Source organism: Limnovirga soli, assembly GCF_013106755.1.
GTDB lineage: Bacteria > Bacteroidota > Bacteroidia > Chitinophagales > Chitinophagaceae > Limnovirga > Limnovirga soli.
The window spans coordinates 173,015-283,268 of the sequence record NZ_WHPF01000008.1; the positions used below are offsets into that span (position 1 = coordinate 173,015).

At 38.7% G+C, this 110,254-nt stretch carries 82 protein-coding genes and 1 tRNA gene (1 of these 83 only partly in view); 41 read left to right on the plus strand and 42 right to left on the minus strand.

The window, feature by feature from the left end; all coding sequences use genetic code 11:
* On the plus strand, window positions 1-1,883 hold the 3' portion of the coding sequence (uvrA, locus tag GD597_RS12815) for an excinuclease ABC subunit UvrA (protein ID WP_235954291.1). 1,069 nt of this gene lie to the left of the window's left edge; 1,883 of the gene's 2,952 nt are visible here — the last part of the coding sequence; the start codon falls outside the window, past its left edge; the stop codon is at window positions 1,881-1,883.
* Window positions 1,884-2,058: 175 nt separating this feature from the next.
* Here the strand turns inward: uvrA and GD597_RS12820 are convergent, their stop codons facing one another.
* Window positions 2,059-3,198, minus strand: a complete 1,140-nt coding sequence (locus tag GD597_RS12820) for an acyl-CoA dehydrogenase family protein (RefSeq protein WP_171608264.1) — start codon at window positions 3,196-3,198, stop codon at window positions 2,059-2,061.
* Between the two features lie 385 nt (window positions 3,199-3,583).
* On the opposite strand from GD597_RS12820, the gene GD597_RS12825 reads away from it, so the two are divergent.
* Window positions 3,584-6,163, plus strand: coding sequence for a phosphoenolpyruvate carboxylase (locus tag GD597_RS12825; RefSeq protein ID WP_171608265.1), 2,580 nt, complete (start codon window positions 3,584-3,586; stop codon window positions 6,161-6,163).
* A gap of 127 nt (window positions 6,164-6,290) precedes the next feature.
* Here the strand turns inward: GD597_RS12825 and GD597_RS12830 are convergent, their stop codons facing one another.
* The gene (locus tag GD597_RS12830) at window positions 6,291-7,451 is read right to left on the minus strand and encodes a hypothetical protein (RefSeq protein ID WP_171608266.1); all 1,161 of its coding nucleotides are present in this window, start codon (window positions 7,449-7,451) and stop codon (window positions 6,291-6,293) included.
* A 274-nt stretch (window positions 7,452-7,725) separates the two neighbouring features.
* Here GD597_RS12830 and GD597_RS12835 point away from each other — a divergent pair, with 274 nt between their 5' ends.
* Together GD597_RS12835 and GD597_RS12840 are read left to right on the plus strand one after the other, a co-directional pair.
* Window positions 7,726-8,310 (plus strand): riboflavin synthase, encoded by a 585-nt coding sequence (locus GD597_RS12835; protein WP_171608267.1) that lies wholly within the window; start codon window positions 7,726-7,728, stop codon window positions 8,308-8,310.
* Window positions 8,311-8,330: 20 nt separating this feature from the next.
* Window positions 8,331-9,839, plus strand: coding sequence for a hypothetical protein (locus GD597_RS12840; RefSeq protein ID WP_171608268.1), 1,509 nt, complete (start codon window positions 8,331-8,333; stop codon window positions 9,837-9,839).
* Between the two features lie 13 nt (window positions 9,840-9,852).
* On the opposite strand, the gene GD597_RS12845 is transcribed toward GD597_RS12840, so the two are convergent.
* The 5 genes from GD597_RS12845 to GD597_RS12865 form a co-directional block, all read right to left on the minus strand.
* Window positions 9,853-11,271: a hypothetical protein gene (locus tag GD597_RS12845; protein WP_171608269.1), complete on the minus strand. Its 1,419-nt coding sequence runs from the start codon at window positions 11,269-11,271 to the stop codon at window positions 9,853-9,855.
* Between the two features lie 262 nt (window positions 11,272-11,533).
* On the minus strand, window positions 11,534-12,685 hold the full coding sequence (locus tag GD597_RS12850) for an acyltransferase family protein (protein WP_171608270.1): 1,152 nt from the start codon (window positions 12,683-12,685) through the stop codon (window positions 11,534-11,536).
* Between the two features lie 16 nt (window positions 12,686-12,701).
* The gene (hscA, locus tag GD597_RS12855) at window positions 12,702-14,558 is read right to left on the minus strand and encodes a Fe-S protein assembly chaperone HscA (protein ID WP_171608271.1); all 1,857 of its coding nucleotides are present in this window, start codon (window positions 14,556-14,558) and stop codon (window positions 12,702-12,704) included.
* 238 nt (window positions 14,559-14,796) lie between these two features.
* Entirely contained in the window at window positions 14,797-15,096 is a 300-nt protein-coding gene (locus tag GD597_RS12860) for a YHS domain-containing protein (RefSeq protein ID WP_171608272.1), read from the minus strand.
* Window positions 15,097-15,138: 42 nt separating this feature from the next.
* Entirely contained in the window at window positions 15,139-15,315 is a 177-nt protein-coding gene (locus GD597_RS12865) for a hypothetical protein (protein ID WP_171608273.1), read from the minus strand.
* A 195-nt stretch (window positions 15,316-15,510) separates the two neighbouring features.
* Between GD597_RS12865 and GD597_RS12870 the strand changes: the two genes are divergently transcribed.
* Window positions 15,511-15,969, plus strand: a complete 459-nt coding sequence (locus GD597_RS12870; protein WP_171608274.1) for a hypothetical protein — start codon at window positions 15,511-15,513, stop codon at window positions 15,967-15,969.
* A 92-nt stretch (window positions 15,970-16,061) separates the two neighbouring features.
* Here GD597_RS12870 and GD597_RS12875 read toward each other — a convergent pair whose 3' ends face one another.
* The gene (locus GD597_RS12875; RefSeq protein ID WP_171608275.1) at window positions 16,062-17,432 is read right to left on the minus strand and encodes a sulfatase-like hydrolase/transferase; all 1,371 of its coding nucleotides are present in this window, start codon (window positions 17,430-17,432) and stop codon (window positions 16,062-16,064) included.
* A 611-nt stretch (window positions 17,433-18,043) separates the two neighbouring features.
* Here GD597_RS12875 and GD597_RS12880 point away from each other — a divergent pair.
* Together GD597_RS12880 and GD597_RS12885 are read left to right on the plus strand one after the other, a co-directional pair.
* The gene (locus tag GD597_RS12880) at window positions 18,044-20,392 is read left to right on the plus strand and encodes a TonB-dependent receptor (RefSeq protein ID WP_171608276.1); all 2,349 of its coding nucleotides are present in this window, start codon (window positions 18,044-18,046) and stop codon (window positions 20,390-20,392) included.
* Window positions 20,393-20,429: 37 nt separating this feature from the next.
* On the plus strand, window positions 20,430-21,200 hold the full coding sequence (locus GD597_RS12885) for a DUF4249 domain-containing protein (RefSeq protein WP_171608277.1): 771 nt from the start codon (window positions 20,430-20,432) through the stop codon (window positions 21,198-21,200).
* Between the two features lie 193 nt (window positions 21,201-21,393).
* Here the strand turns inward: GD597_RS12885 and GD597_RS12890 are convergent, their stop codons facing one another.
* From GD597_RS12890 to fusA, 3 genes are all read right to left on the minus strand, one after another.
* Complete coding sequence (locus GD597_RS12890; RefSeq protein WP_171608278.1) at window positions 21,394-21,966, minus strand: helix-turn-helix domain-containing protein; 573 nt, start codon at window positions 21,964-21,966, stop codon at window positions 21,394-21,396.
* 86 nt (window positions 21,967-22,052) lie between these two features.
* Window positions 22,053-25,178 carry a glycoside hydrolase family 2 TIM barrel-domain containing protein gene (locus tag GD597_RS12895; RefSeq protein ID WP_171608279.1) on the minus strand — a complete coding sequence of 1,042 codons (3,126 nt, stop codon included), beginning with the start codon at window positions 25,176-25,178 and terminating at the stop codon, window positions 22,053-22,055.
* 324 nt (window positions 25,179-25,502) lie between these two features.
* Window positions 25,503-27,653, minus strand: a complete 2,151-nt coding sequence (gene fusA, locus GD597_RS12900; RefSeq protein ID WP_171608280.1) for an elongation factor G — start codon at window positions 27,651-27,653, stop codon at window positions 25,503-25,505.
* A 499-nt stretch (window positions 27,654-28,152) separates the two neighbouring features.
* On the opposite strand from fusA, the gene GD597_RS12905 reads away from it, so the two are divergent.
* Window positions 28,153-31,197, plus strand: a complete 3,045-nt coding sequence (locus GD597_RS12905) for a PAS domain-containing hybrid sensor histidine kinase/response regulator (protein WP_171608281.1) — start codon at window positions 28,153-28,155, stop codon at window positions 31,195-31,197.
* A gap of 195 nt (window positions 31,198-31,392) precedes the next feature.
* On the opposite strand, the gene GD597_RS12910 is transcribed toward GD597_RS12905, so the two are convergent.
* The 8 genes from GD597_RS12910 to tnpA form a co-directional block, all read right to left on the minus strand.
* Entirely contained in the window at window positions 31,393-31,830 is a 438-nt protein-coding gene (locus GD597_RS12910; RefSeq protein ID WP_171608282.1) for a VOC family protein, read from the minus strand.
* A 68-nt stretch (window positions 31,831-31,898) separates the two neighbouring features.
* Window positions 31,899-32,396, minus strand: a complete 498-nt coding sequence (locus GD597_RS12915) for an SRPBCC family protein (protein ID WP_171608283.1) — start codon at window positions 32,394-32,396, stop codon at window positions 31,899-31,901.
* Window positions 32,393-32,713 (minus strand): ArsR/SmtB family transcription factor, encoded by a 321-nt coding sequence (locus GD597_RS12920; RefSeq protein ID WP_171608284.1) that lies wholly within the window; start codon window positions 32,711-32,713, stop codon window positions 32,393-32,395. The genes GD597_RS12915 and GD597_RS12920 overlap by 4 nt, the downstream gene beginning before the upstream one ends.
* A 419-nt stretch (window positions 32,714-33,132) precedes the next feature.
* Complete coding sequence (locus GD597_RS12925; protein WP_171608285.1) at window positions 33,133-33,897, minus strand: hypothetical protein; 765 nt, start codon at window positions 33,895-33,897, stop codon at window positions 33,133-33,135.
* Between the two features lie 17 nt (window positions 33,898-33,914).
* The gene (locus GD597_RS12930) at window positions 33,915-34,526 is read right to left on the minus strand and encodes a hypothetical protein (protein WP_171608286.1); all 612 of its coding nucleotides are present in this window, start codon (window positions 34,524-34,526) and stop codon (window positions 33,915-33,917) included.
* A 37-nt stretch (window positions 34,527-34,563) separates the two neighbouring features.
* Window positions 34,564-35,103, minus strand: coding sequence for a hypothetical protein (locus tag GD597_RS12935; protein ID WP_171608287.1), 540 nt, complete (start codon window positions 35,101-35,103; stop codon window positions 34,564-34,566).
* A 238-nt stretch (window positions 35,104-35,341) separates the two neighbouring features.
* On the minus strand, window positions 35,342-37,057 hold the full coding sequence (locus tag GD597_RS12940) for an amidohydrolase (RefSeq protein WP_171608288.1): 1,716 nt from the start codon (window positions 37,055-37,057) through the stop codon (window positions 35,342-35,344).
* A gap of 889 nt (window positions 37,058-37,946) precedes the next feature.
* Entirely contained in the window at window positions 37,947-38,408 is a 462-nt protein-coding gene (gene tnpA, locus GD597_RS12945; RefSeq protein ID WP_171608289.1) for an IS200/IS605 family transposase, read from the minus strand.
* Window positions 38,409-38,936: 528 nt separating this feature from the next.
* Between tnpA and porU2 (GD597_RS12950) the strand changes: the two genes are divergently transcribed.
* Together porU2 (GD597_RS12950) and GD597_RS12955 are read left to right on the plus strand one after the other, a co-directional pair.
* Entirely contained in the window at window positions 38,937-43,832 is a 4,896-nt protein-coding gene (gene porU2, locus GD597_RS12950; protein WP_171608290.1) for a putative type IX secretion system sortase PorU2, read from the plus strand.
* 225 nt (window positions 43,833-44,057) lie between these two features.
* On the plus strand, window positions 44,058-46,376 hold the full coding sequence (locus GD597_RS12955) for an alpha-galactosidase (RefSeq protein ID WP_171608291.1): 2,319 nt from the start codon (window positions 44,058-44,060) through the stop codon (window positions 46,374-46,376).
* 141 nt (window positions 46,377-46,517) lie between these two features.
* On the opposite strand, the gene GD597_RS12960 is transcribed toward GD597_RS12955, so the two are convergent.
* The 3 genes from GD597_RS12960 to rimO all read right to left on the minus strand — a co-directional run bounded on the left by GD597_RS12960 (window position 46,518) and on the right by rimO (window position 49,091).
* On the minus strand, window positions 46,518-46,778 hold the full coding sequence (locus GD597_RS12960) for an acyl-CoA-binding protein (RefSeq protein ID WP_171608292.1): 261 nt from the start codon (window positions 46,776-46,778) through the stop codon (window positions 46,518-46,520).
* A 40-nt stretch (window positions 46,779-46,818) separates the two neighbouring features.
* Window positions 46,819-47,586: a tetratricopeptide repeat protein gene (locus GD597_RS12965; protein ID WP_171608293.1), complete on the minus strand. Its 768-nt coding sequence runs from the start codon at window positions 47,584-47,586 to the stop codon at window positions 46,819-46,821.
* A gap of 194 nt (window positions 47,587-47,780) precedes the next feature.
* Window positions 47,781-49,091 carry a 30S ribosomal protein S12 methylthiotransferase RimO gene (rimO, locus tag GD597_RS12970; RefSeq protein WP_171608294.1) on the minus strand — a complete coding sequence of 437 codons (1,311 nt, stop codon included), beginning with the start codon at window positions 49,089-49,091 and terminating at the stop codon, window positions 47,781-47,783.
* 272 nt (window positions 49,092-49,363) lie between these two features.
* Between rimO and GD597_RS12975 the strand changes: the two genes are divergently transcribed.
* Entirely contained in the window at window positions 49,364-49,765 is a 402-nt protein-coding gene (locus GD597_RS12975) for an RNA-binding S4 domain-containing protein (RefSeq protein ID WP_171608295.1), read from the plus strand.
* A gap of 67 nt (window positions 49,766-49,832) precedes the next feature.
* Window positions 49,833-50,510: a tRNA (guanosine(37)-N1)-methyltransferase TrmD gene (gene trmD / locus GD597_RS12980; RefSeq protein ID WP_171608296.1), complete on the plus strand. Its 678-nt coding sequence runs from the start codon at window positions 49,833-49,835 to the stop codon at window positions 50,508-50,510.
* Window positions 50,511-50,869: 359 nt separating this feature from the next.
* Here the strand turns inward: trmD and GD597_RS12985 are convergent, their stop codons facing one another.
* Complete coding sequence (locus GD597_RS12985; RefSeq protein ID WP_171608297.1) at window positions 50,870-53,263, minus strand: TIM-barrel domain-containing protein; 2,394 nt, start codon at window positions 53,261-53,263, stop codon at window positions 50,870-50,872.
* A 174-nt stretch (window positions 53,264-53,437) separates the two neighbouring features.
* Between GD597_RS12985 and GD597_RS12990 the strand changes: the two genes are divergently transcribed.
* Window positions 53,438-53,878: a hypothetical protein gene (locus tag GD597_RS12990; RefSeq protein ID WP_171608298.1), complete on the plus strand. Its 441-nt coding sequence runs from the start codon at window positions 53,438-53,440 to the stop codon at window positions 53,876-53,878.
* Window positions 53,879-54,046: 168 nt separating this feature from the next.
* Here the strand turns inward: GD597_RS12990 and GD597_RS12995 are convergent, their stop codons facing one another.
* Entirely contained in the window at window positions 54,047-55,081 is a 1,035-nt protein-coding gene (locus GD597_RS12995) for an LLM class flavin-dependent oxidoreductase (protein WP_171608299.1), read from the minus strand.
* Between the two features lie 222 nt (window positions 55,082-55,303).
* On the minus strand, window positions 55,304-57,922 hold the full coding sequence (locus GD597_RS13000; RefSeq protein WP_171608300.1) for a PKD domain-containing protein: 2,619 nt from the start codon (window positions 57,920-57,922) through the stop codon (window positions 55,304-55,306).
* A gap of 362 nt (window positions 57,923-58,284) precedes the next feature.
* Between GD597_RS13000 and GD597_RS13005 the strand changes: the two genes are divergently transcribed.
* The 3 genes from GD597_RS13005 to GD597_RS13015 all read left to right on the plus strand — a co-directional run bounded on the left by GD597_RS13005 (window position 58,285) and on the right by GD597_RS13015 (window position 59,799).
* A complete protein-coding gene (locus GD597_RS13005) occupies window positions 58,285-58,677 on the plus strand; it encodes a DoxX family protein (protein WP_171608301.1) in 393 nt (130 codons plus the stop codon).
* A 62-nt stretch (window positions 58,678-58,739) separates the two neighbouring features.
* Entirely contained in the window at window positions 58,740-59,405 is a 666-nt protein-coding gene (locus GD597_RS13010; protein ID WP_171608302.1) for a Pr6Pr family membrane protein, read from the plus strand.
* Between the two features lie 121 nt (window positions 59,406-59,526).
* Window positions 59,527-59,799, plus strand: a complete 273-nt coding sequence (locus tag GD597_RS13015) for a short-chain dehydrogenase (RefSeq protein ID WP_171608303.1) — start codon at window positions 59,527-59,529, stop codon at window positions 59,797-59,799.
* A 212-nt stretch (window positions 59,800-60,011) separates the two neighbouring features.
* On the opposite strand, the gene GD597_RS13020 is transcribed toward GD597_RS13015, so the two are convergent.
* Both GD597_RS13020 and GD597_RS13025 read right to left on the minus strand, forming a co-directional pair.
* Window positions 60,012-61,061: a 3-oxoacyl-ACP synthase III family protein gene (locus tag GD597_RS13020; RefSeq protein WP_171608304.1), complete on the minus strand. Its 1,050-nt coding sequence runs from the start codon at window positions 61,059-61,061 to the stop codon at window positions 60,012-60,014.
* Window positions 61,062-61,165: 104 nt separating this feature from the next.
* Window positions 61,166-61,236: transfer RNA gene (locus GD597_RS13025), tRNA-Gln, on the minus strand.
* 102 nt (window positions 61,237-61,338) lie between these two features.
* Here GD597_RS13025 and GD597_RS13030 point away from each other — a divergent pair.
* The 6 genes from GD597_RS13030 to GD597_RS13055 all read left to right on the plus strand — a co-directional run bounded on the left by GD597_RS13030 (window position 61,339) and on the right by GD597_RS13055 (window position 71,990).
* Window positions 61,339-62,178 (plus strand): O-methyltransferase, encoded by an 840-nt coding sequence (locus GD597_RS13030; RefSeq protein WP_235954292.1) that lies wholly within the window; start codon window positions 61,339-61,341, stop codon window positions 62,176-62,178.
* Window positions 62,179-62,421: 243 nt separating this feature from the next.
* A complete protein-coding gene (locus GD597_RS13035; protein WP_171608305.1) occupies window positions 62,422-64,530 on the plus strand; it encodes an endonuclease MutS2 in 2,109 nt (702 codons plus the stop codon).
* 38 nt (window positions 64,531-64,568) lie between these two features.
* Complete coding sequence (locus GD597_RS13040) at window positions 64,569-64,961, plus strand: response regulator (RefSeq protein ID WP_171608306.1); 393 nt, start codon at window positions 64,569-64,571, stop codon at window positions 64,959-64,961.
* A 364-nt stretch (window positions 64,962-65,325) separates the two neighbouring features.
* Window positions 65,326-66,516 carry a putative type IX sorting system protein PorV2 gene (locus GD597_RS13045; protein ID WP_171608307.1) on the plus strand — a complete coding sequence of 397 codons (1,191 nt, stop codon included), beginning with the start codon at window positions 65,326-65,328 and terminating at the stop codon, window positions 66,514-66,516.
* Window positions 66,513-71,606 (plus strand): putative type IX secretion system sortase PorU2, encoded by a 5,094-nt coding sequence (gene porU2 / locus GD597_RS13050; RefSeq protein WP_171608308.1) that lies wholly within the window; start codon window positions 66,513-66,515, stop codon window positions 71,604-71,606. Before GD597_RS13045 ends, porU2 (GD597_RS13050) begins: the two co-directional genes overlap by 4 nt.
* 3 nt (window positions 71,607-71,609) lie before the next feature.
* The gene (locus GD597_RS13055; protein WP_171608309.1) at window positions 71,610-71,990 is read left to right on the plus strand and encodes an RDD family protein; all 381 of its coding nucleotides are present in this window, start codon (window positions 71,610-71,612) and stop codon (window positions 71,988-71,990) included.
* A 264-nt stretch (window positions 71,991-72,254) separates the two neighbouring features.
* Here GD597_RS13055 and GD597_RS13060 read toward each other — a convergent pair whose 3' ends face one another.
* The 3 genes from GD597_RS13060 to rpsU all read right to left on the minus strand — a co-directional run bounded on the left by GD597_RS13060 (window position 72,255) and on the right by rpsU (window position 73,886).
* Window positions 72,255-72,554, minus strand: a complete 300-nt coding sequence (locus tag GD597_RS13060; protein ID WP_171608310.1) for an HPF/RaiA family ribosome-associated protein — start codon at window positions 72,552-72,554, stop codon at window positions 72,255-72,257.
* 177 nt (window positions 72,555-72,731) lie between these two features.
* On the minus strand, window positions 72,732-73,628 hold the full coding sequence (gene xerA, locus GD597_RS13065; RefSeq protein ID WP_171608311.1) for a site-specific tyrosine recombinase/integron integrase: 897 nt from the start codon (window positions 73,626-73,628) through the stop codon (window positions 72,732-72,734).
* Between the two features lie 60 nt (window positions 73,629-73,688).
* Window positions 73,689-73,886, minus strand: a complete 198-nt coding sequence (rpsU, locus tag GD597_RS13070; protein WP_171608312.1) for a 30S ribosomal protein S21 — start codon at window positions 73,884-73,886, stop codon at window positions 73,689-73,691.
* Window positions 73,887-74,182: 296 nt separating this feature from the next.
* On the opposite strand from rpsU, the gene GD597_RS13075 reads away from it, so the two are divergent.
* The 4 genes from GD597_RS13075 (at window position 74,183) to groL (ending at window position 78,164) form a co-directional block, all read left to right on the plus strand.
* Window positions 74,183-74,431 (plus strand): type B 50S ribosomal protein L31, encoded by a 249-nt coding sequence (locus GD597_RS13075; RefSeq protein WP_171608313.1) that lies wholly within the window; start codon window positions 74,183-74,185, stop codon window positions 74,429-74,431.
* Window positions 74,432-74,530: 99 nt separating this feature from the next.
* Window positions 74,531-75,763 carry a phosphoglycerate dehydrogenase gene (serA, locus tag GD597_RS13080; RefSeq protein WP_171608314.1) on the plus strand — a complete coding sequence of 411 codons (1,233 nt, stop codon included), beginning with the start codon at window positions 74,531-74,533 and terminating at the stop codon, window positions 75,761-75,763.
* A 298-nt stretch (window positions 75,764-76,061) separates the two neighbouring features.
* On the plus strand, window positions 76,062-76,343 hold the full coding sequence (locus GD597_RS13085) for a co-chaperone GroES (protein ID WP_171608315.1): 282 nt from the start codon (window positions 76,062-76,064) through the stop codon (window positions 76,341-76,343).
* A 183-nt stretch (window positions 76,344-76,526) separates the two neighbouring features.
* Complete coding sequence (gene groL / locus GD597_RS13090) at window positions 76,527-78,164, plus strand: chaperonin GroEL (protein ID WP_171608316.1); 1,638 nt, start codon at window positions 76,527-76,529, stop codon at window positions 78,162-78,164.
* 71 nt (window positions 78,165-78,235) lie between these two features.
* Here the strand turns inward: groL and GD597_RS13095 are convergent, their stop codons facing one another.
* Together GD597_RS13095 and GD597_RS13100 are read right to left on the minus strand one after the other, a co-directional pair.
* On the minus strand, window positions 78,236-78,928 hold the full coding sequence (locus GD597_RS13095) for a lysoplasmalogenase (protein WP_171608317.1): 693 nt from the start codon (window positions 78,926-78,928) through the stop codon (window positions 78,236-78,238).
* 9 nt (window positions 78,929-78,937) lie between these two features.
* Window positions 78,938-79,846 (minus strand): hypothetical protein, encoded by a 909-nt coding sequence (locus GD597_RS13100; protein WP_171608318.1) that lies wholly within the window; start codon window positions 79,844-79,846, stop codon window positions 78,938-78,940.
* A 92-nt stretch (window positions 79,847-79,938) separates the two neighbouring features.
* Between GD597_RS13100 and GD597_RS13105 the strand changes: the two genes are divergently transcribed.
* From GD597_RS13105 to GD597_RS13120, 4 genes are all read left to right on the plus strand, one after another.
* Window positions 79,939-80,262: a hypothetical protein gene (locus tag GD597_RS13105; protein WP_171608319.1), complete on the plus strand. Its 324-nt coding sequence runs from the start codon at window positions 79,939-79,941 to the stop codon at window positions 80,260-80,262.
* A 199-nt stretch (window positions 80,263-80,461) separates the two neighbouring features.
* Window positions 80,462-80,932, plus strand: coding sequence for an FKBP-type peptidyl-prolyl cis-trans isomerase (locus tag GD597_RS13110; protein ID WP_171608320.1), 471 nt, complete (start codon window positions 80,462-80,464; stop codon window positions 80,930-80,932).
* Between the two features lie 405 nt (window positions 80,933-81,337).
* On the plus strand, window positions 81,338-84,433 hold the full coding sequence (gene secDF / locus GD597_RS13115) for a protein translocase subunit SecDF (protein WP_171608321.1): 3,096 nt from the start codon (window positions 81,338-81,340) through the stop codon (window positions 84,431-84,433).
* A gap of 585 nt (window positions 84,434-85,018) precedes the next feature.
* On the plus strand, window positions 85,019-87,010 hold the full coding sequence (locus GD597_RS13120) for a sensor histidine kinase (protein ID WP_171608322.1): 1,992 nt from the start codon (window positions 85,019-85,021) through the stop codon (window positions 87,008-87,010).
* Window positions 87,011-87,159: 149 nt separating this feature from the next.
* Here GD597_RS13120 and GD597_RS13125 read toward each other — a convergent pair whose 3' ends face one another.
* Window positions 87,160-88,143: a phytanoyl-CoA dioxygenase family protein gene (locus tag GD597_RS13125; RefSeq protein WP_235954293.1), complete on the minus strand. Its 984-nt coding sequence runs from the start codon at window positions 88,141-88,143 to the stop codon at window positions 87,160-87,162.
* A gap of 330 nt (window positions 88,144-88,473) precedes the next feature.
* On the opposite strand from GD597_RS13125, the gene GD597_RS13130 reads away from it, so the two are divergent.
* Window positions 88,474-89,475 carry a hypothetical protein gene (locus GD597_RS13130; RefSeq protein ID WP_171608323.1) on the plus strand — a complete coding sequence of 334 codons (1,002 nt, stop codon included), beginning with the start codon at window positions 88,474-88,476 and terminating at the stop codon, window positions 89,473-89,475.
* 84 nt (window positions 89,476-89,559) lie between these two features.
* On the opposite strand, the gene GD597_RS13135 is transcribed toward GD597_RS13130, so the two are convergent.
* The 6 genes from GD597_RS13135 to GD597_RS13160 form a co-directional block, all read right to left on the minus strand.
* Window positions 89,560-89,940 (minus strand): Dabb family protein, encoded by a 381-nt coding sequence (locus GD597_RS13135; RefSeq protein WP_171608324.1) that lies wholly within the window; start codon window positions 89,938-89,940, stop codon window positions 89,560-89,562.
* Window positions 89,941-90,089: 149 nt separating this feature from the next.
* Complete coding sequence (locus tag GD597_RS13140; RefSeq protein WP_171608325.1) at window positions 90,090-90,707, minus strand: SprT-like domain-containing protein; 618 nt, start codon at window positions 90,705-90,707, stop codon at window positions 90,090-90,092.
* Window positions 90,694-91,098 (minus strand): hypothetical protein, encoded by a 405-nt coding sequence (locus GD597_RS13145; RefSeq protein WP_171608326.1) that lies wholly within the window; start codon window positions 91,096-91,098, stop codon window positions 90,694-90,696. The genes GD597_RS13140 and GD597_RS13145 overlap by 14 nt, the downstream gene beginning before the upstream one ends.
* A complete protein-coding gene (locus GD597_RS13150; RefSeq protein WP_171608327.1) occupies window positions 91,098-91,313 on the minus strand; it encodes an AtpZ/AtpI family protein in 216 nt (71 codons plus the stop codon). The genes GD597_RS13145 and GD597_RS13150 overlap by 1 nt, the downstream gene beginning before the upstream one ends.
* Window positions 91,314-91,324: 11 nt before the next feature.
* Window positions 91,325-91,720: a hypothetical protein gene (locus tag GD597_RS13155; protein ID WP_171608328.1), complete on the minus strand. Its 396-nt coding sequence runs from the start codon at window positions 91,718-91,720 to the stop codon at window positions 91,325-91,327.
* Window positions 91,721-91,923: 203 nt separating this feature from the next.
* Complete coding sequence (locus tag GD597_RS13160; protein WP_171608329.1) at window positions 91,924-92,469, minus strand: hypothetical protein; 546 nt, start codon at window positions 92,467-92,469, stop codon at window positions 91,924-91,926.
* Between the two features lie 228 nt (window positions 92,470-92,697).
* Between GD597_RS13160 and GD597_RS13165 the strand changes: the two genes are divergently transcribed.
* On the plus strand, window positions 92,698-93,402 hold the full coding sequence (locus tag GD597_RS13165; RefSeq protein WP_171608330.1) for an NUDIX hydrolase: 705 nt from the start codon (window positions 92,698-92,700) through the stop codon (window positions 93,400-93,402).
* A gap of 320 nt (window positions 93,403-93,722) precedes the next feature.
* Here the strand turns inward: GD597_RS13165 and GD597_RS13170 are convergent, their stop codons facing one another.
* Window positions 93,723-94,493 (minus strand): AMP nucleosidase, encoded by a 771-nt coding sequence (locus GD597_RS13170; protein ID WP_171608331.1) that lies wholly within the window; start codon window positions 94,491-94,493, stop codon window positions 93,723-93,725.
* Window positions 94,494-94,749: 256 nt separating this feature from the next.
* Here GD597_RS13170 and GD597_RS13175 point away from each other — a divergent pair, with 256 nt between their 5' ends.
* The 4 genes from GD597_RS13175 to GD597_RS13190 all read left to right on the plus strand — a co-directional run bounded on the left by GD597_RS13175 (window position 94,750) and on the right by GD597_RS13190 (window position 102,134).
* Complete coding sequence (locus tag GD597_RS13175; protein WP_171608332.1) at window positions 94,750-95,187, plus strand: type I restriction enzyme HsdR N-terminal domain-containing protein; 438 nt, start codon at window positions 94,750-94,752, stop codon at window positions 95,185-95,187.
* Window positions 95,188-95,506: 319 nt separating this feature from the next.
* Window positions 95,507-98,404: a M36 family metallopeptidase gene (locus GD597_RS13180; RefSeq protein ID WP_171608333.1), complete on the plus strand. Its 2,898-nt coding sequence runs from the start codon at window positions 95,507-95,509 to the stop codon at window positions 98,402-98,404.
* Window positions 98,405-98,786: 382 nt separating this feature from the next.
* Window positions 98,787-99,914 carry a lactonase family protein gene (locus GD597_RS13185; protein WP_171608334.1) on the plus strand — a complete coding sequence of 376 codons (1,128 nt, stop codon included), beginning with the start codon at window positions 98,787-98,789 and terminating at the stop codon, window positions 99,912-99,914.
* A 195-nt stretch (window positions 99,915-100,109) separates the two neighbouring features.
* Window positions 100,110-102,134 (plus strand): gliding motility-associated C-terminal domain-containing protein, encoded by a 2,025-nt coding sequence (locus tag GD597_RS13190; protein WP_235954294.1) that lies wholly within the window; start codon window positions 100,110-100,112, stop codon window positions 102,132-102,134.
* 164 nt (window positions 102,135-102,298) lie between these two features.
* Here the strand turns inward: GD597_RS13190 and GD597_RS13195 are convergent, their stop codons facing one another.
* Window positions 102,299-102,724, minus strand: a complete 426-nt coding sequence (locus tag GD597_RS13195) for a hypothetical protein (protein WP_171608335.1) — start codon at window positions 102,722-102,724, stop codon at window positions 102,299-102,301.
* A gap of 397 nt (window positions 102,725-103,121) precedes the next feature.
* Between GD597_RS13195 and GD597_RS13200 the strand changes: the two genes are divergently transcribed.
* From GD597_RS13200 to lpxB, 5 genes are all read left to right on the plus strand, one after another.
* Window positions 103,122-104,021 (plus strand): DUF1338 domain-containing protein, encoded by a 900-nt coding sequence (locus GD597_RS13200; RefSeq protein ID WP_171608336.1) that lies wholly within the window; start codon window positions 103,122-103,124, stop codon window positions 104,019-104,021.
* A gap of 31 nt (window positions 104,022-104,052) precedes the next feature.
* A complete protein-coding gene (gene amaB / locus GD597_RS13205) occupies window positions 104,053-105,576 on the plus strand; it encodes an L-piperidine-6-carboxylate dehydrogenase (RefSeq protein WP_171608337.1) in 1,524 nt (507 codons plus the stop codon).
* Between the two features lie 270 nt (window positions 105,577-105,846).
* Window positions 105,847-107,547 (plus strand): S8 family peptidase, encoded by a 1,701-nt coding sequence (locus tag GD597_RS13210; RefSeq protein WP_171608338.1) that lies wholly within the window; start codon window positions 105,847-105,849, stop codon window positions 107,545-107,547.
* Window positions 107,548-107,784: 237 nt separating this feature from the next.
* Window positions 107,785-108,294, plus strand: coding sequence for a DinB family protein (locus GD597_RS13215; RefSeq protein WP_171608339.1), 510 nt, complete (start codon window positions 107,785-107,787; stop codon window positions 108,292-108,294).
* Window positions 108,295-108,327: 33 nt separating this feature from the next.
* Entirely contained in the window at window positions 108,328-109,446 is a 1,119-nt protein-coding gene (gene lpxB / locus GD597_RS13220; protein WP_171608340.1) for a lipid-A-disaccharide synthase, read from the plus strand.
* 153 nt (window positions 109,447-109,599) lie between these two features.
* Here the strand turns inward: lpxB and GD597_RS13225 are convergent, their stop codons facing one another.
* Window positions 109,600-110,109, minus strand: coding sequence for a M15 family metallopeptidase (locus tag GD597_RS13225; RefSeq protein ID WP_171608341.1), 510 nt, complete (start codon window positions 110,107-110,109; stop codon window positions 109,600-109,602).
* Between the last annotated feature and the right edge of the window lie 145 nt (window positions 110,110-110,254).

The following is a 110,254-nucleotide window of genomic DNA, read 5'->3' on the forward strand; positions in this document are numbered from 1 at the left end:
TTTATAAACAGGTGGCACAACTAGCCAAAAAGCATAAAATTGCTTTGGATAAACCGGTGAAAGACCTGCCTGCCAAAGCCATGAATATTTTGTTGTATGGCAATGAAAATGGTACTACTGAAGAGGACCTGCTCGATTTTGATGAAGTACCCAACACCAACCCCTACGAAGGAGAATTTGAAGGTATCATTCCTATGCTGAAAAGATGGTTTACCGGAAGTGGCAGCACCGAAACCATGCGGGAATGGGTAGAGAAATTTATGGAACTAAAAACCTGCCCCACCTGCGCAGGCACCCGTTTAAAAAAGGAAAGTCTTTGGTTTAAAATAGACGAGAAAAATATTGCTGAATTAAGTGCCCTTAACCTGGATAAACTGGCTGTATGGTTTGCTGATATTGAAGCAAGGTTAAATAATAAACAAAACACTATTGCCAAAGATATTTTGAAAGAAATAAGGGAGCGCCTGCAGTTTTTACTGGATGTAGGGCTTACCTATTTATCCTTAAACAGACCAACTCGAACCCTAAGTGGTGGAGAGTCGCAGCGCATACGGCTTGCAACGCAGATAGGCTCTCAGTTGCAGGGCATTACTTATATTTTGGATGAGCCTTCTATCGGGCTGCATCAAAGGGATAATCACCGGCTAATAACCGCCTTACAAAACTTAAGGGATATTGGTAACAGTGTATTGGTTGTGGAACATGATAAGGATATTATGATGGCCGCCGATTACCTGGTAGACATTGGCCCCAAAGCCGGTAAATATGGCGGATCTATCGTAGCTCAGGGCACACCAGAGCAGGTAGTGTCATCTGATTCTGATACAGCCCAATACTTAAGTGGTAAAAAGAAAATAGCCGTGCCCAAAGAGCGCAGAAAAGGCAATGGTAAATTTTTAGAACTAAAGGGTGCTAAAGGCAATAACCTGCAAAACGTTTCAGTGAAACTGCCTTTGGGTACTTTAATTGTGGTAAGTGGGGTAAGCGGTAGCGGTAAATCTACCTTAATCAACGAAACGCTGTATCCCTTACTGGCAAAGCATTGTTATAATTCCAAGGGCAACCCAATGGAATACAAAACTGTTAGCGGGCTGGAGCATATTGACAAAGTAATTGAAATAGACCAAAGCCCTATTGGCCGCACGCCGCGGAGTAACCCCGCAACTTATTGTGGCTTTTTTACTGAAATAAGAACACTTTACGCTGCTGTACCCGAAGCCAAAATAAGAGGCTATAATGCGGGCCGTTTTTCTTTTAATGTAAAAACCGGTCGTTGCGATGTGTGTGAAGGCGGTGGTATGCGGGTAATAGAAATGAATTTTTTACCCGATGTGTATGTGCATTGCGAAAAATGCAATGGCAAACGCTATAATCGTGAAACACTCGAAATACGATATAAGGGAAAATCCATTAGCGATGTGCTGGATATGACGGTGGATGATGCCTGCGAATTCTTTCAACCGGTGCCTTTTATTTATCGTAAAATAAAAGTATTGCAGGATGTTGGTCTGGGCTATATTACCCTTGGCCAGTCTGCCGTAACCCTTAGCGGAGGCGAAGCACAACGTGTAAAACTGGCTACCGAACTGGCCAAAAAAGATACAGGCAAAACCTTTTATATTTTAGACGAACCTACTACCGGACTGCATTTTCAGGATATACAGCATTTGCTGGATGTGGTGCATAAACTGGTTGACCGCGGCAATACTGTATTGGTAATTGAACATAATCTGGACGTAATTAAAGTAGCAGATTATTTAATTGATATTGGCCCCGAAGGTGGCGATGGCGGTGGCCGTGTGCTGTTTGAAGGGCAACCTGAAAAAATGGTAGGCAATAAAGAAAGCCATACTGCGCCATTTCTGGCAATAGAGCTGGCTTAGTTAATTTTTTGGCCCGGCAGTAAAACCAAATGCAGCTTTACTTGCGTCGCACACTTGTACTTTCTGAACATGAATGGGCTTTTAGCTTTTAGCAAACAGCCAATAGCAATTCTGCAGCACAAGTGTGCGACGCAAGGATGTAGATTAACGATAAAAAGATGGGCTAATCATACTGCTACTGCAAACTTTCTCTGGCAATAACTATTTTCTGTATTTCGGATGTGCCCTCGCCAATGGTACATAGCTTGGCATCGCGGTAAAATTTTTCTACGGGGAAATCTTTAGTATAGCCATAGCCACCAAAAATTTGCACCGCATCATTGGCGGTTTTTACACTTATTTCACTGGCGTAATATTTGGCCATGGCAGCTACCTGCGTAACCGGCAGGTGTTTGTTTTTTAAATCGCAGGCTTTATCTATCAATAACTCTGCCGCCATAATTTCGGTAGCCATATCGGCCAGTTTAAAACTAATGCCCTGGAAATTGGCAATAGGCTGGTTAAATTGCTCTCTTTCTTTGGCATATTGTAATGCCGCTTCATAAGCGCCTTTGGCAATGCCCAATGCCAGCGAGGCAATAGAAATTCTGCCACCATCCAATACCTTCATGGCTTGTTTAAAACCATCCCCAACGGCGCCCAGCCTTTGTGTATCGGGAATGATGCAATTATCAAAAATCATTTCGGTGGTTTCGCTGGCACGCATACCCAGTTTATTTTCCTTTTTACCTGCCATAAAACCCAGTGTTTTACGGCTAACCACAAATGCAGTGGAATTATTTTTGGTGCGAGGTGCGCCGGTACGGGCAATTACTACGGCAATATCTCCTGATTTGCCATGGGTAATCCAGCATTTGGTACCATTGAGTATCCAGTTGTTGCCTTGTAGCGTTGCCGTGCATTGCATATTGCCTGCATCGCTGCCGGTATTGGGTTCAGTCAGGCCCCAGGCGCCAATCCATGTGCCATTCGCTAAATTTGGCAGATAGTTTTGCTTTTGTTCCTCGTTACCAAAAGCCAGGATATGGGCTGTGCACAATGAATTATGAGCCGCCAGGCTTAAACCAATGGCACCACATACTTTTGCTATTTCTACAATTATGGTTTTGTACTCAAAATAGCCTAAGCCTGCACCGCCATATTTTTCGGGTACCAATACACCCATCATACCCAGTTTGCCCATGGCTTTAAAAACGGGTAGGGGAAACACCTGCGTTTCGTCCCACTCCATTACAAAGGGTTTTATATGTTGCTGCGCAAAATCCCGGGTGGATTGCGCTATATGCTGTGTAAGTTCATCTGGCTGGAAGTTCATGGCTAACAATTGTTAGGTTCAAATATACTCTTATTACCATTGGAAAAGAATAGGGAGGAGTAAATTTTGATTTTGTATAAGATTATCTAAGTGGAAGCATGATTACCCGTTTATTTACTGGCGCCGTTTTACAGACAAGGAAAATTTAAACTGTGCAATTAAAGCCGCCATTATAGGCAGCCGTACAAGAGTGCGACGCAAGTAAAGCTTAATAGTTATTTGATTGCCGGGTACATCATTTTTAAATTTGAATTACACTGATGAATGTTTGTTATTGAAATAACTACTTTCATTTTTGATAATCTTTAATCAGAAATACATTTATTTGCTATCTTCATGGCTCTTCTAACGATTGTCTGCATAAAATTTAAAAATCAATAGCAAAATGGAAAGCTATTCTAATAACGCCTTGCAGCAATTCAGAAACCTGGTAGGTATCAGGTTTCAATTATACAATAGCCTGTTTACTTCTCTGCCTTTTCATAGGATTGAGAAAACGGGTGTATTGCTTTCGCTTTTTCTGATTCATTGTGAAGAGGGTTTTAGAAAAAACCAAAGTCCGGTAGAAATTGTGGATAGCTTTTTATCGCAATATACCAGCTACCGCAAAGAGCAGGAAGGGCTTGATTTACTATTTCGTTTTATTCAGTATACCGAGCGGCAGGTAGTGTTATTTGATGCGCTGGAAGATTCAGCTTTTAAACAGGTGAACGACCTGAATGGTACGGGTACGCTAAAGCATTTGCAAAGCGAAGTGCAGCAAACGCAAACCCAGGAACAACTGGCCGAAAAATTAAAGGATTTTTCTGTTAGGTTGGTGCTTACTGCTCACCCCACTCAGTTTTATCCCGGGGAAGTATTGGGAATCATCAATGACTTGTCTAAGGCATTAAATGAAGAGAATGCGGCCCTTATTAATATGTATTTACAGCAATTGGGTAAAACGCCTTTCTTAAAAAAGCAAAAACCAACGCCTTACGATGAAGCCATTAGTTTGCTGTGGTTTTTGGAAAATGTATTTTACCCAGCATCGGGTAAAATTTTAATGAGTATTAAGAATGAATACCCCGATTTGGTAAATGCAGCCAACCCAATTATACGTATGGGTTTTTGGCCTGGTGGCGATAGAGATGGTAACCCGTTTGTTACTACTGATACTACATTAAAAGTGGCCGAAGCTTTGCGCAACGGGATACTTAAATGTTATTATTTGGATGTACGCAGAATAAAACGCAGGCTTACATTTAAAGGCGTAGAAGAAAAAATTGCCGCACTCGAAGATACCCTGTATGCCAACCTTTTTGTGCCGGGTGAAGATGCCGGTATTAGCCAAAAAGATATACTAACTGTGCTTACCGATGCACGTAAAGTGTTGATTGAGCAACACAATGGATTGTTTTTACACTTATTGGATAGCCTGATTAGTAAGGTGGAAATATTTGGTTTATACTTTGCATCACTTGATATAAGGCAGGACAGCTCAGTGCATGAAGCCTTATATAGTGCTATTGCAGAAAAAAATGCCGGCTTACCAGAAAATTATGATGAGTTAAGCGAAAACGAAAAAATTGGGGCTTTAACCAAACTAACTGCTTTGCCGGAAGGATTTAGTTTTGATAAGTCTATTGCCAACGATACCCTTATTTGCACCCAAACCATTAAAACCATTCAGCGGTTAAATGGGGAAGCGGGTTGCCACCGATATATTATTAGCCATTGTACCTGTGCATTAAATGTAATGGAAGTATACAGCCTGTTTATTTTAACCGGCTGGAAGGAAACTGATATCAGCGTTGATATTGTGCCTTTATTTGAAACCATTGAAGATCTGGAAAATGCAGCTTCGGTAATGAAGGCTTTATACAGCAACCCTGTTTATAGCAAACATTTACAGAGAAGAGGTAAACTGCAAACCATTATGCTGGGCTTTAGCGATGGTACCAAAGATGGGGGCTATTTAATGGCCAACTGGGGTATTTATAAAGCCAAAGAAGAACTTACCCGTATTTCTAAAACCTATGGAGTAGATGTGGTGTTTTTTGATGGCCGCGGCGGTCCTCCTGCCCGTGGAGGTGGCAAAACCCATAAATTCTATGCTTCTATGGGTAAAGAAATTTCTAATAAAGAAATTCAGTTAACTGTACAGGGACAAACAGTTAGTTCAAATTTTGGCACCATAGATTCTGCTAAGTTTAATATTGAGCAATTAATGCATGCCGGTATTTCTAATGCCTTATTTGCCAGCAAAGAAGTTAATTTGGGCGATGATGACCGGGCATTGATACAAACCCTGGCAGATGATAGTTATGCATCTTATAAAGAATTAAAAGAGCATCCTTATTTTGTAGAATATCTGGCGCATGTTAGTCCGCTGCGTTTTTATGCCGAAACCAATATCGGCAGCCGCCCTGCAAAAAGAGGTGGTACCAGTAAGCTAACGTTAAACGATCTCCGCGCCATACCTTATGTAGGTGCATGGAGCCAGTTAAAACAAAATGTAACAGGTTATTATGGGGTGGGCACTGCGCTTAAAAAATTAGATGAAGCCGGGAAATGGAAAAAAGTGCAAGACCTGTATAAACACTCCCTTTTCTTTAGAACCTTAATGGATAACTGCGAAATGGCCATGAAAAAATGTTATTTCCCATTAACGGCTTATTTGGCAAACCACCCACGGTATGGGGAAATATGGAATATGGCTTATAACGAGTACGAATTAACCATAAAATACGTGCTAAAACTATCTGGACAGGCAGAGCTAATGGGTAGTTATCCGGTAGATCAAATGTCAATAAGTATGCGTGAACGCATCGTTTTACCATTGGCTACCATACAACAATATGCATTAACCAAGGTAAGAGAAATGGAAGAGCAATTGGTAGCAGCACCCATTAAAGATACCTACGGTAAGCTGGCCATGCGCTGCTCCTTTGGAATTATTAATGCCAGCAGAAACTCGGCTTAATTAAGTGGTTGTTGGTGGCAAACTAAGCATCAATATGAAGCTGCCGTTGCGTCGCATTACGTTCATCGTTCGGTTGGTATGGCATCAATAACAAAGCAAGAAAATATATACTGCAATGGCAAATTAGCTATTGCAGTTTTTTATGTAAACCTGGCCTTATTTTAAAAGTGGTATACAAACCAATCCCCGACAGCAATACAACAAAGGGAATAATAGGCATATTAAAACGGTTATTCCAGTCATCGCAGGTTAGCATAACACTTAGGGTAAACACAATCAATAAGCAACTAATATAGCCAGCAAAAACAGCAGCCGTTTTAAACAAGCTGCGTAAACCAATACCCGCAAAAAAATAGAGCGGGTAAAAAAAGCCTATCAGCCAGGCATTGTGCAGGGTGGAATAATAGGTTCTCGTCATGCCCCAAAAAGAAAGCGCTTTTAAACAGGCCAGCTGAAAAAAAGTACCCGGGTTTTGAACAATAAAATGCCAGATGCCCAACAGGTTATTCTCTGCAACTGGCATATTACTTACAGTTTCAGAACTGTTGTAGGGAATATAACACAGTACATTATGTTCCAGTAAGGGTTTCATAAAATCGAAACTGGAGCCAGATTGCATGGCAAAATTTACCAGCAGTATAAACACCACCAAACTGGCCACCGAAAAAAGTGCAGCCAACCACCATTTTCTGGCTTTTATCAAAACAAATAAACCGGTTAATCCTAATACAGGCAGCGTATACATACCTGTTGGCCTTGAAAACATAATAAGCAATAATAATAAAACTATTCCTGCATAACGCTTAAAAGAGGTGGAGGCTATGCCAAAAAGCAGGTAAGAAAAAATAAGTATTAAACTACAAAATATTGATTCTGTGTATAAATATACCGTCCAATATTGCCAGGAGTAGCAGATAATTAGTAAGGCAGTGCCAATAAAAGCGGAGATGTTACTTCCGGTTTTGCGCAATATGGTTTTATAAAAGCAAAACATGCCTATCAGATTAAGGCATAGCTGTATCGCATACACACCGGTAGTTTCAAAACCCAATTGGTAAAACAATACATGCAGCAAAATATATACGCTATAAAAAATGTATTTCAACTCGCTAAAGTGGCCCGTTTGTAGTAGCTGCTGCGCTTCGCCACTATATTTGGTGGCTTCGTTGGTAGTAACTATACCAAAGCTGAATAGTAAAATCAATTGCATTGTTAACCATAAAGCCAGTAATACCAGCAAGGGTTTTGTGGTAATAATCCAACTAATAAACTGTTTGTTTTTTTGCACTTTTTTATTGCTGCGATGATATAAAAATGAATAGCTGCAACAAATATAAGCGGGCTGCAAGAATGAATAAGGAATAAGTGCTTTTAAAAATAGATACAATTGTTTTTATGATAATGATATTGAACAAACCCTATTGCTGCCATAAAAGTGGAACCCCGAACCGAGCGTGGCAAGCGGTGATGCCATGAAATGAGCTGCTGGTTACCTAAAAATTATCATTGCACAGGATTTGCCATGTGTTGAAAGCGTCATCTAAATCATATAAATTGCAGGCATGTTTACAGGAATTATAGAAAATACCGGAGTAGTGGTGCGGGTTGTAACTGCAGGTACCAATAAAACATTTTGGATTAAGAGTGCAATAAGCGATGAATTAAAAGTTGATCAAAGCCTTAGTCATAATGGCGTTTGCCTTACCGTTGAAGCCATTGAAGATGGAATGCACCGGGTAACTGCCATTGAGGAAACTTTGGAAAAAACGAATTTGGGTAAATGGGAGCAGGGTGACACCGTAAATCTGGAACGTTGCATGATAATGAATGGCAGATTGGATGGCCATATTGTACAGGGACATGTAGATGCTACGGCTATTTGTGAGGAGCGGAATGATATGAATGGTAGTTGGGAATACCGGTTTCGATTTCCTGAACAATTTAATAAACTGGTGATTGAAAAAGGCTCTATTGCCATAAATGGAATTAGTCTTACCGTGTTTAATGCAGGAGTTGATACTTTTTCTGTGGCCATAATTCCATATACTTTTACGCATACCAATATGCAACAGGTATTTGCCGGCACAACAGTAAATATTGAATTTGATATCATTGGCAAGTACATTCAGCGGATGACCGGTTTATAAGCTGTATAAATACAATACACATGCGGGAAATGATGACCGATAAACATGTTATATACTCAAAATTATTATTGGTAATAAAAATAATTTTTGCCGCTGTGTTAATGGTGTTTTTTGTGCCATTATTTGTGTTGCCTTTTTTTAATGCTCCCAGCACGGATGATTATTTTTGTGGATTTCATTTGCAACAATTAGGACTTGTAAAATACCAGCAGTATGTGTATACTGAATGTGGCGGCAGGTTTTCGGCAACATTAGCTGGTGCATTGCCTGCATTGAATAATTTTATTTTTGAGCATTATTACCTGCACACGATTGTATTATTAGTACTGAATATTGGATCGCTTATTATATTGTTACATACCATCAATCGATATTTTTTAAAGCAAATCCTAAGTATTTTACAAATTGTAGTTATTGCATTGGTGTTATTGGTGGCGGGTTTAATTTCGGTTCCTGAACCTGCTACATTTTTATTTTGGTACAGCAGTGCCATAACGTATCAGTTGCCTTTAATTCTGCTGCAAATGCAGCTGGCGGGTATGATTTGGTTTTGCTATACTAAAAAAGCTGGCTCAACAACAATTGCTGCCCTGCTAATAAGTATACTGGTAATGGGGATTAATGGGTTTAACGAGCTTTTTTTAATGGCACAGTTTTTTATACTGGGGCTTTTTTATTATGTAAGTACTCCTGCAAAAACAGGATACTTTCAAAAAATAGTATTGCCTGCCTTATTTATTGTATCTGCCTTAGTTGTATTGCTGGCGAATGGCAACGAAGTACGTGCAGAAAGAATTGAACCAAAGGGTATATTCACAGGTATTACTGCTATTGTTTTTCTTGTGTCAGAAATAGGATGGTCCATTTGTAAAAGCCCTTTGAACTGGATGATATGCGTTGCCTTTTTTATATGTGGCCATAAACTAAAAGCGCAATTGCAGCAGCAATATTGGTATGGGCAATTTGCAAAAAAAATGTGGATGTTGCCGGTTTTGGTTTTTGGGTTTTTAATGGTAAGTGTTGCATTGCCTGTAATAGCATTAAAGGGTGGGATGGTGCCTGAAAGGTATTTAAATGGTGTTGTATATATAGTATTATTCGCCTTGTATTTTAGTGCCATTTTATTTGGTGCCAAAACAGAATTTCATTTAAATGCCATATGGTTAGATGCACCTGTTGGTAAAATTTTAGTGTATACCATACTGTGCATAGGAATTTTGGCAAACAGTTTTTTTGCGGAAAGTATAAAGAGTTTAATTGCAGCACCGGTTTACCATGCTATCCTGAATAACCGGACAGAGTTGCTTAAAAAAGCAGCTGAAGAAAATACAATTGCCATTTTACCCACTTACGAAAAAGCATTGGAGGCTCAAATCCAAACCAATTATGGGCAATCCTCTAAAACACTTGTACAGCTGGTATCTCAAAAACCTTCCTTGCTTTTTTTTGAGGATGATCTTGCTACGCCATACTCCATTGATATTCTGAAAAATTATTATGGAGTTAAGGGCATTGAGCTAATCAAATAAATAGAATGGTCTGCTAATGGCTAATTAGTAATGCCGTATCTGTGAAGTTTAGTAGTATAGTTGTGGCATCAATTATTGGTGCATTGCTGCAAGGCCAGCTCATTTGCCCCGTTTTATGAATAGAATATGGAAAACGCAATGGCAATGTCTCGTTTCTTTGAGAACATATTATTACTGTATCGCTGCCTTTATCATTGCATAACCAGTGAATCATTTCTGGTAAACCTTCCCGTAAAATAAGGGCGCCATATTGTGCCTGTGGCACACCGGCTGCAATTATGGTATGCGTTTTATTACCCGTTTCATTTAGGGCGCGTACTAATTGTTTGTTGATTGCACCTGCAAAACGATAATTGGGCGTTATACAAAGTAATGCAATCAGATGAACTACCAATAATAAACCTATGCCAGTCATTTTATAACCAATCTTTATAGTTGAAATGGTAAAAAGTATTCCTGCGGTAATACATATAATAACAATAGGCAAATACAAAAAACGTTCGCCTTCAGTGCCATGCGTATCAATACCTAAAGAGCAATAAGGTAACAGGCAAATTAGAAAACAAAGCAATAATAAATTGATTTTCTTGCGTTGTGTTGCAATTAACCCAATATATACTATAGCCAAAATTGCCCCGCAAACAATGCATGCAATGGGCAAGATAGGATATTGGTCAAAAGGTGTGATAAAACTTCTAGTAATTAATAAAATATAATTTTTACAAAGGGCAAATACATCAGCTTTATACAACAATGCTGCTTCGTAGTTGCCGGCAATTTCATGTATAACGGCATATCTTAACAAGAGATAAATTATAAATACCATCCATACCAAAATCAAATTTTTTATGCCTGATGCTTTGGTTGTTTTTCCGGTGTTAATATCTGCTAACACTATTATAAAAGCCAATAAGGGCAGTACCCAACACGATTCGTAACTTAACAAACCCATGCATAAAAAAATGGTGGCAAGGGCCAGGTGTTTATTGGATTTTTGTCTTTTTAAAAAGTATAACAAAAATAGTAAGGCAAACAAGGTACCCAGCATGGCAGACCGGCCAAGAATCCAAAAAACAGGTTCGCTGTGCATGGCATATACAAAAAATAAAACTGCTGATAAGTAGGCATAAAACCATTGCTCTCTGTTAAAATAAATAATAGTTACTGCCTGCATTAAAAAATATACCAATACGCTGCAAGCTATATGCAGCAATAGATTGGTGCAATGATAGCCTGCTGCATTGGTGCCAAAAAGTTTAAAGTCAAGCATGATGGATAAGTCGCACAAGGGGCGAAAACTATTGTGCTGAAAAATGGTGCCCTGTGCGCTTAAAGGAATATGTATAAAATCATCGTTTTGAAAATACAGTAGCCACGGGTTATAACAATACAATGCCAATGCTGCTATCAGCACTGTAAAAAATAGCATCATATAATGTTGCTTATGCATAGTTGTAATGGGTTATGGGTAAAGTTAAATACTCCAAAGCATTCTTTGCCAATCAGCAAATAAATACATGAGTAGGAGCCGGGCAAAAGTACTTTGCGCAGCTTTACTTGCGTCGCACTCTTGTGCGTCTAGCTCTTAATAGGGCTTATAATTGCAAGCTATTAGTTAACTGCAGGGATATATTCTGCAGTACAAGTGTGCGACGCAAGTAAAGCCTGTGTTTGTTTATACAGCCAGGTCAATATTAATTGGCTGTTGTATTTATGTGTTGGATAAGAGTAAGTTTTTTACGGTACAAAAATGGTTTTTCTATCACTGCATAAGAAATCATGGCCATGATGATAGTAACCATAATAGTGCTTGCCGAAAACAGTAGGGTAGTTATAATTGCATTGCCTGTATTTATATACAGCAGCTTTACGCACAATACAATTGCCAGTGGGTGTAACATATAAATGCCATAAGAGATTTTACCTGCATACACCACCATGGCATTATTTAATAAATGCAATTTTATATTGCTAACCGTAGCACCAAATAAAAAGCCGGCAAATAAAACCGTATATATCAGGTGGGTAAACATGCCAAAACTTGTACCCGATAATACCAATGCCAGCATGATGATAAACAGCAAGATGGCCATTTTGCCAATAAGCTTTTTTTGTGTTTGAACTACTTTAATTTCTGGTGCTTGCAGGTAGCCATAAGCTGCTATGGCACCTGCAGCAAATGCATAAATTTTATAACGGGAAATGTAGATACATAACATAGAAAGTCCGGTATCGTTGCCATTACACCAGTTTTTTGAAATACCTGTAATAGCAATCGATACAGCCGTTAATGCCACAAAAAATGGCAACAATTTTTTATAGGGCAACAGATACAATCCTACAGGAAAGCAGAGATAAAAAAACTCCTCAACCCCCAGTGACCATGTTTGGCCAAAATACAGCACATTCCCAAAATTATGATCGGCAAAGTTGGGCATAAAGCCAAGATAATACCCAAGGGCAGTGAGTTCGTTTTTTGGAAAACTGCCATCATAACCAGGGTATTGAAATAATGGGATAAATGGGAACACGAAAAAAATCAATAGTAGTAAACTATAATACAATGGCCATATGCGTAACATACGGTTTTTATAAAACCTGAAGATATTAATGCGTTTACCGGGCTGGCATTGTTGTTTTTCAATAAGCAGCAAATAAGTAATTAAAAAGCCACTTAACACAAAAAAGAAGGTAACGGCAATTGGCCCTGCATTGCTAAAAAAAGGGGTTTGGTAAAAAGAAGGCAACCCAAATTTCTCTTTAATTATTTCTGCATGGCCCAATACAACAAATATGGCAGCAAAAAAACGCAGACCATCTAAATTGTAAAATCGCTTTGCTGTCATACAGCAAACATAGTATTTAAATTGATTTGCCTTTCAACGCTTCACCAATGGCTACATCCATTACTCTTTCTGCAAAAGGGGTTGAAATGGCGTTTAAAGCTTCAATTTTCTGGTGTATCAGGTCTTTATCCTCCATGGTTAAAGCCAGTTGCAATGCCTGCATGGCAGCAGCTGTTTCTGTAATTTCTGTTTGGGTTAAAAGTGTACTGTTTTTTACCAGGAATTTTTCAGTTGTTTGCAATATCTGTTCACCTTCGGTGCGGGCTTCTACCAGGGCCCTTATTTTAATATCATCTTTGGCATGTGTAATACTATCCAGCAACATTTTTTCTACTTCCTCATCGCTAATGCCGTATTGTGATTTTACTTCAATACTTTGTTCAATTCCACTTCTTAGCTCTTTTGCTTTTACCAGCAAAATACCGTCCGCATTTATAAAGAAGTTTATCTCAATTTTCGGAAAACCAGCAGGCATGGCCGGTATACCACTTAAGTTAAATTCGGCTAGTTTACGGTTATCCTTTACCAAATCTCTTTCCCCCTGATACACGGAAATGCGTAAACCGCTTTGTCCATCTTTTTGGGTAGTATATTGTCGCCCTGCTTTTGTAGGTATTTTGGTATTTCGGGGTATTAGCACATCCATTAAGCCACCCATGGTTTCAATACCTAAACTAAGGGGTGTAATATCCAGTAGTAAAAAATCTTTGTTATTACCAGCCAGTATATCAGCCTGTACAGCTGCGCCTAATGCCACCACTTCGTCCGGGTTAACTGTGTCATTTACTGGCTGTTTAAAAAATGCACTTACGGCTTCTTTAACCGCAGGTACACGGGTACTGCCACCCACCATTACCACAGTTTCAATTTCTGCTGCGGTAAGGCCTGCATCGCTTAATGCATTGGTACAGCATTGTATGGTTCGGGTAATTAATGGTGCAATCAATGTTTCAAAAACGATTCTGTCAAGCGTTAAGGTATCGCCGTTACTTTCAACACTAAAATGGTCATGATTACTTAAATGCTTTTTTGCATCTTCGGCACGTAAACGCAGGGTTTGGGCCAATTCTTTATTCAGGTGCAGGTCTGCTTCGGTTATACCAAATTGCTGCATCCAGTATTGTACAATTACCCTGTCAAAATCATCTCCGCCCAAATAGGTATCACCATTGGTGCTAAGCACTTCAAAAATACCTGCTGTTATGCGCAGAATAGATATATCAAATGTGCCACCACCCAAATCGTATACGGCAATAGTTTTTTCTTCCTCCTTATGTAAGCCAAGTCCATAAGCCAAACTTGCTGCTGTAGGTTCGTTTACAATGCGCAGCACATCCAGGCCGGCCAGTTTACCTGCATCACGGGTAGCCTGCCGTTGTGCATCATTAAAATATGCCGGTACAGTAATTACAGCTTTTGTAACCGGTGTTTTTAAGATATGTTCAGCACGTTGTTTTAGTTCCTTTAATATAAACGACGATAAATCAATAGGCGAATAAAACTTATTACCCACCTGTACTTTTACCAGGCTTTCTGTGTTATCGTCAATTACTTTATAGGTAAAAAAGTTGGCGTTATTTTTAATGTCATTATAGCTTTTGCCCATTAACCTTTTGGCGCTAAAAATGGTGTTGGCAGGGTCGGTTTCCAGGTATTGTTTGGCCGCTTCACCAACAATAACTTCGCCATGTTGGGTAAAGTGTATTACACTTGGTACCAGGCTGCTGCTGTCATGTTCCTTCAATGCAACCGGTTTTTTGGTCTCGGGGTGTATAATAGCCACCAAACTATTGGTAGTGCCCAAATCAATACCCACAATCATTTCTTCCTGTTGTAAACTGCCGGTAGCTATATTAATTGCAATTTTTGCCATATTATTTTATCGTATTTGGAGCCCGGCGCAGGTACAGGCATTAAACGCCTCTTGCGTCGCACACTTGTGCGTTCGGGATTTTGCTCAGCATAAAAGCAAAGCAATTATGCTCCATTTTTTGAGGCGCAAAAATATAACATTCATTCTTGCCTATAGTTGCGAATGTAGAAACTAATATTGGGCAGGTGCAAATTAGCGCCTGCCCAATATTGATTTAGGACTTAAAACCGGCAATTAATTATTTCTGAGCGAGGTAGCCATCGGGGTTTTTCAAAAATTCGTCTTTACATTCTTTGCTGCAAAAGCCATAAATGGCACCTTTATACAGGGAGGTATCACCCAAGCCCGCAGAAATAGGCATGCCGCAAACCTTATCCTTATCTGCTGCCAGCGTAAGCGAGCTAAGATTGTTGCTAACAGTTGTATCAACTGTTGTCATAGCGGTTGTATCTTTTGTTGCTGCTGTTTTATCGGCACTTTGGTTGCAGGCAAATAAAACGATGGTGCATAGTGCTAATGTAATTACTGTTTTTTTCATACTGCTAAATGGTTATTTATTTGCCAAAAGTACAACAGGTTATTAAATTGCTGTTGTAAAAGCTGCATTGTTTTCTGTAGTACAAGTGTGCGACGCAACGGCTGCCTGATGGAAAGTTCCTGTGCCTGGTACAAAAATTACCTTATTATTATTAATTGCCGTTTCAATTTTTGCAACATATATGAATTCGGCTTTTTTACTACCAAATAGCATTTCCATATTTAGCGATTTGGTGTATGTATAAAATCATAATTACAGGTTAAATCATGCATATCCTGCCTTAATGTACAGTACCTTTACGGCTCAATCTCCCTAAAATATTGCAGATATAAATACGTTTCTTTTCTTGAAGAAATGCATGTGCAATGAAATATTATTTTTTATAATGATATCCTTTAAATAAACCAATGCGTCATGAAAAAGACAGTTGTATTAATTAGCCTGGTAGCAGCCATTATTGTATTCATCACCTCTTGTGAAAAAGAAGGTGGTAATAGCACAAAAATTAGCAGGTATAACGAAACAGAAAGCCATAATATTGGCCAGAATTGTATGAATTGTCATAAAAGCGGCGGCGAGGGTGAAGGCTGGTTTAATGTGGCAGGTACCGTATACGATGATACCCAAACCAACACGGTTAAAAATGCCACCATTAATCTTTATACCGGTATGGATGGAACGGGTACATTGAAATACACTATTCAGGTAGATGGGCTGGGTAATTTTTATACCACAGAACCTATTGATTTAACCACACCGCTCTACCCAAGCGTAACCGGAAGTACCAGCACCAATTATATGTCAACCAGCATTACAACAGGTGCTTGTAACAGTTGCCATAATGTGAGTACCGGAAAAATATGGGCGCAATAAAATACTTTAAATACAGTAAAATTGAATATCAAAGGGGCAGTGCATTGCCCCTTTGATATTATTAACAGGCCCAGTAAAAAATACGAGCCATACTAATTATGCATGGTATTTAAAACCGATTGTAATTGTTGTTTTATTTGTTTTTGTTCGGTAGTAAGATTTTTGGTTAAAATTGGGATTACTTCCAGTGTATCTACAGCAATATTTACAAATTTGCTTTTATTAATACTATCATATAATTTATAAGTATTTGTTTGTGCCCAGCGTATCAGTTTGCTGTTTGCGTATGGCTGCGAATGGCAAAAACTCCAGGTACGTAATGCATTGGTAGAATTATAAAAGGAACTATTAAAATCTACTCCATCATATATCTGTCCGTTAAATGGCATTTGTGTGCCGGCAATTGATGCCAGGGTTGGCATAAAATCGGGTAAGTTAATCAGGTTCTCATTTACTGTTCCCGGGTTAATATGATCGGGCCATTTAATAATAAAAGGCACATGTATGCCATATTCAATGGGGGTACCTTTACCACCATCTACTAATTTTCCCCTGAATAATGAAGTAATGCCTTTTGGTGTTCCATTATCACTAATAAAAATAATAACTGTATTTTCTGCAATCCCTTTCGCTTGTACAAAACTTACCAGTTCACCTACTTTTTTATCCATATATTTTACCATGGAAGGGAAGTAGGTATTATTGGTTTTTGTGCCATTTACCCATGTTGCATATTCCGGATCATCGGGTGTAGGCGAAAAGGGCAGGTGGCATAAGCTCATAGGGTAGTAAACAAAAAATGGCTTATTAACTGCGGATGTACTATCAATAAAAGATTTTATAAAATCGGTAAACATATCATCGGCATATTTGCCATTGGTTACCGAATCGGGCAGAAATGCATTGTTTTGGTATAAATGCGGGTTTTTATACCGGTAATTATTTTCTGCATTTTCTTCTGCAACTGTTGCCGGTGTAAATGGTAAAAACAAAAGATAGCTATCAAAGCCGGTTTTATGTGCGGCAGCACCGCCACCATCCAGCTGCCATTTGCCTGCAACACAGGTTGCATAGCCCGCATCCTGTAAAAGATTGGCAATGGTATGCTGACTGGTGTCTATTAGGCCCCAGCCAATATAATTTCTAAAGTTATATTTACCGGTAAGGAGCATAACCCTGGAAGGTGAACAAAGTGGTGCTGTAAGGCAATGGGTAAACTGCATGCCACTTTGTGCCAGTGCATCAATATTGGGTGTTGTATAAGACTGGCCGCCGGAATATGTGGGCACTTCGTATCCAATATCATCGGCCATTATTAAAATGATATTGGGTTTTTCATTTGTAAGAGACGCGGATTGTTGACTGCTTACAGGTTGCTTTTCAATTTGTTTGTTGCAGCTAGTACTTCCTATATAAAAAAGCAGGCAGCAAAACATTGTTTTGGTTGAAACAGAAGGGTACATTGTATTTTGTTTTGGTGTATAAAATCTTTGGTCGCAAAACTGTTAGGCAGGTTAACAGAAAGTATTGGATTTTTTATACTCCAAAAGAGTTGAAATTATATACAGATATAAAATTAATTTAAATATGTATTTGCTGGACTTAAATTTTGCTAAATACAGGCAGTTTAACCGGCATTTTTTATTGTTAACACTGAAGTATACTCGTAACAGCTTTTTACCAACAAATCATTTTGGGGCTACCATCTAATGTCATATGGTAACTAATGCCGGGCTTTCCGTTACAAGTCCTCACTCACTATGTTCGTTGCGGGCTTTTCACTGCAATCCCGCAGCCCTTCAGCTGTATTTATTAATTGGGCTGTTGATATTGTTGCATAGTAATACTGCTGTACAAGTGTGCGACGCAAGTAAAGTTGCCCATAGGATAATAGATGGGCTAATAGCTATTAACATTTTCTTGTAACCATTTACCTGTTGGTTTGTTAATAAGCCAGTAACAAATATTACCGCTTATATAAATGCATTTCCATCAACAGGGATTATAGGGTAAAAAATATATTGGGCGGTATCTTTGCGGCGTTGTAACAGCAATTGTATTTAAATAAAAAGGCATGCAAACAAAACAGTATAAGGCAAGTATTTTAGTATTTCCGGTTTTAATTTTTATGCTATTGTTTCAGGTAGCAGCATATGCACAACAAAAATTTACCATTAGTGGTAATATAAAAGATAAAAAAACAGGTGAGTCACTAATTGGCGCAGCTATTAAACTTCAGGAACTTAATGGGGGTACGGTTACCAATTCATATGGTTTTTTTTCGCTAACAGTACCTGCCGGAAATTATAGTTTATTGGCCAGTTATGTGGGTTATGAAACGGTGCAATTAAATATTACACTAAGTGCCAACCAGCGTTTAAATATTGAATTAGATAATCAGGCAAAATTGCAGGATGTGGTGGTAAGCAACAGAAGAAAGAATGACAATATTACCAAGCCTTTAATGGGTGTGGAGAAAATTAATATCAGCGAAATAAACCAGTTACCTGTTTTGTTAGGTGAGAGGGATTTGCTGAAAAGTATACAGTTATTACCGGGCATTAAAAGTGCCGGTGAAGGCAATAGCGGTTTTTATGTACGTGGTGGCGGTGCCGATCAAAACCTGATATTGCTTGATGAAGCACCCGTATATAATGCAGCGCACCTGCTTGGCTTTTTCTCCACCTTTAACTCGGATGCCATTAAGGATGTTACCTTGTATAAAGGAGGCATGCCGGCGCAATATGGCGGCAGGTTATCAAGCGTGGTAGATATTAAAATGAAAGATGGTAATAATAAGGATTATGATGTTAGTGGCGGTTTAGGCCTTATTTCCTCCCGCCTGAATATTGAAGGACCAATTGTAAAAGACAAAGGTTCTTTTATAATTAGTGGCAGAAGATCTTATGCTGATATGTTTTTGAAATTATCTTCTGATTCATCATTAAAAAACAACCGTATTTATTTTTACGATCTTAACCTGAAAGCCAATTATACCCTGGGTAAAAAAGACAGGTTGTATCTCTCCGGTTACTTTGGCAGGGATGTATTGGGCTTTGGTGAAACCTTTAGTACCGACTGGGGTAATAAAACTGCCACATTGCGCTGGAACCATATTGTAAGCAATAAAATATTCAGCAATACCTCTGTTATTTATAGTGACTATAGTTATAAAATAAAAATAAAATCTGGTACTGATAAGTTTATAATTACCTCGCAAATACAGGACGTTAATTTAAAGCAGGATTTTGATTACTTTATAAATAACAACAGTAAGATAAAATTTGGTGGTAATATCATTAGGCACAATGTGTCTCCGGGCCGTATTGAAGCAGAAGCCACATCCAATGTAAAAAGCAGCGTTATACAAAGCCGCTATTCCTGGGAAAGTGCATTGTACGGTTCGCATGAGCTTGCACTTGGAGAAAAAACCAATATAGTGTATGGCCTTAGACTAAGTAACCTTACCGCTACAGGTCCCGGTAATTATTACCAGTACGATGCCAATGGCAATACCATTGATACATTAACTTATGGCAGTGGTGAAAAAGTAGCCAGCTACTGGAATATTGAGCCCCGCTTTAGTGCCAGCTATCAGCTAACCACACAAAAATCCCTAAAGCTGTCTTACAACCGAAATGTACAAAACCTGCATTTATTAAGCAATGCCACCAGCTCTACCCCAACTGATTTATGGCTGCCCAGCACCAATAATGTACAACCAGAAATTGCTGATCAGTTTGCATTGGGTTACTACCAAAACTCAGCTAATAATGTGTATGAGTACAGCGTAGAAACCTATTATAAAAGTTTACAAAACCAAATAGATTACCGCAATGGCGCCAGCTTGCAGGCAAACGATAATGTGGAAAGTGAATTATTATATGGCAAAGGCCGTGCATATGGCATTGAGTTTTTTGTAAAGAAAAAAACTGGTCGCTTAAATGGATGGATTGGTTATACGCTTTCTAAAACCGAACGCCAGTTTGATGAAATAAATAACGGCCAATATTTTAATGCAAGACAGGATAGAACCCACGACCTAAGTGTGGTTGGCATTTATAAATTAACCCCAAGGTGGACCTTATCCAGCACATTTGTATATAGTACGGGTAATGCCGTAACATTCCCCAGTGGAAAATACTTTGTAAACGAACAAACCATTTTTTTATATACCGAGCGTAACGGATATAGAATGCCTGCTTACCACCGACTGGATATTGCCGCCACTGTAGAAAATAAAAAGAATACAAAACGTAAATACCAAAGCAGCTGGACATTTGGATTGTATAATGCCTATGGCCGTGAAAATGCCTATACCATTACATTTAAAGATGATCCTAATGATAAAACAAAAACCATTGCTGAGCAAACAGCACTTTTCAGGTTTGTGCCCAGCATTACCTGGAACTTTAAATTTTAATAAACATCAACCCGCTTAACTGGATAATATAACAGTCATGAAAAAAATATTTCTAATCGCTTTTATAACTGCAATAGCTGTTTCGTGTACCAAACAAATAAATGTTGATCTTAAAAATGCTGATCCGCAATTGGTAATTGAAGGCAATGTTAGCAATAGTGCCGGCGCAGTGGTAAATATTTCCAAAAGTGTACAATTTGGCAGCGGCAATAGTTTCCCGGCGGTTAGCGGGGCTGTTGTTTCTATTACAGATAATCTTGGTACCAGTTATACCTTAGCAGAGCAAAGCCCCGGCGAGTATACTAACGATGATTTAACGGGCGTACCTGGCCGCAGCTATACCCTCAATGTTGCTGTGAATGGAAATGCCTATACCGCAACTTCTGTTATGCCCAAACAAACCAATTTGGATACACTGCTATTTGAACAAATTATTTTTGGCAACGAAACCATCTGGATTGTAAAACCTCAATATACCGATCCCGCAGGCTTTGGTGATTATTATAAGTTTATTGAAAAAATAAATGGTGTTCGTTATCCCAATATTTGGGTGTGGGACGATAATTTTACCAACAACGGCATAAGTACCCGGCCGTTAATTCAAACGGATAGTACCATAGCCATTGGCGATACTATTGAAATAGAAATGCAATGTATTGATAAAAATATTTTCCGCTATTTTACTGCTTTAACCGAAGTACAATCAAACGCTACCACGCCGGCAAACCCCGATACTAATATTAGCGGTGGTGTGTTAGGCTATTTTAGTGCGCATACCAGCCAACGCAAAAAGGCAATAGTGCAATAAAAATGTTTTAGCCAGGCTGAGGTACCATATGCGGCTTTACTTGCGTCGCACACTTGTGCTTTCTGTACCAATTTGGGCTTTTACATATTTGCAAAAGCCCATAATTATTCTAGAGTAAAAGTGTGCGACGCAAGTAAAGCTATATTACTATTCTGTTGCCGGGTCAATACATATAATTAAACTGATACCGGTTTTACTTTTCGTCAAAGAAATAGATGACCAACATTTCGTAGGGCTCGGTGCTAAGGCATTGTGTAAGGTGCTGCTGGCGTGCATCGTAGTAAAATGAGTCGCCTGTTTCCAGTATATATTCTTTGCCTTCGATGGTATATTTGGCAATACCTTTTAGCATATAATTAAACTCGTGGGCTTCTGTAGAAACATAACCTTTTTCTGAGTCCTGAGATTGTTTGTACAAAACAATATCTACCAGCCTGTTATTAATTTTAAAAGAGGTAATGCGATAATACTGCGAGCCTTTGGTAAACTCTTTTTCAAACAACTGATGTTCTGAGGCTTTTATTACAAGTGGTTCGTTGGAGGCTTCTGTTGCCAGGTTGTCAAAGAAATCGTTAAGGTCTACATGTAAAGATTTTATGATGCTTAATAAAACTGCCAGCGATGGTACAGTACGGCTATTTTCTATCTGCGAAATTAAACCTTTGGTAACACCAACATCTTTGGCAAGTGCTTCCAGTGTTATTTTCTGGTCTTTTCTTTTTTCCTTGATTCGGTTACTTATTTGCAGTATAATATCGTTACTCATATGGTGGTTTTAAGCATACACTAAAAATGATTATTATACACATTTAGTAATGGCATAATAATCATTTCAGGAAGGTAAGATATTTACTATTTGCTTATAGGTAGTATTAAATAACTGTAAACATATTTGGTATAAGGCAAGCGGTATTTATCCAGTGGCCATTCGCCCCAGCTATTGATACCACCAACACCCATTTGCTGCAGGTCTATATCAAGATGTATGCTGGCATCGTACTCCAGTTCGCCGCTATGTGTTTGCAATTTTTCGGGCCCCGGATATAACTGATCTGGGGCATAAGGCAATACATTTAAGTTTAATAAGGTATCGGTAGCTGCAATCATAATGCCGGTGCCATCTTTACGGGTAAGTTTTGCCCAGCGGATATCTGTTTTATTACCGCTTTCCTGAGGGCGTATATAAGGGTAGTACTGGTCTTTAATCAAGCCGTTATAATCCCCTATAAACGCAGCAGCTTTTCTATCCCAATAATTCTCTACCGGTCCGCGGCCATACCATTCTACGTTTATCAAATCAACCGTTAATTGCAGATGGTTACCAAATTTAAACAGCATAGTGTGTTTGCCTTTAATGGCATTGAAAGTGTTCGTTACTTTTATAGCTCCGGTACCATCAAATGCAAATTCCTGTGTTAAAGATGCATCGCCATTTAATAGCGTTTTTTCTACAGTAACAATTAGCCAGCCTTCAGCATTTTGGGTGCTGGCTTTCATACTTGTTAATACGGCATTGTTGCCGGCATCTTTCCATTCAAACATTCTCTTTTGCAAACCAGCACCAAAATCATTGTCGTTTGGTGGGCGCCAAAAATTTATTTGCGGCCCTTTATTGAATATGGTTTTATTACCCAGTTTAAAGGATATAAAATTGCCATTTTTATCAAATGCAGCAGTAAAACTTTTATTGCTTAATTGTAAAGATCCATCGGGCATGGTAGCCTGATTTATTTTTTTGGCAGAAGGGCTGTAGGCAAAATTAGTTCTCTCTGTAAGTTTAAATTCATCCCATGCCAATGGTGTATTGGCTTTTATCAGGCCTTCATCAGCTTTGGTAATGGCCGTAACCCTCAAATAATATTCATCATTTGCAGTCGGAAGGGTATAAGGTATTTGTATAGATACTGTTTGCCCTGGTGCCAAACTTTGAACGGCCAGATTGCCACTGGCAATTTCTTTACCCTGTTTTAGTAATTGCCAGGTATAATAAAAATTGTCAAGCGATTTAAAGCTGTAAGTATTTTTTATGTCAACCGTTTTTTTATCGTTCTGTAAGTTCATTTTTATGTATTGGTACACTTTACGCACTTCGTATGCGTGTGGGTTCCAACTACGTATCGGGTTTACAAGGCCATTACATAAAAAGTTGTTATCGCTAGGCGTGCCCGGTGGTCCCCAATCGCCGCCATAACCCCAAACCTGTTTGCCATTTTTTTCCAGATACATTCCCTGATCTACCCAATCCCAAATAAAACCACCCTGTAAGGAAGGATAGCGTTCAATAATGTCCCAATACTCTTTAAAGTTGCCATCGGTATTACCCATGGCATGTGCATATTCGCACATGATCAAAGGCTTGGTAGGGTTGTTAGTGGCATACCTCACCAATTCGTTGGGCGATGGATACATGGGGCAATAAACATCTGAGTTCCATTCCAGTTCAGCTCTTTCGTAGTGTATAGGTCTTGAGGCATCCATACCTTTTATCAGATGGTAGCCCTGATAAAAATTATAACCATTGCCAGCTTCATTACCCATGCTCCACATAATAATACAAGGATTGTTTTTATCCCGTAAAACCATGCGTTTCATACGTATTAAATGTGCCTGTTCCCAAACAGGGTTATTGGCCAGCGTTTTATCAATATCATAGCCCATACCATGCGATTCTATATTGGCTTCATCCACCATGTATAAACCGTATTCATTACACAGGTCGTACCAATAGTCATCATCAGGATAGTGGCTGTTACGTACTGCATTGATATTCATTTTTTTCATTTCAGTAATATCCTGCAGCATTCTTTCGCGGCTAATTACCTGATTGCTATACGGGTCACTTTCATGCCTGTTTACCCCTTTTATATAAATGGCTTTACCATTCACCAATAGCTGGCCATTTTTAATTTCGACATTCCTAAACCCAATTTTTTTATTAATTACTTCCACAGGTATTTTTTTCTCATTTAGCAGGCAAATCTGCAGGGTATACAGGGTAGGTATTTCGGCTGTCCATGCTTTGGCACCTGCAAATTGGTTATGGAAATGGAGTTCTGTTTTACTACCATTGATGCGTTTTAAACCAAATGTTTTTTGCAAGGTATCTATTATCACAACTCCATTTTCATCAATCAGTTTTACCTGTACTGCATAATTGTTTTTTGCTTCGGTGCTTTCGTTCCACGCCTGTACTTCAATATCCAGGTTGCCATCTTTAAACTGATTGGTAAGGGAAGGTTTGGCAAAATAATCGTACAAATGTGTTTGTGGGCGGGCATATAAATAGCAATCTCTGCTGATACCGCTTAAACGCCACATATCCTGGCATTCCAAATAACTGCCATCTGTCCAGCGCCTTACTTCCATGGCAATTAGATTGTCGCCTTCTTTTACATAATCAGTAATGTCAAATTCACTTTCCAGTTTACTGTCTTTACCCAGACCAACTTCTTTGCCATTTACATATAGCCTGAATGCAGATTTTACAGCACCCAGGTGTAAATACACTTTCATACCCTTCCATTGAACCGGAAGCATAAATGATTTTCTGTACCCGGCAGTTGGTTGATCAATACTATCTGGTATATCTGGCGGGTTAGGTTTTTTAGGCGAAAATTCGTAAGGTATATTGGTGTAAATGGGCGTTCCAAAACCTTTAAATTCCCAGTTGGCGGGTACCGGAAACTCGCCCCAGCTGCTGGCATTGTATTGCAGAGAGTAGAAATCCTGTGGTAATAATGCCGGGTTTTTTACCCACATAAATTTCCACATGCCGTTTATGGATAAATAGCGGTTGGAGTGTGCCGTATCTCCTTTGGCGGCCAATGCTTCATTTTCGTAGGGAAAATAATTGGCCCGCATGGGCATTCTGTTAATTTCCTGGATGGCAGGATTTTCAAACAAGGCATCGTAATGTGGCTGTGCAAATACAATAATTGTACAATTGACAGCAATTAGTAGGGAGAGTATTTTTTTCATACAACGGTTATATTACCCAAAGTAAAACAATGCTTTTTGTAATGGCAAAAAATGATATTAATAAGTAGGTATTTAAACAAAGGCAGGGGGTGACCCGGCCAGGAATAAGGGGCGGCATTACTTGCGTCGCACTCTTGTACTGCAGTAATACTATGGTGCTTTTTACCTGCTGCCATATAATCCGAACCCCGAACCGAGCGTGGCAAGTAAAGCTTAATAGCGCGGTGTACCCTGGCCCCAAAAAAATAGCCGGGCACAAAAAACCCCGCTTCATTTTACTGAAGCGGGGCTTTATTATAACGTAGAAAGAATTAGCAATTCGTATTAGTCTTCTACTTTTACTTTACCTTTTTGTTTGGCAATTACTTCCTCTGCAATGTTATTTGGTGCAGGGCTATAATGGCTAAACTCCATGGTAGAAGTTGCACGGCCACTTGATAATGAACGCAGTTGGGTAACATAACCAAACATTTCGCTCAAAGGCACTTTGGCTTTAATTACCTGTGCATTACCACGTGTGTCCATACCTTCCAGCATACCACGACGACGGTTTAAGTCACCTGTAACATCACCCATGTATTGGTCTGGTGTTACCACCTCCACTTTCATAATAGGCTCCAGCAAAACAGGTTTTGCTTTACGGGCTGCTTCTCTGTAACCGCCTCTTGCACAAAGCTCAAAGCTCATAGCATCAGAGTCAACCGCGTGGAAACTACCATCAAATACACGAATTTTCATGTTATCTACAGGGTAACTGGCCAACACACCTGTTGTCATAGCAAGTTTAAATCCTTTTTCGATCGCAGGAACAAATTCACGTGGGATAGAACCACCAAACAGGTTATTTACAAACTGGTAATGTTCTTTTGGATTAGCTGCCAGCCATTCAGCATCAGCAGGGCCTAATTCAAACTGAATATCAGCAAACTTACCACGACCACCGGTTTGCTTTTTAAGCACTTCACGGTGTTCTACAGTTGCATTAAAGGCTTCTTTATAGGCAACCTGAGGATTACCCTGGTTAATTTCAACCTTAAACTCACGTTTCATACGGTCTACAATAATTTCCAGGTGCAACTCACCCATACCACTTAAAATGGTTTGGCCGGTTTCTTCATCAGTTCTTACACGTAATGTAGGATCTTCTTCTACCAGTTTGGCAATAGCCATACCCATTTTATCAACGTCGGCCTGTGTTTTTGGTTCCACAGCTACAGAGATTACCGGTTCTGGAATAAACATGTTTTCCAAAACAATTGGATGGTTTTCATCGCAAAGGGTATCTCCGGTTTTAATTTCTTTAAAACCTACAGCTGCACCAATATCACCTGCTTCAATTTCAGGAATTGGGTTTTGCTTGTTGGCAAACATTTGCATAATACGGCTAATACGCTCGTTTTTGCCACTGCGCATGTTTTTAACATAAGAACCTGCATCTAAATGGCCAGAGTAAACCCTGAAGAATGCCAAACGACCAACGAATGGATCGGTCATGATTTTAAATGCCAATGCTGCAAATGGTTCTTTAGCATCTGGCATGCGCTTAATTTCTTCACCGGTTTCTGGGTCTGTACCTGTAATAGCACCTACATCAATAGGGCTGGGCAGGTAACGAACTACATTATCCAGCAAGGTTTGAACACCTTTATTTTTAAATGCACTACCGCAAAGCATTGGTACAATGCTAAGGTCAATAGTTGCTTTACGTACTGCTTCATGTACTTCATCCTCTGTGATGGTATTAGGATCATCAAAGAATTTTTCCATTAGTTTGTCATCATACTCGGCAACAGCTTCAATCAATTGTGTTCTCCAGTATTCAGCTTCCTCCTGCATATCGGCAGGAATTGGAATTTCTTTATAGGTTGCACCCTGGGTTTCGTTATCCCAAATAATGCCCTTCATTAAAATAAGATCTACAATACCTTTAAAATCATCCTCAGCACCAATTGGTAACTGTAATGGTACAGATTTGGCACCCAACATTTCACGCACCTGCTTAACAACGTTTAAGAAGTCAGCACCAGAGCGGTCCATTTTGTTAACAAAACCAATACGAGGTACATTATAACGGTTAGCCTGGCGCCATACAGTTTCGCTTTGTGGTTCAACACCATCAACCGCACTAAACAACGCTACCAGACCATCCAATACACGCATAGAGCGTTCTACCTCTACTGTAAAGTCAACGTGACCCGGAGTATCGATAATATTGAATTTGTACTTTTTAGTATCTGGTAAAGGTTTGCCCTGTGTAGTAGGGAAGCTCCAGTAGCAGGTAACCGCAGCAGAAGTAATGGTAATACCTCTTTCTTTTTCCTGTTCCATCCAGTCGGTTGTTGCCGCACCGTCGTGTACTTCACCAATTTTATGGCTCATACCGGTATAGTACAGAATACGCTCTGTACAGGTGGTTTTGCCCGCATCAATGTGCGCTGCAATACCAAAGTTTCTCTGTAATCTTAAGTCCGCCATGACTTTTTGTATTTGTATTTATTGTTTGTTTTGTATAATTCCGGCTTTATAACCCTGTGGGATCGTCTCTTGCGTCGCAATCCGTTCATCGTTCCGAACTTTTATGGGCAAAATGCAATGGCCCATTTTTTCGAGCCGCAAAGGTAAAGGAATTTAGCATACAGAAAATAGTTAAGCCAAACTTAACCTAAACACAGCCTTGAAGCTGCTGATTTATGCTTGAAACGGGCCATTATGGCCTAAAATGGTCCGTTGTTTTTACTCTATTTGGTGTTTAAGGTTCAAGCTTACTAGCTTGGGTATTATAATCCGGGATCAATTTTCCCAATTCAGGCTAAAAAAATATACTTCTTTGTAAAAGCTCCTGCCAATTTCTGCTTTGCAAAGACTCATTTTTTGTATTTTTAATAAATAACAATTGCATTAATTATTGTAATGTTAACTCTTTACGCCGTTTTCGCCTAAGTAAGTACTTAAAAAATTCTATGAAACAATTAGTATGAGCAGTAAATCCAATATTGAAATAGAGTTAAATAAGTCTTTGTATAATGGTATTCAAAGTAAAAAAGCATCCGGTTTTTTTTCCAATCCGAACGAGGTAATGATTTTCGTTATGGTTGTTGGGGCTATTTTTCTAAGCGAAATGATCATTATGCTTTTTTTAAAAGCACTGCCCGACCTATCCGAATGGGAGTCGGCTATTTTAGATGCTACTCTTTTATCTGTGCTGATTTTTCCTGTTATCTATATTTTTCTGTATAAACCGCTTAAGAAAAATATTGCCGCCCGTAGAAAAAGAGAAGCCAGTTATGCTTCCTTGATAGAAAGTATGGGGGAGGGTGTTGGTATTTGCAATAATGATGAACAATTCATATTTGCCAATATAGCAGCCGAAAAAATATTTGGAGTAGGCAGGGGCGAATTAAACGGTAAAAATTTAAAAGATTTTTTCACCAAAGAAAACTTCGATTTTATTACAAATCAAACGGCTCAGCGCCGCGAAGGGAAATTTAGCGTATACGAAACGGAAATTATTTTATCCGACGGTACACAAAAAAGTATCTTGGTTACGGCCAGCCCCCAAATAGAAAATGGTTTATTTATCGGCACATTGGGCATTTTCCGCGATATTTCAGATTTGAAAAAAGCGCAGGAAACCATACAGTACGAAAGAATGCTGCTTAGGGCATTAATTGATAATCTGCCCGATTCGGTATATGTAAAAGATATTGAATGCCGCAAGGTAATTGCCAATCCGGTAGACCTAAAATACATGGGTTTTGAGAAGGAGGAAGATGTATTGGGCAAAAACGATTACGACATTTATCCCAAAGAAATTGCCGACAGCTCATTTGCTGATGACCAGGCCGTATTTAAAACCGGTATGCCTCAGTTAAATAAAGAAGATTTTTTTATTGATAATAACGGGCAAAAGCGTTGGATGCTTAATTCCAAAGTACCCATTCGGGATGAAAAAGGAAAAATTATAGGGCTGGTTGGTATTGGAAGGGATATTTCGCACAAAAAAAATGAAGAAACCCGATTACAGTTAATGGAGTCGGTAATTACCAATACCACCGATGCTGTTACCATTACAGAAGTAGACCCCAATAACCACCGCAGGCATAAAATCATTTTTGTAAATGATGCCTATTCCAAAATAACAGGTTATAGCAAAGAAGAAGTGATAGGCAAATCGCCTAAAATATTACAGGGCCCTAAAACGGATAAAACTGAACTGCACCGGGTTGGTGAAAGTATCAAAAATTTTCAGCCCTGCCGGTTTGAAGTAATTAACTATAAAAAAAACAGAGAAGAATTTTGGTCCAGCATTTCCTTGTCGCCTATTGCCGGTAACAATGGGCAATACACACATTGGATTGCCATAAAACGGGATATTACAGATAGTAAAGCGCTGGAACAGGAATTTATTAGCGCCAAAGAAAAAGCCGAAGCCGGTAGTAAGGCCAAATCTGAATTTCTTGCCAATATGAGCCACGAAATCCGTACCCCGTTAAATAGCGTTATCGGATTTTCTGATTTGGTATTAAAAACACAATTAGACGAAACACAGGAACAATATATTTCTGCCGTATATAAATCTGCCAATTCTTTACTGGATATCATCAACGAAATCCTCGATTTTTCAAAAATAGAAGCGGGCAAACTGGAAATCGAAATTCATAAAACAGATATCCTGGAATTGGGTTACCAGATAGGCGATATTGTTAGTTTTCAGGCTTACGAGAAAAACCTTGAATTGCTCTTAAATATATCGCCATATGTACCACGGTTTATTTGGACAGATGCGGTAAGGATAAGACAAATACTTATTAACCTGTTAGGCAATGCAGTTAAGTTTACAGCCAAAGGCGAAATAGAATTAAAAATTGAATTACTCAGTAAAGCAGAGAATGATATTGGTTGTTTCCGTTTTTCGGTTAGGGATACAGGCATAGGAATTGACCCCAAAAACCAACAAAAAATATTTGAAGCCTTTTCTCAGGAAGATGCTTCCACCACCCGCAAATTTGGAGGTACGGGCCTTGGACTGGCTATTTCCAAAAAACTGTTATCACTTATGGGTAGCGAATTGCAGCTGCAAAGCATACCAGACGAGGGGAGCACTTTCTTTTTTGAACTCTGTACCAAAACAATGGAAGGCGATCCCATAGAATGGAAGAATACACATCAGTATAAAAATATATTATTGGTGGATGATAATACCAATAACCGCCTGCTCGTAAAAGATATGCTGGCCCTAAAACAAATAAATACTAGAGAAGCCGAAAATGGGTTACGGGCTATTGAGTTTTTAAAAGCGGGTATCGAATGTGATGCAGTAATTATGGATTACCATATGCCCCAGATGGATGGCTTGGAAACCATAAAATATATCAGGCAAACCTTGCAAATTACTGCTGAAAAACTGCCCATCATTTTGTTGCACAGCTCAGCAGATGACAAGGAAATTAACGATACCTGTAAATCATTTGGGGTAATACAAAAATTGGTGAAGCCAATAAAAATGCAGCAACTGTTTGAGTCTCTTTCAAAAACTGATGCACATCAAAAGCAGCTTAATGCACAAACCGACTCGACAAGTGGTACAACCAATAAAAGTAGCTACAAAAACAGCTATGTTAAAGTGCTGGTGGTAGATGATAATGCCTTTAATATTATGCTTATTACAGCCATGCTGGGTGAACTTTTGCCCAATGCCACCCTTATAGAAGCCACCAATGGTAAAGAAGCGTTCGACCGCTTCAAAGAAGAGTATCCCGATATTGTTTTTATGGATGTGCAAATGCCCGAAATGAACGGCTATCAGGCAACTGCCGCTATAAGAAATATTGAAAAGGGTAGCCGTGTACCCATCATAGCATTAACTGCCGGTGTGTTAAAAGAAGACCGGGATAAAAGCCTGGAAGCTGGCATGAACGATTTTGTAGCAAAGCCCTTTGTAATAGAAACCATTGAGCAGGTTTTGGAAAAATGGTTAATTACCAAGCCTAAAAATTTTAATTTAAACTGGGATATTTAATCCGTCTCAATTGATTCAAAATAATTTATTGGCCCGGCTTATAGATTACATTTCAACTTTACTTGCGTCGCACACTTGTACGTTCTGTTTATAAATGTGCTTTTACCCTAGTGAAACGGCGAGGGCATTTTTTAAGCAAGATGCACATTGCGGCATAAAAAAAGGCAGTGTAAAACCACTGCCACTTTTTCCCGTTTATATTTGCCCCTTATAATTTGGATCAAAATCTATCATCCATTCAATGCCATATTTGTCTCTAAACATCCCAAAATAGGTACCCCAGGGACTGTCTGAAATAGGCATTTCAACCTGTCCGTCTACTGAAAGCCCATTGAATAATTTGTCAGCTTCTTCCTTGCTTTCTGCACTAATTACAATTTTGCTTCTGTTCTCATTTTCATTTGTTGTTCCCAGTATTTCAGGTACATCATTAGCCATTAAAACGCTGTTTCCAATGGGTAAAGCAATATGCATTATTTTGTTTGCCTCATGCGGTGCTACCGGGAATTCATCACTTGCCAAATCTTTAAAACGGATAATTTTTGCAAACGCTCCGCCAAATACTGATTGGTAAAAATTGAATGCTTCCTCAGCATTGCCGTTGAAATTAATGTGTGGATTAATACTTGCCATAATGGTTAATTGTTAGATGATTAAATTGTTTACTAATGTTTTAGATGTATGTAAATCGAAAATTATTTTTATAGCCTGGCCAATAACTTTTCCAGGTTGCTCATGGTTAATGTAAATCCTTCTTTAAAGCCTTTTTCCACCATCATTTCCAATATGGCCAGCGATGTATATTGTATGGTGATGCTAACCATGGTAATACCATTGGCTTCACTAAAGTTCAGGTTATTTATTGAGCCATAAAATGCCGGGTTAACCTGTTCATCCTTATCGCTAAAGCCAGAAATATATTGCAGGTTGCTCATCGGTGTAATTACTGTATAGTCCTGAACCGAATAGTGCTCCAGCCCTTCCGGACTTACCATTTTATAAAATCTTCTTCCACCAACTATAAAGTTCATGTAAATGGTGTGTGCGGTAAATGGTGCCGGTGCCCCCCATTGATCAAGAATGTCAGGTTTGGTAAACGCATCCCAAACTAATGCAAGCGGGGCAGCAAATTCACGGTGTATAAAAATGGTATTCGCTGTTTTGTCAACAGTAAAATCAAATAGTAAATTGCTGGTCATTTTTGTTGGTTTTGCAGGGTGGATAATACTTTATCAAGCTGGTTAAATTGCGATTCCCATATTTTCCTGAACTGTGCCAGCCAATTATCTAACTCCTGCATTTTTTTTGGGTTTAAATGGTAATAAATTTCCCTGCCAACAGGTGCTGGTTTAATCAGCTCGCATTCCTGTAATACCTTAATGTGCTTCGATACTGCCTGCCGGCTCATATCAAATTTGTCTGCCATGGCATTGGGCGTTAAAGCCTGCAGGGCAATTAAGGTTAAAATAGCCCTTCGTGTGGGGTCGGCTATTGCCTGAAAAATGTCTTTTTTCATTACACTGTAATTAAATATGCAACTTGCTGGTTGCAAATATATATGCAACTTTTTAGTTGCGCAAATTTATTTTCAATAATTTCTACTGGACTAAAATGTAAGTAAGGCCTTTATTGATAGCATAGGCCATACCTTGTAAAGCGTATGCGGTAACTATTATACTGCTCAACACCCATCCGCTACTCCAAATTTGGGGAAACGCCTTTGCAGTAAAACCAATATTTTGGGCCAGGCCGCAGATTCATTTGGCAGCATTACTTGCGTCGCACACTTGTACGGTTGGATTATATATTGAGCTCCTTTCTTTACCTAAATGGGGCAGTTAGCGGCGTATGACAAAAGCAGAAAAACATACTGGATATAATACAAGTTCAATGGTATTTATTAAAAAATATTTATTACCCGTATAACTGGTTATATTATAAATATACAGTAGCGCCCAGCCTGTAAGTATACACTTTTGTAGTAAAGTTTGGCCCCCAAAATGCGTTCACTTTAAACTTATTCGGGGTAATAATTTTGTTCAGATTCAATTCTCCGCTCCAAAATGTTTTCCAGTTACCATTTGTACTTAAAAATGCAGGCGTTGGATTAATAAACAAAAAAGTTGATTTGTTGAATGCGTAGCTGGCATTGAACTGCAGGCCTGCACCATCACTGGCAAACTTCAATGCTTCGGGAATTAGGTCTGTACCTGGCTTGGTAACATGTACATAACTTATACCGGGGAAGATGGATAATTTTTTACTCAGTATAAATCCACCAACTACACCTGCTGCGAGTGACCAGCTACTGCTACCCAGCCCGTTTTTATAAGAGCCTGTAGGCAGGCTTATATCAGCAAAAGGGGCAATGGCAATAAAAGATTTTGAAATATTTCTTTTAACGGCATTGTAGTAACGAATGCGCATATCTCCTGCACCAAATTTTGAAGAGAGGTCATTGTAAAGCAAAGGTAGTTCTACCAGAAAAAGGTTATCAGGATTTAATGCATATTGAACATTAACTCTTGCACCAATAAGGTTCTGCGTTTTACCACTTTGATATTCGAGGCCTGCATTTACCTGTGTATAAAGGTTGGTGGGTTTTGATGGATCAACGGTTTGTTTTACCACTGCTGAGTCTTGAGCAAACACTGCTGTTGCAGATAATACCAAAAGAAAAATAATGAATTGTTTTTTCATGATTGTGTTTTATTTGATCAATATGATATCTTTTGAGTAAAAATTTTGTCTTTTATCAATTGATTAACTGTAGATTTAGCAAAAGCATCGGCTAATTTATTTGACCCTTTTTTCAAGGAACCGGTAAGTGCCATACTCCATTGCATAGATGTGGTTGAGCGGTTATAAAAGGTAGCCGTTGCATGTAATGTGCTTACCGTTTTTGTTCCACCTGCAATAGGAACATTGCCCCCAATAAACCCCCTGAATATTCCCAGTTTTACCGGTATCCCCAAAGAAGCATCAACCGAAGGTGTTTTTTTGTATTCAGTGCTGTTTCCTGTAATCGTATAAACAATTAATGCATCAGCCTCAAGTTTATCTGCTTTAGCAATTAATGCATCTTCTGATACCAGGTCTGATTCAGAAATATTCGAATAAGCAGGTATTGCACTAAAGCCTTTGTCATTCAGCATTTTTACGGTACCGTCTTCTAACTGCCTTTTAATAAGATCATCTGAAACCTTTGCCAGAACAATTACTTTACGGTATAATTCAGGTTTATACTCAGGCGATTTCCACGATGATTGTGCTACCGAAATTGTTGAGACAAGCATTATGCAGAAAAAAGAAATAATCAACTGCTTCATATTTGTATCTTATATGGTTTAAAATTTAGTTTGCCAGCTAAAATATTTTTGTAATGCCCAAGCCAATTGCCCAGGAATTGTAGGCATTTACTTTATAATCGTTAGTTATAAGTGCATTTAACTCCCAATTTTTATTAATATGGTAACCATACTCAATCCCAGCCCTTAACAGAAATAAATTTCCTGTATGGGCAAACTCTTCTCCCGGACCCAGCATAAAACTAAAATGCTTACCAGGTTTGTATGATACCATTAAGGCTGAGGCAATTGGGTAACTTCTTTCCAGTGTTTTATTACTACTGCTTCTATGATCTTCTACTTCAAAATCTTCTACTACAATATCGTTATGTAATCCAATTGCCCATTTTTGGCTGAACTTATAATTATAATTCAGGCCCCAGGAAGCAAGTGATAACCATTTCTTATCACCATTTGCCTTGATACCTGTAGTAATTTGTGTGTGGCTTACCACAAGGCCCAATGAATGGTGTGCATGAAATGTTTCTTCAGCATGTTGTGCAGAAAGTTTTATTGATATTAAAAGGAATACAAACCCTACAAACAGTTTTTCTAACATACATAACATATTAAATTGAATAAGCGATTTTATGAATCAGGCTGACATTAAAATGGCACCTGTTGCTGTGTCGCACACTTATATGCTTTGTTCTTTGTTCAGCAGTGATAAGAAAGTATAATTGTGCGACGCAACAGATGCCCCATTTTTTAATCAAATGCCGGGTAAATAAAAGAAATTATTTACTACATTAATGACCAACTATATTTTGAAAATTAAAATATAGCCATTGAATCTTTTATTTTTTATATATCGTTTTACCTTCTTTGATTGTTTCCAGCACAACAATATCCTTTAAATTCATTGGATTAATTTTCAATGGATTTTGATCCAGTACCACCATATCGGCCAGTTTACCGGTTGATATGGTACCTTTTTGATTTTCTTCAAAAAACTGTTCTGCACCCCATATTGTGATAGATTTCAATGCTTCATAGGGTGTTAATCTTTCATCTGGGCCCATCACGGTGCCACTGCGGCTTACACGGTTTACGGTTGTCCACATAATCATCATCAGGTTAGGTAAAGCAACAGGTGCATCGGTATGGCTGGTAACCCGTATACCTTTATTCAATGCCGACTTTATGGGGCTGATTTGTTGCGCTTTATCTGGCCCGATAATTTGTTTGTACCAATCGCCCCAATAAAAAGTATGCATGGGAAAGAAAGATGCCACCAGATCATATTTTTTAATACTGTCCAGTTGATCCATTCTTATCAATTGGCCGTGTATTAAAATATTCCTTCTGTCCTTGTTTCCGTATTTGGCAGTAGCTTTATCCAGCGCCCTGAACAATTGGTCAGCTGCCGCATCCCCATTACAATGCACTTTTAATTGCCAGTTATTGGCAAATGCGGTATCAACAATTTTTTGCACATCTTCATCTTTAGGAATGGCCGGATAACCTTTATAACCTAATTTTTGCCCATCCGGTGGCACTAAATAAGGTAGGGTACGCCAAGCTGTTCTTCCCTGAGGAGATCCATCAAGCGTAAGTTTTAAGCCTTCAATTCTATAATGATTTGTATACTCTTTACTATACCATTCACTCCGCATATATTCAGGAACGGAATAGTCAATCCAGGAGTTAATATCAATATACATTTTACCTCTGCTGGCATAGTCGGCCATAAGTAAGTGATTGCCGGTAGCACGGCCTTCGGTGCAGGTAGTATAACCATAGCTTGCCGCCAATTTTTGTCCAGCATCCATAAACATATCACTCATTTCTTTTTGAGGAGGCGCAATTAGTTTCATCATATGCGGAATAGCAGCCAATTCTTCCAATACTCCATTTGGAGCCTTACTTCCTTTTACTCGCCTTATAACGCCACCGGCCGGATCTTTTGTGGCGGCGGTTATACCCAACACCTCCAACGCTTTTGTATTTACACTACAAAAGTGGCCAGAGATATGTGTTATCATTACAGGGATATCTTTAGAAACTTTGTCCAAATCTTCTTTTGTAGGAAAACGATTTTCTTTTAGCACTGCATCATCAAAACCAGTACCCATAATCCATCCCTGCGATTTGTCGGTACCGTTTTTCTGATGCCATGTTTTCAGTTCATTTATTAAATCATCAATTGAATTGCAATTGCCATCGGGAGATGCCAGTAAATTAGCATAAATAGCCTGCGCACCTAAGGCAAAAAAATGGCAATGACCATCAATAAAACCTGGTACCAGGGTTTTGCCCTGCAAATCATTCATTGCGGTGCTGTCACCTTTCATTTTTTCAGCTTCGTTTTTGCTACCCACAAAAACAATTTTACCGGCCTTTACAGCAATAGCTTCGGCATATATAGCACTATCGCCTTCCATGGTTACAATATCGCCATTATAATAAATGGCATCTGCTGCATTTTCTTGTGCAGCATTTTTTGCAGGCTCATTACATGCTGCAAATGCAAGTAAGGTGGCAGCAGAAATGATGGTTAGAAATTGTTTCATTAAAATATATGTTTTATTAAAAATACTAAAACCATATTATCTTTTTAAGCCAGGCGATATATATTTTTTCATGGTTCCTTGCGTCGCACACTTGTACGGTTGGATTATTAATGGGGCTTTTATAAAGGCTGACAATTATGTAAGCCAATTGTGGGAGGATTATTAATTATGGGTAAAAAATTGGGGGCAGTGGAGAACCATTGCCCCTTTTTCTTCCTAAAAACTTAAAATTTAAATGCCAGTATAAATTTATTAATTTTTGTTTTTCAATGGTATAATCTTAGTGATTTTATCCTATAAGTTTTTCAATAGTGCTGGTGCTGCATATTAATGTAGTGTATGGTTTATAATGGCTTTTGCTAAAGCACTAATGAGCTAGGCTGTAACGGCTTTACTGTATACTTTCGCCAGAATGGGGGTAATACAAGTGAACTTCCTTTTCAACTGCTTTCTGCTCCGTAGGAGCAACCTGTTTATAGCACCAAAAATAATTGGTGAATTCAATGGCTCCGTAGGTGCCTCCTCCCTTCTCCTTAATCAAAAAAATCAAACAGATACATTTGTGAAAATGTATTTGACATATATAATATTTAATTACGAGGCACCTACGGAGCCTTAAAAAATCCATCATATATTTTCTATAAACAGGATGCTCCTACGGAGCCAAAGCCTATTTCTTTTTTTCTCCTTTACAAATAGGCCTGTTGTGTATTTACCGTATCATTCGAATAAAAACTCCATTCGTTTGGTTTCGTTTATAAATGGTTAGGGGTGCTAATACAAGTGAACTTCCTTTTCAACTGCTTTCTGCTCCGTAGGAGCAACCTGTTTATAGCACCAAAAAAAATTGGTTAATTCAATGGCTCCGTAGGTGCCTCCTTTCTCCTTCTCAATCAAAAAAATCAAACAGATAATTCTCTTCAAAAGAGATTTTAAACTTTTCAAGCATTTCAAGATATTCTTGCCTGAAAGTTCTTTTTTGATGATGGCTCTCCTGATTGATAATATAATTAATTACCCTGTCAATATGGGAATACGAATACGAAAAAACACCATAACCTTCCTGCCAGCTAAATCTTCCTTTAATCCATTGCTTATCATTAATAAACTCGTTACTCTCAACCTTTATTTCTTTGATAAAATCTGATATTAAAACAGATGGTTTATACCCTACAAATAAATGCGTATGATCTGGCATACAATGTATACCAAGCATTTTGGCTTTTCGGTTTTGGACAAGACTTGTGATATATTTATGTAATTCTTCTTTATGTGCCTTAGGTATAAGGGATTCCCTGTGTTTAACAGAGAATACGAATTGAAGATAAATCTGTGAAAATGTATTTGCCATAAATTATATTTATTAGGAGGCACCTACTGAGCCTTAAAAAATTCCTCCTATTTTTTCTATAAACAGGATGCTCCTACAGAGCCAAAGGCTATTTCTTTTCCTTTGTAAATAAGGTTGCTGTGTATCTATCATACAATTTAAATAAAAATTCCATTCTTTTGGTTTCGTTTATAAATGGTTAGGGGTGCTAATACAAGTGAACTGCCTTTTTCGCTACTGTTGGCGTCCCCGCCAACTGCCTTTGCTTCAATCAAATCACCGCTAAAAGCTCAATAAACAATCCAACCGTACAAGAGTGCGACGCAAGTAAGGCCCAATAGATAATTAAAAGTCTGGCTAATAAGCACATAATTTATTGTGCAATCGCTTCGTTTTATGAAAGGTATTATATGGTAATATGCTTTGAGCCGGGTAATTAATTAAAATCTAATACCAGCTTAACGCATTAGGGCTAACTTTAATAAACAATCCAATAGGTAATATTTATATTTGTGCTATAAATCCTAAAAGAAAAACTACGTGGTGCGCATGAAACAACTATTTTTTGTTTTACTACTTACTATTACGGCCTTTACAACCCGGGCACAGCATTTTAATAACGAATGGATAGATTACGGTAAAACTTACTACAAGTTTAAAGTGGGGCCTTTTGGTTTGGATATAACTGCATCGCCCATAAAAAAGGGCGTAGTGCGTATTACCCAACCTACTCTGGCTGCCAGCGGATTGGGGAATATTGATGCCGAAAATTTTCAGTTATTAAGGGAGGGTAAAGAAGTGCCCCTGTATATTTCTAAACCTTCGGGCATATTAACATCAGCCGACTATATAGAATTTTGGGGCGAAATTGCAAATGGTAAAGTTGATAAAGCCTTATACCGGGATAGCGCCTTACAATTAAGTGATTATTGGAACCTGGAAACAGACTCGGCAACCTATTTTTTAACGGTAAATGCCGGTATTGCCAATAAGCGGTTTGTAAATACCATCAATAATATTGCCGGTGTATCCATTGCCCCTGATAAAAATTTTACCTATACCATTGGCCGTTATTTTAAAGGCAGCCTTAACGAAGGTTATGGCATTTTTGTAGAACAAAGATTGTATTCATCCTCTTACGATAAGGGCGAAGGTTATATGAGCCGGCCTATACGTCGCAACGGATCTCCATTGGGTAATGTACAATTGCCACAAACATTTTTTCCCTTACAACTGGATACCACAGGGCCACTAATGACGGCCCGTTTTACATTAATGGGTAACAGCCCCTACGACAGGGAAGTAAAAATATTAATGAACGGCGATTCGCTTACACAGTTTCCGATGGGGTATTTTAACTCGGCCAAATTAACCATTGACACCCTATCGCCTAAAAGGTTAAAAAGAGACTCAGTTACATTTATGATTCAAAACATAACTGATGTAAATGAGGACGAAATGAAGATTGTGGTGCTGGAACTGCAATACTCCCGCCTGTTTAATTTTGGCAATGCCAGTTCTTTTGAATTTACGCTTCCGGCATCAGATACAGGCCGGTATATTAAAATAACCAAGTTTAACCGCGGTAGCAGTGATGCCGCATTATACGATATTACCAATGGCAAAAGATATATTGCCAATACCGCCATTACAGATACGCTGCAGTTTTTTCTGGAGCCTTCGGCAAGCGATTACCAGCTTGTTTTGGTAAAGGCAGATGGCTCAACCGCAAAAACGATTAGCAGCTTGCAGCCAAGGCAAATGGTTAATTATGCGGATGCCGCCAATCAGGGTAATTATTTGATTATTTCCAATCCCTTGTTGTATGGTAGTGGTAATAGCAATTATTTACAACAATACAGTGATTACAGAAGCTCGGATAGTGGCGGGCATTTTAATACAAGAATAATTGATATTGAGCAACTGGAAGACCAGTTTGCATATGGTATTATCAAACATCCACTGTCGGTAAAAAACTTTTTACAATATGCCCGAACCAATTTTGCTGTACCTCCGGCCTATGTTTTTTTGGTAGGTAAGGGTATTAGCTATACAGCTTACAGGGCAGCAGGTACAGTAGCATCTGTTGTAACACAAACCAATCTGGTACCTGTATTTGGCAGTCCGGGTTCTGATAATTTGCTTAGCTCAGCAAATTACGATCCAACGCCGGCCACACCTATTGGGCGTTTATCAGTAATTAATCCAGATGAAATTGGGGCATACCTGGCAAAAATAAAAACCTACGAAGCGGCACAAAGAGATACCACCCAAACCCTGGCCAATAAGGCCTGGATGAAAAAGGTAATTCAGTTGGCAGGTGCCAACGATCCTTTGATTGGCGTAACCATTGATAATGCTATGCGTAATTATGGTAAAACTATTACCGATACACTTTTTGGCGCCAACCTGATTAACTATAGTAAAACTGCAGACCCAACTGGCTACCCAAAAGCCGTTATTGATTTTACCAATGAGTACAATGATGGCAGTGGATTGGTAGAGTATTTTGGTCACTCCTCAGCGAGTAATATTGATTTCAGCCTTGATAATCCCGCCAATTACACCAATACTGGTAAATATCCCTTGTTTATTGTAAATGGATGTTTGGCCGGTAATATTTTTGGGTATGAAAGTAACAGGCAAACCTTACGTTCTACCTTGTCAGAGAAATTTGTGTTAGAGCCGGGCAAGGGTGCTATTGGCTATCTTTCATCCAGTAGTTATGGGGTAGTAGATTACCTGGATATTTTTACACAGCAGTTTTACAATTCCATCGCCACCACGCAATATGGTAAAGCTTTTGGTCAGGTAACAAAGGAAGCCATTGCAAAGAGCTTGCAGGTAACCACCCTGGATGATTTTTATGGCCGTATGCATGCTGAGCAATATACTTTTAACGGAGACCCTGCCTTGGTGTTAAACTCTTTTGCAAAACCTGATTATATTATTGATGCAGCCAGGATAAGTAGTACCCCGGGTTATTTAACTACGGCCAATGATTCGTTTACTGTACATATACCTGTTTATAATTTGGGTATTGCCAAAAATGATTCAGTACATTTTTCTTTAGAACGGAAATTCCCCAATGGGGTAAGTGTTACTGCCTATAGCAAAATGCTGCCAGCTATTAAACAGGCTGATACACTGGTGATTACTTTGCCCATCGTAGGAAACAGGGATAAAGGCACTACCACCTTAACTGCTTTGATTGACGATACTAAAACCTTTGCAGAATTAAGCGAAAACAATAATACGGCCAGCATATCCGTAAAAATATCTGCTGCAGACTTGTTGCCGGTGAGTCCTTATAATTTTTCAATTGTAAATACCGATGTGGTAAATCTGGCAGCTTCCACTGCTTATGCATTTGATTCGCTTACACAATATGTAATGGAACTGGATACTACAGTGCTATTTAATTCTCCGGTAAAACAAACGGCACAAACAGTTTCCACTGGTGGACTAATTGGGTTTAATAATATTGCGCTGGGCTTAAATAACACGGTGTACTTCTGGCGGGTATCAGAAGACAGTGCCGATAAACATTGGAATACTTTTTCATTTACACATAGTAATCCGGGGAATAGCGGGTTTCAGCAATCACACTTTTATCAGCATACTGAATCTGCTTTTAATGGGCTGGCTGCTGATACGGCTACACGCAGTTTTACATTTTCGCCCTCATTTTCCAACCTTTTTGTCTTGCATTCCATATTCCCCACAAGCGGATTAGAAAATGGACAGTTTAGTATTGCTGTAAATGGTTCTATTATTACATGGAGTGCCTGTGTAGGCAGTTCAATCATCTTTAATGTGTTTGATCCGCTAACGTTTAAACCTATCCTAAATACTACCTCGCCGTATAATGCCGGTGCCATTTGTGATAGTATGCGCCGCTATAATTTTGAGTATAGTACACAAACAGCTGCTACCCGAAAAAATGCTATGGACTTTATGGATAACTATGTAAAAAATGGTTATTACGTAGTAGTAAGAAAGATTTACGATCAGGGTAACAGCGATTGGGCACCTACCGTTTGGGCAAAAGATACTGCCTTGTATGGCAGTAGAAATTCCCTCTACCACAGGTTAAAAGATCAGGGCACCCAAATAGATTCATTTACCTATGCACGTACTTTTATTTTTGTATATAAGAAAAATGATGCAGCCGGTTTTAAAACATTATCTGTGTTGTCAAAGGGCTTATACGATAGAATCAGCCTGTCTAATAATATGGCCATTCACGATACAGTGGGTACCATCACATCGCCAAAATTTGGGCCGAGCAAAAAATGGAATAAGGTAACCTGGAATGGAAGTGCATCCAATGCCAATGCTATCAGCAGGCTAGATATAATTACGATAGATACTGCAGGTAAAGATTCGCTTTGGTATACCATCGATACAGCTACGCATAGCTTTGATATTACGGCTATTGATGCTGCACAATACCCTTATGTACAGTTAAAAATGCATACACAGGATTCTGTTACCTTATTACCTTATCAGCTACAACAATGGAGTGTAGAATTTGAACCGGTACCTGAAGGTGCCATTGCCACCAACCTGGGTAGCATTTTGCCAGATACTCTTTCGTTTAACCATGGCACCAATATTACCTATGATAGTTTAAAAGGCGATGTGGTGTTTAAAAATATCAGCAGCAGCAATTTTGACTCGCTTTCGGTTAAACTAATTTTGTACAACCAAAATAACCAGGCTTTGCCTTTTATTATTCCTAAAGTAAAACCTTTACCCGCAGGCGATACCGTGCACATTGCTTTTAATATAAACGTTACTGCTTTGCCGGCTGGGGTGTATAATCTTTATCTGGAAGTAAACCCCAATAACGACCAGCCTGAACAATACCACTATAATAACTTTCTGTATCATTATGTAGCTATAGACAGGTTGGGCGCATTACCTGTACAGTTAATTAATTTTACGGCAAAACCTGTAGGTAAAACAGTGCAACTGCAATGGCTGGTTACGCAGGAGCAGGGTGTAGCAAATTATACGGTTGAAAACAGCACTAACGGCACCAGTTTTACGCCTATCGCAGTAATAAAAGCTTCAACCTTAAACAGCAACCAAAAGCAATATGGATATACCCATACCCAACCGGTAAATGGTAACAATTTTTACAGAATAAAAATCACAGATGTAGATGGCAAAATAGCATATTCCCCCATCAAAAATATTCCGTTTAGTTTTGCGGGTATACAGCTATATCCCAATCCTGTAAAGGATTTGCTCCACATGGTTGCTGCTGGCAATACTACAATTTCATGGCAGTTGTTCGATGTGGCAGGCAGGTTATTATTACACCAGTCGTTTAACGGAAGTACAACTGTTAATGTAAATAAACTGGGGCCCGGTATTTATGTGTTGCAAATAAATAATGGCACGCAAAAAACTACGTATAAAATAGTTAAGCAATAATTGCACGCACATGAGTTGTATAGCGCAGGCAACAGCAAATAACTGTTGCCTGTATTTTTTGGTGCAATATTTTATGGTCCCGGCTTTTACCTATAGCCGGTCTTTACTTGCGTCGCACACTTGTGCTGTAGCAAAAAAATGGGCAAACAATACAATTTACCTGTATTACCATGTATAATTATTTATCTTTCCCTTTTGAAATATTAGAACCAGAAAACGATGCATATGAACAATATAATCTCAGGCCTTAGACAAAAAGCATGTTTTGTAATTAAAAAAAGTTCCGCAGTATTGTTGCCGTACAGGAGTGCGACGCAAGAGTTGACCAATAAGCATTCCACAGCCGGGCTAAAAAAATGGCTGTTTATATTTTTAGCCAGCTGTCTGTGGCTGCAAAATTTTGCCCAACAGGTAACCATACCCATTGAAACAGCAGGAAATGCACTGATACTGCAAACGGATAAGTTAAACAGGCTGGGCATTGTTTATTTTGGCAAAAAACTATCTGATGCAACTGAGTATGCGGCCATTACCAAACAATACAATACACAGGACGATAATGCCGGCATTTACAACAATGCCTACACCCCGTCTGGCACCTGGAACCTGGTTGAACCCGCTATTCAAATTACCCATGCCGATGGCAATGCATCGCTGGAGTTAAAATATATTAGTCACAACACCAATCGCATTGATGATAATACTACACTTACCAGTATTGTTTTAAGAGACCCTGTGTATGCTGTAGATGTGACTCTTTTTTATAAAACCTGGGCCAAAGAAAATGTAGTAGAGCAATGGACAACCATTAAAAACAATGAAAAGAAAGCCATTCAGTTACAGAAATACGCATCAGCCAATCTGTATTTCATGAAAAATAATTATTACCTAACGCATTACAATGGTGGCTGGGGCCACGAAATGAACCCGGAAACTGATGTGTTATCGCATGGTATAAAATCTATTGATACAAAGTTGGGTACAAGGGCCAATTTATTTGAGCCGCCAACATTTATGGTATCTTTTAATAAACCTGCCACCGAAGACGAAGGCAATGTATTGCTGGGGCAGCTGGCCTGGTCAGGGAACTTTAAAATAGATTTTGAAGTAGACTCACACAATGGCTTACGCCTTATTGCCGGTATTAACCCTTATGCATCTGCCTATAGTTTAGCTGCGGCCAAAGATTTTCAAACACCTTCTTTTATTTATACATTCTCCTCTAACGGTTTGGGCGAAGCCAGCCGTAACCTGCACCACTGGGCAATTAATTACCGGTTGCTGGATGGCAAAGGCCAGCGCCTTACCTTATTAAATAACTGGGAAGCTACTTATTTTGGTTTTGATGAAAACAAACTGGCAAGCCTGTTTAAAGGCGCCAAAGATATTGGAGTAGATATGTTTTTACTGGATGATGGCTGGTTTGGCAATAAACACCCAAGAAATGCAGATACTGCTGGTCTTGGCGACTGGCAGGAAAATGTAAGTAAACTGCCCCATGGGTTAGGTTATTTGGTAAAAGAAGCCAAAGCCGCCGGCGTTAAATTTGGTATTTGGGTAGAACCAGAAATGGTAAACCCCAAAAGTGAACTATACGAAAAGCATATTGATTGGGTACTTAGGCAGCCCGAAAGACCAGAAACCTATTTTAGAAACCAGCTGGTATTAGACCTTGCCAACCCCGAAGTACAAAATTTTGTGTATGGCATTCTTGACACCATTTTTACCAAAAATCCTGAACTGGCCTTTGTAAAATGGGATTGTAATGCAGTGATATACAACGCCTATTCGGCTTATTTGCAAAAGCAAAACCTGCCTCAATCGCAGTTGTATGTAGATTATGTAAAAGGTTTGTATAAAGTGCTGGAAAGGTTAAGGGCCAAGTACCCCACCATTCCCATGATGTTGTGCAGCGGTGGTGGTGGAAGGGTAGATTACGGTGCCCTGCAATATTTTACTGAGTTCTGGCCCAGCGATAATACCGACCCAATGGAACGCATTTTTATGCAATGGGAATATTCTTATTTCTACCCCGCCATTGCAACCTGTAACCATATTACAGACTGGAGTAAGCGCCCCCTGAAATTTAGAACAGATGTTGCCATGATGGGCAAAATGGGCTATGATATTGTAGTAAATAATTTAGATGCCAAAGATCTTCAGTTTAGCAAGCAGGCGGTGGCCACCTATAATTCAATAAAGGAGATAATTTGGCATGGCGATTTATACAGGCTGGTAAACCCCAAAGAAAACCCATTGGCATCGCTGATGTTTAGCAGTGCAGATAAAAGCCATGCAGTTATTTTTAATTATCTGGTAAATGACAGATATATGATGACGGCCACGCCAACACCCATTGCATTAAAAGGGTTGGACGCCAATAAAAAATACACGGTAAAAGAAATCAATGTATACCCCGGTACTTTTCCGGGTGTAAACCCTACCAAAGTATATTCCGGCGATTTTCTTATGACGGTAGGCATTAACCCCAATGTAAACCTGGGCAGAACAAGCGTAATCCTCGAAGTAAATGAGGTAAAATAAAAGCCAATGCAATACAGCTAGTGGCAGCTTTACTTGCGTCGCAATCCGTTCATCGGTTGGTTATTAATCGGGCTTTAACACAAATAATAAAAAAGGTATGAATTGCGATTCATACCTTTTTTATTAGCTTATTCTCAGTAATTAACTCTTTAGTTTATTCACCAGATCAACATATTCCTGCATAGCAGCTTCTTTTGTTTTACCGGCCAACGCCCTCCAGGCATCGTATTTGGCTTTGCCAACAAAATCAAAAGGATTGTCTGGTACATTTTCGGCACCGGCATCTCCATTGGTGGCCTGTTTAAATAGCGAGTACAGTTGCAACAAAGTTTCGTTAGAAGGTTTTGACGACAATAGTTTGCTAGCGGCCTGGGCTTGTACAAAAAGTTCATTCAGTTCCATAAATCGGGTATTAATTTATTTACAAGGTATAAAAACTTATTTACTTCAATTCATCCAGCATTTTTTTGCCCTCTTCTTTTCGTGCTGCATCATCAAAAGTTCTGTTAGGCAATTTAATTAGTTTGTTTAGCATTTCTATGGCTTTAGTGGGCTGGTGGTTGTATTGGTATACTTTAGCAAGGTCTAACATATTAGCAACAAAATACTGGTCAAGGGCCCGGCATTTTTCCATATAAAAAATGGCGCTGTCAATTTCAGATTTTGGCAACCCGCCATACAATGTTTTTACCGCTGCTTTTTTAACCCAGTTAAGGTTAACCATTTCAAAATGCCATTTACCCAGTGTATAATTGGCTTTTGCATGGCCGGCATTTATGGTTAATGCTTTATCGGCATATAATTTAGATTGCCGTACATATTCAACAAGTTTTTTATTATCCTCTTCTACCTCGGTTAGTTTGCCTGCTGCAACTGCCATGGCATAATTGGCATCTGCATTATCGGGGTTAGCGGCAATGGCTTGTTGCGCGTAAGTTTGGGCTGCGGTATAATAAGTAAGTTTGGCATTCTTATCTTTTTGGCGGGCACCAATGGCAGCATTTAATTCGGTGCATCTTAATAAGGCATTTATATTTGATGCATCTGCAGCCAGCACCTGTTTATATTTATCCAGTGCTTCGGGTTCTTTAAGTTGCTTATCCAAACTTATGGCCTCTCTTAACAGGGCACTTGCATCCTGCGCAAATAATCCGTGGCTTTGTGTGCACAATGCCAGTAATATACAGGTAAGTATTTTATAAAATTGCATAGTAAATTATTGAAATTTATTTTGCTAAAATAGGTTTTTGCAAAAAGCCAATAATAGGCCTGCCTGTTTCTAACAAACAATTATAAAAACTGTTGCCATATAGCCGGAACCCTGAACCGAGCGTGGCAAGTAAAGCTCAATTTTTACTTTAATGCTGGTAAACAAATAATACAATGCAACGCAACCGGTAATGTTTACAGCACCACTTCGCCTTCCAGGTCGTAATCGTAGGCTTTGGTAATTTTTACATATACAAAATCGCCAATGGTGAGTTTCTTTTTGGAGTGGATTACCACTTCATTATCCACTTCTACGCTGTCAAACTCGGTGCGCCCAAGATAGCGGCCGGCCTCTTTTTTATCAATGATAACTTTAAAAGTTTGCCCCACTTTTTCCTCGTTTTTTTCCAGGCTAATTTCCTGCTGTACTTCCATGATTTCCTGTGCACGGCGTTGCTTTTCATCAGCCGGAACATCGTCTACCAACTCATAACCGCTGGTACCTTCCTCGTGGCTATAGGTAAATATGCCTACACGGTCAAACCGCATACGTGTTAAAAAATCTTTTAGTTCTTCCACATCTTCCAGCGTTTCGCCGGGAAAACCGGCAATAAGCGTGGTACGCAAACAAATGCCCGGGTTTTTGGCCCTTATATCAGCAATTAATGCCTCAATTTCAGCCCTTGTGCTTTGGCGTTTCATGGCTTTAAGCATATTATCACTGGCATGTTGCAGGGGCATATCAAGGTAATTGCAAATATTTGCACGTTCCCGCATTACATCCAACACTTCCAAAGGAAATTTATTGGGGTAAGCATAGTGCAGGCGAATCCATTCGAGCCCCTTTACATCAGAAAGCTGCCTTAGCAGTTCATCCAGCATGCGCTTTTTATACAGGTCAAGTCCATAATAGGTAAGTTCCTGTGCAATCAGCATTATTTCTTTTACACCTTTTTTCACCAGGCTTTCTGCTTCTTCCACCAGACTTTCCATGGTTCGGCTAACATGTTGCCCCCGCATTAACGGAATAGCACAGAACGAGCAGGTACGGTTGCAGCCTTCGCTTATTTTTAAGTAAGCATAATGTTTTGGGGTGCTAAGCATACGCTCACCCAATAATTCGGTCTTATAATCCGCGTCGAACTGTTTTAAAATAAGCGGTAACTCCAGTGTGCCAAACCAGGCATCTACTTCAGGTATTTCGGCTTCCAGGTCGCCTCGGTAACGTTCGCTAAGACAGCCGGTTACATATATTTTATCCAGTTTACCTTTCTTTTTAAGGTTTACCTGGTCTAGAATGGTATTAATGCTTTCTTCTTTGGCTTTATCAATAAAGCCGCAGGTGTTAACCACCACAATATTATGATCCAGTTTAGCATTCTCATGTACCACATCAATCTCGTTGGCACGCAGCTGGCCGCTAAGCACCTCACTATCCACTAGGTTTTTACTGCAGCCCAGTGTAATAATATTTACCTTATCTTTTTGTAATGTTCTTGCTTTCATAATAAGTGCGCAAAGGTAGGGAAATGCAGGTTTCTAATAATGAGTGTGGGTTGTAGGCTGGCTAACCCTGCAGTTTCCAAAGGCATGGAGTGTGGGTGGTAATTTTTTGTAACCGGGCAAAAGTGCATATGGGGGGCTTTACTTGCGTCGCACTCTTGTACTGCACCAAATATAGCAGCAAAGGCATTTAATGAGGAAGTAGGTATAGTTCTTACCCAATTGTAAAATGCAGCAATCTGTTATTCAATAATTAGTTTACCTAATTTTGGCCTATGGCAGATGTAAAAGAAAAATTAAGGATTGATAAATATTTATGGTCAATTCGCCTCTTTAAAACACGCAGTCAGGCAGCTGATGCCTGCGATAATGGTAAAGTAAAGTTTTTGGGTAATAATATTAAGGCTTCCAGAACGGTGAATATTGGTGATGTGTACGATGTTAAAACAGAGGCCCGCAGGTGGATGATTAAAATAACAGGTTTGTTATATACCAGGGTGCCATACCCCGAGGCAATCAAAAACTACGAAGACGTTACTCCGCCGGAGGAATTAGATAAAGTGCATTTCCAGGCAAGTTCGTTTAATACCGGCAAACGACTTAGTAAGGTTGGGCGCCCCACCAAAAAGCAATTACGGGATATTCGCGGTTTTATGGGTGAATCAGCAGAAGAATAATTGCTTCACCGGTATTTATACATCCTATAAGCTGTCTTTTATTACCTGATGTTTACAAGCGTTAATTATGAAAATTGATATAATAACTGTTGTGCCTGAATTATTGGAAAGCCCTTTTAGCCATAGTATTATGAAAAGGGCGCAGGATAAAGGACTGTTACAGGTAAAAACACATAACCTTAGGCAATGGGCTATTAACCAGCATGGGCAGGTAGATGATTACCAGTATGGCGGCGGTGCCGGCATGGTTATGCTTTGTGAACCTTTAGCCAATGCCATTGAAACCCTGCAAAAAGATACGGTTTACGATGAAATAATTTATGTTACGCCTGATGGCCCACAGTTTAACCAGCAGATGGCCAACCAACTGTCTATGAAAGAAAACATCATTATCATTTGCGGTCATTATAAGGGGATAGATCAGCGAATCAGGGACCATTTTGTAACAAGAGAAATTTCTATAGGCGATTATGTGTTAAGTGGAGGGGAATTGGCTGCCGCCGTAATTGTTGATGCAGTTGGCCGTTTATTGCCGGGTGTATTAAACGATGAAACTTCAGCACTTTTTGATTCATTTCAGGATAATTTACTGGCACCACCTGTTTATACAAGACCGGCCAGTTTTAGGGGCTGGGAAGTGCCTACGCCTTTGCTAAGTGGCAATCCTAAAATAGTTGATGAATGGAGGTATGAGGCTTCTTTAAGATTAACTGAATTAAAAAGACCAGATTTGATGAAAGAATAACACCGCTTAAACTGACAATCAAATAATTTTATAAAAATTTATGCCCGAACAGGCTTTTTGGTGTCTGATTTGGATATTGTTTAAACCAATTTATTTTTAAGAAGTAATTTAATTTTAAATACTTTTACTGTAGTTAATAGTTAATCCATTGTACGTTTTAAAATCCAATATTGTTAAAAATCAATGGATGCGTGTCTACCCCTGAGTAAGAAAAATTTAGAAAAATCCTGCATATGCAGGATTTTTGCTTTTTATTACTAAAAGGTTGTTTTGCCGCCATAAAAGAGGAACCTTGAACCGAGCGTGGCAAGTAAAGTTTCATTTATTATCTGCAGCTGGCTTCATAAAAGGTTTTCTGCTTATTCTGCTTTTAGAACCACATTGGCCTTATTACCTGTAAATGTCAGGTTAAAGGTTAGGTTGCCATCACTATCTTTTGTTACCATAATTTTTTGCCCCAAATGATTATAGGCATTGTATTTACCGGTAAGCCCATGTAGTACCATTTTAAAATGGCGTATGGCCGGTTTGCCATTAAAATTGCCGCCAGTACTTGTAAAATTAAATTGCACTGACTTTGCCTGTGGTATTGCTTTTACCGAAATGATTTCGTATTTACCTGTTTTGATGGCATTTTTACTACTGCCGTCATCATCGTACATATAACCTTCGCTTGCTTCAGAGGAGGCATAATAATGCCAGTAAATATTTTTTGTAGTATAGTTATTGGTATTGCTGATAAACAAACTATCTGGCAATTGGGGAATGATGCTACCCGCTTTTACAAATACCGGCATTTGTTGCAAGCCAACTGGTTGTTGTATCCATTGTTGGCCCTGTATAATTGAATTATTATTTAGGGCATACCAGGCCCCTTTAGGTAAATACACTTGTTTGTTGGTAGCAGCTTTTTCAAGTACAGGTGCTATTAGCAGGTTTTTGCCAAACATAAATTCATCACCAATATTGGTGGCGGTAGTATCTGTGCCGTAATAATAATACAAAGGGCTAACCAAAGGCTCGGCTTTTGCCGCCTGATTATAGGTTAATGTATAATTATAAGGCAGCATTTTATAGCGCTGAACAGCAACTTCACGGGCCAGTTTACGGTAGGGTGTATCAATTAATGCAATTTCGCTGGGGAAACTAAAGGCATTGGGGTCGGCTTCAAATAAGGCCGTACCATGAGGCCGGAATATGGGAGTGTATTGTGCAAATTGCAACCAGCGAACATAGAGTTCTTTATCACCTTCGCCACCTGCAAAACCTCCGGCATCTGCATGTATATAGGGCACGCCGCTCATACTCATGCCTAACATAATGGGTAATTGTGCCCTAAATCCACTCCAGCTGCGGCTTACATCACCACTCCACGGAAAAATGCTATAACGTTGTGTGCCGGCAAAACCACTGCGGTTTAAACTAAAAAGTCTTTTATTAGGATAGTCTTTTGCAAATTGCTGGTATAGCATTTTGGTCCAGTTATGACCATAAATATTATGCACTTCATCTGCATTAAAAAGGCGTTTATAGCCAAGGTCCTGCAGGTTATGGTAAATAGTTGAAGGGTGTTTTTCGGGTTCTCCCAAATCGCCCCACCAGCCTTCTACGCCAATATCCATTTGTTTTTTGTAATAGGTCCAAAACTTGTTTTTGGCATCCGTTCTAAATATGTCTATCAATCCGCCCTGGCCAAAATAAAAATCGGTGAGGGTAAAGGTCTTGCCCATGCTGTCAACTGCCAGAAAAGGTTTAAAAGAGTTATAGCTTTTAGTGCCTTCCAAAATAAATGGTTCTGTAACCAGAATAGTTTTTACGCCATCTTTTTGCAAATCAGCAATCATCTGTTGCGGGTTGGGCCATTTGGTTTTGTTCACCCAATCCAGATTACCCAATGTATGTTTAATACTATCTCCAAACCAAAACAGATCAAAAATTACTGCATCAAATGGCACTTTTTCAGCTTGCATTTGGGTGTAAATATCTTTGGCCTGTTGTTGAGATGTATAACCAAAGCGGCTCATAAAATTGCCCATCGCCCATCGGGGAGGTAAAGGCTGGGTGCTGGTAAGGCGAAAATAGGATTGCAAAATTTCGGGATAATCATTACCCGTAATGATATAGAAATTCAGTTCGCCTGAACAAATCCCGTATTCCAGCAGGTTTGGATTTGTTTTACCAATATCCAGATAGCCTTTGGCGGGGTTATCAAAAAACAAAGCATACTTATTAGATGAAGTAATAAAGGGTACCGAATAATTTAAATTATCAGCTCCTTCGCTATACCCATACCAGGGATTATTATATAAATTAAACCTGTATCCCCTGCGGTTTAATGGTATGGCTCTTTCGCCACCGCCAAATATTTTTTCATTATTATGTAATGCAAACCTAAAACCGCTGAATTCCATATTACTAAAGCTGCCTGCAAGTATGCACTGTTTATCCTTGCCAAGGTAAATGGTATCATTTTGCAGTGTAATAATGCAATTGCCCAGAGCAATAGTTTGATGGTCTATTTTTTTGGGTGTTTGCTGTAGCGGTTGTACAATAACGGCATCGCTTAATAATTCGTTATGCAAATATGCTGTAGGGCTATAAACAACTTTTACAATATTTGTTGCATATGCCGTAAAATGCCAGCTACCATTGACATCTTTTATACAGGCCGTGTTTTTTTCAATACTAAACTGACTAAAAGCGAAACTGTAAACAAACAATAACAGCAATGGCAGAATTATTCGGCGAAACATATGGAAGCATTTAAACGGAAAGCTACAGAATTTATTTAATGTGTAAAAATAACACGTTGATTTGTGCGTTAACTTTTTTGTGAAACTGCTCAGTGCTTAAATAATTTAGGTTAAAAATGGTCCATTGATTATAACAGCCAGTATATTACAGTAAAAACATAAACCAAACGCCATATGCAGTACACGCAGCTTGCACCGTTTATAGAAAAGCTATTTCTTGAAATAGAAAAATTATTACCCTACTATCTTCAAAATAAAGAAGATGAGCAAATATCGCATGGCAACTGCGCTGCCTGTATTATAGACGAACATGGAAATATTTATGGCAGAATGTTTGGCACCAATAAAATTCGTTCCAGAGAAATTTATAGAATTGCATGGACCAAGGCCAGTCAGGTTTGGATAACGGGCCTAAAAACCGGCGAGTACGAAAAGCTGTTTTTTAATAACCAAATAGGCGAGTGTGGCATAGAAGTGCCCGACTTAATTGGGTGGGAAGGAGGTCAGCCACTTACTTTAAAAAATGGCCAGCAATTATTTGCCGGTTTTAGCGGCATACGCGGTATTTACGATCTTGAAATAATGGTAAAAGCACTCGCTGCTATTGATATTTAACCCAGTTACTTTAAAAAAGCCGGTTTTCAAAAACAGTGGAAATTTTTTTGTGAAGCCAGCTTTTTCAAAGCTATTCAGCTTTCGTTGTGTCACTCACTTGTACTGCACAACAATTGGCAGCAAAACAGCCCGAAATGATTTTTTACATTAAAGTTTTATGGGGTAAACTTAGGCTTGCAAGGCTTTGCGTACGGCAGGAGCTACTACAGTACCATATAATTCTATAGCCCGCATCATTTGCTTATGTGGTAAAGTACCCACACTAAACTGAATCATAAAACGGGTATTGGCAAACAATTCATGCTCGTACAATATTTTGTCGATTACCTGTTGCGGGCTGCCAACCAATAAAGCACCTGTAGGGCTGCGCATAAAATCAAACTGCTCTCTGCTGGTAGGTGGCCATCCACGTTCACCGCCTATTTTTGTCATAACCTGCGCATAGGGTGGAAAAAATTCATCTGCTGCCTGTTGCGCATCTGCAGCAATATAACCATGGGAATTTATGCATACCTGCATATTGGCATTATCATTACCGGCTTTAATAAATTCATCCCGGTAAAATTTTGTGTAGGGCGCAAACTGGCTGGGGGCGCCGCCAATAATGGCAATGGTTAATGGTAAACCCATTTTTGCTGCCCGTAAAACAGAAGCAGGTGTACCTCCAATCGCTACCCAAATTGGTAGTTTTTTTTGATATGGTCTGGGATAAATACCCAGGTTTTCTATAGCTGGGCGATGCATACCCGTCCAGCTAATTTTTTCCTGATCATTTATAGCAACAAGTAGTTTTAATTTTTCATCAAAAAGGGTATCGTAATCTTTAAGATCGTATCCAAATAAAGGAAAAGATTCAATAAAGGAACCACGGCCGGCCATAATTTCGGCTCTTCCGCCAGAAAGTAAATCGATGGTGGCAAATTGTTGAAATACCCGTACAGGATCGTCGGAACTTAATACACTTACTGCACTGGATAATTTTATTTGTTTTGTTTTTACCGCCGCTGCGGCCAAAACGGTTGCCGGAGAAGATACCAGATAATCTGCCCGGTGATGTTCACCAATGGCAAATACATCCAGCCCTAATTCATCGGCCAGCACTATTTCTTCCATTAAATTTTGAATGCGCTGATAAGCACTGATGGTGTTGCCTGTATGCGGATCGGGTGTTAATTCTACAAATGTGCTGATGCCTAGTTCCATAATGCTACAAAGTTAAGTACTGGGCTTATGTTTTTATGGCAAATACTTTACATCAAGGTTTGCCATTTAAGGCAATAAGCCTAGGAGGATGTGTAAACAATTTGCTACGATATTTTGCTGCCATGAAAGCAGAACCCTGAACCGAGCGTGGCAAGTAAAGCTTAATAGCTGTACTATAGCCGGCTACATCATCTATTCTTCACTGCAATTTATAAACCTAAATTATCTTATTAAGGTTACAGTACCTTTTTCAAAATAAGGTTTACCGGTATAATCGGTGGCTTTTACCAGCCATACATAGGTGCCGGAGTTTTGTGGTGTACCGTTAAAAGTACCATCCCAACCTTTACCGCTTTCTGAAGCGGAAAAAATCATTTGCCCAAGTCGATTATAAACAGCAAATAAAGAGATAGACTGCATGCCGGCAGCTATTGGTTTTAGTACATCGTTGCGGCCATCATTATTAGGGGTAAAACCGGTAGGTACAAATACAGAAGGCAGCACTTTATACACTTTTACGGTTACAAAAGCAGAATCGCTACAACCGGCGGCATTGCTGGTGATGACCCTGTATCTTATGCCTTCGGTGGGAGCAGTATAAATACCAACAGGTGTGGCTATATTGAACGCGGATAAACCCGTGGCCGGCGACCATGCATAACTATCACCGCCACTGGCATTGAATTGTAATGGTTGATTAATTACAACTGCAGTATCATTGCCTGCAAAGGCCTTAATCTCGGGTAGTACGGTAACAATTACCGAATCTAATCCCGGCTTTGGACAACCTTTTGTATCGTATGCAGCTAAAATATAAGTGGTGGTAGTTTTGGCAATTGCCAGCGGATTTAATGTATTGGCAAATTGTAAACTGGAAGCAGGTGACCAAATAAATGAACTGCCATTGATGCTGCCATGTAATTGTGCAGTAGTTTCAAAACAAATCATTGTATCTGCGCCAATAGTAGCAACCGGATAAGGAATTGGTGTAACTACAATGGTATCGCTTACACTGCAATGCCCAATAAATGCCGTTACTGTATAGTTGGTAATGGCATTGGTAATGGCAACAGGCCTATTTGATTGGGCATTATCTAATTGGGCTGCCGGTTGCCAGCTATATTGCAAACCATCGGAAACCAGGTGCAGTTGAATAGGATCTCCAAGACAAATGGTAGTATCATTCATGGCTTGAAGATTAACATGGTCGGTAACGTGTACAATCACCGAGTCGTGGTTAACACAACCATTTTGATCCATATCAACATAATAGGTAGTAGTAACTGTTGGGTCTACCACAGGTGTTGCCGTATTGGCACCGGTAATATGAATATTGGGCGACCAATTAAAAATGCCATTGCCAGTTGCAAGCAACTGCACCGAATCGGGCTGGCAAATAAGGGTATCAGTAAATGCCAGTTGCACGGGGGGCTTTGAAAAAATGGAAATATTACCAGATACGGTATCTATACAACCTTTAGTATTTGATACGATGAGTTGCACATTTTTTACTCCTTCTCTTAAATAAGTATACATGGGATTTTGCAGGGAGGATGCATCCAGAAAACTGGTTTCATCCCCAAAATCCCAATCCCAATTGTTTATAGTGCCGTATACGGTGGTACTGGTATCAAAGAAAGATGTGGGTTTACTTAAGCAAATACCATCATAGCTAAAGCCTGGCTTAAAACCGGGGTATACCAGTACTTTGGTGCTGGAAGAATCTGCACAACTTTCACTGGCTGTAACCATAAGTTTTACGGTATAAATGCCTGTATCAGTAAATGTATAATTGGCTGTTGGGTTAGTAGTGGTGTAGATAGTGGCTCCGGAGGCATTGGTAAATTTCCAGCTATAATTGCTGATTAAATTACTTTGATTGGTATTTGAAATGCTGATTGTTTTGGTATCTCCGCATAACATAAACGGGTTAGGCAATTTAGCCCCAACAATTGAACAGGATGCAACATTTATTTGCAGGTCTTTACGTTGTGTGGCAATAATAATCCCATTTCTAATTTCATCCACACAAACAGATATTACATAAATGCCTGGCTCTGGTGCCACCCCCGAAATAATCCCGGTACCTTCATTAATCCCAATATTTCTGCCTAATGGGGCAGAACCACTATAGCCCGGTCCATAGGGTACCAGGGAATAGGGTGGAGGATTGGGTGGCTGGATATCATTACCAAATCCAGGATTTTCTACGCCATTCATGGCAGCACATAAAGAATATCTTAGTTCATCGCCATCGCTGTCAGTAGCAGAAAAGCTGTAGGTAAAATCATTATCGGCACAAATAATTACTTCATCATTTCCCGTAAAAGTGGCACTATTATTTTTGGGCGAATTTGCACCGGTATTGGTGCCCGGTATAACCCCAATGTAGGTAGCGCCAAGCCTGTCGTAACCACTTACCAGATTATTCATTCCATCCACCCTAAAAATTACCTGACTGGTAATAATATATCCTTCATCGTAGGCCGGTAGTGTAACAGAAAAATTATAAAAGCCTACAATGCTGCAAACATTGGGTGGATTAATAATACAGGGATTGTTATTCTGTAATTGTCTTAACTCTGTTTTACCCAACGGTACCAAAACATCTGTAACCCGGGCATTGGTGCCTCTTTTAAAAAAAGATACATAGGTAGGGTTATTAAACTCTCTGCCGCTATTGCATACCATGTATAGTTTTACGGTAATATTATAAGTATATCCTGCCCCCGATGAACCGGTGCAGGTATAAAATATTTCACCACCTTTAATATGGTCGGCCATTGCATGTAACGCAAAGCAAAACAGCAGTGTAGTTAATACAAAAAATTTTCTCCCCATATGTTTGCTTATCAGGTATTATGGTAATACCAATTCTTATTTAATTTTTTTTGATACCAGCATTTGTTTTCATGGCATCGCCTCTTGCGTCGCAATCACTTCATCTCCATATCAATGGTCATCGCTTGTATTAGGTGGTTTTTACCTAACTAATAGCTATCATCAGGTAATCCGAAATATACGAAATTCCCATCACCGCTACTGTCTGTAAAAGATTAAACGTAAAATTTAGAAAGCCGGTCAAAGAAAATTGATTTTTTTTTGCCTTTTATTTCCAGCCCTAATTGGCAGCTAAGAAAAAGTTGTACTAATGTGTTTCTAAAATTTTGGTCAACAATAAAATCATATCTTGGTAAAAAAATATGCAGCAAAAACTAAAATTGGTAAGCCGTTATTTAATGGTTGTTTTTTATTTGTTTGGCGGTATAAATCATTTTGCCAATCCGGCAAATTACTTATCTATTATCCCACCCTATTTACCCCAACCTGAATTAATAAATTATATAGCAGGCGTTGCAGAAATTGGTGGTGCGGTATTATTGCTGTTTTCAGCAACACGCAATTTTGCTGCATGGGGTATTATTGCCATGTTGTTGGCATTTATGCCGGCTCATATTTATATGATACAGGAAGCGCCTTTGCAAATGGGTGAGCAAACAATTACGCCGATGGTAGCCTGGGTACGTATTCCCTTGCAGGCTTTGCTTATTTGGTGGGCATATAGTTTTACCAATAAAAATAAAAACCTGCAGTAAACCAGCAGTGAAATGGTATAACCTCAGTAATTATATTTGCAGAAATATCAATACTATATACATTGGAAACAAAGAAAAAGGGCACACTATTACTGGTAATAATAGCATTGGCAGGTTGGTTAGCATTGGGTACGCAGTTATACATTATTATCAATCGTAATATCATTAACGACACTTCATTAATTGAAGGCATTATAAAGTTTTTTAGTTTTTTTACGGTGCTTACCAATTTAATGGTAGCCCTTTGCGCCACAACTAATCTGTTAAACAGTACTTCCAGAACGGGTAAATTTTTTGCCAGAACTTCTGTAAAATCAGCAATTACGGTATATATCATTATTGTTTGTGTGGTGTATAACCTCATGTTGCGTAATCTTTGGAATCCACAGGGGTTGCAGCTAATTGCTGATATAATTTTGCACCAGGTAATACCAGCACTCTATTTTATTTACTGGTTATTTTTTGTAACCAAGGGAAAATTGAAATGGTATTTTTCATTGTCATGGTTGGTGTTGCCTTTTTTCTATTTGGTGTATACATTAATTCGAGGTGCTGCAACCGGGCATTATCCTTATCCTTTTATGGATATTTCTCAAATTGGCATTAGCCAAATGTTCCTGAATACCTTTATTGTAATGTGCGGGTTTATTGGCATTGCCTTAATTATTATTGCTATTGACCAGGCTATGAAACCCAATAAAGAAAAGCGTTTGCCTGCGCATTTATAGCAGTAAATTATAAAGCCAGTTTTGTTGAAATGCTTTTCTTTTAAAGCTTTTACCTGTATTGGTAGTTGTTAAATCTGTAAATAAAACCCCCGGGCCGGGTTTTAAAGACTACCTTTGCCGCATGACTACAGAATCTATTGAAAAGTTTTTTGAATCGCAAACCATTCCTGCCAATAAATCAATTAGAATTGATTTTAAGAAAAGAAATGCCATTTTAGGAGTTATTGTTCGTGGAAATGACTACGAAGATCTTAAGTCGAAAAATTTTTGGCGCGTTGTAATGCAATCTAATTTTGAAACCTGGGAGAGAAGCAGAAGTGTTGATGTAGCTAAAATCTACAGCGGATCAGAGTTTACCAGATTGTCTATAGTTGCCAATACCGAAATGGTATAAAGCATTAAGTATCTTTTACTTTATTTCTATTGGCGTTTACCATGTTTTGGTGGTGTTATGCCTGTAAATAATTAAACAGCCCCGCATATTTACTGTATGCGGGGCTTTTTTTTTATGTTTTTGTATTCTGCTTGCCGCCATTTTTGTTGCTGTACAAGTGAGTGACACAACGATGCTGCCCAATGCTGTTATGGCTGAAAAACAAAAATCTATTACCACCTTAGCAAAGCGCTGGCCCATGTAAAACCACTACCAAAAGCAGCCAAACAAACAATATCGCCATCTTTTATTTTACCCTGCTCCCAGGCTTCGCATAAGGCAATAGGTACGCTGGCCGCAGTGGTATTACCATATCGCTGAATATTGTTAAACACCTGCTCATCAGTTAATTTTAATTTTTGCTGTATAAACTGGCTTATACGTAAATTAGCCTGATGTGGAATTAAAATGCTGATATCGTTGGTTTGTAACTGATTGGCATTCAGCGCTTCCATAATTACCTCGGGAAATTTCTCCACTGCTTTTTTAAATACCACTTGTCCGTCCATAAAAGCATCAAAGTCATGTTCCTCTTTTTGTTCGCCGGTAATAAAAGGACGGTTGAAAGCAGATATTTCTTCGCTATTATTTTGCCCGTTTTTATAATACCCGCCATGAAAGCCAGGATTAATCATACTTAGTAACTCAGCGCCTTTACCATCGCTATGCAGGTGAGTACTTAAAATGCCTGAATTGGGTTGGTTAGTTGGTTGTAATACTACAGCACCGGCACCATCGCCAAAAATAACGCTTACATTTCTGCCGGTATTACTAAAGTTTAGCGCAAAACTTTGCGTTTCTGCAGCCACCACCAGAATGTTTTTATACATGCCGGTTTTAATAAACTGGTCGGCTATACTAAGTCCATAAACAAAGCCGCTACATTGGTTTCTAATATCCAGCGCGGCTACTTCTTTCATTTCCATGCTGCGTTGTAGTAAAACACTACATCCAGGGAAAAAATAATCAGGGCTTAAGGTGGCAAAAATGATAAAATCAATATCTGCAGCGGTAATACCAGCCCTTTTGATGGCTTGTTCAGCCGCTTTTACCCCCATGGTGGTGCTGGTTTCTTTGCCATAGCTGGCATAATGTCTTTCTTGAATACCAGTTCTTTCGCGTATCCAGCTGTCACTGGTATCCATCACCGCAGATAAGTCTTGATTGCTAATAATTTGTTCAGGTACGTACATGCCAATTCCGGCGATCTTGGTTTGTTTCATTTTTTTTAGCAGGTAGGTTGGTTAAAATTGAAATGCTAAAATAAAAATTAAATAGGCGGCTGAGATTAAAAAATGCAAAAAGCCGGTTAAAAACCGGCTTTTTGTTGGCCTACCTGGACTCGAACCAAGAATAACAGAACCAAAATCTGCTGTGTTACCATTACACCATAGGCCATTCCTGTATTACGGGCTGCAAAAATAGTCTTGCAGACAAAATGTTCCAAAAGTTTTTCTAAATAAAGCAAAAAACATTTTTCTTTTTATTCTACCAAGCTTAATGTTTTACTTTGGCACCACACAAATTCACGCTATTTTAATGTATTCACCGGTTAAGCTAGGGCTAAAATATATCCGATATTGGTTTACAGCCGCCAATGGCAAGGGCCATGGCGTTCATCCCCCATTTGTTTATGCATTTATTAGCCAGGTGTTAAACGATAAAAGAAGTTTTTATTGTTTTAATCCCATCGAGCAATTGAGGGCAAAGCTAAAACTTAATAAAACCATGCTGCAATTGCAGGATTTTGGAGCAGGTTCCCGGGTACATGCATCCTACCAGCGTAGTGTAAGCGCTATCGCATATAGCTCATTAAAGCCCCGGAAATTTGCCCGGTTACTATTCAGAATGGTGCATTATTACCAGCCCGACAATATTATTGAGCTGGGAACATCTCTAGGTATAACCACCTGCTACCTGGCATCGGCCAATACACAGGTGCCGGTTATTACTTTCGAGGGGGCAGAGGCAGTGGCAAATATTGCCCGACAACATTTTAGTGCATTGGGTTTAAACAATATTCAACTGGTGCCGGGCAATTTCGACGATACTTTGCCCCAAACATTACAACAAATTAATAAACCCATTGCATTTGCGTTTGTAGATGGTAACCATCGCAAAATACCTACCATCGCTTATTTTAATCAGTTGTTAGAACACTGTACAGATCAATCCATCTTTATTTTTGACGATATTCACTGGAGTGAGGAAATGGAAGAAGCCTGGGCCTATATTCAGGCACATGAAGCTGTAACCCTTACCATCGATTTGTTTTACATCGGTATTGTGTTTTTTAGAAAAGAACAATTGGTAAAACAACATTTCACCATCCGGTTTTAATGGGTAAAGGCAGTTATTGGCCCGGCAAACCAATGTATGGCAACATACTTGCGTCGCACACTTGTACGTTCTGCAAAATGGCAGCAGTAAAAGCGTAAAGCCTGGAATAAGCACCATGTTAAGGGTAAAACAGCGCCATTGTTTAACTGTTTTGCCCCGGCCAAACCTTAAAAATGAAAGCAGCAGTTTTAAATCAGGCGTAATGTTACCTTTGCAAACAACATAAATGGAAGGGTCAGAATCATGAAGCTTTATCCGGAATCGGCGGCGGTACAATTAGAATTTGATAAAATAAAAGCATTGCTTACGGCACATTGCAATGGAGAATATGCCAAACACAAGGCCGAGCAACTGCGTATACATACCAAAAAAGAATATATAGAACTGGAATTGCAACAAACCAACGAATACAAATTGTTATTGCAAAACGCCCAGTATTTCCCAAACGACTTTACAATAAACATTTCCCGTCAAATAAAATTGTTGGGTATACCCGGCAGCACAATTTCAGGGGAAGAATTTATGCTCATCAGGCGACTGGCCGATAGTATGGAAAAGGTTTTTCGCTGGTTTGATAATGAACGGCGTATTGCCTACCCGGCCCTGCAAAAAGTTATTGAACAATCTTATTACGAAAAGACCATTATCCTGCTAATTGATGAAGTACTGGATGAAACCGGCTATGTAAAAGATACTGCCAGTCCTGATTTACAGCGCATTCGCATGAGTTTATTCCGCAAAAGAAACGAATTACGTAAGGTATTTGAAAAAGTGGTTGCCCGTTTAAACAAAGCAGGTTATGCCGCCGATATTGATGAAAGCTTTAGTAATGGCAGAAGGGTAGTGGCCGTATTTTCTGAACATAAACGCCAGGTAAAAGGCATTTTACATGGCGAAAGCGATAGTCGTAAAACGGCTTTTATAGAACCCGAAGAAACCATAGAATTAAACAATGAATTATATACCCTGGAAAATGATGAGCGCCGGGAAGTACAGCGCGTTCTAAAAGCACTCACCAGCTCACTAAGTGTTTACAGTAGTTTATTACAAACTTATTATTCGTTTGCCGGTGAATATGATTTTATCAGGGCCAAGGCAAAACTGGCTATTGATGTAAATGGTAATTACCCCAATGTACTGGATAAAGCAATTATAGATATTAAAGATGCTTATCATCCCTTGCTCTACCTGTATAACAAGCGCAGTGGGAGAAGCACCATCCCCGTTACACTTACACTGGATGATAAAAAGCGGATATTGGTAATAAGTGGCCCCAATGCCGGTGGAAAAACCGTAACCATGAAAACCATTGGCCTAAACCAAATGATGTTGCAAAGCGGCTTATTGGTGCCGGTACATCCTGCATCTCAAATGGGTATTTTTAAACAGTTATATATACATATTGGCGATACACAGAGTATTGAGTTTGAATTAAGTACCTACTCATCGCATCTGTTGCACATGAAGCATTTTATTGAAAATGCCAACGGCCGCACCCTGTTTTTTATAGATGAGCTAGGTAGTGGCAGCGACCCCAATTTGGGTGGCTCTTTTGCTGAAGTTATTATGGAGGAGCTTTCAAAAAAACATGCCATGGGTATTGTAACCACCCATTACCTTAACCTTAAAGTAATGGCCAATCATACGGTTGGTATTGTAAATGGCGCCATGTCTTTTGATGAAGTGCACCTGCAACCTTTGTATAAATTAATTGTTGGAAAACCGGGTAGTTCCTATACTTTTTCTATTGCCGAACGTATTGGTTTATCAAAACAATTAATTAACCGGGCACGCACCCTGGTAGAAGAAGATCATTTTAGGCTGGATAAATTATTAAACCGTACAGAGCAGGATCAGCAGCGACTGGAAAAGGAGAAAAAAGAACTTAATAAGCTACTGCAGGAAAATGAAAAGCTGCGCAAGGAAATGGAAAAGGTGATGGATAAAGAAAGGCATCGCCAGCAGGTGGAAATATTGCACCATCAAAATAAAATAACCGAAGCAAAAATTGCTGATTTAAAAGAAACTGAACGCCGCCTGAAACAAATAATGCTGGAATGGCGCAAAACTGATAAGAAGGAAGAGGTAATAAAACAAATTCAAAACCTGTTATTTAAGAAAAACGAGCAGGCGGTTACTAATAAAATGGCCAAAAAGCTGGATGCCAAATACCAGGAAATAAAAGCCGATATTGCAGTGGGTGTAAAAGTAAAAATGAAAAAAAACCATCAAATTGGGGTTGTAAAAGAAATAAAAGGCAAAAGAGCCGTTGTTCAAATAGGTTTATTACCAATGAGTGTAGAAATTACCGACCTTGTGGTAGTAGAGGAAAAGCAACAGGCCGAAGCTTGATAAAAAATCTAATAACCAATTTTCTATTTTAAAACCTTATGGCAAAATATGCAGAAGTAATGTCTATTGATGATGATTCAATAACCGCATTAATTACCCGTAAACTAATAGCAGCAACCCAATTTGCTGATCACTTTTTAACCTATTCCGGTTGTAAAGAGGCATTGGATTATATAGCGCAAAGCATAGAAAAACCGCAGGAATTTGCCATGCCGCAAATTATTATGTTAGACCTTAACCTTCCGGTTTATAATGGCTGGTATTTTATGGAGCACCTGGCTAAAATGCCATTGCCGCCTGAAAAAATGCCGCAATTGTACATATTGTCCTCTACCAAAAACAGCGAAGATTATTATAAAGCCATGCAATACCCCTTTGTAAAAAACTTTTTTATAAAGCCGCTAATGAAAGAGCATTTGGAAAATATGTAGCTTTTTTAAATGCATTTTTGGCCCATCTGTATCACATGCATGAGGCTTTACTTGCCACGCTCGGTTCAGGGTTCGGGTTTCATGGCATCAAAAATTAGAGGGTATATTGGTATTTCCACCTAAAAATTAAATCCGGATAAGCATCAACAAACAACTAAAACATGGTTGCTCAGGCTAAATTCTGCCGTACAAGTGTGCGACGCAAGTAAAGCTGCATTATTTATCAAAAGACGGGCTACAAGATTAAAAAAACAAGCCTTATAAATTGTTTAAAATGGCCTTTTTTAATACTAAAACAGGTAATAAAACGTATATAGAGCAAGCAAAACTAAATTCTGCCTTACTTTCGTTGTAACAGGAAATTATGAATTACTGCCGAAAGCTGTTTTTGTTGGTATGGTGTGGGCTATTGGCCCTTGTGCAGGTAAAAGCGCAGTTTAGAAAATATTCTAATGAATTTTTGAATATTGGCGCCGGTGCAAGGGGCCTTGCCATGGGTGGCGCACAGGTAGCCAGTACTGAAGATGGCAATGCGGGTTACTGGAACCCGGCAGGTTTGGTATATGTGTACGAACATCCCGCCATATCGCTGATGCACGCCGAGTATTTTGCCGGAATTGGAAAATACGATTACCTGAATGGTGCTTTTCCGCTAAATGATAAATTTAAGACACTCGGCATTTCCCTGCTTAGGTTTGGGGTAGATGATATTCCCAATACTTTGTACCTGGTAGAACCCGATGGTTCATTAAACTATAATAATATCCAAAGTTTTTCATCGGCAGATTATGCTTTTATCATGTCTTATTCCCAATTATTTAAGGATGAGGATAAAAAGCAATTAAGCTGGGGCGCCAATACAAAAATTATTCATAGAAAAGTGGGAAGTTTTGCCCAATCCTGGGGTTTTGGATTTGATATAGGGTTTATGTATAAAACGCCTACCTGGCGTTTGGGAATTGCCGCCCGGGATATTACCACCACCTTTAATGCGTGGAGTTTTTCATTTGATGAGCGGGCAAAAGAAATATTGTATTTAACCAATAATGATATACCCGTAAAATCTACTGAATTAACTGCGCCGCAGCTGGTTATTGCCGGTGCCTATAATTTTGCATTTGGAGAAAGTTTTCATTTGCTGGCCGAAACCAATTTTAATCTGAGTTTTGATGGTAAACGTAATACGGTAATAAGCGCCGACCCCATTAGTATTGATCCTAAATTTGGACTGGAAGCCAATATAAATGAGGTGTTGTTTTTGCGGGCGGGTGTTTCCAACTTTCAAAAGGCATTGGCAGATGGGGATACCGTCAATCAAAAAAAAGTTTGGATTTACCAGCCTAGTATTGGCGCCGGTTTTAAAGTGGGCAATGTGGCCATTGATTATGCCTATAGTAATTTGGCCAATCAGGGTAATCCATTGTATACACATGTGTTTTCGCTGCGTTTAAATTTGGCACCCAAGGATATGGATTCAAAGAAAAGAGGAAGTTTTCCTATTATTCAAAGACCTGGAAAATCCAGTAAAGAAAAAGGCTATTATCCTGCACCATGAGGAAATTTATCATCATATTACTCATCTTTTTTTGTGGATTGCACGCTCATGGGCAGGTGTATAATAATGAGTGGATTGATTACAATAAAACCTATTATAAATTTAAAGTAGGCAGAACGGGCTTGTTTAGAATTTTTCAAAGTACGCTGGCTGCTGCAGGGTTGGGAAATACGCCTGCCGAGCAGTTTCAATTATGGCGTAATGGAGAGCAGGTACCCATTTTTACCAGTGTGGCCAATGGCCAAATACCGGCCAATGGTTATATAGAATTTTGGGGTATAAGAAACGATGGTAAACCCGATAAGGCTTTGTATAAGGATGCAGGTAATCAGTTATCTGATGCATTGAGTTTAGAGACAGATACAGCTGCTTTTTATTTAACTGCAAATACAAATATTGCCGCCAATTTTCGCTTGCAGGAAGTTGTAAATGATATTGCTGGCAATACATTATTGCCAGACCCTTATTTTATCCATCATTACAGATATAATCTACAATTCAGTCTTAACCCAGGAAAGCCTGTTTATTTTGGGGAATATGTATATTCCTCTACCTACGATGTTGGCGAATGGTGGGCAAGTAATGATATTAATCCATCAGACCCGTTGCAAATAAATACAGGTAATTTGTATGTAGCATTATCGGGTCCTGCTGCAAAATTGCAGGTAAGTTTTGTTGGGAATTCGTTTTTAGGTGTAAATCGCAGCGTTGCGGCGGCAATTAATGGTACTACAATTATTAATCAGCCGCTTACAACCATTAATGCGGCAATTTTATCTAATTCAGTTGACTTATCACTTATTAATACGCCTGCAGTAAACTTTAGTTTTTCAAATATTAGTAACGATGCCAATGACCGCATAGCGGTTGGCTTTGTAGATTTGGAATACCCACGTTTATTTGATTTTGATTTTGCCGCCAATTTTGAATTTAGCTTGCCGGCAAATAATGCAGGGAATTACCTGCAAATAAGCAATTTTAACAAGGGCATTGGTGCTGCGCCGGTATTGTATGATATAACGAATCAAAAGCGGTACGTTGCCGACACCGCACAGACTGGGGTACTACGTTTTGCTTTGGGGCCGTCTTCAGTTGACAGAAATCTAGTTTTGGTAAGCGAGGATAATCCCAATATTAATCCGGTGTCAACACTTGTAAAAAGAAATTTTGTTGATTTTACCAACACAGCTGTGCAGGGCGATTACCTGATAATTACCAATAAGATTTTAACCAGTGGGTCAACGGTTATCAATGATTATAAAGCATACCGTTCAAGTGTTGCAGGGGGAGGCTATAATGCAAAAATATTTGATATAGATGAGCTGGTAGATCAATTTGCATTTGGCATAAAGGAACATCCCTTAAGTGTGAAAAATTTTCTGCGATATGCAAGGACCCATTTTTCGGCAGCACCCAAATTTGTTTTTTTAATTGGTAAAGCAGTTGCTTATAATGAATTCAGGTATAACGAAGCATCGCCCTATGATGAAAAACTAAATCTTATACCCACTTTTGGCTGGCCAGCATCAGATAATATGCTGGCTTCGGATGGATTTGATCCTGTTCCGGCAACGCCTATTGGCCGGCTTGCTGTAATTAGTTCGCAGGAAGTACAGGTGTATTTAGATAAATTAAAACAATACGAACAGGCACAACAAAGTACCAATCAAACCATTGAGGAAAAAATATGGATGAAAACCATGGTGCATGTGGTGGGCGCCAACGATCCATCGCTTGATTACCTTGGTACTTATTTAAATACGTATAAAGATATAATTCAGGGGCCCTCATATGGTGCTAATGTTACCACTTTTAGCAGGCTTACTACCGGGCCGGAAACACCGGTAACCAATGCTTTAATGACACAGCTGTTTAATGGTGGCGTTAGTATGCTAAATTATTTTGGGCATTCGGCGGCTACCTCGCTTGATTATAATTTATACTCTCCAGATCAGTTTAGCAATTTTGGTAAGTACCCGGTATTTCTGGTAAACGGTTGCAATGCAGGTAATATTTATTCCTACGATACATCACGATTATCGTTGATATCTTCATTGTCAGAGAAATTTGTGCTGGCAAAAGATAAGGGAGCAATTGCTTTTATAGCCAGTTCGCATTTTGGGGTAGCGAATTATCTGGATACCTATAACCAGAGTTTTTATAATTCGATGGGCGGGGCAGGGTACGATAAGGCGATTGCTATAAACATTAAGAATGCGATTACTACATTGGTTGCTAATACCACACTTGACTCTACCACCCGATATTTACATGCAGAAGAAAATATATTACATGGTGATCCGGCTATAAAAATTAATCCGCATGCAAAACCAGATTATGTAGTAGAAGATCCTTCTGTTATTATAAACCCATCCTTTATTTCAGTTGCGGATAATGCATTCACTATAAAGGCTATTTTTTATAATATCGGCAGTTTTGCAGGAGACTCAGTTTCTGTGCTTGTAAGGAGGCAATATCCTGACGGGTCTACGATAGATATGGTAAATAAAAAAGTAAAGGCCTTTGGTTATGCAGATTCATTGATGTTGAATGTGCCTATTAATACAACAAAAGATATTGGCACCAATAAACTTATTGTAACAATTGATAACGCAGGCGAGTATGATGAGCTAAGTGAACTAAACAATACTGTTACAAAAACTTTTGAAATTTATGAAGATGCGTTAAAGCCAGTTTACCCTTATAATTTTAGTATTGTAAACCGGCAGAATATAAAACTGGTTGCGTCTACTGCCAATCCAATAATGCCTACTAAGGCCTATATTATGCAGATTGATACAACAGAATTATTTAATTCTCCTTTGAGGTATAGCGAAACAATTAATTCAGTTGGCGGTGTGTTGGAATTTAATCCCGGCCTTACTTTTACTGATAGTACCGTGTACTACTGGAGGGTAGCAGCAGTAACATCGGATGGGAATAATATCTGGAATAAAAGCAGTTTTATTTATTTACCTGGTAGTAGTTTTGGCTACAATCAATCACATGTATACCAACATTTAAAATCTCAGGATACCCGTATTTATTTGGATAGTTTTAGCAGGAAATGGATGTTTACACCAAGTTTATCAGCATTTAAAATTGTACATTCCATTTTTCCTACTAGTGGCCTTCAACCATCAGATTTTATGATACAGATAAATGGTGGAACGGTTACTAAAAGTGCTTGTTTGGGCCATTCGGTAATATTTAATGTGTTTGATCCAGCTAATCTCCAATTGTTATATAACCAGGCGGTACCTTCTACCACCGCCTCAGGTATTTATGGTGGGTTTATGGGTAGTGCAGGTACCTGTAATGTGGGTGGGCCAGCAGGTACGGAACATAATTTTGAGTTTTCTTATCTAGATACCACCGGAAGAAGAAAAATGCGTGACTTTATGGATTGGATACCTGATGGGTATATTGTATCTGCACGCCAGATTTTTGATCAGCCTTTTGATCAGCAACCATTTGTGGATGTATGGAAAAACGACGAACAAATTTATGGAGCAGGTAATTCGGCTTATAACAGGTTGTTGAATGCCGGCTTTGCTGGCATTGATCAATATACATATCCAAGAACCTGGGCCTTTTTATACGCAAAAAATACACCTTTATTTTCGCCGCAATGGGTATTAACCGCTGGTCTGGACGATCAGGTTGCATTAACAAGGGATATACCTACACCTGATACATTGGGATATATCAGTTCTCCTTTGTTTGGTCCGGCCGCAGCGTGGAAACAGGTTAAATGGAGAGGATCTTCTTTGGATGCAACTGCAGGAGATTTGCCATCCGTGGATGTTATTGGAGTTGATGCCAACGGTATAGAAACAGTTTTATATACTTTAACGGATGCGCAGCAGGATATTGATATCAGCAGTGTAAGCCCGGTACAATTCCCTTATATCCGGTTACAAATGCGTAATGCGGATAGCATTCATTTTACCCCATACCAACTAAGGTATTGGCGCATTTTATACGATCCTGTTCCCGAAGGAGCCCTTGCACCAAATATCAATTACAGTTTTAAAGATACGCTTAGCCTGGGCCAGCAATCCATGTTTACTATTGCCTTTAAAAATGTTAGTGATGTAGCTTTTACTGACAGTATAAAAGTGAATTTTACCATTAATGATGCAGCCAATGTGGCTACAAATATTCCTATTCCAAAACTTAGAAAACTAAACCCCGGCGATACGGCCACAATTAATTACCAGATTGATACAAAAAATTATAGTGGTAATAACAATATTTACCTTGATATAAATCCGGAAAACGACCAGCCAGAACAAACGCATTTTAATAACTTTTTGTATAAAAATTTCCTGGTAAAGCCAGATGATTATAAGCCGGTATTAGATGTAACATTTGATGGTATTCATATTCTTAATAACGATGTGGTGTCTGCCGCACCGCAGATTATTATTAAATTAAAAGATGAATCAAAATATCTTTTGTTGGATGATACGGCATTGTTAAATGTGCAATTGCAATACCCCGATGGTACTTTGCGCAGGTTCTATTTTAATAATGATACATTGCGGTTTACGCCAGCAACAAGCGGATCTGCCGATAATACAGCTACCGTAAATTTCTCCCCTTATTTTTTACAGGATGGTACTTACCAGCTTATTGTACATGGTAAGGATAAAACCAATAATACAGCCGGCTCGGTAGATTATGTGGTTTCGTTTCAGGTGTACAATAAGCCCATGATAAGTAATATGTTTAATTACCCTAATCCATTTACCAGTTCAACGGCATTTGTATTTACTATCACCGGCAGCGTAGTACCACAGAATATTCGTATACAGGTGTTAACCATTACAGGTAAAATTGTAAAAGAAATCACCAAAGAAGAATTAGGCAATTTGCATATTGGCCGCAATATAACCGACTATAAATGGGATGGTACCGATATGTATGGCCAAAAACTGGCAAATGGGGTTTATCTTTACCGCGTTATCACTAACCAAAATGGAAACCGCTTAGATAAGTTTCCTACTTATGGTACAGATGGCTTTGAAGTAAATACCGATAAGTATTTCAACAAAGGGTACGGAAAAATGTATTTAATGAGATAAACAATGATGCAAAACGTAGGTATAGGTACACGGGTAATTAACTTTCTTATTGATACGGCTATTATTTTTCTAATAAGCTATATAGCTGCTCAAACCTGGAAATTTTATGTGTTTTATTATCACATCATTTATTTTCCTTTCTATTATTTTTTCTTTGCCATCACGGTAATGTATTATGTGTTTTTCGAGTTTTTATTTGCACGCACCCCAGGTAAATGGTTAAGCTTTAGCAAAGTGGTAAATGCCAATGGTGCAAAGCCTTCTTTTATACAAATACTCATTCGCAGTGTGATTAGGTTAACCATTATAGATTGTTTTTTTATTCCCTTTCTTGATAAATCCCTGCACGATTACGTTAGCAAAACAAATGTGGTTGAAGTCTGAGAATTTGTAAGCTATTAGCCCGGCAAAATTTCATTGTGCATCTTTACTTGCGTCGCACTCTTGTACTGTAGAATATGCATGCACACTACTGCCAAATACAATGGCTGTAACTACTTAATGCCGAAATTAATAAGTTGAAGTAAATTTTGCTGCCATGAAAACAGAACGTACAAGTGAGTGACACAAGTGCAGCCTCATATATCAAACAGGAGCTGGTTAACCACCAACAAAAAACCGTGCTTTAGGCACGGTTTTGATATTACACTAGGCGGTTAATTTTTCTTTTTTTCTTTTGATTTGATTTATGATGGAATCAAGGGAGTGATCAAAAGATTCTTCAAAGGATTTTGTAGAGGTTTTTACAAAGAAATTATGGTGGGGTACCTGCACCCTGATTTCCGTTATTTTGTCTTTAATGTTGTGAACCACATTATCCAACTTCAAAAACACGTCAACTTTAATAATGCCATCGTGAAAAGTATTTAATTTTTCCAGTTTCCTCTTAACATAATCAATCAGGGTTACATCGGCATCAAAGTGCACAGTCTGGATGTTAACATTCATAGCAAATTGCTTTTTGGGTGAACAATAAAAATTATTAAAAATATGGCGTAAATAAACCTTGTTTGGGCTTGGATTTACAATATGTAATTTACTGCAATAAATACATAAAATCAAATATTAAGTAGCATAGTTTTGTAAAGCTTTATCATAAAATTTTGTAGAATAAACAGCTGTGTACTAAGCTTTTGGGTGCGCTTTTTTATAAACGTCTTTTAGTTTTTCTATGGTATTGTGGGTGTAAACCTGTGTAGCGGCAAGGCTGGCATGGCCCAGTAGTTCTTTAACAGCATTAATGTCGGCGCCATGGTTCATTAAATGGGTGGCAAATGTGTGCCTTAACACGTGTGGGCTTTTCTTATCAATAGTAGTTACTGCGCCCAGGTAATGCTTTACGGTGGTATATACATATTTAGGGTAAAGGGGTTTTCCTTTAGCATTTACCAGTAGCACGGTTACCTGCGGCAGGCGTACTGGTTTTTCTGCCATATAGTGCCTTATATTGGTTAATAATTCCTGGCTTACGGGAATTATTCTTTCTTTATTGCCTTTACCCAACACTTTTACCTGTTTGTAGTCAAAATCTATATGTTGTTCTTTCAGGCCTATAAGTTCGCTAAGCCGCATGCCGGTATGGTATAACAGTTGTAATATTAGTTTATCAGTTTTTCCTTTCCAGTCGTTCCCAAATTCAACATAACTAAACAGGGTATCCATATTTTTTTCTTCCACAAAGGCAGGCAAACGCTTGCTCGTTTTAGGGGATACAATGGTAGTTAAGGGCGATTGTATGATGGTGCCTTGTTTTATCTGGTATTTAAAAAAAGACTTTAAGGAGGATAATTTTCTGTTTATACTTCGGGATTGCAGGGTATCATTTTTTAATTCGGCCATCCAGGTACGGATGATACTGCTGGAGATTTTAGGCAGGTCTATTTCTCCATACTGGCTTTGAACAAATGTAAAAAACTGTTCCAGATCGAGTGTGTATGAGGTAATGGTATGCCTGGAATACCTTTTTTCAAAAGTAAGGTAGTTAATAAACTCTTTTATAGCGGTATGCTGGGGTATATGCATAAAAACAGCCATAAAGTTATACACCTTATGGCTGTAAATTATGTATTGATAAAAATTATCTTATTTTTCTATCTTACCGCTGGCTATCTGCTGTTTGTAAGCAGCTTTTAACACTTCCTGACGACGTTTAATAGAAGGCTTGGTAAAGCTTTGACGCTCTCTCAGCTGCAACAGTACTTTACTTTTTTCAAACTTCTTCTTGTACTTTTTCAGCGCCTTGTCAATGTTTTCGCAATCTTTTGAATCGATGATAAGCATATATTTTATACCTCCTTACGGGATTTTTTGGATTGCAAAGATATAAATTCAAATTTTATTACCAAATTGATTTTAAAAAACTTTTTTATGGCTGATTATCAGGTACTTAATATGTATTACGCCTCGTTTTCGTTTGTTTTGCAGCAATTTAACGCCGGTAAAGAAAAGCTCAAATCGTTACTGACAGTGTATTAGCTCAAAAAATCATTTGGTTAAAATAGCACATACTATTAACTTCGCACCTCAAATTTTTTAATAGTACGGCAAAATCCGTGCTGCCTAAAATCATAAATAATATGAGAAAAGGGATCCATCCGGAAAGTTACAGGTTTGTAATTTTCAAAGACATGAGTAACGGCGTTACCTTCTTGGGCCGTTCTACCGCACATACCAAAGAAACAATTGTTTGGGAAGATGGTAATGAGTATCCGGTAATTAAACTGGAGATTTCTAATACCTCGCATCCATTCTATACTGGTAAAAATGTATTGGTAGATACTGCAGGTCGTATCGATAAGTTCAAGAAGCGTTACGCAAAAAAATAACCTTCTTTACCATCTTAAAATCCCTCCGCAGTCTAAAAACATCGGGGGGATTTTCATTTTACCCATTATTTTACTTCCATATAATTGCCACCTAAATATATGAGCGATTTAACAAGTTACCCCAAAGAAAAAATCAATATACTTTTCCTTGAAAATATTAGCGATAAAGCGGTTCAGATTTTTAAGCAAAACGGCTACACCAATGTTAAAAAAATTGCCGGTGCACTAAGTGAAGAAGAATTGATAAAGGAAATTAAAAATGTGCACCTGCTGGGCATCAGATCTAAAACCCAAATAACTGAAAATGTATTGCAGGCAGCTACCAAGCTGCAGGCTATTGGCTGTTTTTGTATAGGGGTTAATCAGGTAAACCTTAAAGCAGCACGTAAAAAAGGGGTAGTAGTATTTAATGCCCCCTATAGCAATACACGTAGTGTGGCAGAATTAGTACTCGGGTTATCTATTATGCTTATTCGCCGTATACCAGATAAAAATAAAGCAGCACACGAAGGCATTTGGCAAAAAGAGGCCAAAGGCAGTTTTGAAATGCGCGGTAAAACCCTTGGTATTATTGGATATGGTAATATTGGCTCTCAATTAAGTGTAATGGCCGAAAGCCTTGGTATGAAAGTTATTTTCTATGATACCGAAACCAAATTACCCTTGGGCAATGCCACCGCCTGCAAGTCGTTAAAAGAAGTTATGAGTAATGCAGATATTATTTCCCTGCATGTGCCCGAAACTGCTCAAACCAAAAATCTCATCAATAAAAGCAATCTTAAATATTGCAAAAAAGGCGCAATACTTATTAACTATGCAAGGGGCGAAGTGGTAGATTTAAATGCATTGGCCAAATCCTTAAAAGATCAGGATTTAAGTGGTGCTGCCATCGATGTTTTCCCATGGGAGCCTGAAAAAAACGGCGATCGTTTCGAGTCTCCTTTACAGGGACTGAGTAATGTAATTCTTACCCCGCATATTGGTGGTTCAACCGAAGAAGCCCAGCAAAATATAGGAGAAGATGTAAGCCTTAAACTGTTTAATTACCTGGAGAAAGGCATTACCAATGGTTCACATACCGTGCCGGCTATTGTATTACCTCCGGTAGAGGGTGCGCATCGCATATTGCACATTCACAATAATGTTCCGGGGGTTTTGGGTGCCATTAATACCTTATTATCCAAACACAATATCAATATTGTGGGGCAATACCTTAAAACTAACGAAGATATTGGCTATGTAGTGCTGGATGTAGATAAAAAATTATCCAAAAAAGCCATCGATTTATTGCGTGAAGAAAAGGAAACCATTAAGGTAAGATTGTTATATTAATACCTTTTGTAGCCCGGCTTTAGAAAGTGCTATTTAGCTTTTCTTGCGTCGCACACTTGTACGGCATAACATTTTGCAGCTTCTAATTAAAAGCCGCTAATATCAGAAAGCAGAAATTTTGTCACTAAAGCCCGGTTTTTAAATTGGGTAACAAAATTTAACTGCCAACAATGCCAATGGCGGTAAATGCTTTAGCCCTTAAATATGAAATTTTGACTTTTTTACAGGCATGGCATAGTAATGGCTATGCTGATTTCGACAATTTAAATGTTCACAAATTCTAAAAATCAATACAATTATGGCTAAAAAACTCAATGTTACCCCTCTGCACGACAGGGTAATTGTAAAACCAGCCGCTGCTGAAGAAAAAACTGCCGGTGGAATTATCATTCCTGATACTGCAAAAGAAAAACCTCAGCGTGGTACCGTTGTAGCTGCCGGTCCTGGCAAAAAAGATGAACCGGTTGTTGTAAAAGTTGGAGACAACGTATTGTATGGTAAATATGCCGGTACTGAAATTCAGATAGAAGGTAACGACTTTCTTATTATGAGAGAGAGCGATATTCTTGCAATTGTGTAACTTAATTTAAAACAAAACCGTACACTTGCGGGTGTTGCATTGCTTGTTGAAATATATTCTACCGTACAAGTGTGCGACGCAAGAAAAGCCGCTGTTTAATGTGCAGCCGGCTACAAAAAATAAAAGAGAATAATATAAAAAATTGTAGCATTCTCATTTATAACATTCAAAAAAAAAATAATCATGGCAAAACAACTTTTCTTCGACATTGAAGCAAGGAATAGAATGAAGCGTGGCGTTGATATTTTGGCCAACGCGGTAAAAGTTACTTTAGGCCCAAAGGGTCGTAACGTAGTTATTGAGAAAAAATTTGGCGCACCTTCAGTTACCAAAGATGGTGTTACTGTAGCCAAAGAAATTGAACTGGAAGACCCAATTGAAAACATGGGTGCACAAATGGTAAAAGAAGTAGCTTCTAAAACTGCTGATATTGCAGGTGATGGTACTACAACTGCTACTGTTTTAGCACAATCTATAATAAGCGAAGGCCTTAAAATGGTTGCTGCCGGTGCAAATCCAATGGATTTGAAACGTGGTATTGACAAAGCTGTTGCTTTGGTAATAGAGAATTTAAAAAGCCAGTCTCAAACTGTAGGTAACGATAGTAAGAAAATACAACAGGTTGCTACTATTTCTGCCAATAATGATGAAACCATTGGTAAATTAATTGCTGAAGCTTTTGCTAAAGTGGGTAAAGAAGGTGTTATTACCGTTGAAGAAGCAAAAGGTACTGATACTACTGTTGATATAGTAGAAGGTATGCAGTTTGACCGTGGTTATATTTCTCCATATTTTGTAACAAATAGCGAGAAAATGCAGGCTGAATTGCAGAACCCATATATTCTTATCTACGATAAGAAAATATCTGCAATGAAAGATATTCTGCACATTTTAGAGAAAGTTGCTCAAAGTGGCCGTCCATTGGTAATTATTGCTGAAGACCTGGAAGGTGAAGCATTGGCTACACTGGTTGTAAACAAATTACGTGGTACTTTGAAAGTGGCTGCTGTTAAAGCTCCTGGCTTTGGCGACCGCAGAAAAGAAATGCTTACTGATATCGCGATTTTAACTGCCGGTACTGTAATTAGTGAAGATTTAGGTTACAAATTAGAAGCTGCAGATCTTACTTCTTTAGGTCAGGCTGCTTCTATTACCATTGATAAAGACAATACTATTATCGTTGGTGGTAAAGGTGTAAAGAAAACAATTACTGAACGTGTAAACCAAATTAAAGCTCAGGTTGAAAACACAACTTCTGACTATGATAAGGAAAAATTACAGGAGCGTTTAGCTAAATTGGCTGGTGGTGTTGCCGTATTATATGTAGGTGCTGCTACTGAAATGGAAATGAAAGAAAAGAAAGACCGTGTGGATGATGCTTTACATGCAACTCGTGCTGCAGTTGAAGAAGGTATTGTACCAGGTGGTGGTGTTGCTTATATTCGTGCTATTGAATGCCTTGAAGCTAAAGTTAGAGGCCAGATAGCTGATGAGCAAACAGGTATGGCCATTGTACGCCGTGCTTTGGAAGAACCTATCCGTACATTAACCCAAAATGCAGGTATTGATGGTTCTATCGTAGTTCAAAAAATTAAAGAAGGCACTAAAGATTTTGGTTTTAATGCCAGAACCGAAACCTACGAAAACCTGTTTAAAGCTGGTGTTATTGACCCAACTAAAGTAAGCCGCGTAGCGCTGGAAAATGCAGCTTCTATTGCAGGTATGTTGTTAACAACAGAATGTGTGGTAGCTGATAAGCCAGAACCTAAATCTGCTGCACCTGCAATGCCAGGTGGTGGTGGAATGGGTATGGATTATTAATACTAATGCTAATAATATAAAAGGCCTTCCTGTAATACGGGAAGGCCTTTTTATTTTAATGGAATAGATGTTTATTTTCTTAAAAAACGGATGATACCGGTAGAGAGTAAAAAAATGGCCAATCCATACGTTATCATTACTGCCAGCCCTGCATAATCAATTGGGAGTAAAAATTTATTTATGGCCAGCAGCGAGTCTGATATAACAAAAAACACAGCCCCTGGAATAAAATGGTTGGTTGCCAGTTTTTTGATACTTCTGTTTTTAATAGAATAAATAGCGCTTAGCAACATCAGACCTAAAACAAAAGCATATAATGTAACTGGTAAGGCCAGGTGTTGTGCATCTATACTGCCCCACAAAATAGTTATGAGTAACGCCACATAACTAAAAACTCCAAGTGAGGTAACTAGCAGAAAATTACTGTATTTGGGTTTATATTGTTTTAACCGATAAAAGAAAACGATAAAACAAAGATGACCTATTAAAAATGAGGCTAAGCCTACAATAAAATAATTTGGGTTGCTATCATTAAGAAGGAAAAAATCGCCAAGAAAGCAAAAGGTTAAAGCCAGGTTGGCTAATATTTTTGACCTTTTATGATTGGTATGCGATGTTTCAACAAAAATGGCAATTAATAATATAGGTACCAGCAGTGTTTTGGTAAATAGCCTGTTTTCCTGGTAGCCTGCCTGCATTAAATAACAATCCAGTGCAAGTATAATCCAGAAAAGAAAATAAAGAAATGCTAATGACTTTTTCATGAAAAGAGTTTAATCTTTTACAGGCACAATTCTAACACGGCGTTGCAGAAATCTTTGTATAGAGTCTCTGGCCCTGGCCGTATCTGAGGTATTTAGTTTCATTTTAAAATAAAGGTGATAAATGAAACCTGTATCAGTTCGCAAACTATCGTAAGCCGTGTTTTTGTTGCCAAATTTTATTAGCTGTGCAGTTCTATAACTGGCTCTGGCTGCCGAAGTAGTTGTTTCAAAAATAAGTCTGTAATTGGCTGAGTCGGTAATTATGGTGAATATAGTGGATGTATCTGAAGGAATAGCCAATTTTCTTATAGTATCCTGAATGGTAGTTACAGGAGTTGTAGTACCTGCTACGGTATCCACATATTGTAAGGCTTCTTTTTCTTTTGCTTTGTTGGCAGTAAGCAGGGTATATGATCCCCATCCTATAACCCCCAAAACACCTAACACGATTAATAATGCCAAAAGCATTAATAGTTGTTTATTACCCGTGTTTTTTTCCAATAATGGCACGTTTTGCTGTTTATCTGCCTTTTTATTGCTGTTTTTTTGCTGGTCTGTTAATTGAGAAAAATCAAAAGCAGTAAACCCATATTCATTGAATTTGCCAATTCGAAAAGTGCCAATCCGTTCAATTTCATAAGCCTTGCCAATATTAATTACCTGACGCATGAGTTCCAGATAGGATTCCAGATCTGATTGAACCAGATTTTTGTTTTTTTGCATTTTTTGTGCAATAAATTCAATAAGTCCTGGAGAGGTGATGGCCTTTTTATCGAATTGAAAACCAATTAAGTTGTCTGCTGATGGCAGATTATCAGCGGTAGAAGATGGTGTAAGAATCAGCGTCCCAATTTTTTCAAGGGTAACTGTTTTTTGTTCTTCCAGATATTGGTGGATAAGGAAATCGTATTGATTCACTTTTTTTTGGCTGAAATTACAAATTTTAACACCAAGAAAGTTAATTTTTATGCAAATGAATTTTTTAGTTTTTGCAAACCTACTTTTGCAGCATGCTTACCAGCCACGAAGAGAAATTTATTGCTTATTGGGAAAAGAACCGGGACAGGGAGAAAAAACTACTGAGGCAATTTTTTATAGGGCTGCCTTTCGGATTACTAATTTCTGCCGGTATATTGTTATCGCTGGATATGAACTGGTACGAAAGGGCCAATATGATTGCCAATGCTGAATTAAACCCTGTGGTTTTATTAATTGCATTACTGGCAATTGCTGTTTTTATGGCTATTTTTTATAAAAAATACCAGTGGGATATGAAGGAGCAGCAATATAAAGAGCTGGTACATAAAAGGAATAAAGCCACTAAAAGCGAGTAAGAGACAGCATTAAACGGGCTATTTTGCCGTTTTTAGTAATTTTTGTTGAATACAGTTGTTGTCGTACAAGTGAGTGACACAAGTAAAGCTGCATTATGGTATATTGCCGGCAACAAAAATAATTTTAGCGTCAGTATTTAAAGGCGCATGCAACCATTTTAGTATTTGTTCTGTCATAATTTAAATAAAAGATTTCTACATGAAAAAAATGTTCATTCTGGCAATTGTGCCTTTTTTGTTTATTGGCTGCATAAAAAGTACCAGCAGCACAACCAATTGCACCAATGTAACGCCTGCTGCTGAGGAAGCACAAATTATTGCTTATTGCAATGCCAATGGTATTACGTATACAAAAGATCCCAGTGGTATTTATTATCAAATTTTAGAATTGGGTACTTTGCCACACCCTACTTTAAGCTCTACCATTACTACTAATTATGTGGGCAAGCTATTAAATGGTGTAATTGTAGACCAATCTTCTGCTCCTTTTACCAGCTCTTTAAACCAGTTGATTGCCGGCTGGCAAATTGGTATACAGTTAATTGGTAAGGGTGGGCATATTAAAATGGTAGTGCCATCCTCATTGGCTTATGGCTGTTACGGAGCACCTCCCACCATTGCGCCCAATAGTTTATTATACTTTGATATTACTTTGGTTAACGTACAATAATTTATAGTATACTACACATAATAAAAGGGGCAAACATTTGGTTGCTCCTTTTTTTTGTGCCCGGCAGTACAAGCTATTGCAGCTTTACTTGCGTCGCACACTTCGGGGCCTGGCTATATCCCGGCATGATAATCCCGTAAACGTATTATTTAGGCTGCCAAGTAGCGGCTTGATGGCTAAAATTTTAAATGACTAGGAAAATAAAAGAAGCAAATTCTTAAATAGGCTAAAATCAATAAAATAATTTAAAATTATTATCTAATTGAATATCAATTATTTAAAGACGTAATTAAGCTAAATTTTCAAAAAAAATAATGCTTTTTTAATGCATTATTTTACTAGTCAATTTAATTACCAAACCCCTATCTTTGCCGCTCACAAAAATTTAGTAAACCCACATAGTATATGCAACTTAAAGGTTTAGTGCGTTTCTTTGCCATAGCGCTCATTCTTATTTGTCTTTATCAACTTTCATTTACATGGATTGTACGCAGTTACGAAACTGGCGTTGCAGAAAAAGCCAGTTTATGGGTTAAAGCAAATTATCCAACTGCCGAAACAAAATATCCGGGCAATAAAGAGCTGCAGTCTGCTTATCAGGATACCTTATCCAATCTTGAAGCAAAAAGAAAACAACGCATACTCGATAGTACAAAAGAATCCACTGTTGGTCCTTTTGGTTTAACTACTTACCAGGAAGCCAAAGACAAAGAATTAATGTTAGGTCTGGACTTGCAGGGTGGTATGAGTGTTACCATGGAAGTAGGTCTGGATGGATTAATTCGCTCCTTGGCCAATTATTCTAAAGATGGGGCATTTAATAATGCACTAAATAGCGCAGTTGCCATTAAAGCCAATAGTGGTGCAGATCTTATTACCATTTTTGGAAACGAATATGCCAAAGTAGCTAACGGTGCAAAACTGGCTCCATTATTCGCCACCCGTAGTGATAATAAAATAAAATTCGATGCATCTGATGCAGCAGTTTTAAGTTACCTGCGGGAAGAAGCTGCAAATGCGTTTAAAAATACATTGCGTATTATCAGCACCAGGATTGATGCATTTGGTTTGGCTTCTCCAACTATTAATCCCAATCCGGCTAAGGGTATCATCAATATTGAATTGGCAGGTATTAACGATCCAGAAAGGGTTCGTCGTTATTTGCAGTCAACTGCCAATCTTCAGTTTTTTGAAGTATATAATATTAATGAAGTAGCTGAAGCATTGCAAAGCGGTGATAAAGCGATTTCTGATATGCTAAAAGGCACCAAGCCTGCAGCAGATACTACTGCTGTTGCTGTTGCCGATACTACAAAAGCCAGTGCAGCTGTAGATACTACCAAAACCTTTACTTTCTCAGGAAAAGATACTGCCAAGAAAACCAGTACTGCAAAGCTTACTGACTCTGCATCCATCAGAAGACTCGAAAACCCAATTTTCACTTTGTTCGCTGGTATAGCCCAGGGACAAAAGGATGAAAAGGGTGGTGTTTATTTCCCGGCCTATATTGGTAATGTATTAAAAACCGATACAGCGCAATTAGGTGAATATTTAAGGATGGAAGTAGTTGCCAGTAAATTGCCGGCTAACCTGGTATTTATGTATGGTAACGTTGAAGATAATACAGGTAAAACATTAAAAGACCGTTTAGCTTTATATGCCATCAGAACTTTAGATAATGGAATGGCAAAACTGGAAGGTGAACACGTAAGTAAATCCAGCCAGCAGTTCGACCAAAAAGGCCGTCCGTCTATTAGTATGACTATGGATGCAGAAGGTACCCGTATCTGGGCAAAAATGACTGCCGAAAACAAGAGCAAACCAATTGCTATTGTGTTGGATAATTTTGTATATAGCGCTCCAAATGTTATTGATGCCATTACTGGCGGTACTTCAGAAATTTCAGGAAACTTTACCATTACAGAAGCACAGGATTTAGCTGATATATTGGAATCAGGTAAACTACCTGCTCCAGCCAAGATTGTAGCAGAACAAGTTGTTGGTCCAACACTAGGACAGGCAGCTGTATCTGGCGGTGCATTATCTTTCTTTATTTCATTTATTGTAATTTTTGCTTTAATGCTGGTGTATTATAATACGGCCGGCTGGGTAGCAAATATGGCGTTGATATTAAACTTATTGTTTACCATTGGTATTCTGGCTGCATTAGGGTTCACCTTAACAGCACCTGGTATTGCCGGTTTAGTGTTAACCATTGGTATGGCGGTGGATACCAACGTTATTATTTTTGAAAGAATTAAGGAAGAACTCTCCAGAGGCAAAGGTTATTTAACTGCCGTAAACGATGGTTATAAGCGTTCTTATGCACCAGTTTTGGATGCACACGTTACTACCTTCCTTACTGCATTAATATTATTTATTTTTGGTTTAGGCCCTGTATTAGGTTTCGCAACCACACAGATGATTGGTATTGTACTTTCCTTATTCTGTGGTATTTTAATTTCCAGGTTAATTACTGATTTCTATACCAATAAGCAAAGGCACTTTGTATATTTTACTTCAGTATCCAAGCGGGTATTTAAACATGCCAACTTTAAGTTTATTGAATACAGAAAATATGCATACGGTATTTCTGTTGTAGTATTGATTTTAGGTATCAGTTCTTATTTCCATGGTTTTGATCAGGGTGTTGAGTTTGCAGGTGGCCGTAGCTATACGGTAAAATTTGCCACAGCTCCTAACGTAGAAGAGGTAAGGGATGAATTGAAAAAGACCTTCCTTGAATCTCCGATTATCAAAACAGTTAATACTGCCGATCAATTAAACATTACTACCTCTTACCGTATTAAAGAAACAGGCAATAATGTAGATTCCTTGGTAGAAGTAGCTTTATTCAATGGCTTGCAGAAATTTATTCCTGCAGGTACTACTTATAAAGATTTTGATAATAATTATAAGCAAAGTTCACAAACTGTATTACCAACCATTTCCGATGACTTAAAAAGTGGTGCAGCTAAAGCCACCATCTTCGCCATCATTGTTATTTGTTTGTATATATTTATCAGGTTTAGAGATTGGAGATATTCCCTGGGTACCATCGTTTCATTATTACACGACGTATTTGTAACGCTGGCTGTATTTAGCTTTGCAAAAGGCCTGGTTCCATTCCCATTAGAAATTGATCAGTATTTTATCGCTGCAGTACTTACTGTAATTGGTTTCTCAATGAATGATACCGTAATTGTGTACGATAGGATACGTGAAGATTCCCGTTTAATGAAAGGTACCGATAAAGCAACCATCATTAATACGGCCATCAATCAAACCTTAAGCCGTACAATTATGACATCACTAACCGTGTTCCTTACCATTTTAATATTGTTCATATTTGGTGGTGAAGTAACAAAAGGCTTTGCGTTTGCCATGTTAATCGGTGTTATTACTGGTACTTATTCTTCCATTTTTGTAGCTGCACCTATTCTGGTAGATTTTGCAAAAGATAAACCATTGGGCCGGCAAGAAGATCCAAAGAAAAAATAATGCTCTTTATATTTTTCACAAGGCTGTCCACTAGGGCAGCCTTTTTTGTTTGTAAATAGTACAAACAAATTGAAATAGTAATATTATTTTTTAATACAATGTGTTATCCCAGCTCAATAAGCTTTATCAGCTTCCCTTGCGTCGCACACTTGTGCGGTTGAACCAGCACGCAGCTTTTTTTTATTAGGATGTTACCTGATTTCTGGAGCTTTTTATTCTAGCCATATCAGAACCTCAACTATTACAAAAAATGAGCCACCTGAATTATCGCTCAAAAAAGGCATTGCATATTTGTTTAATACGAGAAGTTATTTATTTTTTATCTATATAAATCAATATGCTTCTTTCATAAAATTTAAGGTTGGCGATATCTTAATACCATTAAATTTACGATTAACGTTTTCACTAATAGTAATTGTACGACTAATAAGCAAGATCTGCGTTATCATCATATAACCTGTTTCTTTTACAATAATTGGTGTTTACAAAAACAACTTGATATACACAAGTAAGATGTTAAGTGATTTGTAAATACTACCGTTCCCTTGGCTTTTTCCCTAAACAACTAAAAAACTAAGGAAGATTATGAAATGCTATTTACTAAACACCTGGTTACTCCTATCAGTCATTACTGCTACGGCTGCCGATACTACAACCGTCAGGTCGGGCTATTTTGATATTAGTCATATCAATTGGCAGCAAGCTGGCATTGTTCAGCTAAATGGCGACTGGGAATTTTATCCTGCTGTTTTTTATTCACCAAATGATTTCAACAACACACAGGTATTACCCGGTAAACAATTTATAAAAGTGCCTTCATTTTGGAATAACGGTATAAAAAACCAAAACAATCAAAAGGAAGGTTGTGGTTATGGTACTTATAGGGTTACGATTCTATGCCCAAAACAAAACGACTTGCTGGTCTTAAAATTGCTTACAGTAGCTTCAGCATACAGGCTTTATATAAATGGACAGGAATTATATCATTCCGGTAAACCCGATTCAACTTCGGCAGGTACTATTCCCTTGTTAAAACCAGCAATTGTACCCGTAACTCCACTGCACGATACCATTGAGATTATTATGCATGTAGCCAATTATAGCGATAGGGTAGGCGGTGTATGGGATTACATTTCGCTGGGGCCATCAAAAAATATCTATAGCAATTTGCTTAAAAGCAATGCACTTAATTTTTTTGTAGCGGGTAGCTTTTTTCTTTGCAGCGCTTATTTCGCTATTCTATTCGTTTTCTTCCGGCGCAAGTACATTTATTTTTATTTTACTGTTTTGTGTATTATTCTCAGTATCCGGGCCCTGGTTACCGGAGAGGTTTCCATTCATTATATTGTTTCTATTGATTGGGAAATAGTACGCCGTATAGAATACATTTCATTGTTTTTAACCGTACCGGTTATGGCTTTGTTTTCCTATCAGCTTTTTCCAAAAGAATTTTCCAGAAAAGTACTTTATGCTGTTTTAATTATAGGGGCTTTGTTTTTAAGTGTTGGCTTATTTGCATCGCATTATTATTATACTTATTTATTGCCTGAGTATGGATGGTTTTTAATTTTAACTGCCTGCTATGGTTTGTATGCCTATATAAAAGCCTCTAAACATAAACGGCAGGGTAGTAGTATTTTCCTTATTAGCTTTATTATATTTTTCTTTACCTCCATTAACGATGTATTATACGCCAACCTTATTATAGAATCGACGCAGCTGTTTTATGTGGGTTTATATGTATTGGTTATTGCCATTACTATTTTATTATCCAGGCAATTTTCTTATGCATTTAAATCATTGCGTATTGCCAACCGGGAACTTTCAGAAATCAATCACGAATTGCATCAAAAGAATATTTCAATTAAGGATAAAAACGACCAACTACAACAACTTAATGCCGAAATGGATATTCTGGTATACAGAACTTCTCACGACCTTAAGTCGCCACTGGCATCTACATTAGGGATACTTCAAATAGCCAAAACAGAAACTGATACAGAGAAAATAAATACCTATCTGGATATGGGAGAAAAAGCCCTGAACCGAATGGAATTTTTTATCAATGATATCCTTGATTTTGCTAAAAATAAAAGAGTGGGATTGGATTTAACCGATATTCATTTTTCACAATTGGTGCAACAATCATTAGAAGCACATGAATTTGCCCATAATGCAAAAAGCATTGTAAAAGAAATTGAAATAAAGCAAGAGGAGAAATTTATATCAGACCGTGGACGTATTAGCATGATTATCAATAATCTTATTTCCAATGCTATTAAATACAGTGATGAACATAAAGAAAATAAGTTTATCAGGATTAGCATTGTAATAGAGCAAAATACAGCCATTCTAAAAGTAACCGATAATGGACTGGGCATTGGGCAGGAACATCTTGATAAATTGTTTTCGATGTTTTACCGTGCAACAGATGCTGCACAGGGTACTGGTCTGGGCTTATATATGCTAAAAGAAACGGTGGAAAAACTAAAAGGTACAGTATCGCTTAGCTCTGTTTTAAATGAGGGTACTACTGTTACCGTTACCTTGCCCAATCTTTCTGAAAATATAGAATAAGTATTTTTATAAACTAAGTAAATGCACTTAATGGTAGTGCATTTACTTAGTTTTTTTGTTGCCAAATAATCAGTAAGTACAAGTGTGCGACGCAAGTAAAGCTGTATTAGCTTCCCACAGCCTGGTACAAAAACATGTACACTAACTTTCTAATGCCAGCTTTTTAAACCCAGTATTTTTTCACCTAATTCGGTTAATTCTGCTCTTTCGTATTTGGTTTGCTCCCATTTGCGGGGATCGCCGGGAAAAGCATAACCTTCTGGCGCAATACGGTGTTTCCAGGAGTTTATACGCCAGGTGCGCAGGTCTTCATTTTCTTCCACCGCAGGTGTGAACGAAATATACTGCGCCAGTCTGGGCCTATCGCTTTCATTTTTTCTAATGCCGTGTGCCAGCATACTATTAAATATTAACAGGTCGCCTTTTTTGCACATTACTTTTACAATCTCAAAACCGGTGGTATCCGGTTTAAAAGGATCACGGTCTGCAGGTTGTGTTTTTACCCATTCATCAAAGGTTCTATATAGCTCGGGTACGCATTGAAAACCGCCCGTAAATTCATCCGTATCGCTTAAAGCCAATACGCCTTGCACATTTACAGGCTTGGGTACCATACTGGTATCAATATCAAAATGTATAAAGGCCTTGTATTCATGGCCTGGCCTTACCGGAAAATTAAGATTGGCGCGGTCAATGGTAACCCATAATTCCTCTATACCCCATATATCTACAAACGCATCGTAAACGCGTTGGTTCATGCGGTTCTTCCACATAAGAGGGTGGTTATACATTTCTACCATACCGGTATTTTTTAGCTCTTTCATTTGTATCTCTGCCCGGGCTTCTGCATACCAGGTTTCGGGGTTGGCAGGGTCTTTTTCTTCAAACTCCCAAAGCATATTGGCCATGTTTTCTACGTCTTCGGCCGGTACTGCATTAGGTATTATAACATAACCGTTATTTATCCAAAAATTCCATTGTTCCTCGCTAAGCACCCGCAAAGCTTTGCCATTGCTTCGGTCGTTTAATTTATGCGCCGTGCGTGCTACCGAGGCATTGCCTGGTGTTTGTTTATCATCGTACAGTTTGCCCATGGCATTCATGGTCATGTTTTGTTTTGTTTCTGCTTGCATACAATCGTTTTTATATTTATTAAAATTGGCCATTTTTTGGGGCCAGGGTGCTGATTATCTATTAAGCTGTACTTGCGTCGCACTCTTGTACTGTAGTAATACTGTGGTGCAAAATGCAAATGCCAGTAAACCAATACAAGCCTTTTTATTTGACCTTTTTTGTGCCATTCAAATTGCAAAAGCCGCATTACACAGCAGGATGGCAATAGCACTCACACTGTGCAGTTTGTTTTGGTTACTTGTAAAACAATATTACATATGTTCTTAATTAGTTTAAGCGGTAAGTCTGGCCAAGTCCAAATTAAAAGAATTACCTATATTTAGCCTGCCATGCCGCAACAACGCAAAATACCATACCATACCGTTAAAGTAGGTTATGGTATTTATATAATAGAAGAGATTAGAAAGCGCATTAATAAAGAACAGCCAACCGAAACAGATATCAGGCGCATGCTGTTGAAAAACACAAAACCAACAATGGATGCTGCTGTGGTAATGGCAAAACAAATGTCCAGATTTTGTAAAACCAACAAAGAGTTTTTATTAAAAGCAAAGGAAGAAACCCTTGATAAAATAGCTGTAGCACTAGGCTTGCCATTGCAGCAATGCACCCATTTTTACGAACGCATTAACCAGTTGTATAAACGCAGTACCCATTATTACACCTACCTGCAAAAAGCCGAGCAATATATGCTGCAGTTTAAAATGGCCAACGATGAAATTTATTTTAAACAGCTGTTGAATTACCGCGAAGAATATGGCATAAAAACGATGTTAATTACCTATCCTTTCGGGCAACTGGACAGTAATTTGCCTGCAAGTGATTTTGGTGCTTATACCGATATTAAAACCGAGGTTTTGTTTAAAGAACTGTGCAGCCGAATGAATGCCACCCAATACAAATTACTTACAGATAATTTGGTTGACCGTTTTTTTAAAAAGGATATTCAAAAGCCTGATACCTGGATTAGTATTGGCCTTTTTGGTAATAAACTTTCTTATGGATTATTAACTATGCCACCCTTTAATGCGGTGTTTAAATGGCTTCCCGAAGAAAACAAAATAATGCTGGCCGGAAAAACCTATGCTGCCAACCGGGAGAAGAAACAGGATTATGCTGTTTTTGCACGCTTACAATTAGCAAGGGGTAAAACAATAATTATTATTGGGGGTATTGAGGGCTATGGTACAGAGAAACTGGGTGAGTATGTTTGGCGTAACTGGCGTAAAATTTACGATGTAGTTTTTAGTGAGATTAGCGATTCAGTAATATTACTGTATAAAATAGCGGCAGGTAAAATTCATCAGCAAGATTTGGTAAGGTTTAATTAGCTTGGATTTACGGCATAAATGTCCCATAAATAAATAGCTGCTGCAAAAAATATGGTTTGCAGCAGCTATTTGTTGGTATTTATTTTAATTGGTCCAATAATCAACCACAACTGGCTTGTCTAAAAATGGCTTTAATATATCTACAAATGCTTTGTGTGCAGGATGCACCAGGTAATCATCGCGGTCTTTCTCGCTGCTGAATGTTACAAAAAAGCAATGGGTAAGGCCTTCATTTATTTTTTCGGGGCTATTGTTTACGCCCCATTCAAATGCTTTTATCTGGCTTATTTGTGTTGGTAACTTCTCAAATGCATCGGTAACTTTTTTTATTTCGGCGGGGGTGGTATTATCTTTAAATTTAAACAGTACCACATGCCTTAGTACTTTGCTGCTATTGGTTTGTTGTGCATTTACCGTGCCTATGCTAAGAATTGCCATAATGGAAAGTAATATTAGTTTGTTCATATATTTTGTTTGTATAAATGTAGGGCTTATGAACGGCTTGCAAAACTTTAGATAAGAGTTTATGTTTTGCTGCATATGGTTATAGTGTACAAGAGTGCGACGCAACCGGGCTTAATAGCACTATTATTGCCGGGCTAATAACAATGTATTTATAGAGGCCTTACTTCGTAAACAGGGCTAAAAAGATAGAAATTGCCGGTTTGTTGCTCTTTGCATTTGTAGCGTTTGCGCAGGCGCTCGCCTTTCTCAAAAATGCGGCCGTCTTTTATTTTAAAGCTACTGCCTTTGGGCAATTCTTCTAAAAGACGAATATTTTCTTTGGGCTCGTTGTATTTACGTAATACACGCGTTAATCCTTCCTCGGCACAACTGCTTGCTGCGGGGTTGTTTAGCGAATGGCGTAACTCGGCTTCAATATCTGGTGGGAAAATTTTTTTGGTAACAAAATTGGCCAGCATACTGCCATAGATATATTTCCATTCTTTACCATGTGCATTTACGCGATGCCCAAATTGTTCGTATGTAAGCAGGTGCGCCAGCTCGTGCAGCAACGTAATAAGAAAGGCATAATTATTAAGATTACCATTTACCGTAATACGGTGATTTTTGCCATGAATGGCATTGCGATAATCGCCTAATACCGATTTTCTTTCACGTGTAATGGTTAAATGCACTTTATGGCGGTGCAGGTAATCTGCCACGCTTTCAAAGCTACCCTCGGGCAGGTAATCCGCCAGTGCCTGCATGGGATGTTCAGCGGCTGCCATTCTCTTTGTTTATACGGGATATGGTTTTTACTTCAATAAAAGTGTATAAAAAATATAATGCCATACATACATAAATGGCATAGCGGCTTTTTGATTCGCCGGCTACATAAACATAAATTACTACCGCAGCAGCAATTACAACCAGCTTTATAGCCGTGCCTGCCATTACACTGCGTACAAACGCATTGGGGTTATTGCTGGACAATGATTTTTTTTGCATAAAAAATACACCCAACGATAAAATAAACAGTATACCATTGCCATAACCAACCACCAGCGGGTCTATACCCTTATCAGCCAGAAATTTGCCAAAAAGCATCCAGGTAGAATTTACCAGTAAGAATACAACTGCCAGTGGCGCAATTGCTTTTTTGTTAAAAGATGTAGCCATTATTGTTTTTTTGAAGTGTCTTTTATTACTTTAATCATCATGCCTGCAATAAATAGCAAAGGTAAAATCCATATAAATAAGGGGGAGTTGCTTTTTATCCACTTATCCATATAATTACCGGCATACACCGTGCATCCTAAAATGACAATTAGCTGTATAGCCAGCCCGGAATAGGCAATCAGTAATTTGCGGTTCGATTGTGGCGATTTATCCATACCAGGCAGGCTTAATCGTTAGATATTTCAGGGGTTGGCACATGAAGCATATTAGTATCTAATTGTGCCGGAGAACCGCCGTTAAGCACCTGCCTTAAATTATTCAGGTACTTGTCTTTGTATTGAATGGTTTGTTCTAACGAGTCTGTTTTAATTTTTAATGCCTGCAGCTCTACACGATTGGTATTATTGCCATAACCGGGTATATAAAAATGAAGTGGGGTAAGTACAATAAGTGCCACTGTAAAGCTAATCAGCAATATAAAAATGGTGCTTAAGCCAATGTAAACACTAATACGGGATAGTTTAAATGTAATCACCTCTTCATAGGTGTCATCATTCATTACTACCAGCCGGTAGCGGCTTTGTAAGCGCTTTAAAGTGCTGCTTTTTTGCTGTTCTGCCATATAAGCTAAATAAGCTCAAAGGTAACATTAAATAGCACTGCGCAAAATATAGCCAATAACAAAGCTTATGTACAATGCAGGTTAATGGTGTACCATGCAATAATGCATTGGGCATCTTTACTTGCGTCGCACACTTGTACTACACAACCCAAATGGGCTAACAGCCAATTGCACAAATAAGGCAAAAAAAAATTGCAACCAAATTAATGATACACAGTTTGGGTATGTGGCACATTAAAATCTGGGGTAAAATAATTGGCAGCTTTTACAGGTAATTGCAAATACCAGCAAATACCCATTAATAAGCAGTAAAAATAATCTTCGGGCAGGCGGTTACTTGCAAAATTGCCAAGTGTGGTAGTGGCACTAACTTCCATGGTAAAACTAATCAATGGTTTTTCGTTTGTGTTTTTATACACCGCTAAAAAGCCATCTTCTTTATAGGAAAGGTTGTAAAAATAAGTCACTTCAAAAAAGCTAAGGCTGCCAAATTCCCCACCGGTGTTGGTGGTTTCAATAATGCCTGCATCAAAACCATATTCATTTTTAAAAATAATTTTAGGATGTCTTTTGCCTTGCTGGTAAACCATAAATAAACGCCTGTCACCATTACTTTCTAACCTGGCAGTATGTAACAATACATCATACACCATGGTTAAAATATTGGTTTTTTGATGAGCAATATGCATCAAAAGTTGCTTTCTTCCTCCTTCGGGGTATACATCTTCTACAGTTAATTGGTATTCCATACAATCAATTTGTATAAAGCTAACCCCACAATGCCGTTAAGCGTGTTTATGATTTAATGGTAATAATTTCTTAACATTGGCCCTGTTGCTTTTGCACAATGCATAAATACGGGGCGGCTTGTCTAAATAAATTTTATATATTCATCCCTGCAATGCAATAAAATGTACTTGTATGGGTAAGCAATACCTATAATAGAGACTAAAATCACAATTGATCCTGGATTATTTATGACCCGATACGCAAAACAAACCCGGTTGCTGGTTGCCGTAGATTGTATAATTTTTGGCTTTGATGGCACCGAAATGAAATTATTACTGGTAAAAAGAAGCCTTGAACCCGAAAAAGGCCGCTGGAGTTTAATGGGTGGTTTTGTTGATATAAATGAGTCTTTTGAAAAGGCCGCAGCCCGTGTATTAAAAGAATTAACCGGATTGGAAAATGTTTATATGGAGCAACTTTTTGCTTTTGGAGAACCCAACCGGGATCCCATTGAACGTACGGCATCTATCACCTATTTTAGTTTAATAGATATACAACAATACGAACAGCAGATTAGTCACGAATACCATGCAGAATGGTTCCCTGTTAAAAAGATACCCTCCCTTATTTTCGATCATCGCGATATGATTGAAATGGCCAAGGAGAAGTTGAGGTATAAGGCGGCACTGCACCCTATTTTATTTGAGTTGCTACCACCGAAATTTACGCTACCGCAATTGCAAAACTTGTACGAAGGTGTGTACGATGCCATTATGGATAAAAGAAATTTTAGCCGTAAAGTTTTATCTACCGGTCTTTTGGTTAAGCAAAAAGATAAAGACAAGCTAAGTTCTAAACGCGGTGCCTATTATTATAAAATCGACAAAAGAAAATACCTTACCAAGTTTAATGCTTTCCTGAATTTTGTACCTAATCCGCAAAATTTAAAATAACCTCATTTTATTTAAGTAGGTTTGGAAAAGCAGCTATGAGTTGCTTTGAGATTTTGATAAATGTCATCTGGAAATCCATTTTTCTTTACACTGATTAGTAGTGAAAAATAAAAAGAGTGTAAAATGGAAGGGCTGTTTTAATTCGATTTGGTTACTATCTGTTTAAATATAAATAATGGTATTGAAATATGAGTAGCATATCTATGTATGATATTCATATTTTGTCTTTTAAACATCATAATCACAGTATTTTCTTTTTTGCGAACTGCAAAAATCAAATGTAAGGTGCTCAATACTTAAAAGTGGTTCCATTGTACAAATTAGAACTGCAAATGCCTTACCGTTGCGCCGTTGTTAATAAGCTGCTTTAATGAATCAATGCCAATTTTTAAATGTTTGTCAACAAATTGAAGTGTGATTTTCGAATCACTTTTTTCAGTTTTTATACCCTCTGGTATCATGGGTTGATCACTTACCAGCAATAATGCACCGGTTGGTATTTTATTGTAAAAACCTACGGTAAAAATGGTAGCTGTTTCCATATCAATGGCGTAAGCCCTAATTTTTTGCAGATACTCCTTAAAAGCTTCATCATGTTCCCAAACCCTGCGGTTAGTAGTGTATACTGTGCCGGTCCAATAGTCAACCTTATAATCCCTTATAGTAGTAGAAATGGCTTTTTGTAAGGCAAATGCAGGCATTGCGGGTACTTCGGCCGGAAAATAATCGTTAGACGTACCCTCACCTCTTATCGCAGCAATTGGCAATATCAAATCGCCTAGTTTGTTTCTCTTTTTTAAGCCACCACATTTACCAAGAAACAATACCGCTTTTGGGTTTATGGCGCTTAATAAATCCATTACGGTTGCTGCACCCGGGCTACCCATACCAAAATTTACAATTGTAATTCCATTGGCCGTAGCACATTGAAAAGGTTTGTCTTTACCAACTACTTTTACTTTATGCCATTCGGCAAACTTGGTAACATAGTTGCTAAAATTGGTTAGCAAAATGTATTTGCCAAAATTTTTTAAATCCTCACCTGTATATCGGGGTAGCCAGTTGTTTACAATTTCTTCTTTCGTCTTCATAATTATATTTCTTTAAGCTATCTGTTGCTGTAATTTGCCATGCTATTATTGATGCAGGGGCTGTTGGCTGTAATGGTAAATTAATCAACAGTCCGGGCTTTCCGTTGCAAGTCCTCACTCACTGCACTGCGTTACGTTCGTTGCGGGCTTTACACTGCAATCCCGCAGCCATTAAGCAGTATAACCATGTGCAACATAAGGTTAAGTGTTAACAACAAATATACAAAACCGGTAGCTCATATTATTACATTTGCGTATGCTGGCAATAGAATATCCTTCCGTTAATTTTAAAACAAAGCAACAGGGTAACCAACAACTCATTTTTGATGAATTTAGAAAAAAATGGGTAGTACTTACGCCTGAAGAATGGGTGCGCCAGCATTTTTTATATTATCTGGTTCAGGTTAAAGATTATCCGGCAGCTTTAATTGCTGTAGAAAAGGAAATAAGGTTAGGCGAGCTAAAAAAGCGTTGCGATATTGTTGTGTATAAGGGCCAAAAGCCGTGGATGATAATAGAGTGCAAGGAACAGGATACGGCGCTTAATGAGCAGGTAATTGCCCAAATACTACGTTACAATATAACACTTGCCGTTGAATATCTTGTTATAACAAATGGTAATTATAGCCGTGCATTTTATATAGCTAATTCCCCAGCTACTGCTGAAATAGATAGTTTGCCCGATTGGCTTTGATAGAATGGTTTACAATTAATATTACATTGTACTGGCTGTTTGAAGCCCATACCATATGCTGGCGTACAAGTGTGCGACGCAAGTAAAGCTGTTATAATTTATAATGTTTGGCTAATAATAAAATGTAAAGATTTAAATAAACCAGGCAATACATTTAATTTTTTTTAAATTTCTTACCCGTTCATTTACATATTATTATTTATGTAATGCTATGGCTTAAAAGGTTATTATATTTTTTGCTAACCACTGTTTGCATTTGGCAAATAGGTACTTTTACTTCCGCTTCAAATTTTTATTTTCTTAAAACAATACATATTACATGAACAAACATTACTCTATTAAAAGAACTGCGTTGCTTTTAGTTATTGCAGTTCTTGCTATTAGTAAATCTTTTTCTCAACAGGTAGCTAATGCAAAAGCTTTGGTTGAGAGAAATGCTGCTAAAATTGGCTTGAATGCTAATGACTTAAAAAACTACCGCATTTCTGATGCGTATGCTGACAAATCTTCTGGCTTAACTTATGTGTATTTACAGCAAACTTTTAAGGGCATTGATGTATTTAATGCCATTCAAACTGTTGCATTTAAAAATGAAAAAGCAGTTTCGGTAACTGGTGCAAGAATTGGTAACATGGAAGCGCTGGTAAATTCGAAAGAAGGTTTAGCTGGTGTAACCGCGGCCGATGCTATTAAAGCTGCCGCCAGTCATCTTAAATTGGCTACCCCATCTGCTATGATGCCAATTAAGCAAATGAATGCTTTTAAAGAAATTGAATTTAGCAATATGGGAATTTCTTCAACCAACATTAAATCTAAATTATTGTGGGTGCCGGATGAAATTTCGAATAAAATGTCTTTAAGCTGGCAGGTTCAAATGCAACCCAAAGGTTTGGCTGATTTGTGGTATGTAAATGTGGATGCACAGAAAGGTGATATTTTAAATAAAATCAACCTGAATATTGTTTGTAACTGGACTACACCACGCCGTGTTTCTGCAATGCGGGATATATCTGCAGATATAACCATGGCTCAGGACGATAACAGCAGCGCATTGGTTAGTTCTACCAAATACCGCGTAATTCCTTTCCCTGCAGAAAGCCCTATTCATCCGGGTGGCGCAGCTGCTATTGTTACCAATCCATGGTCATTGGCTGGTACAGGCAATAATGCTACTACTTTACAGTGGCACGATAACGGTACTACTACTTTTGATAGTACAAAAGGTAATAATGTTTTGGCTCAGGAAGATAGAAATGGTAATAATGGTACTGGTAAACTGGTAAAATCTACCACTGTTTTACCAAACCTTACATTTACCAATAAAGTAAATTTTACTAAAGCACCTACTACTTCTGCAAATCAAAAATTTGCGATTACCAACCTGTTTTACTGGAATAATATTATGCATGATATTTCTTATCAATATGGTTTTGATGAAGTATCTGGTAATTTCCAGGCTAACAATTTAGGCCGTGGTGGTAATGGTAACGACTTTGTATTTGCCGATGCGCAGGACGGTTCTGGTACCAATAATGCCAATTTCTCTACACCAAATGATGGTAACAATCCACGTATGCAGATGTTTTTGTTTGATGGCATAGCTTCTACTACTATCAATCAGCCAACAGCATTTCAAGGTGTTAAAACATCTGTTGAAAGTGCTTTTAGTACTAACAATAAATTAATTTCTGTTGGTACAAAAACAGCTAATGTTGTATACTTTAATGATGATATTGCAGGTACTACACATGGTGCCTGCAGTGCTGCTGCCAACCCGGTTACACTTAGCGGTAAAATAGCATTGATAGACAGGGGTACCTGTGGATTTACCGTTAAAGTAAAAAATGCACAGCTGGCCGGCGCCATTGCTGCCATTGTAGTTGATAATATTCCAGGTGAATATCCAATTGCAATGGGTGGTACAGATAATACTATCACTATTCCTGCAGTTATGGTAAGCTATGAAACTGGCGATACCATTAAAAGTTACCTAAATACCAGCGTAGTAGTAAATGCTACCTTAAAAGGTGGTGTAAGCATCGATGGTGATTTGGATAATGGTGTTATTTCTCATGAATATACACACGGTATTTCTAACCGCTTAACAGGTGGTCCATCTAATAGTTCCTGCTTAACCAATAAAGAACAAATGGGAGAAGGCTGGAGCGATTATTTTGCTTTGATGGTTACTAAAAAATGGTCTACTGCCACTATTAATGATGGCGCCAATGCATCTCCAATAGGTACTTATGTAGTAGGTCAGCCAATTACTGGTGGTGGTATTCGTAACTATCCTTATTCTACCAATTTTGCTGTTAATCCATGGACATATGATTCACTTCCTGCCACTGGTGGTGAAGTACACAATATTGGTGAAGTTTGGTGTAATGCACTTTGGGAAATGACCTGGGGTATTATTCAAACTGCCGGTATTAATACCAATATTTACAATGCCTCTGGTGCTGGTGGTAATAGTATTGCGCTTAAACTGGTTACACAAGGTATGAAACTACAGCCTTGTAAACCAGGCTTTATCGATGGCCGTGACGCAATTCTAAAAGCTGATACTTTATTGTACGGCGGTGTGCATAGTGCAGCTATATGGAAAGCATTTGCAAAAAGAGGTATGGGTATCTTTGCTTCTCAAGGTTTATCCAGCAGTTATACTGATGGTGTTGCTGATTACACTGAGCCTCCTGCTCCGCCAACTGCAAACAAAGGCGACTTATACGTTTACAAACAAAGCACTTCTGCTTTATTGCAATGGCAAAATGTTGCCAATATGACTGGCAATAGCTTTACAGTTGAAAGAAGTACCAACGGCGTAAACTACGAGGTAATTGGAACTGTAAAAGCTGGTAAAAATGCCAACGATATGAACACCTTTACCGATGTTAACCCAGCCAACGGTACTAACTATTACCGTTTAACTCAGGCTGCAATTGGTAGCGATATTCATTCAGCAGTACGTTCTATTAACTTTACAGGGGTGCACATTACACCAAACCCTGCAAAAGATAATATCACTATAACCATTGGCGATAATGTAAAAGCATTAAAAGTTACCCTGGTTACAGCTGCCGGTAAGCAAATTGCTTCTTACAATATGAACAGCAGTGTATTAAATATTAAACTGCCAGCAATTGCACCAGGTATGTATTTTGTAAAAATTACTGGCGATGGTTTTACCAGTACCAATAAATTAATTATTCAATAAGGTATACCTATAGTATTTTTCTAAAAAGCCCCTTTGCAAAAAGGGGCTTTTTATTTTCATCGATGAATTAATTAATACCAGAGTTTAGGCGATTAGTTTCTTATTTGCCCAGCTTTTAGGCAAATGGCAGCTGTACTTGCGTCGCACACTTGAGCGGTAGAATATGAGGGAGCAATGCAAATGCATCATTGGTTATATACTTTTTTTAACCCCAATATTAGATTCGTCTTTTGCCGCCATAAAAGTTGAACCTTGAACCGAGCGTGGCAAGAAAAGCCTCATTATAAAACAATAGCCGGCTAACAAAAACCTTAACGGAAATTTTTGGGTTTATCAGTTATCTTCGGTTCTTAATTATTCATCTTTATATAATTGGTTACTTATGAAAAAAGTATTGCTTGTAATTGCTTTATTAAATGGAATGGTTGCTTTTGCTCAAAACCCTATTCAGTACCTGTTGGTAGGTACTTATACAAATAGTGGCAAAAGTGAAGGTATTTATGTATACCGTTTTAATCCCAATAAAACCGAAGCTACATTGGTAAGTGTTGCCAAGGGCGTTCAAAATCCGTCGTATCTGGCTATTTCTAAAGACCAGAAATTTGTATACGCCGTAAATGAAAATCATGGTGATAACGGCGGCGATGTAAGTGCTTTTTCTTTAGACAAAACAAAAGGCGAATTAACATTTTTAAATAAGCAGCCTTCCGGCGGCGATGACCCATGTTATGTGGCAATAGATTCTACTGGTAAAAATGTAGTAGTGGCCAATTATAGCGGTGGTAATGTTAGTGTATTAAAAACCAATGCTGATGGATCGCTGAAACCTGTTGTGCAAAATATTATGTACGATGGATATGGTGTAAATGTAACCAGACAGGAAATGCCGCACCCACACAGCACCGTTTTTTCAAACGATGAGAAAAATATGTTTGTGCCTAATTTGGGTAACGACAGATTATACCGCTACACATTTAATGCAAATGATGCTGCAAATCCATTAACTCCTATGGATCCGCCATATTATGAAATACCTGATAACAGTGGTCCGCGCCATATTACTTTTCACCCCAATGGTAAGTATGTTTATTTGGTAAATGAACTTTCTGGTAATGTAATAGTATATGCCAATAATAATGGTGTACTAACAGAAATTCAAACAATTATTTCAGATAATACCAACAGTAAAACAGATAAGGGCAGTGCCGATATTCATATAACCCCTGATGGAAAGTTTTTGTATACTACCAACCGTGCAACGGCCAATGATATTGCCATGTTTAAAGTAGGCACAGATGGTAAATTAACCGAGAATGGTCACCAGGCTGTAGGTATGCACCCAAGAAATTTTATGATAGACCCAACAGGCCGTTTTTTATTGGTGGCAAACCGCGACAGCAATAGTATTCAAATATTTATCATCAATAAAAACTTTGGTATTTTACAGGATAGCGGCGTTAAAATTGATGTTCCTCAACCTGTATGCTTAAAGATGGTTCCGGTAAAATAAAAGCCATTTCAGGTTAAATCAGCCATACTTACAAATTGTCAATATAGGTAAGCAATCTATATTATAAATGGCAATTGGTAAGTATGGTTTATATTTAGTTTGTATATAATAGAAGTACAGGAACAAGACTTGCAAAATAACCGCTGTCATTGCAACGTTTTACTACTTTCGATGGTCTGAAAAGCAGATAATTTCATGATGCGTTTATACACTTTTCTATTTTTTTTTCTGTTTTGTATGGCCGGGGCGGGTTTAGCTCAACAATGTAATACTATTGGGCAAACGCCATCTTCGGCATTTCCGGTATGCGGGGTAGATACTTTTGTGCAAACCAAAGTACCCATTTGCAGCGGTAATACCATTCCAGTTCCCGGTTGTGAATTGGATGGCGTTTCTTATACCGACAAAAACCCCTACTGGTATAAATTCACCTGCTTTACCTCGGGCACCTTAGGATTTTTAATAACGCCCAACGATATGGGTGATGATTACGATTGGGAATTATTTGATATTACAGGCCGTAATCCTAATGATGTTTACACAGATAAAACCCTGGTGGTAATTGGTAACTGGGCGGGTACTTATGGATTAACAGGTGCATCATCTGCAGGCGTGGCTTCCATGCAGTGTGCTTCAGATCCATTAGCTAAAGCCAATGCCTTTAGTTTAAAACCCAGTATTATTCAGGGGCATACCTATCTTTTAATGGTAAGCCATTATACCGATTCGCAAATTGGTTATCGCTTGTCTTTTGGTGGTGGCACCGCCAGTATCACAGATCCTTTAGATCCTAATTTCAGTTTGGCTACTACATCATGCGATGGTACCCAAATAAGGCTCAAGCTTAATAAAAAAATAAAATGTAGCAGCCTAGCTGGTAATGGTACGGATTTTACCATTGCGGGCTCAAGTGTAACTGTTACAAGTGCTACCGGCTTTGGCTGTAGTAGTGGTTTTGATATGGATTCTGTTACCTTGCTGTTAAGTCAGCCACTGGCACCTGGCAGTTACAATTTACTTGCAGCAAAAGGGTCAGACAGTACTACTTTGTTAGACAATTGTAATCAGGCTATACCAGTTGGTACATCAATCCCCTTTATCGTTTTTGGCAGGCAGCCCACGCCATTTGATAGTCTTGTGCCGGTGAAATGTGCGCCCACCCAATTACAACTCCAGTTTAAGAAAAATATTAATTGTAATTCTATTGCACCCAATGGCAGCGATTTTTCTATCTCAGGCCCATATCCGGTAAGTATTGCTTCCGCCTCGGGCAATTGCACTAATGGGGTAACCAGCATCATCAATATTAATCTGGTTAGTGCAGTAGTACGCCAGGGTACTTATACCATTACATTAAATCAAGGTACAGATGGCACAACCATTGTTGATGAATGTGGCGAGGAAACGGTTGCCGGTGCCACACTTAGTTTTTCCGTTAAGGATACCGTAAATGCAGATATTAGCTACACGCTTAAAGAAGCTTGCGAGTTTGATACCATTTACTATTCTAATCCTATTGCAAATGGTATCACCAGCTGGAGCTGGACTTTTGATAATACCCTCACCCGCAGTATTAACGATCCGGTGATTGTTTATTCCACCTTTGGCGCTAAAACTGCCAGCCTTGTTGTAAGTAATGGCTTTTGTGCCGATACGGCTCTGGCAAATATTTATTTAAACAAAGACTCACTGATTGCTAATTTTTCGGGGCCTTCGGTGTATTGCCCCAACGATCTGGCTATTTTCCGCGATACCAGTATTGGCGATATATTTTTGTGGAACTGGGAGTTTGGAAATGGCAATACCAGCAGCTTCCAATTCCCTCCGCCGCAAGTGTATCCCAGTGCTGATAAAGACAGGCTGTTTCCTGTAAGGTTAATTGTTACCAGCAATAAAGCTTGTACCGATACTTTACTAAAGTTTATAAAAGTGGTGAACAATTGTTATATAGCAGTGCCCACAGCTTTCACCCCCAATAAAGATGGGCGAAACGATTATCTCTATCCCTTAAACGCATACAAAGCCACCAATTTGCAATTTAGCGTGTTTAATAAATGGGGGCAGCGCCTGTTTACTACCAAAGACTGGACCCGAAAGTGGGACGGCACATTTAATGGCAACGAGCAGGCTACGGGTACTTATGTTTGGTTTTTGCAATACACCGATACTGATACCGGCAAAACCATTTTTCAAAAAGGAACCACCGTTTTAATACGCTAGATTTTAAATAATGGCGTTCCCTGCGGGCCGGGCTTTTCGTTACAAGTCCTCGCTGCACTGCGTTTCGCTGCGGGCTTTTCACTGCAATCCCTAACGCAAAAACAGTTGAATCATAAACAAAAAAGAACGGCTTTATTAGCCGTTCTTTTTTCATGGTATTCCTGTTATTGCTTGGCTGGTGCCGGTGGTTTACCTGGTTGGCCTGGCCTCATTTGTTTTTCTATTTCCATGTATTTGGCAAACTGGTCTGCCGTTAAAACGGTTTTTATTTTAGCATCCCTTGCCTCTGCCAGTTTTTTTACTGCATCTTTATTTGCAGGTGGAGGTGGTGGAGGGGGCGGGGCTTGTGCTTCATCCGGTTTTGGCATTTGCTTTTGCATGGCATCAAAAAACTCTTTAAATGCTGCAGTCACTTTTTGCTGCTGGTCGGCAGTAAGGCTTAAGTCTTTCTGCAATTTTTCTGTTACATGTTTTAACCTTTCTTCAGGGCCTGGTTTTCTGCCAGGTGCATTTTCATCTGGTTTTTGTGCTGTAGCTGCTACGGCAATAAAAAGTGCAGATATAAATACGCCTGTGATTTTCTTTTTCATACTATTTTGTTTTTTATTTACAGGTATAAGATGCAAGGGTAAAATAAAAACTTTGCAGGGGGCTGTTAATAATTACCAAAAGGTTTTCTGATTGTATTTCAACAGTCGTCTCAGATGGCTATAGGCTTGGGGTAATCCATAAAAAAGCAATAGCTTTGCACCGCAAATGAATATACTATTGAACATACTGCTTTCTTATATGGCTTACCTTAGAAGCACTTGTTCTCATGTGCCTTAATACCGCATTTGCCATTTTTATAATAGTAGTTGGCGTATTGCTTACTGCAAGTTTTTGTGCAGCAGTATTACTGCAGTACAAGAGTGCGACGCAAGAAAAGCTACATACATATTCTGGCCTCTGGCCAATACATTTTATTACAAAACAATTATAATTTACATGTCAAATACAGTGTTAGCAGCTGTGCTGGATGGCTTAATGCAGAAATATAAAGAGCGTGTGCCCGATGTGGCCGGCGTTATAAATGCCCTTAGACAAGAAGGTGTTATTGCAAATGCATCAGATATTGAGAACGATCATATCGCTTTTAGAACCATCGGCGTTCCGTTTTTAGGCATACAATCGCTGGAGAAAATTTTTCTGCATTATGGGTATCAAAAAATGGAGCAATATTATTTTCCCTCTAAAAAACTGGATGCTTTCTGGTATGCCCCGCCGGCACCTGAGTATCCCCGTATTTTTATCAGCGAATTAAGGGTGAAGGATTTAAGTAATGCGGCCCAACAAATTATTTATTCCTATACCAATGAAATTATTGCAGACCCGGTGGATGCCATTGATGTAAATAATGCCGCTGCAGTGGATACATTTTTACACAGCGGTTTATGGCGCCTGCCTACGGTTGAAGATTTTACCGCTCTGGCTAAAGAATCAGAATATGCTGCATGGGTAATTTATAACAGATACTACTTAAACCATTTTACGGTTAGCGTGCATAATTTAAAACCCGGTTATAACACAGTAGCTGCATTTAATACATTTCTGGAAAGAAATGGGTTTACTTTAAACGATGCCGGTGGTAAAATAAAAATTAGTGCCGATGGCAATCTGTTGCAAAGTTCTACAGTAGCCGAAATGCTGGATGCTGTATTTGCTGAAGGAAAAATACACCGTATTTCAGGATCCTATGTTGAGTTTGCCGAAAGGAAAGTATTGCCTCAATTTGCTGATATGCCCGCTTTGGAAATTAAAAGGGAGCACCGTCGCGAAGGATTTGAAGCTTCTAATGCAGATAAGATATTTGAAAGTACTTATGCAGCACAAACAATTAAACGATAATACATTTACAATTACTATAAATTAAAGCTATATGGAATTTTTACAGCAATTAGGTATTGAAGCTGAAAACAAAGGCGTATCAACCGGTAGTAGCTGGTTTACCGGCACCGGTGTAAAAATAGATTCTTATTCCCCTGTGGATGGTACCTTAATTGGCAGCGTGTTTAGTGCAGGTGCCACCGATTATGAAGCCATGATGGCACAAGCCGGAGAAGCATTTAAAGAGTGGCGCATGTGGCCTGCCCCAAAACGTGGTGAAATTGTTCGCCAGTTTGGCGAGGCTTTACGTGTATATAAAGAACCATTGGGTAAACTGGTTAGCTACGAAATGGGTAAAAGCCTGCAGGAAGGCCTTGGCGAAGTACAGGAAATGATTGATATATGCGATTTTGCGTTAGGCTTATCCCGCCAGCTATACGGATTAACCATGCATAGCGAAAGGCCCCTGCACCGTATGTATGAGCAATGGCATCCGCTGGGTATTGTGGGCATTATTTCTGCTTTTAATTTTCCGGTAGCGGTATGGAGTTGGAATACAGCACTTGCTTGGGTGTGTGGTAATGTATGTGTGTGGAAACCCAGTGAAAAAACTCCTTTGTGTGGCATAGCCTGCCAAAAAATTATTGCCGAAGTATTTGCTAAAAATAATGTGCCCGAAGGCGTAAGTTGCCTTATTCAGGGCGACCGCACTGTAGGCGAGTTATTATCAAATGATACTCGCATACCATTGGTTTCTGCCACAGGCTCAACCCGCATGGGCAAGGCTTTGGCGGCAGCCGTAGCCGCCCGTTTAGGCAGGTCTATTTTAGAATTGGGTGGTAATAATGCCATCATTATCTCTCAACATGCAGATTTGGATATGAGCCTTATTGGCGCAGCTTTTGGCGCTGTAGGCACTGCCGGCCAGCGTTGCACCACCACCCGCAGGTTAATTATTCACGAATCGGTGTATGATGTATTTAAGGCTAAATTGGTAAATGCTTACCAGCAATTAAGCATTGGCGATCCATTGGATAGCAAAAATCATGTAGGTCCATTAATTGATAAAGATGCGGTTAAAATGTACCTGCAATCAATTGAAGATTGTAAGGCACAGGGTGGCCATTTTGTGGTAGAAGGTGGCGTATTGGAAGGCGAGGGCTACCAAAGCGGTTGTTATGTAAAGCCTTGCATTGCCGAGGTAACCAACGATTTGCCGGTGGTACAGCATGAAACCTTTGCCCCCATTTTATACCTGATTAAATATAAAGCCATCGAGGAAGCTATTGAGTTGCAGAATGGTGTTCCGCAGGGTTTATCCTCAGCTATTATGACGGTAAATATGCGGGAAGCCGAGCAGTTTCTCTCTCAGGCAGGTAGCGATTGTGGTATTGCGAACGTAAATATTGGCACCAGCGGGGCCGAAATTGGCGGTGCATTTGGCGGCGAAAAAGAAACCGGCGGCGGCCGCGAAAGTGGCAGCGATGCCTGGAAAGCCTATATGCGCAGGCAAACCAACACCATTAACTATAGCACCAAATTGCCACTGGCACAGGGAATACAGTTCAATTTATAAGTTGATAACAAATTCATAATATTGCGGCAGCGTTACATTTTGGTAACGTCTGCCGCATTTTTATTTACGGCATTTCGTATTTTTACCTGTTAGCTTTTTTTTGATGTATTTTTTGGGAGCCGGCATTGGTACAACCAGTAGCTTTACTTGTGTCACTCACTTGTACTTCCGGTTAAAAGGCAGCAAAAAGTAAACAATAAAGGTACTAAGCTATAAGTATTAACATTATTGCCCTTAACGGGTGTTATTGCACATAAGAAAACCTGATTCATGTTGAGATTGAAAAGTTTATTGATCCTGCTATTGCTGGCTACAACCCTGGTGAATGCCCAAAATAATGTACAGGGATGGCATTTAAAAGATCCCCAGGCAGATGGTTTTAATGGCATAAGTCTGGAAAAAACCTATCGCTTCCTTAAAGGTAAAAAAAGTACACCCGTTATTGTAGCGGTAATAGACTCAGGTATTGATACTACCCAGGAAGACCTTAAAAGTATTTTATGGGTAAATACTAAAGAAATTCCAGGTAATGGCAAGGATGATGATGGTAATGGTTATATAGATGATGTACATGGCTGGAACTTTTTGGGCAATAAAAATGGCAACAATTTAAAAAGAGCCAATAACGAAAGAACCAGGGTGTATTACGAATTCAAAGATAAATTCGACGGAAAGGAAATTGACACTACCAAACTAACCCCCGATGAAAAATGGCAATTTGCCGCCTGGTTAAAAGCCGAAGCCCAAATGGGCGTAAGCGCCGATGAAAAGTTGCAGGTACAAATGCTGGAGGCCATTTGTAAATCCATAAAAAGAAATGATGCGGTTATAAGAACCGAGATGAATAAAGAGGAATATACCTCCAGCGATCTGGAAAGCTTTGTACCCGAAACCAGCAAAGGCAAACAAGCAAAAATGGGATATATCAGTTGCCTTAAAATGCTTAGTCTGGAAGAAGAGCCTACCAATAAAGAACTCATTACTGAGCTGGATGAATATGTTGAAGGTAAAAAGCAGAATATAGCCAACAGCATTCAAAAACCTGAAGATGTAAGGGCGCAGGTTATTGGCGATGATTATTACAATATTAACGACAAGTTTTATGGTAACAGCGATGTAATGGGCCCAGATCCTATGCATGGCACCCATGTATCGGGTATAATTGCCGCCGACCGCAACAATAATATTGGTATTAATGGGGTAGCCGATAATGTAAAAATAATGGTATTACGTGCCGTACCTGATGGCGATGAGTATGATAAAGACATTGCGCTTGCCATAAAATATGCCGTAGATAATGGTGCCCGGGTAATTAATATGAGTTTTGGCAAAAGTTTTTCACCCGAAAAGAAATGGGTAGATGAAGCCGTGCAATATGCCGCCGCTAAAGATGTGCTGCTGGTGCATGCTGCCGGCAACGAATCGCACAATATAGATAGTGTTGATAATTTCCCCAACCCCAGAATGATGGTAAATAATACCCTTGCCGCCAATTTTTTAACTGTTGGTGCCAGTGGCGATAAGAATGTAGGTAATGGACAAATTATTGCCGATTTTAGCAATTACGGAAAGGCAAATGTAGATGTGTTTGCACCCGGAGTTAAAATATATTCCACACTACCCGGCGAAAAAGGGTACGGCTTTTTAAATGGCACCAGTATGGCTGCCCCGGTGGTTACTGGTGTTGCCGCCTTAATAAGATCTTATTATCCGGCTTTATCTGCCAAACAGGTAAAATATGCCATTGATGCCTCAGCAGAAAAACTTACTGATTCCAGTTTGTTACAGGTGCCTGGAGAAGACCGTGTAGCCCTGGCTACCGATATAAGCATTACCGGTGGCTTTTTAAACGCCAATGCTGCATTGGAACTGGCTGCCACTTTACAACCAGAGAATACCAATAAGCCGGTACCGAATAAAAAATCTAAAAAGAAACCTACGCTGGTTAATTCAAAATCAAGTAAAAATTAGTTTTGCATTGCTTGTACATGGCTGTTAAAAGCTGCTTCTAATTACTATAGTACAAGTGTGCGACGCAAGTAATGCTGCCCTTATTACAACTGCCGGGTTCAACATCTTTACTATATAACTGATGCTTGCCAATACTGGTTTTATTTACTACTTATGTTTTTATTATGTATGTCTGTGCGCTGGCATTTGTATTTTTGTGCATCTACATAGTAATAGTAAATTCTTAAATGTATCATTATGGCAAGACCACAGGAAAGCGAATCAGCCGTTTTTTATCATAAGTATATCAACTATACAAAAGGCGATTCTGTTGTAGAAATCATTCAACATCATGTTGATGAAATTCACGCATTTTATACTACGCTGCCCGCTTCTAAAGCAGATTATGCCTATGCTGCCGGAAAGTGGACGATAAAAGACCTGTTACAACATGTAATTGATGCAGAACGCATTTTTGCCTACCGCCTGCTACGTGTGGCGCGTAAAGATGCCACCCCACTAGCCGGTTTTGAAGAAAACGATTATGCCATAACTGCACAAGCCGGCAACAGAGCCATGGAGTCATTAGTAGAGGAATTTATAGCCGTTAGGGCATCAACTGATTTGCTGGTAAAATCGCTTACGCCTGAACAGTTAAGCCATTCGGGAACGGCCAGTAATAATTTTATTACAGCCAATGCATTGGTATATATTTTATATGGCCATTTACTACATCACAAAACCATTATTGCAGAGCGATATTTGTAATACAAAGGCCACATTATACAAAGCCCGGGAACAATGAAATATTATATTATAGCTGGTGAAGCCAGCGGCGATTTACATGGCAGCAATTTGATAAAAGAAATTCGTTTGCTGGAGGCTACAGCCAATATTCGCTGCTGGGGTGGCGATTTAATGCAACAAAGTGGTGGCACCATTGTAAAACATTACCGGGACCTTGCTTTTATGGGCTTTATAGAAGTGATAATGAATCTGCGCACTATTTTTAAAAATCTGGCTTTTTGTAAACAGGATATACAAGAATTTGCACCCGATGTACTGGTATTGATTGACTACCCTGGTTTTAACCTGCGTATTGCCGAATGGGCAAAACAGCAGGGTATAAAAGTGGTATATTATATTTCTCCGCAGGTATGGGCCTGGAAGGAGAACCGGGTTAAAAAAATGAAAACCTGTATTGATAAAATGCTGGTAATCCTGCCTTTTGAAAAGGAATACTATAAAAATAAATGGAACTGGGAGGTAGAATATGTGGGCCATCCATTGGTGCAGGTGGTAAATGAATATATGGCCGCCAACACACCCATACAGGCAAACATACCCACCCAAAAACCTATTATAGCTTTGCTACCCGGCAGCCGCCGGCAGGAGATTTTAATTAAGCTGCCCATTATGCTATCAGTGGCGGCTTTATTTCCAGGCTATCAATTTGTGGTAGCACAGGCACCTGGTTTGGAAGATGAATTTTATGCCGGTATGCTGGCACCATATAGCAATGTAAGCACTGTAAAAAACAATACTTACAGTCTGTTAATGCAATCTACCGCCGCACTGGTTACCAGCGGCACTGCCACTTTAGAAACTGCTTTATTTGCGGTGCCACAGGTGGTTTGTTATAAGGGAAGTAACATCAGCTATCAAATAGCCAAAAGGCTTATTACCATTAAATATATATCGTTGGTAAACCTAATTATGGATAAGCTGGTAGTAACAGAACTGATACAAAACGAGCTTACTGTTAGCCAGCTTACCCAGCAGTTAAACCTGCTACTTACCAATACAGAAAAAATTAACCTGCTACAGGCAGATTATGCCGATTTGAAATCTTTGTTAAGCAAGGGTGGCAATGCCTCAGCCACTGCGGCCAAAAGCATTGTGCAATTTGTACGTGCATAATCCATCTTCTAGTCCGCCATTGCAACTGTAAATGCCTTTACGTGCACAGCACCCAGGGGCTATTTCTGGGAACACTTGTTTGGTTCTATTATATAGAAAACGAAAAGGTTCGCGTCTCCACGAACCTTAACTATAGGCCTTGGTATGTTGTTTTTATTTTAATTCAAAATGCATCCAGTCCCTGTTTTCTTCCCTACCCAAACCCACAAAGCCATGACTATAAAATATATCGTTCATTTTTGTATATTCTGGCTTTGCAAATTGCGCTGTTTTACTGTTTTGTTTTAAGGTATTGCGTGCGGGGTCCAGGTCTATAGCGGTGCCCCAGCTATGTTTGCTTAAATAGGTAGCTGCCAGTTTTGTGTTTTTTGCTTTCAGCGCTTCTTCATATTTTTTCTCTGTACCTCGCATAGGTCTAAAATTTACACAACCACCAAAAAGGTCAATACCCAGTTCACGTATCTTAGGAACACCGTACTCTGTAAGAATGTCGTTAAACACATCCATAAATGCATGAGCCGCCAGTTTATGGCATTGCATGCGGGAAGTTATTTTTGCAGGGTCCCATGCTATACGCATAGGATATGGTACAGTAATTACTGTAAAATTATCGGGGTTGCCGGGCTCCCCAAACCTTTCAACCATTTTCAGATTCGTAAGCATGTGATTTTTTTTATAGTAAATAATAATCTAATATATCGAATTAAAATATGGTTAGCAACATTTTCTTTAGCGGTATTAATGGCAGCTTGCTAACTTTTTCAATAATGGTAATAATGAACCAGGCTGCAGATCATTGGGCAACATA

What these genes read in the sequence shown, in the direction of transcription:
- GD597_RS12820 (WP_171608264.1), bottom strand. Translation starts at nt 3,198, where the DNA reads ATGAACTTCCAGCCAGATGAACTTACACAGCATATAGCGCAATCCACC.
- GD597_RS12825 (WP_171608265.1), top strand. Translation starts at nt 3,584, where the DNA reads ATGGAAAGCTATTCTAATAACGCCTTGCAGCAATTCAGAAACCTGGTA.
- GD597_RS12835 (WP_171608267.1), top strand. Translation starts at nt 7,726, where the DNA reads ATGTTTACAGGAATTATAGAAAATACCGGAGTAGTGGTGCGGGTTGTA.
- GD597_RS12840 (WP_171608268.1), top strand. Translation starts at nt 8,331, where the DNA reads ATGCGGGAAATGATGACCGATAAACATGTTATATACTCAAAATTATTA.
- GD597_RS12845 (WP_171608269.1), bottom strand. Translation starts at nt 11,271, where the DNA reads ATGATGCTATTTTTTACAGTGCTGATAGCAGCATTGGCATTGTATTGT.
- GD597_RS12850 (WP_171608270.1), bottom strand. Translation starts at nt 12,685, where the DNA reads ATGACAGCAAAGCGATTTTACAATTTAGATGGTCTGCGTTTTTTTGCT.
- hscA (WP_171608271.1), bottom strand. Translation starts at nt 14,558, where the DNA reads ATGGCAAAAATTGCAATTAATATAGCTACCGGCAGTTTACAACAGGAA.
- GD597_RS12860 (WP_171608272.1), bottom strand. Translation starts at nt 15,096, where the DNA reads ATGAAAAAAACAGTAATTACATTAGCACTATGCACCATCGTTTTATTT.
- GD597_RS12865 (WP_171608273.1), bottom strand. Translation starts at nt 15,315, where the DNA reads ATGGAAATGCTATTTGGTAGTAAAAAAGCCGAATTCATATATGTTGCA.
- GD597_RS12870 (WP_171608274.1), top strand. Translation starts at nt 15,511, where the DNA reads ATGAAAAAGACAGTTGTATTAATTAGCCTGGTAGCAGCCATTATTGTA.
- GD597_RS12875 (WP_171608275.1), bottom strand. Translation starts at nt 17,432, where the DNA reads ATGTACCCTTCTGTTTCAACCAAAACAATGTTTTGCTGCCTGCTTTTT.
- GD597_RS12880 (WP_171608276.1), top strand. Translation starts at nt 18,044, where the DNA reads ATGCAAACAAAACAGTATAAGGCAAGTATTTTAGTATTTCCGGTTTTA.
- GD597_RS12885 (WP_171608277.1), top strand. Translation starts at nt 20,430, where the DNA reads ATGAAAAAAATATTTCTAATCGCTTTTATAACTGCAATAGCTGTTTCG.
- GD597_RS12890 (WP_171608278.1), bottom strand. Translation starts at nt 21,966, where the DNA reads ATGAGTAACGATATTATACTGCAAATAAGTAACCGAATCAAGGAAAAA.
- GD597_RS12895 (WP_171608279.1), bottom strand. Translation starts at nt 25,178, where the DNA reads ATGAAAAAAATACTCTCCCTACTAATTGCTGTCAATTGTACAATTATT.
- fusA (WP_171608280.1), bottom strand. Translation starts at nt 27,653, where the DNA reads ATGGCGGACTTAAGATTACAGAGAAACTTTGGTATTGCAGCGCACATT.
- GD597_RS12905 (WP_171608281.1), top strand. Translation starts at nt 28,153, where the DNA reads ATGAGCAGTAAATCCAATATTGAAATAGAGTTAAATAAGTCTTTGTAT.
- GD597_RS12910 (WP_171608282.1), bottom strand. Translation starts at nt 31,830, where the DNA reads ATGGCAAGTATTAATCCACACATTAATTTCAACGGCAATGCTGAGGAA.
- GD597_RS12915 (WP_171608283.1), bottom strand. Translation starts at nt 32,396, where the DNA reads ATGACCAGCAATTTACTATTTGATTTTACTGTTGACAAAACAGCGAAT.
- GD597_RS12920 (WP_171608284.1), bottom strand. Translation starts at nt 32,713, where the DNA reads ATGAAAAAAGACATTTTTCAGGCAATAGCCGACCCCACACGAAGGGCT.
- GD597_RS12925 (WP_171608285.1), bottom strand. Translation starts at nt 33,897, where the DNA reads ATGAAAAAACAATTCATTATTTTTCTTTTGGTATTATCTGCAACAGCA.
- GD597_RS12930 (WP_171608286.1), bottom strand. Translation starts at nt 34,526, where the DNA reads ATGAAGCAGTTGATTATTTCTTTTTTCTGCATAATGCTTGTCTCAACA.
- GD597_RS12935 (WP_171608287.1), bottom strand. Translation starts at nt 35,103, where the DNA reads ATGTTAGAAAAACTGTTTGTAGGGTTTGTATTCCTTTTAATATCAATA.
- GD597_RS12940 (WP_171608288.1), bottom strand. Translation starts at nt 37,057, where the DNA reads ATGAAACAATTTCTAACCATCATTTCTGCTGCCACCTTACTTGCATTT.
- tnpA (WP_171608289.1), bottom strand. Translation starts at nt 38,408, where the DNA reads ATGGCAAATACATTTTCACAGATTTATCTTCAATTCGTATTCTCTGTT.
- porU2 (WP_171608290.1), top strand. Translation starts at nt 38,937, where the DNA reads ATGAAACAACTATTTTTTGTTTTACTACTTACTATTACGGCCTTTACA.
- GD597_RS12955 (WP_171608291.1), top strand. Translation starts at nt 44,058, where the DNA reads ATGAACAATATAATCTCAGGCCTTAGACAAAAAGCATGTTTTGTAATT.
- GD597_RS12960 (WP_171608292.1), bottom strand. Translation starts at nt 46,778, where the DNA reads ATGGAACTGAATGAACTTTTTGTACAAGCCCAGGCCGCTAGCAAACTA.
- GD597_RS12965 (WP_171608293.1), bottom strand. Translation starts at nt 47,586, where the DNA reads ATGCAATTTTATAAAATACTTACCTGTATATTACTGGCATTGTGCACA.
- rimO (WP_171608294.1), bottom strand. Translation starts at nt 49,091, where the DNA reads ATGAAAGCAAGAACATTACAAAAAGATAAGGTAAATATTATTACACTG.
- GD597_RS12975 (WP_171608295.1), top strand. Translation starts at nt 49,364, where the DNA reads ATGGCAGATGTAAAAGAAAAATTAAGGATTGATAAATATTTATGGTCA.
- trmD (WP_171608296.1), top strand. Translation starts at nt 49,833, where the DNA reads ATGAAAATTGATATAATAACTGTTGTGCCTGAATTATTGGAAAGCCCT.
- GD597_RS12985 (WP_171608297.1), bottom strand. Translation starts at nt 53,263, where the DNA reads ATGTTTCGCCGAATAATTCTGCCATTGCTGTTATTGTTTGTTTACAGT.
- GD597_RS12990 (WP_171608298.1), top strand. Translation starts at nt 53,438, where the DNA reads ATGCAGTACACGCAGCTTGCACCGTTTATAGAAAAGCTATTTCTTGAA.
- GD597_RS12995 (WP_171608299.1), bottom strand. Translation starts at nt 55,081, where the DNA reads ATGGAACTAGGCATCAGCACATTTGTAGAATTAACACCCGATCCGCAT.
- GD597_RS13000 (WP_171608300.1), bottom strand. Translation starts at nt 57,922, where the DNA reads ATGGGGAGAAAATTTTTTGTATTAACTACACTGCTGTTTTGCTTTGCG.
- GD597_RS13005 (WP_171608301.1), top strand. Translation starts at nt 58,285, where the DNA reads ATGCAGCAAAAACTAAAATTGGTAAGCCGTTATTTAATGGTTGTTTTT.
- GD597_RS13015 (WP_171608303.1), top strand. Translation starts at nt 59,527, where the DNA reads ATGACTACAGAATCTATTGAAAAGTTTTTTGAATCGCAAACCATTCCT.
- GD597_RS13020 (WP_171608304.1), bottom strand. Translation starts at nt 61,061, where the DNA reads ATGAAACAAACCAAGATCGCCGGAATTGGCATGTACGTACCTGAACAA.
- GD597_RS13030 (WP_235954292.1), top strand. Translation starts at nt 61,339, where the DNA reads ATGTTTTACTTTGGCACCACACAAATTCACGCTATTTTAATGTATTCA.
- GD597_RS13035 (WP_171608305.1), top strand. Translation starts at nt 62,422, where the DNA reads ATGAAGCTTTATCCGGAATCGGCGGCGGTACAATTAGAATTTGATAAA.
- GD597_RS13040 (WP_171608306.1), top strand. Translation starts at nt 64,569, where the DNA reads ATGGCAAAATATGCAGAAGTAATGTCTATTGATGATGATTCAATAACC.
- GD597_RS13045 (WP_171608307.1), top strand. Translation starts at nt 65,326, where the DNA reads ATGAATTACTGCCGAAAGCTGTTTTTGTTGGTATGGTGTGGGCTATTG.
- porU2 (WP_171608308.1), top strand. Translation starts at nt 66,513, where the DNA reads ATGAGGAAATTTATCATCATATTACTCATCTTTTTTTGTGGATTGCAC.
- GD597_RS13055 (WP_171608309.1), top strand. Translation starts at nt 71,610, where the DNA reads ATGATGCAAAACGTAGGTATAGGTACACGGGTAATTAACTTTCTTATT.
- GD597_RS13060 (WP_171608310.1), bottom strand. Translation starts at nt 72,554, where the DNA reads ATGAATGTTAACATCCAGACTGTGCACTTTGATGCCGATGTAACCCTG.
- xerA (WP_171608311.1), bottom strand. Translation starts at nt 73,628, where the DNA reads ATGCATATACCCCAGCATACCGCTATAAAAGAGTTTATTAACTACCTT.
- rpsU (WP_171608312.1), bottom strand. Translation starts at nt 73,886, where the DNA reads ATGCTTATCATCGATTCAAAAGATTGCGAAAACATTGACAAGGCGCTG.
- GD597_RS13075 (WP_171608313.1), top strand. Translation starts at nt 74,183, where the DNA reads ATGAGAAAAGGGATCCATCCGGAAAGTTACAGGTTTGTAATTTTCAAA.
- serA (WP_171608314.1), top strand. Translation starts at nt 74,531, where the DNA reads ATGAGCGATTTAACAAGTTACCCCAAAGAAAAAATCAATATACTTTTC.
- GD597_RS13085 (WP_171608315.1), top strand. Translation starts at nt 76,062, where the DNA reads ATGGCTAAAAAACTCAATGTTACCCCTCTGCACGACAGGGTAATTGTA.
- groL (WP_171608316.1), top strand. Translation starts at nt 76,527, where the DNA reads ATGGCAAAACAACTTTTCTTCGACATTGAAGCAAGGAATAGAATGAAG.
- GD597_RS13095 (WP_171608317.1), bottom strand. Translation starts at nt 78,928, where the DNA reads ATGAAAAAGTCATTAGCATTTCTTTATTTTCTTTTCTGGATTATACTT.
- GD597_RS13105 (WP_171608319.1), top strand. Translation starts at nt 79,939, where the DNA reads ATGCTTACCAGCCACGAAGAGAAATTTATTGCTTATTGGGAAAAGAAC.
- GD597_RS13110 (WP_171608320.1), top strand. Translation starts at nt 80,462, where the DNA reads ATGAAAAAAATGTTCATTCTGGCAATTGTGCCTTTTTTGTTTATTGGC.
- secDF (WP_171608321.1), top strand. Translation starts at nt 81,338, where the DNA reads ATGCAACTTAAAGGTTTAGTGCGTTTCTTTGCCATAGCGCTCATTCTT.
- GD597_RS13120 (WP_171608322.1), top strand. Translation starts at nt 85,019, where the DNA reads ATGAAATGCTATTTACTAAACACCTGGTTACTCCTATCAGTCATTACT.
- GD597_RS13125 (WP_235954293.1), bottom strand. Translation starts at nt 88,143, where the DNA reads ATGCAAGCAGAAACAAAACAAAACATGACCATGAATGCCATGGGCAAA.
- GD597_RS13130 (WP_171608323.1), top strand. Translation starts at nt 88,474, where the DNA reads ATGCCGCAACAACGCAAAATACCATACCATACCGTTAAAGTAGGTTAT.
- GD597_RS13135 (WP_171608324.1), bottom strand. Translation starts at nt 89,940, where the DNA reads ATGAACAAACTAATATTACTTTCCATTATGGCAATTCTTAGCATAGGC.
- GD597_RS13140 (WP_171608325.1), bottom strand. Translation starts at nt 90,707, where the DNA reads ATGGCAGCCGCTGAACATCCCATGCAGGCACTGGCGGATTACCTGCCC.
- GD597_RS13145 (WP_171608326.1), bottom strand. Translation starts at nt 91,098, where the DNA reads ATGGCTACATCTTTTAACAAAAAAGCAATTGCGCCACTGGCAGTTGTA.
- GD597_RS13150 (WP_171608327.1), bottom strand. Translation starts at nt 91,313, where the DNA reads ATGGATAAATCGCCACAATCGAACCGCAAATTACTGATTGCCTATTCC.
- GD597_RS13155 (WP_171608328.1), bottom strand. Translation starts at nt 91,720, where the DNA reads ATGGCAGAACAGCAAAAAAGCAGCACTTTAAAGCGCTTACAAAGCCGC.
- GD597_RS13160 (WP_171608329.1), bottom strand. Translation starts at nt 92,469, where the DNA reads ATGGAATACCAATTAACTGTAGAAGATGTATACCCCGAAGGAGGAAGA.
- GD597_RS13165 (WP_171608330.1), top strand. Translation starts at nt 92,698, where the DNA reads ATGACCCGATACGCAAAACAAACCCGGTTGCTGGTTGCCGTAGATTGT.
- GD597_RS13170 (WP_171608331.1), bottom strand. Translation starts at nt 94,493, where the DNA reads ATGAAGACGAAAGAAGAAATTGTAAACAACTGGCTACCCCGATATACA.
- GD597_RS13175 (WP_171608332.1), top strand. Translation starts at nt 94,750, where the DNA reads ATGCTGGCAATAGAATATCCTTCCGTTAATTTTAAAACAAAGCAACAG.
- GD597_RS13180 (WP_171608333.1), top strand. Translation starts at nt 95,507, where the DNA reads ATGAACAAACATTACTCTATTAAAAGAACTGCGTTGCTTTTAGTTATT.
- GD597_RS13185 (WP_171608334.1), top strand. Translation starts at nt 98,787, where the DNA reads ATGAAAAAAGTATTGCTTGTAATTGCTTTATTAAATGGAATGGTTGCT.
- GD597_RS13190 (WP_235954294.1), top strand. Translation starts at nt 100,110, where the DNA reads ATGATGCGTTTATACACTTTTCTATTTTTTTTTCTGTTTTGTATGGCC.
- GD597_RS13195 (WP_171608335.1), bottom strand. Translation starts at nt 102,724, where the DNA reads ATGAAAAAGAAAATCACAGGCGTATTTATATCTGCACTTTTTATTGCC.
- GD597_RS13200 (WP_171608336.1), top strand. Translation starts at nt 103,122, where the DNA reads ATGTCAAATACAGTGTTAGCAGCTGTGCTGGATGGCTTAATGCAGAAA.
- amaB (WP_171608337.1), top strand. Translation starts at nt 104,053, where the DNA reads ATGGAATTTTTACAGCAATTAGGTATTGAAGCTGAAAACAAAGGCGTA.
- GD597_RS13210 (WP_171608338.1), top strand. Translation starts at nt 105,847, where the DNA reads ATGTTGAGATTGAAAAGTTTATTGATCCTGCTATTGCTGGCTACAACC.
- GD597_RS13215 (WP_171608339.1), top strand. Translation starts at nt 107,785, where the DNA reads ATGGCAAGACCACAGGAAAGCGAATCAGCCGTTTTTTATCATAAGTAT.
- lpxB (WP_171608340.1), top strand. Translation starts at nt 108,328, where the DNA reads ATGAAATATTATATTATAGCTGGTGAAGCCAGCGGCGATTTACATGGC.
- GD597_RS13225 (WP_171608341.1), bottom strand. Translation starts at nt 110,109, where the DNA reads ATGCTTACGAATCTGAAAATGGTTGAAAGGTTTGGGGAGCCCGGCAAC.